The organism is Jannaschia faecimaris, from assembly GCF_900107415.1.
GTDB classification, from domain to species: domain Bacteria; phylum Pseudomonadota; class Alphaproteobacteria; order Rhodobacterales; family Rhodobacteraceae; genus Jannaschia; species Jannaschia faecimaris.
The window spans coordinates 1-111,859 of the sequence record NZ_FNPX01000001.1; the positions used below are offsets into that span (position 1 = coordinate 1).

Here is a 111,859-nt window from a genome sequence, read left to right on the forward strand (position 1 = left end):
GATACCTCAATATTCATCCCCGTAAACCGTCCAGACCGTCTCCAGTCCGTCAGACCCGCGGGCCACCGTAGCGCATCAGCGCCGCCGGTGAGAGGGGATTTACGTATCCACTCCGAGGTCCGCAAGCGCTTTTTGGAGAAAAATTGGATGTTTCCGATATTACTGAAGAAAAACACTTATTATCAATTATTTGAACCATTCATCCATAACCCGTTCCTCAAGTCGCATACGCCAACTTGCCGCCACGGCGGGCGGTTCGGCTTGATGATATTGCTTGCCGGGGGCGCTTCCCGAGTCGGATGTTACCCTCACGTCGAAATCGCTAGGACACAAAAGCTACCAATGGCGAATCCATGTGAATCGTAGTCCGACAAGACCGACCGCAATCGCGAGGTAGATCAACGATTCCGTCGTCCATACCTTTTCCTGCATCACGAAATGCACGGCACCAAGAATAACAGCGACATAAACGAGCCGGTGCAATCGCGCCCAAGCCTGGGCACCCATCTTTCGGAAGGCCGCCTGCCAAGAGGTGGCCGCAAGCGGGACCAGCAGGATAAAGGCGATAAAGCCGATGGCAAGATAGGGTCGCTTGACGATCTCTGCACCGACAAGCCCCCAGCGCATGCCAAGGTCCAAGAATATCCACACTAGAAAGTGGAAGGTCAGAAAACCGAAAGCCAGAAGACCAAGCGCCTTGCGAAATCTCACGAGGTTGATCCTGGCAAATCGCAGCAGCGGCGTGATGCACAGCGACGCCAGAAGAAAACGAAGGGCCAGCATCCCGAAATTGTGGCTCAGGACCTCCACCGGATCAATCGCAGTCAACCCGTCCCAGATTGCAAAAGCGCCGAGAAAGATCCCGAACAGATAGACCGGCCAAGTCGGCACCTTGCGCGCCGCGCCAGATATCTGGAGCCCAATGGCAGCCACAGCGCTCATCGGATCAAAAGTTCTCCCGCAGATCCATGCCGTCGTAGAGGGATGCGACCTGATCGGCGTACCCGTTGAAGGGCAGCGTATCAATCCGATCGGCAAACAGGCCGGTCCCGATCACGCGCTCGCTGGCCTGACTCCATCGGGGGTGATCAACTTCAGGGTTCACGTTGGAATAGAACCCGTATTCGCGCGGGAGCATGTTGTTCCACGTCGCATGCGGCTGTTCTTCTACCAACGAGATGCGAACAATCGACTTGATTGACTTGAAACCGTATTTCCACGGCACGACCAAACGCATCGGGGCACCGTTCTGGTTCGGGATCGGCTTGTCATAAAGCCCTGTCGCCATGATCGTCAGCGGATGCATAGCCTCATCCAGACGGAGGCCTTCGCGGTAGGGCCAGTCCAGAATCGGAGAGCGAACGCCGGGCATGACGTCGGGCAGAACGGCCGTCTCGAACGCCACGAATTTCGCTTCGGGTTTCACGCCGACCTTGGCGAGCAGCTTGTTGAGTTCGAACCCGTTCCACGGAATGACCATTGACCACGCCTCGACGCAGCGAAAGCGATAGATACGCTCCTCCGTCGGAATGTCACCGACCAAATCCAAAAGGCTGAACTCGCCGGGGTTCTCGACAAGGCCGTCGATCTTGACCGTCCATGGCGTTGTTTCCATCGCTCCCGCGTTTTCGGCCGGGTCGCTCTTGCCTGTGCCAAACTCATAGAAGTTGTTGTAGCCCGTGATCTGCTCCCAAGTATGTGGCTCAAGCTCACCATCGGCCGCTGCTGTGGCGGGCAAGCCCAATGCCCCCACGACCGAGCCGGCCCCCATTGCAGCGATCAGCTTGCGGCGATTCAGCCAGACGCCTTCGGGCGTCACGTCGGCGCGAGTCAGGTCGGGCTTGAACATTTAGGGCCTCACTTGGTCAGTCGAAATTGATCGTATTGCACCGGACACTACTCGAAATATCCTGCGCTCGGCACTCAAGAAGCGCCAAATCACGTGATTGTAAGCAATCCGGAGGTCCGCTGGTTCCCTACTCTGCGGCAGTACGCCGCGCATATTCCGGTCGTGGATGGACCAGATGCATCGAAATTGAGCGTCCGTCGGCCTGTACAAGCCGCACGTGACGGCGGCGCATCTGGCGCGGTTCCGTTACGCCGACCGAATGGGCAATGATCTCCACCTCGTTCACGATCCCCTCGGCATAGCGAGCGACTTTGCGCCACTTGTCCTCGACAACCAGACCCTTCTGGAAGCGCTTATCGTGCGTCGTGATCCCCGTGGGGCAGGTGTTCTTGTTGCACTTGAGCGCCTGGATACAGCCCAGACTGAACATGAAGCCGCGCGCCGATGTCACGAAGTCCGCCCCCGCGGCGAGCGCCCAGGCCACATCGCCCGGATTCACCAGCTTGCCCGAAGCGATCAGCCGGATCCGCCCCTTCAGGCCCGCGGCATCGCGCAACCCCGAGATCATGGGCAGAGACTCGCGGATGGACATTCCCACAAGGTCGATCAACGGCATCGGTGCCGCCCCGGTGCCGCCCTCACCGCCATCGATCGTGATGAAGTCGGGGGCGCTGTCCACGCCGCGCCGAGCGATGGCTTCGAACAGATCCAGAAATGGCTCCTCGGCACCACCGACTGTCTTGATCCCGACCGGCTTCCCCGTCACGTCGCGAATGCGGCCGATCAGGTCCAACAACTCATCGACGTTCGACGCATCGGCATGACGGTTGGGCGAAATGCCCGCCTGACCGACATTCAGGCCCCGGATCTCCGCGATCTCCTTGTTCACCTTCGCGGCGGGCAGGATGCCGCCTTTGCCTGGCTTTGCCCCCTGTGCGAGCTTTAGCTCAAACATCTTGACCTCGGGATGCGCGGCCACCTCCTTCAACTTTGCGTCCGACAGGTTTCCTGCCTCGTCGCGCACACCGAACTTGGCCGTGCCGATCTGGAACACCACGTCGCATCCCCCCTCCAGATGATAGGGACTTAGCCCACCTTCCCCGGTGTTCATCCAGACACCCGCCTCCTTGCAGCCCCTGCTGAGGGCCTGCACCGCCGGTTTGGAAATCGCGCCATACGACATGCCCGACAGGTTGAAGATTGACGGCGCAACATAGGGCTCGCGCGTTCCGGGCCCGATGATCAGTGGCTCGGTCTTGGCGGCCTGCTGATCAAGCGGCGGAAAGGCTGCATTTACGAAGAGCGGCGTTCCGGGGACACCGATGTTGCGCGTCGACCCAAATGCAACGGTGTTGCCCTTGCCGTCAGATGCCCGCTTCACCCAATCCCGCTGCGCGCGATTGAAAGGCAATTCTTCCCGATCCATCGCAAAGAAATACTGCCGGAAGAACTCGCCCAGTTCGGTGAATATGTGACGGAACCTGCCGATGACGGGATAATTTCGTCTGATCGCGTCCTCGGTCTGGATCCGGTCGATCACGAAAAGCACCAGGGCCACTGCCATCGCGATGCCGATCAGGAATACGAACCCGAGGGCCAGGGCCTCAATCACCCAAGCCGTCCATTCCACCATTTCCATACCACGCTCCCCAAGTGTCAGCGCAAAGCTTGGGCAACGAACAGAGGGGAAGCAAGGGCTGGCCCAAAGTTGACGATGGCTGCGCGAGACCTTTCCTGTCCTGTCGCGTGTCTTCCCCCAGGGAACTTCGATAAAGCGGCGATGTTACCGGCTCGCCATCCTGTGCCTAGGTCATGAAGAAGGCCCCCGAACTTTGGGGGCCTTTACTGTTTCACCGTCGATCAGTGTACGACGGCATCCTGTGGCGGCTGCCGCTCCGATGTTGCGATACGACTACCGATGATCAGGCCATCCGGCCCGACGCTGACCGGGATAACACTGTCGTCCCCGACGTCCCCCGCAAGCAGCATTTCCGCCAGCGGGTTCTGCAGCGCACGCTGGATCACCCGCTTCAGGGGGCGTGCGCCGAACACCGGGTCGTAGCCCTCGTTGGCCAGCCACGCCCGTGCCTCATCGTCCAGCTCCAACTGGATCTTGCGACCTGCCAACCGCTCGGCCAGCAGCGCGATCTGAATGTCCACGATGGCGGCCATGTCCTCCCGCGCAAGACGGTCAAAAATGATCGTCTCGTCCAAACGGTTGAGGAACTCGGGTCGGAAATGGGCGCGGACCGCCTCCATCACGTCCCGCTTGGCCTGCGTGGCATCGGCCCCGTCCGGCAACTGGCTCAGCGCCTGCGCGCCAAGGTTCGACGTCAGGATGATCAGTGTCTGCTTGAAGTCGACTCGGTGCCCCTGACCGTCCGTCAGGATACCGTCGTCCAGAACCTGAAGCAGGACATTGAACACATCCGGGTGCGCCTTTTCGACTTCGTCGAACAGCACGACCTGATAGGGGCGACGGCGCACCGCCTCGGTCAGAACACCGCCCTCCTCATAGCCGACGTAGCCCGGAGGCGCGCCGATCAGGCGGCTGACCGAGTGCTTTTCCATAAACTCGGACATATCGATGCGCACCATCGCACCATCGTCGTCGAACAGGAACTCGGCCAACGCCTTCGTCAACTCCGTCTTGCCCACACCAGTAGGTCCAAGCATAAGGAATGACCCCAGCGGACGCGCTTCGTCGCTCAGACCGGCCCTCGAGCGGCGAACGGCGTTGGCGACGGCGGTGACCGCCTGTTTCTGGCCAATGACGCGGTGCCCCAGTTCCTCCTCCATGCGAAGCAGCTTCTCACGCTCACCTTCCAGCATCTTGGACATCGGCACGCCTGTCCAGCGCTCGACAACGCTGGCGATCTGTTCGGGGCGCACGGCCTCTTCGACCATCATGTCGCCTTCGCGGCTTTCGGCTTCGACAAGGGCTTTCTCCAACTCGGGAATGCGACCGTACTGCAACTCCCCGGCGCGGGCGAAATTGCCCTCGCGCTTGGCCCCGTCCAGTTCCGCACGGGCGTGGTCCAATTGTTCCTTGATATCGCGGGCAGCGTTCAGCTTATCCCGCTCGGCCTGCCATTCCGCGGTCGTCTCGGCGGACTGCTGTTGCAGGTCGGCCAGCTCACGCTCTAACGTCTCAAGACGATCCTTGGACGCCTGGTCGTCCTCAAGGCGCAGCGCCTCAACCTCGATCTGCTTTTGCAGGATATCACGGTCCAGCGCGTCCAACTCCTCGGGCTTGCTGTCCACTTCCATCCGCAGACGGCTGGCTGCCTCGTCCATCAAGTCGATCGCCTTGTCGGGCAGGAACCGGTCGGTGATGTAGCGGTTCGAAAGCGTCGCCGCCGCCACCAGCGCGGAATCCGAGATCCGCACGCCGTGGTGCAACTCGTACTTCTCCTTGATACCGCGCAGGATGCTGATCGTGTCCGGCACCGTAGGCTCGTCGATTATCAGCGTCTGGAAACGCCGGGCCAAGGCCGCGTCCTTCTCGACATACTTGCGGTATTCATCCAGCGTTGTCGCCCCGATGCAGTGCAACTCGCCCCGCGCCAGCGCCGGCTTGATCAGATTGGCCGCATCCATCGCGCCATCAGATTTGCCCGCGCCAACAAGCGTGTGCATCTCATCAATGAACAGGATGACTTCGCCGGCGGCCGCCGTCACCTCGGAGAGCACGGCCTTCAACCGCTCCTCGAACTCACCGCGATATTTCGCGCCCGCAATCAGCGCGCCCATGTCGAGCGCCATCAAACGCTTGTCACGCAAACTTTCGGGCACGTCGCCGTTGACGATGCGCAGGGCCAGACCCTCGGCGATGGCCGTTTTTCCGACGCCCGGATCACCGATCAGCACAGGGTTGTTCTTGGTCCGACGGCTCAGAATCTGCATCGCGCGGCGGATCTCCTCGTCGCGACCGATGATCGGGTCGATCTTGCCGTCGCGTACCTGCTGCGTGAGGTCGAGGGCATATTTTCCCAGCGCCTCGTACGTGTCCTCGGCCGAGGCAGAATCCGCCTTCCGGCCCTTGCGCACGTCGTTGATGGCGGCGTTCAGCGCCTGCGCATTCACCGCGCCCGCGTCCAGCGCGTCCTTCGCGCGCGATTTCACCATCGCCAGCGCCATCAGCATCCGCTCGACCGGAACAAAACTGTCACCAGCCTTCTTGGCGACTGTCTCCGCCTCATCCAGAACGCGCGTGACATCCCGGCTCAGGAAGACCTGACCCGCATCGCCAGTGATCTTGGGCAGTTTGGAAACGGAAATGTCGACGGCCTGCCTTACCCGGTCCGGCGCACCACCGGCCGCCGAGATCAGGTTGGCGGCCATGCCCTGTTCGTCATCCATGATCGCCTTGAGCAGATGCTCCGGCATCAGCTGCTGATGCCCTTCGCGCGTTGCGATCGTCTGGGCGGCCTGCAAAAAGCCGCGTGCGCGTTCTGTGAACTTTTCAACGTTCATGTCATTTCTCCTTGAAAGCATCCGCTGGAAACGCCGCCCTAAACAGGCACGGCAAGGTCGCGGACCTCACTAAGGAAATGGGGAGCAATCGGGCCTGCTGCAAGTCTGCCCTTGCGTGAAACATGAAAAGGGTGTCGCCCCGTCAGAGCGACACCTTTTGTGTCCGTCAGTCCGGTCTCAGCCGTAGACGCTTTGCTTTCCGAAATGAACGGTCAGCATGTAATAGATGCAGGCGCGGTACTTGTTGCGCTCCGACTTGCCGTATTTCTCGATCACGGCATCAATGGCCTCGTCCAGCTTGGGACCATCCGAAAGGCCCAGTTTCTTGATAAGAAAGTTGTTCTTGACCGTCTCCAATTCATTAGGCTGACTGGCCGCCACAGTTTCACTGTCAGCGTTGTAGATCGACGGCCCGCAGCCGATTGTGACTTTGGTCAGAAGGTCGATGTCGGGTGTCATGCCCGCCTTGGATTTGAGTGCTTCGGCATATTTCGCGATCAGTTCGTCACGCTTGCTCATCAGATGTCCCCCTTGGTCGTGAAGCCGGGCACCGTGCTGCGCCCCTGGGCAAGATGATTGCCTTGCAGGCTGCGAAAATAAAGGAAAAGTTGCGCGACTCTGACCACAAGGGGGACCAGCCGGGCAAAAGCTGATGGAAATGGTCCACTCCACGCGCGCAACGTTCCTATGCCGGAGCCCTCAAGCCCCTCCACAGCAATATAGCAGCCGCACCCCGTAATTTCGCGCCATCCGCCCACACCCCGCATCGGAACATCAAGCCAAGCGGGGTCAGGCAAATGGCATCAAGGCTCTGAATGCGCAATCGCTCGGGGTGGACGCCGTTTGCCAGACTCAGTTGCTATCGGTCCCCGTCCCGCTTGCGATCGGAGTGGTCGCGTCCGGCGTGACTGCGATCTCTCCCATCTCGGTTGGGTTTGGCATCTACTCTTCCTCAATGGGATCGCCTGAAACCGTAACGTTCAGCGGCAACGACTCGGCCGCACCGTCAAAGGCGATCATGGCTTTCATTTCCTCCTCGGTCATCTCCGGCAGCATAAGGCCACGCTCGGTATTGACGAAATCGGTCAAAGGGATCGCAACGTCATGTTCGCCCAGCCCCAGTAAACCGCCAACGCCAACAATGACCTGAACGCCCCGCCCTTTCGGATCAGGATCTCGATTTCACCGACGTCCTCACCAGTGCTGTCCAGAACGTTTTTCCCCACAAGGTCGCGCACCGCAGTATCGGCGAAGAGGCCGTACATTGACCTGTTCCCAGAATCGGTATGCATTGTATCCGCATTTTGCGCGGCGACATCGGGACCGGGAACGTCAGTGCCCGCCGCCGGTGCCTCCAATGTTGCACTGGGCGCGGTAGACGTCGCATCCTGCGCAAGTCCGGCATTGGCCACCAAGGCCAAAACGGCAGTCGTCAGAAACAAGTTTTTCATTGGTTCATCCTCCTGACTGAAGACACCGGAAAACCGATTTAAAATCCTTTCCGGTCCTCAACAAAATTCCTTTCCGGCACCTTTTGGCTGAGCGGAAATTCCCGCGGTCTAGGCCGCCATAAAGTTCCAAAACGAACAAGCAGACCGGTCCGGGGATATGCTCGAAGCTTCATGGAACTCCTTTGCGTGCGGAAGATTCCGGTACGATCAGGATTCGCCTTGTTGTCCGCTGATCAATCGAAGACTGGTCTCAACGGGGGACCGACATCCCGCTCAGGCGAAGCAGAGAAGGGAGTCTCGCCGCCAAGACTGCGCTATTATTGATCAATCAGTGCAGACAGGTTGGGACCATATGGAAGGCGCACTCAACGAAGGATGCCTTTCGCCGCATCCCACCGGCTTATGGCGTGCAGATGCCACTGCTGCGAGGTGCCACTTCTACCAGTCTGGTAATGCCGGTGCGGCCAATCTGGCAGCCGCTGGCCAGACGATCTTAATGTCAATTTAGCCTCCAAAAACGGCCCGACCGAGCACTGGAGATACGCTCAAGCACAAACCACGTCAGTAGCGCTTTTCCGAGTATCCACCATGGAAAAGTGGCCGAAACGATAACCCAACTGCCAAGTCGGTTTTGCGGTAGCGTTCATCGGGATAATATCGGCATCGGGCATCGAGTGGCTGGGGCCTTCGGCCGACCGACCGAGCAGCGCCCGAAAGCGCCGCTTGATCACCCAGCCACCGAATTCCCGCCATCGCCCGCAAAGCGTGGGATTCACTCGTATCTTCAGAGAATTTCCGCGTCAGTAGCGATAATGTTCAGGCTTGAACGGGCCTTCTACCGTCACGCCGATGTAGTCCGCCTGCTCCTTTTTCAGCTCGGTCAACTTCACGCCGATCCGTCCCAAGTGAAGGCGCGCAACCTTCTCGTCCAGATGCTTGGGCAGAATGTAGACGCCGGGCTTGTACTCCTCGCCCTTAGTCCACAACTCCATCTGCGCGAGCACCTGGTTGGTGAAGGACGCGGACATCACGAACGACGGATGGCCAGTCGCGTTGCCCAAGTTCAGCAGACGCCCCTCGGAAAGCAGGATGATGCGGTTGCCCGAGGGCATCTCGATCATGTCCACTTGTTCCTTGATGTTGGTCCACTTGTGATTCTTCAGGTTGGCGACCTGGATCTCATTGTCGAAGTGACCGATGTTTCCAACGATCGCCATGTCCTTCATCTCGCGCATGTGCTCGACGCGGATAACGTCCTTGTTGCCGGTGGTGGTAATGAAAATGTCAGCCGTGTCGATCACATCTTCCAGAATCACAACCTCGAACCCGTCCATCGCCGCCTGAAGCGCGCAGATCGGGTCCACTTCGGTCACCTTCACCCGCGCACCCGCCCCGGCCAGCGATGCAGCGGAGCCCTTGCCAACGTCGCCATAGCCACACACGACGGCAACCTTGCCGGCCATCATGACGTCGGTGGCGCGGCGGATGCCATCAACCAGAGACTCCTTGCAGCCGTACTTGTTGTCAAACTTTGACTTGGTGACGGAGTCATTCACGTTGATTGCCGGGAAGGGCAACTGGTCTTTCTTGTAGAGGTCGTACAGGCGGTGCACGCCGGTGGTCGTCTCCTCCGATACGCCCTTGATCGCGTCGCGCGTTTTGGTGAACCAACCGGGTGTCTCGGCCATCCGCTTTTTGATCTGCGCGAAGATGGCCTCTTCTTCCTCGGACGTCGGCACTTCGATCAGGTCGGTCTCTCCGGCCTCGACACGTGCGCCCAGCAAGACGTAAAGCGTCGCATCGCCACCATCATCGAGGATCATATTCGCGCCTTTGGCGAACTGAAACGACTTGTCGAGGTAGTCCCAATGCTCGGTCAGCGACTGCCCCTTGATTGCAAAGACCGGCACTCCGGCTTCGGCGATGACGGCCGCCGCATGGTCCTGCGTCGAGAAGATGTTGCACGAGGCCCAGCGAACATCGGCACCCAGTGCCGTCAGTGTTTCAATAAGGACGGCCGTCTGGATTGTCATATGGAGCGACCCGACAATCCGCGCACCGCTCAGCGGCTTTGCCTCGCCGAACTCCTCGCGAAGCGCCATCAGACCAGGCATTTCGGTCTCGGCAATGTCCAGTTCCTTGCGGCCGTAGGCGGCCAGGCTGATGTCTTTCACGGCGTAGTCGGTCATCTCTCGCTCTCCTGCGAAATTCGGTTGGGGCGGACCTAGCAGGCAGGTGCAAAACGCACAACAACGAGACAGGGCATGATGCCGCGACATATCATGCGACATGTACATGCTCATTTAAGGGCATGTTTCACCTCACCTGTGCGGTCCGTTTGCGCCTGTATTCAGGATGATAGGGACATCCGATTTTGCCTGCCTCTTCCCGTCTTTGCACCCGCAACAACGGCCCCGTTCTCGGTTCAACCCGAGTGTCGGATCTACCGGGCAGCCATGGCCCACGCGCCGCCAACGCGGCGCGCGAGTCACCGAGTCAGAGCGTCCAGTCGACTGTCATATCCACATCAACAAGCAAGAATGTGGCATCGTCGCTCGCAGCGTATCTGTCATACGTCACACCGTCGCGAACATCCTGACCGACATAGTCAAGATCAAGGTCACTCCTGACGATATCACCCACATCGCCCCTGATTATGAGCTCGTCAGTATCCGATTGCCGGAGGTTCGAAATCGAGCCCACCTCCACCGTGTTCTGTAGTGCATTCGTGAAGTCCAGTTCTTCGACGCCCACGACCATTTTGTCAGCAAACTGGAACGAACCTTGCGCGGCGAAAAACAGCGCGATATCGGTCCCTGCGCCACCATTAATGGTCAGGTCGTCCATATCGGCGACCAAGACGTCGTTGCCGTTGCCACCTTTCATTACGTCAGCGCCACTCCCACCGATCAAAACATCGTCGGCTTCCCCCGCTTGGATAAAGTCATTGCCATCGCCGCCGACGAGATAGTCACTACTGCTACCCCCGCGCAGGTTGTCATTTCCGGCCTCCCCATACGCGATGTTGGCATAGATCAAATCGTCTCCAGAGCCACCATAGGCGGTGTCCGTGCCGGCAAACCCTTGAAGGATATCGTTGCCATCACCGCCATACATTAGGTCATCGCCAGCACCGGCATTCACCAGGTCATCGCCGGCCCCCATTCGGAAGACGTCATCTCCATCAAGGCCCTTCACGACATCGTCACCCACGGTGCCGATCATCAGGTCGCTCAGCTCGGTCCCACCTTGAACGTAGCCGCCCTCTTGAACGTAGGTTTGATTTTCAATGGTCGGGTCTACGGTTGGATTCGGCACCTCCGGAAGCGGTGTAACCTCGACCGTCTCCCCAATAGAAACGTTGGAAAGACTCACGTTCCGGATCAATCCTTCAAAGTTGTCCTTAAAGGTGTATCCAAGTTGCATACCCCAGCTTTCCTGTACGTCTGTGAAGCCCTCAAAATGTCCGCTGCCAAAGGCCTCCCCATCCAGATAAAGGACCGCCTCTTGTTCGTGCGAATTGTAGCTGATGGCCAGATTGTGCCACTCGGTATCCTGGATCGCCCCCTGTGACACGAGCTCGAAATGCTCCTCATCGGCGTTCCAGAAGTCAAAGGTTACGAATCCCTCGTCATCCATACGCAGTCGCATCGAGCTAATCCACATCATCACATAGCCGCCGCCATCGGTGGCCATATCGCGCTTAAGATCCAGACTGAACGTAAACTGGTCATGACTGTAGAGCTGGCTGGCACTACGTTCCAAAGTCAAAGTTGAATCATTCGTGAGGTGATAGGCCAGACTGCCATCCTCGAGAGTAACGATAGCGTCAGATACACCTTCGCCCGTGATTGCCGTCTCATACGATGATGCATCTGAAACACCGCTCTCAGACAGCCCAAGCGTGAACAATGTTGGATTATCAATTTCAACCATCGTCTGGTTTACCGATGTGACGCCATCGACGCTCGTGACAGTCAGCGTCACGACGTATTCACCGGGTGCCTCATAACGATGCCCGGCGTTCAACCCGCTGGCTTCAGTGCCATCGCCGAAGTCCCAGTGATAGGATACGCGATCATCGGTAAACCCCTGCGCATCTGCCGTAAGGCCTGCATCGAAGGTGAATTGAAAATCATCACCAGAAAATGCGCCTGACGTCGTGAGCGCGATAGCTGTCAGAGCTTCGGGTGTCTCGTTGAATTGCGACATTTCCGCCCCAATACCTAATCCCACCGCGGGATTTCCCGGAAGCAGCTGCAAGTCAACCACGGAAGAATACCGGCCGGAAAGCGCGTCAATGAACAAGTTACCAACATAGTTTTCACCGTTGGGGTCAGTATTCTGCGTGACAAGATTGTTCCGGATCAAGAATCCGAGCCCCTCCATCGCCTCTTGGTTGGCGATCCGAGGCACGATGTTGTTCTCAATGATCACATTCTGGGAATCCAGCGCAACCCTGATTGCGGGTGTGTTGACCGAACTCCCCGAGTGATCCGTGTTGTGAATGTATGTATTGTTTCGGATCGTTATATCTATACCCTCACCAACCCGAGTCGCATTGGCCTGAGAATTGTATATCAGATTATCTTCGATCAAAATATTTCGATAAAACATTTCCAGGCCTGCACCCCCGGAATCGACCATCTCGTTTCGCATGAAAATTGACTGAGAGGCGTCGCCTTCCGATACATGAAGAAGGTTGTTACGGATCACGATATTTTCGGAAGGCGTCGTCGTGCCAGCTGTCCAGAACTGAATAAGGTCAGCATGATCACCCTTGCCGATCGCATCTTCGTGGCGCCAGGGGGTCATGTCGCGAATTTCGTTCCCCTCGATGAGAACATTCGTGACAGCGGCGAAATTCGCTCCGTCCGAGCGCAAGTCATGGATGTAATTTTCAGTGAAAACAACGTTGTCAGATTCACTGAAGACTACACCACGGAAAAACCCGGTGACCTCATTACCCGTGAACGTGACATCCTGAACCCCCCTCGCAGAAAAAGCGACGCCCGTGCTAAGACCCGCGACATTACCATCATGTGCGTAAACGTCTTCCGGATTACTTGGATCGCCCCCATTCTCCTCCGAAACAGGCAGGCCGGTGAAGAGGGAGTTTTCAACTGAAATGTTCTCCGCATCGCGGTCGGCCGGAGACCAGTTTCGAACATTGAACATGATCGTCCGCGTCCCGTCGCCCTCCTGCGGGGCGAACTCGAACTTCAAGTCTGCAAAGTGAATGTTCTGGCCGCCAGATATATTCACACCCGACAGCTCGGCCGGATCATCGGGATCAACGGAACGGATCGTGACCTTGCTGTCATAGACACCTTGGGAGTTCGTCAGATGCTTAGGTGAAATGCCCAAATCCCCATAGTGGCCACTTGCCAACCAGATCGTTTCGCCGCCGGTCGCCGCATCCAATGCCGCAGTTAGTTCGGCCGCCGACGACACAAATACATCATTCGCAATATTCATAAATATTTCGTCCTTTTCAAATTCGCCGAAATGTGGCGATAGTGTGGCAATCGCCGAACCGGATCAGCTCAAGATAAGCTTACTAAATGAAGCCACCAAATCGGACGCAATCGAATTCGCGCCTGCCATGGTCACATGTTTGAGATAAGTCTTAATAAACCGTTAACAGCGACAGCACTCCAGGATCGCTTACTCACCGCCTGCGCACCCGATCTTGAGCATTGACAGAGATACCCCTTTATTAAGCCCTATATTGCTGACCAGAGCTTTCCCGGAAGTAATTTTGATAAAATACTTCATAAATCCCCAGGATTCACCAAGTATGGAACAATTAAATGGCATAATCTTTTTTCCGCTTCCGCGACTTGAACGGGCGGCACACTACTGCTTTATTTTTCGGCGCACAGCTGAAGAATACCGTCAGGTCTTTATTCCGCGCCCTTAGGGAAGCGCTGCAACAATTCCGCGGCGAACCACCAACCAGGGGTGTAGATGACGCCGTGCTCTCTTTCAGCGCCGCACGGCGATTCAGCGATGGCAAGGCGGTCAGGTTGGCAGCAGCGTTGGCGTTGAGCCAATCAGCCTTGTCGCGCAGGGGCCCTCGACCAGATGCGCTCGAACTGACCGATCGGCGTGACCTCGCACGCCACGATGTGGTTGCATTGGTCCGCTGTCCGGCTAGGACAAGCGGCATGGTACGCAACCCGCTCCCCCCCCGCGCCTGGCAGAGGATGCTCTCGGGCCGCCGTCTCGACCTTTTGGACCCAACCCCTGTCGATATCGAAATCGAGGACATCGCCCATGGGTTGGCCTTCGTCGCGCGTTGGAATGGTCAGACACGGGGTGACTGGCCTTATTCCGTCGCCGAACATTCTCTCCTTGTGGTCGATATCTTCGCCCGGCTCGATCCGTCGGCGGGTCCGCACGACCTTCTTACCGCGCTGCTTCACGATGCACCCGAATACGTGATCGGCGACATGATCTCCCCCGTGAAGGCCGCCGTGGGCCCCAGCTACGGCTCGCTCGACGATAAATTGCAGGCCGCGATCAATCTGCGTTTCGGCCTTACCGCGCAGACCCCGACCGGCCTCAAGAAACGGATCAAGCGGGCGGACAAGCTGTCCGCATGGCTGGAGGCCACCCAGATCGCGGGGTTCTCCTTCCCCGAGGCTGATCGCTTTTTCGGCAAACCGTCCGCAGGTGTCCTTGACGGGTTGACGATCACCCTGCGCCCCCCGGCAAAGGTTCGGACCGAGTTTCTCATCCGCCACGCCACGCTCCTGGCGGCCTGTGACGAATGCTAGGGCCGCAAACATCGAAAAGCTTGCGTGCCGCCCGGTCTGGGCGCTAGCCCCGTGGTATGATGTCTGTCCACATCCGTCCCGCGCGCGCCTTCGACTCAGGTCCGATGGCGCGCCTGATCAACGCGATCGTCGCGCGGGGCGGCCCAACGGCCACGCATCCCCCGATGATGGCCGACGAACTTCTGGATTGGATGGCCCTCAGCACCGTCTGGCATCTGGCCGAACGGGCCGGAGACGTTCTGGGCTTTCAATGGGTGGAACCGCATCCTGACCTTCCAGCCACCACCTGCGAAATCGCGACATTCGTTGCCCCCGAGACGCAAGGCATCGGCATCGGTGCCAGTCTGTTCGACTTTACGCGGAAGGCGGCCAAGACGGCCGGCTTTACACATATCCATGCGCGCGTCCGCGCATCGAACGCGGGCGGCCTGATCTACTATCAGTCCCGCGGGTTCGAACGCCTCAGCCCGCGCGGCGACCCGGCATCCGGCCGCCCCCCTGTGCAAAGCATCGCGATGACCTATCGTCTTTGAAACCACAGAACAAAGGACGCAGGCCGATGCAGATCGTCATTCTTTACGCCGCAACACTGATCGTGTTTGCCGTGCTTGATGCAGTTATGCTGTCGAATATCATGAAGCCACTGTTCGAGAAGTACTTGGGCGACCTGATCCGAAGCCCGATCAACTTCGGTCCGGCGGCGGTGTTCTACCTCTTCTACATCGCCGGAATTCTTTTCCTCGTGTCGCTCCCGGCTTTGCGCGACGGAAATGTCTTGTCGGCGGTAATCGGTGGCGCGGTCCTGGGCGCGGTGGCCTATGGCACCTATGAGTTCACAAGCATGTCTATCATGCGCGATTGGAGTTGGCAGATGGTCGCGGTAGATACCACATGGGGTGCCGTTCTGACCGCCACATCGGCCGGCGCAGGTGTCTGGGCCGTCAAGGCCTTCTCCTAGGCGCACCTCCGGCCAGCACGACCGGGCGCGCCTTCCCATCCAACGAAGCGACCATCTTCGAATACCAGCCGCAAGCCGCTTTTCGTGAGGAAACCGTCCCGTCCATTCCCGCAGACGGTTGGCTGCGGAGCGGCTTCTTCCACGCGTGCCACGCTTTCCAGAGCACCTTTCTGGTCACGGCCAAATCCGATTTCACGCCCGCCGGACCCGACCACGATCAAACCGCCCGGTGCAGGCGCAAGGCTCAGCCCCGGTTGTCCCACAAGCGTGGCAGTCCGGGCCGTCGCGCCGGGCTGACATGCCGTCAGGACCGCCACGCCAAGCACCGCGACCGACCGGATCACCGGGGTGACCGTTTCGCCAAGATGCGCTGCAAGGTCCGTCGATGCATGTTCAATCGCCGCGCCGTCTCCGACACGTTGCGGTCGCACAACTCGTAAACGCGCTGGATATGCTCCCAACGCACCCGGTCGGCAGACATCGGGTTCTCGGGCGGCGGAGGCAAATCGTCGCCCTTGGCCAAAAGGGCCTGCGTGATATCGTTCGCGTCTGCCGGTTTCGACAGGTAGTCCGTCGCCCCGATTTTGACGGCCGCGACAGCGGTGGCAATGGCACCATAACCGGTCAGCACGACGATACGTGCGTCCGGTCGTTTCTCGCGCAATCGCTCGACGACGTCCAAACCGTTTCCGTCCTCCAGCCGCAGGTCGATCACGGCATAGGCCGAGGGCCGCAGCGTGGCCTTGGCCATACCTTCGGCTACGGTTGCGGCGGCTTGCACTTCAAAGCCGCGCTTTTCCATCGCCCGTTCAAGCCGGCGCAGGAAAGGTTCGTCGTCGTCGACCAGCAACAGTGTCTTGTCAGGTCCAATATCGAGGGTGGTGTCGCTCACAGCGTTTCTCCCGGTGCCCTTGTCTCAAAGGAGATATGGTTCATTCTCACACCGGTCAAATCAGAACGGACCATCAGGCCCATGCCGATCACGCGCACAAACACTCTTTTGCCCCCGGAAGCAGAGGCCCCGCAGGTCCGTCTGGGCACGCTGGTCAACCTGCGTTGGCTGGCCATTCTGGGACAATCGGTCACAGTTCTGATTTCCAGCGTGCTGCTCGACCTGGAGTTCGAGCTCGGTCTCTGCGCGCTCGTCATCGGTACCGGTGCCGTCGCCAACCTCGCGATCGAGGCGTTCCGTCCCGGCAACGCACGGCTGTCGGTACGCTCGGCCATGATGTTCCTGCTGTTCGATCTGGTTCAACTGTCTGCGATGCTTTTTCTGACCGGCGGGTTGAACAATCCTTTCGCCTTGCTGTTCCTGGCCCCCGTGACAATCTCTGCGACGGCCCTCTCGCTCAGGGCGACGATGACGCTGGGGGCCGTGGGAATTGCCCTGATTACGTTGCTGGCCGGGTACCACCTGCCACTTCGCCTGTCCGATGGTCAGATCCTTGAACTGCCGCAGCTGCAATTGGTCGGGTTCTGGCTTGCCATCGTGATCGGGATGGTCTTCCTCGCCGGCTTTGCCTACCGCCTGACGCTTGAGACGGAACGGATGTCCAACGCCCTTCTGGCAACACAGACAGCGCTGGCGCGGGAACAGAAACTCCATGACCTTGGCGGGGTTGTCGCCGCCGCCGCGCACGAACTGGGAACCCCGCTGGCGACGATCAAGCTGGTATCGGCTGAATTGGCCGACGAGTTGGCCGACCATCCCGACCTCAGGGCCGACGCAGATCTCATCCGTTCGCAGGCCGATCGATGTCGCGATATTCTCCGCTCAATGGGCCGCGCCGGGAAATCAGACCACCAGATGCGTTCCGCCCCGCTTGAGGAGTTGATCCGCGAGGCCGCCGATCCGCATTCCAACCGAGGTATAATCATCCATAGCACCTGGAACGCGCTTGAGGGGGCCGACCCCCGGATGCCCACGCTCAACCGCCTGCCTGAAGTGATTCACGGTCTGCGAAACCTGATCCAGAACGCCGTCGACTTCGCCAAGACGGAGGTCTGGATCGACGGGCGCTGGTCGGACGACACTCTGATCATTCGCGTCATCGACGACGGTCCCGGTTATCCGCCCGAGGTGCTGCACCGGCTGGGCGATCCATTCCTGCGCAGCCGGCGCCGCAAGGGCTACGTCGGCATGGGCCTGGGGCTATTCATCGCGAAGACCCTGCTGGAACGGACGGGCGCGACGCTGTCCTTCGCAAACGGATCAAGTGTCGGCAGGCAACCTCCGGCAACCCGTGGCGGGGCAATCGCGGAGACCGTCTGGGCCCGCGCGTCGCTGGAAGTGACCGATCGGGCAGTCCTGGGCGAAAACACTCCGATCACCGACTGATCCGCAGAGTGGCGGCACAGTTAACTTCCTTTTAACCAAAATCACCGATGCTTTGAGTTCAAGAGCGGAGAGTGGTGAATGAGCAGCGCAGGCGTTATCCTGATCCCCGTTCTGGGTGGTTTCTTTGCCGGCGTCTCCGCGTTGCTCCTTGTTCTCTGGCTGGCAGCGCGACAGTCCGACAGACCCGCCGCACTGGCCCGGTTGGACCCCTTGGGAGAGCCGCGAACTCTCCGGTTCCGTAACGGCTATCTTGTTGAGCATTCTGAAAACGTCGGCTTCCTACTTGCATTGCCGGTCGACCGGATGCGCGCGTGGCACGACCTTTGCGCCTGCCTGAACGAAATCGTGCCCGGAGCAGCGGCGGCGCTCCGCGCGCTCGAAGTCGATGGCCTTGCCTTTCGACTGGACGGGACGCTGGCCAGCGACAGCATCGTGGTCATCGGCCACCGCGCTGGCCCGGATCTGTGCGTCACGGTCTCGGCCGCGGATTTGAAGCAGACCGCAGTGCATATCGACCTTGCCAGCTTCAATGCGATTACGACGGAACGCGATGCGGCGATCCGGGCCAATGAAACCTCGCCAACGCTCAGCTGGGCCGTTGATTGCGACGGTCAGGTAACGTGGTCCAACGCGGTCTATCGTGACCTGATCGCAAGCTGTCACGGGCTCGATGCGGCCCGGGGCTGGCCCCTTCACGCGATGTTTTCGGGCGGCGATGCCGCGCAGGCCGGACGCTCCCGGCGTAAATGCCGCGATTCCGACGGGGCGGAACATTGGTTCGATGTCACGCTCTCTGCCCCGGATGTGGACGGCGTCCGCCACGGGCATGCCATCCCGCTCGATGCCGTCATCGAAGCGGAGGGCGCTTTGCGCAAGTTCATCCAGACCCTGAGCAAGAGTTTTGCCGACCTTCCAACGGGTCTTGCCATTTTTGACCAGACTGGAAATCTCGCTCTATTCAACCCGGTTTTCATGGACATGACCGGACTGGAGACGACTTGGCTATCGCGGCGGCCACATATTACCGACGTACTGGACACGCTGCGCGACCGGCAAATGCTCTCGGGATCGCGCGACCACCTGGCCCGGCGTAGGCGGCTTGCCGACCTAGCCTCCGGCACGCACACCGAAACGCATATCGAGAACTGGGCACATTCAGATGGGACAAGTTTTCGCATGAGCGTGCGCCCGCAGGGCGACGGAGCGATAACCCTGCTGCTGGAAGACATATCGACCGAGACAATGGCCAATCTGCGCCATCGTCAGGATCGCGACCTGTTTACCGACCTTCTCGACAGTGCCGACACGGGCATCGTGACCTTCGACCCAAAGGGCAAACGCGTCGCCACCAACGATGTCGCCCAATCGATCTGGTTTGGCGGCGGCAACACTATTGCGCTACCCAAAACGCTGGCCAGTTGCCTGACGCTCTGGTCTTCGGTTTGCCGCCCGACCCCGCTCTGGGGCGAAATCCGCGACCTCCTTCACGGACCGCTTGAGGAGCGCAGTTCCTGGGATCAGCGGCTTGCGACGGATGACGGCACAGTGATCTTCGTGCGCGTGTTGCCGCAACCTGATGGTGGGCTGGCCCTCGCGCTCCGTTCCGATCGCGAACTGGCCACACTGCCTCCCGCGATGCCCGATCAACCAGCCCTCACGGCCTGACGGCATTGCCCCTTGCCGCCGTCCGCCGGGGCCGTCTAACTGGTCGGGAATGACCGGCTCTACTTTCATCTGCATCCTGCCAGATTCCGCGGCGACCGAGGCGATGGCACAGGCACTCGCCGAACGCGTCGCGCCGGGCGACGTGTTTTTGCTGCATGGGCCGGTTGGCGCGGGCAAGACTGCCCTGTCGCGTGCCATGATCACCGCTTTGCGCGCCCGAGCCGGCCTGCCGCGCGAGGATGTACCCTCGCCGACTTTCACCCTGGTGCAGACCTATGACGTCGGCGCGTTCGACGTCTGGCATGCCGATCTATACCGCCTGAGCGGCCCCGATGCCGTGACCGAGCTTGGCCTGGACGAAGCTTTCGAGACCGCGCTCTGCCTCATCGAATGGCCCGACCGCCTGGGCCTTGACCGGCCCCAGGCGGCGATCGACATCATGCTGGACGCCACCCCGGACGACCGGCGCCGACTGACCATCACCGGGCCGCGCGCGACAATGGACCGCCTTCGCCCGGCCTTTGCAAGAGGCATGAAATGAGTGACCGAGACGCCCTCATCGACACCTTCCTCGCCGATGCCGGTTGGGGCGCAGCCATGCGTCATCCATTGGCGGGGGACGCATCCTTACGCCGATACCAACGACTACACCTGAATGCAGCGTGCGCGATACTGATGGATGCGCCGCCGCAGACCGGTGAAGACACGCGCCCCTTCATCGCCATCGCGGACTGGCTTTCAGCGCGGGGCTTCTCCGCGCCTGGCATAATTGCCCGCGACCCGGAGAATGGCCTTCTCCTGCTGGAGGATCTGGGCGACGATCTGCTGGCGGTCCGCGCAAGGACATACCCGCAAGAAGAGGCCGTACTCTATTCCGAGGCGAGCCGGGTCCTTGCCGAACTTCATCAGCACACACCCCCGCCACTACCGTCCTATCCCGATCAGATGGCTGCGCTGACAACGACAGTGTTCGACTGGTACGCGCCGGCACACCGCGATCGCAAACCGGCGTTGCAAGCCGCGATGCAGCGCGCCATCGATACGACGCTGACAGGACCGCAGGTGCTGATGCATCGCGATTATCATGCTGAAAACCTGCTGTGGCTGCCTGCGCGCGAGGGCATCGCCCGCATCGGCCTTCTCGACTTCCAAGATGCAATGCTGGGACCGGCAGAATATGATCTGGCGTCCTTGATCCACGATCCGCGCCGCGCGGTCACGCCCGAGGCGGCAGAGGCGGCAACGCAGACTTATCTGACGGCGACCGGAGTCAACGCCGAAGATGCGCGCGCACGCATCGCCGTCTGCTCGGTTCAGCGCAGCCTGCGCATCATCGGTCGGGTCTTCACCCGTTTGTGCCTGCATTCCGGACGCACGTCCTATCTGCGGTTCATCCCGCCGACCTGGATTGCACTGCAACGCGAATTGCGGCATCCCGCCCTCAATGAAGTACGCGCGCTGCTCGACGGCCTTCTACCCACACCTGACGCCGGCTGGCTGGCTGCGACAGAAGCCCAAGCGGGTCAGTTTCGAGGCCTATACCACGCGGCGACACCGTGATCGCGTGCATGGTTTTCGCCGCGGGCCTTGGGACACGCATGCGCCCTCTGACGAATGACCGCCCCAAGGCGATGGTCTCGGTCGCAGGCCGGCCACTGATCGACCACGCACTGGAGCAAATCGCGGGCCCGGGCCCGACCGTCATCAACACGCATCATTTCGCCGACAGGCTGCACGATCACCTGCACAGCAGTGATATCACCCTGATCCATGAAGCGCCGACACTGCTTGAAACCGGCGGGGGCCTGCGCAATGCCCTCCCACTTCTGGGCGACGGTCCGGTCCTGACGATGAACGCCGATGCCTGCTGGAGCGGACCACGGGCTCGCGACACGCTGATGGGGGCATGGGATGGTGCCACGATGGACGGCCTGCTGCTTCTTGTGCCCCGGGAACGGGCCACCGGACAGGCAGGCGGCAGTTTCGCGATCGACCTCAACGGCCGACTCACGCGCGACAACGCGGGCCTTGTCTATACCGGCGCGGGCATCGTGAAACCGGACGGGCTGCGAGACGATCCGCGCGATGTCTTTTCCCTGCGCGACCTGTGGTTCGAGATGATGGAGCGCGGCCGGCTGTTCGGCGTGGTGCATCAGGGGCACTGGGCCGACGTGGGCACGCCGGACGGCATCGCCATCGCGGAAACGATGTTGAGGAACGCCACATGATCCGAGGTCTCTACCGCGAACCAGTCGGCATCGACTTCTCGGCCAGCTTTGCGTCCGGCTTGCGCCGCGCCCTGCGCGATCAGCCGCCCGAGGCGATGGCCCGCGTCACGCTTCTGGTGAACACGACGCGCATGGCCCGCCGGATTGAGGCAGCGCTGGCCGCTGAGGGGGCAACGCTGCTGCCTCGAATCCGCCTTGTGACCGATCTGACCCCCCTGTTGCCACCGGGCGAGGCCGCAACGACCGGGATCGAACCGCTGGCCCTGCGCCTGAAGTTGACCCAGCTCGTGGCGCACTTGCTGTCAGCCTCTCCCGACCTTGCCCCGGCCTCCGCCGCCTTCGACCTCGCCAGCAGCCTGGCAACCCTGCTGGCCGAGATGCAGGAAGAAAGAATGGATCCCGCCGTCCTGACCGAGATCGAGACGGGCGACCTCTCCGAACAGTGGCAGCGGACGCTGACATTCCTGACGGTCGCGACCGGATGGATGGACGCGGATGGCACGCTGACCCCGGCGGGGGCGCAGGCGTTGACGCTGGACCGTCTGTTGACCCATTGGCAAACGACACCACCGCAGGACCCCATGATTATTGCCGGCTCCACCGCGTCGCGCGCACCGACACGGACGTTGATCCGCGCGACGCTGAACTTGCCGATGGGTGCGGTCGTCCTGCCCGGCGTCGACGAAGACATGCCCGACGATGCTTGGGCGGGTCTGACCGATGCCGACGGGCCGGGGCAGCAGGATCACCCGCAGTATCGCCACGCAGCACTCCTGCGCGATCTGGGCCTGACGCGCGACGACGTTCCCCGTTGGGGCGATGCCACACCAGCCGCGCCCGGACGCAACGCGCTCATCTCCCTGGCCCTGCGCCCCGCGCCCGTGACCGATGCCTGGCGCGAGGAGGGGCCGGGCCTGACCGACATCAACGCCGCCACCGACGGCATCACCCTGCTCGCCGCGCCGTCACCGGGGGCCGAGGCGATGGCGATCGCCACCGGTCTGCGCGCCGCCCTCAATGCCGGCAAGACCGCCGCGCTCATCACGCCTGACCGAACCCTGTCCCGGCAGGTCGCGGCGCATCTGGACCGCTGGGGAATCGTCCCCGACGATTCCGCCGGCAAGCCGCTCAATCAGAGTGCGCCGGGCCGCCTGTTGCTCCACACCGCCGAGATGCGCGGCCAGCAGGTCGAGGCGGAGCCGCTGGCGATCCTTCTCAAGCATCCCCTGACCCAAATCGGCGGCGAACGCGCCGCGCACTTGAAGCGCGCGCGTGAGCTGGAGATCGACCTGTTGCGCAATAAGCCCTGCCCATTCCCAACCCGCACCACGGTGAACGCGTGGCTGGCCGACCCTGCGCGTCCCCGGGCGGCAGACGATTGGACCGACTGGCTCTGCGATCTGCTCGACACTTTGCCCACGCAGCCGGCAATGGCACCGCTTGTCGCCCATGTGCAAAGCCACCTGGCTTTGGTCGAAACCCTGGCCCAGGGCACGGGCAATGACACGGGGCCGCTCTGGTCCGACACTGCGGGCCGCGCGGCGAAACGCGTACTGGACCAACTGGCACAGGCCGCACCCGAGCGTGGCGACGCCGATGTCAGCGCGGCGGAATATGCGCGCATCCTGTCGGCGCTGTTGCAAGCCGAGGAGGTCCGCGACCCTTATTCCCCGCATCCGGGCGTGATGATCTGGGGGGCGTTGGAAGCCCGCGTTCGCACGGCCGATATCGTTATCCTCGGCGGGTTGAACGACGACGTCTGGCCCGGACAGCCGACGCCCGATCCCTGGCTGAATCGCGCGATGCGGGCCGAAGCGGGGCTGCGCCTGCCCGACCGCTCGATTGGTCTTTCCGCGCATGACTTCCAACAGGCCGCCGCCGGGCCCGAGGTCTGGCTGTCGCGCGCGATCCGCACCGCCGAGGCCGAGACCGTTCCTTCGCGCTGGCTGAACCGGCTGATGAACCTGCTGGGCGGGATCGGCGACGGCGGAAAGGCCGCGTTGGACGCGATGAAAGGGCGGGGCGCGCTCTGGCTGGATCTCGCCGCGCAGCTTGACTCGCCGACCACCCGCACTCCGCCCGCGCCGCGACCCGCCCCCATGCTACCAGCAAGGGTCAAGCTCGATCGTCTGTCGGTCACCGGGGTCGAGACGCTGATCCGGGATCCCTATGCGATCTACGCCCGCCAGATCCTGCGTTTGCAGCCCCTGTCGCCCTTGCGTCAGGGGCCGGACGCCCGCGTTCGCGGTTCGGCGATCCACGACGCCATGGAGCGGTTTTCCCATGAGATTCCGGGTGCCCTGCCCGACGATGCCGCGATTGCTTTGCGCCGCGCGCTCGAATTCGCGCTGGAGGTAAATGCGCCTTGGCCGGGGGCACGACGCCTGTGGCTGGGCAAATTCGACCGGGTGACGGCGGCTTTCCTGGAGGGCGAAAACGCACGGCGCAAAAAGGGCAACCCGCATCTGGTCGAGACCACGGCCGAATTGCGTTTTGACACCCCCCCCTTCACCCTTACCGCTCGTCCCGACCGGATCGATGCGCGGGGCGATGCCGTGGCAATCTATGACTACAAGACCGGCCCACCGCCCACGGAAAAGGCGCAACTCTATTTCGCCAAGCAGCTTCTGCTTCAGGCCGTGATGATCGAGGCGGGGGCCTTTCCGAAAGTATCCCAGCGCCGGGTCGAGGAAGTCGCCTATATCCAGGTCGGATCACAGACGAAGGAGGTCGGACCCAAGGATTTCGGGCCCGACCTTGTCGCACAGACCCGCAACGAGTTTCTGAAACTGATCGAAGCGTACCAGACCGGCACGCCGTTCATCGCCCGCTTGGCCCCCGATTTTCTGACTTTTGCCAGCGACTACGACCAGCTGTCCCGGTTCGGCGAATGGGACGATACGACACCCGCGACCCCGATCCCGGTGGACAAGCCATGACCGACTTCACCCCTGACGCCGCGACCCGCGCCCAGATCGGTGCCGCCGATCCTGAAGGCTCGGTCTGGCTTGCCGCCAACGCCGGGTCGGGCAAGACGCGGGTGCTGACTGACCGGGTGGCCTGGTTGCTGCTGGACGGAACCGCGCCCGAGAAAATCCTGTGTCTGACCTACACCAAGGCCGCCGCAGGCGAGATGCAGAACCGGCTGTTCAAGCGGCTGGGCGAATGGGCGATGCTGTCGGACGACGAATTGCGCGACCAGATCACGCGCCTGGGGGCCGGGCGCGGCACGATCCCGACGGAGCAACTCAAACGCGCGCGCACCCTGTTTGCCCGCGCAATCGAAACTCCGGGCGGGCTGAAGATCCAGACGATCCACGCCTTCTGCGCCTCGCTTCTGCGGCGGTTTCCTCTGGAAGCGGGCGTGTCGCCCAACTTCTCCGAGATGGACGAAACGGCGACGGCCCGACTTCATGCGGACGTGCTGGACGACATGGCCGCCGATCCCGCGATGCAACCGATGGTCGACGGAATCGCGCGCCGCCTGACCGACGGAGAGCCGTCCGACTTCCTGCGCGCCGTCGCCGCCAACCGCGACGGCTTCGTGGAAAGGCTGACTCGGGATGATCTGCGGGCCAAACTCGGTATCGTGGACGAAAGCCCCGACGCGGTCCGAAATGCAACACTGGGATCAGAGACCCTCGACCTGCTCGAAAACTTCATCGACCATGCCGAAAACGCGCCCGGTGCGAGTGTTCTCAAGGTTGCCGACGCCTTCAAGCAGGCACGTCTCACTGCAATCGAAGACCGGCTCGACCTGTTGGTACCGATTTGCCTGACCGGCGAAGGCGCGAAGCGAAAGACGACGCGCTGGCCCGCTGCCGTCAAAGACGGAATACATGGCCCTCTCGTTGAATTGTACGGTGAGATTGGCGACATCGTCATTGAAGCCCGCACCCGGATCGCCGCCTTCGAGGCGCTGGCACAGACAGAAGCGCTCCACGCCTTCGGTCCGGCATTCGCCGCCGAGGTACAGGCACGAAAACAGGCGCGGGGCTGGCTGGATTTCGACGATCAGATCAACCGCGCGAAACGGCTGCTGTCCGAGTCGTCCATGGCGCAATGGGTGCTGTTCAAACTGGATGGCGGGCTGGATCATATCTTGGTGGACGAAGCGCAGGACACCTCCCCCGCGCAGTGGGACGTGATCCAGCGTCTTACGGACGAGTTCAACGCGGGGGCCAGCGCCCGGTCCGATGTCCGGCGCACGGTCTTCATCGTGGGAGACCGCAAGCAGTCGATCTACGCCTTCCAGGGGGCCGATCTGGCCGCATTCGATCAGAAGCGGAACGTCTTTGCCGACAAGCTGCGCGGTCACAGCGCGCCGATGCAGGATCACGCGCTGCTGCATTCATTCCGCTCCTCGCCCGTAATTCTTGACCTCGTGGACGAGGTTTTCCGCGACGGGGGCGGCGTCGGTGATGCGCCGGAGCACATCGCCTTCAAGTCCGACATGCCGGGTCGCGTCGATCTCTGGCCCGCAGTTGTGCAGGAAAAGCCGGACACCTCTGACCGCGAATGGTTCGACCCCGTTGATCGGCCCGCCGCGAACGAAGCCGATGTCATCCTGGCCAAGCATGTCGCCAATGAAATTCAGCGGATGATCAAGGCGGGAACGCCAATTGGCGAAGGCGACAAGCGCCGTCCCGTTCAGGCAGGCGATATCCTGATCCTGTTGCAGCGCCGCAAGAAGCTGTTCCACCACATCGTGCGTGAATGCAAAGCACTGGGCCTCGACCTCGCGGGGGCCGACCGACTGAAACTGTCAGACGACATGGCGGTAAAAGACCTGATCGCCGCCCTTACCTGGGCCGCGACGCCTGACGACGACCTGTCGTTGGCGACGGTCCTGCGGTCACCGCTCGGCTCGGTGGACGAACCGGGCCTTTTCGCGTTGGCCTACGGACGCGGTAAGCGCCGCCTGTGGGACGTGCTGCGCGACGCGGGCAGCGATTCACAAACGACCGAGATGCTGGCCGACCTGCTGCGCATCGCCGATATCCTGCGCCCCTACGAGGTGCTGCAACGCATCCTGATCCGCCACAACGGTCGCCGCCGACTTCAAGCGCGACTGGGCGACGAAGCCGGGGAGGCGATAGACGCGCTGCTCGCGCAGGCCCTCTCCTACGAACAACTTGAAACCCCCAGCCTGACCGGCTTCCTCGGTTGGGTCGCCTCGGCGGATGTCGACGTCAAGCGGCAGGCTGGCGCGGGGTCGATCCGGGTGATGTCGGTGCATGGCTCCAAGGGGCTGGAGGCCCCGGTCGTCATCCTGCCAGAGACGATGAAGCGCGCCCCGAAGGTTCCGCAGGGCGTGCAACGGCTGGACGATGAGACCGTCGTCTGGATGCCCAGCAAGGCCTACCATGCGCCGAAGATGGCCCAGCAAGTGGAACAGGCGCAGGCTGCCGTTGCCGCCGAACGCGACCGCCTGCTTTACGTTGCGATGACACGGGCCGAAAGCTGGCTCATCGTCGGGGCTGCGGGTGATGTCGGTGTCGACGAGAACGACAGTTGGTACAAAAAAATTCAGGCCGCGATGGTGGCGCGTGGCGCAGGGCCTGTCACCTTTGAGGGCGGCCAGGGCCTGCGCCTCGAGACGGGCGACTGGACGCCGCTGGACAAGGGTGCGCCCCCCCGCAAAACCGGCACAACAGAAGCACCCGATTGGCTTGGCAAACGGGTTCCTCCCCCCGCCAAGGTGGCAACACGCATCGCGCCATCCGGCCTTGCCGGAGCCAAGGCGCTGCCGGGGGAAACCGGGCTCGATACGGAGGCGGCGCTGCGCCGCGGCACGGCGATCCACGTCCTTTTGGAGCATTTGCCCCGCCTGCCCCGCGCCGACTGGACCGCGCGCGCGGATGCGATCCTGGCCGCCAATGCCGACCTCGCAGGGGACGATCCGGCCCCGCTTTTGGCCGAAGCACTGACCGTATTGGACGCGCCCGACCTTGCTCATATCTTCGCACCTGGCACCCTGGCCGAGGTGCCTTTCGCGTTGCCCGCGACCGACCGGCACCCGGCGATCTTCGGCACGATCGACCGCGTGATCGTCGAAGACACGCGTATCACCTTGGTTGACTTCAAAACCAACGCGATTCTGCCATCGACCCCTGCCGACACGCCGCAAGGCATCTTGCGGCAAATTGCGGCCTATCGCATCGCCGCACAGGCAATCTGGCCCGGACGCGCCGTCAGCGTTCAGATCCTGTGGACAAAAGGGCCCAGCCTGATGGAATTGCCGCACGATCTCGTGACGGACCTTGGCCCGGCCATTGACCCTGTGGGGTTGCCTGCATAGCTTCCCACGACCGCGCCCAAGCGCTTTAAAAATTCAGGAGAGCCCCATGGCCACCGTTTCCGCCACCGACGCCACCTTCGACGAAATCGTCAAGCAGTCCGATGTCCCTGTCGTCGTCGACTTCTGGGCAGAATGGTGCGGCCCCTGCAAGCAGATCGGCCCCGCGCTGGAAGAGCTTTCGGCAGAATACGAGGGCCGCGTGAAGATCGTTAAGGTCAACGTGGACGAAAACCCCGGCAGCCCCGCTGCGATGGGTGTACGCGGCATCCCCGCCCTATTCATGTTCAAAGGCGGCGAAGCCGTCGACCAGAAGATCGGTGCCGCGCCCAAGGCCGCGCTGAAGGACTGGATTGAAAGCGCCGTCTGACCGACGAAAAACCTTTTGAAGATTTGCCCCCGGATGCGAAGGCCTCCGGGGGTTTTTCGTGTCCGCTAAGGGGTCACCTTCTTCACGAACTGTGATTTCAGGCCCATCTGGCCGACCCCCGGCACCTTGCAGTCGATGTCGTGATCACCATCGACCAAGCGGATGCCCCGAACCTTGGTGCCCACCTTCACGACCGAAGAGGTGCCCTTTATCTTTAGGTCCTTGATCACTGTCACCGTATCCCCGTCGGCAAGGACGTTGCCCACACTGTCGCGCACCTGTGCGGCTTCTTCGGCTTGCGCCGACCACTCATGCCCGCACTCGGGACAGGTCAGAAGGGCATCCATCTCATAAGTGTGGACGCCAGCGCATTCGGGGCAAACAGGCAGGGTATCAGACATGTAAGGCGTCTAGACCGCCCGAAACACCCGGGCCAGCCTTCATTGACGTCACCGGGTGCAAATCCAGCGTCCCGCGCCGCTGTCAGGCCGCGTCAAGCCAAGCCTCGGCTTCTTTCCCCTCGTCGAGCTTGAAGCTCTTGATCTCGAGACCCGGAATGAACGCACCCTCGATTTCGGCAGCTTTGCGAAGCCAATCGGCATCGCTGAGAACTGCGCAGCGGTCGAACTTTGAAAGCAATCCGAACAGTTTGGGCAGACGGCCCATCTCAACTCCAAGCGCCCCGACGGACGGAAAGGCGAAATCGGTGATGGTGTAACACATCTTTCCGTGCCGGACATCCTCCGACGCGGCGATCAGGTCATCAAGGCCCGTGCGCATCATGTCCGCGTCAAGCGCACCTGCGAGGTCAATGTCCACCCGGTCATCGGATCGCTTGGTTATCTTGAGCATTCAACCGTCCTCCATCTGGAAGCCACACCTTCGCGGGCCGCAAGGCGCGCGTCGTTGACTTGGGTCAACCGCACCGCAAAACGAAAACCCCGGGCGATTGCGCGCCCGGGGTTGATTTGTCTTGAATGGCAAGAAGGTCAGCCCTTGGAGAACTCAGGGTAGGCTTCCATGCCAAGCTCGGACATATCGAGGCCTGTCATCTCGGCTTCCTCGGACACCCGGATACCGCCCAGGGCCTTCAGGATGAACCAGACGACCAGCGACACCACGAAGGTGAAAGCACCGATGGCGACGAAGCCCAGAAGCTGCGTTCCGAAGCTGGTGTCGGGCGCATAGACCGGAACAACGATCGTACCCCAGAAACCGGCCAGCAGGTGAACCGGGATTGCACCGACCACGTCATCGATCTTCATGCGATCCAGAGCCGGTACGGCGAAGACCACGATGATACCACCGACGGCACCGATCCACAGCGCACCGAAGAGCGTGGGCTCAAGCGGGGAAGCCGTGATGGACACGAGACCGGCCAGCGCCCCGTTCAGCACCATGGTCAGGTCAACCTTCTTGTACAGAACCTGCGTCAGGATCAGTGCGGCAACCGCACCAGCAGACGCTGCCATGTTGGTGTTGGCGAAGATGCGACCGACATCGGTGATGTCACCCACGGTGCCCGCAGCCAGCTGCGAGCCGCCATTGAAGCCGAACCAACCCAGCCAAAGGATGAACGTACCCAGAGTTGCGAGTGCCAGGTTCGAGCCGGGCATTGGGATAACCTTGCCGTCCTTGGCATATTTGCCAATACGGGGGCCCAGGACGATTGCACCGGCCAGGGCGGCGAAACCACCTGCGGCGTGGACCAGAGTCGAGCCTGCGAAGTCGTAGAAGCCAGCTTCCGACAACCAGCCGCCGCCCCACTGCCAGGATGCTTCGATCGGGTAGATGAAGCCGGTCAGCACGACGACGAAGATCAGGAACGGCCAGAGCTTGATGCGCTCGGCCAAGGTGCCCGAGACGATCGACGCGGTCGTGGCGCAGAACATCAACTGGAAGAAGAAGTCGGATGCAACCGATGCATAATCAAGCGAGGCATCGGCGGCGGCAAGGCCGACAGGCTCAAGCGAGGTGATGGAGAAGAACGGGCCCATGTAGCCTTCCATCAGCCATTCAGCCGGGTACATCAGGTTGAAGCCGACCAGCCAGTACATGATGCCGGCGATCGAGAAGAGCGCGATGTTCTTGGTCAGCTGCGTGGTGACGTTCTTGGACCGGACGAGCCCGGCCTCCAGCATGGCAAAGCCTGCCGCCATCCAGAAGACAAGGAAGCCGCCCACAAGGAACAGCAGCGTGGTCATAAGGTACGGGCCGATTTCGTCAAACGTCGGCGCAGCGGCCTCGGCGTCCTGCGCAAAGCCAGCATGGGGCAAGACAACGGCAAGAGCCGTCATCGCGCCCGTCATGGCGAGAGAGGTGCGGAGTTTCATTTGGTGGTTTCCCCTAAATTCGTTCAAATCGCGTCGTCGTTCAGCTCACCCGTGCGAACACGCACGGCTTGCTGCACGTCGAGGACGAAGATCTTGCCGTCACCGATCTTGTCGGTCTTGGCGGTGCTTGCGATTGTTTCGACGACCTGATCAGCCATGGCGTCGGCCACCACGATCTCCAATTTGACCTTCGGCACGAAGTTCACGGCGTATTCCGCGCCACGATAGATTTCCGTGTGCCCGGACTGGGAGCCGAAGCCCTTGATCTCGGTCACCATCATGCCGCGTACGCCGAGTGTGGTCAGCGCCTCGCGGACCTCCTCGAGCTTGAACGGCTTGATTGCTGCAATGATGAGTTTCACGTATTTCCCCTTCCGAAGCGGCCCCATGGGACCGGACAGGGGCAGATCAGGCTTGGGTGGCAGGGTGTGCAACGAATTGGCGAGTAACGAGGCGGCGCATCCACATCGCCTGCACAAAAAATTGACTAATTTACAGGCAATGCATAATAATCGGGCACATACAGAATGCTGCAAATGCAAAGCAATGTGCGGTTCGGGGTGCACAACCGACTCGCCAGTTCATATATTGAACCTAAACCCACAACGGGATGAGCAGATATGGCCAGGCCTCCAAGAAAGCCCCTGACCGCCGACAAGCGGCGGGCGGCTAAACCAGCCGTGAAGCCTGCGGCCCGCAAGCGGCGGGCCAAGCCGGCGGTGCGCAAGAAGCGCGGTCTGCTCGGCTGGGTTCTCTGGCCGTTCAAGCTGCTTTTGCGGGTAGTCTGGGCGCTCAGCTGGCGAGGGGCGGCGATCGTCGCGATTCTTCTGGGGGCGGCGACTGCGTATAATTATGCCGGATTGCCCGACATGGCGACGCTGGCGGACGGGCGCGCGCGCGGGTCTGTCACCCTGCAGGACCGCGACGGTCAGACCTTCGCGTGGCGGGGCGACAATTTCGGCGGGCTGATCACGCTGGACGGGGTATCACCTCACCTGGCGAACGCTGTCGTCGCATCCGAAGACAAGCGCTATTACCGCCATTTTGGAGTTAGCCCGCGTGGCATCGTGGGCGCAATGCGTACGAACATCCAGGCGGGGCGCGGGCCGTTTTCCGGCGGCGGCGGTTCCACGATCACGCAACAGGTGGCAAAGCTTCTGTGTCTTGGTCAGGACTGGGATCCAACCCTCGGCATGACCGAAACGGAGTTTGAAAACGACTGCCGCGCCGGATCGGTCTGGCGCAAGATCAAGGAAATCCCCTATGCGATGGCGCTGGAAGCCAAGTTCACCAAGGATGAAATCCTCGCGATCTATCTCAACCGTGCTTACCTGGGTGCCGGCGCGCGGGGTTTTGCCGCCGCAAGTCAGCGTTATTTCGGCAAGTCGGTCGCGCGCCTGAACGCGCAGGAGGGCGCGATGCTGTCCGGCCTTCTTCCGGCCCCAAGCTACTACGCCCCGACCAACAACCTTGAACGCGCGCAGGACCGTGCCGCCACCGTTCTGCGCCTGATGCGGGATCAGGGTTACCTGAGCACCGCCGAGTTCACGCAGGCCATAGAAAACCCCGCAACCCTGTCCCCCGCCGCGCGGCAGGACACCGGCGGGTACTTTGCCGATTGGGTCATGTCGGATGGCCCCGCCTTCCTGACCGGGGACACGACCGAGGACGTATTGGTGCGCACAACGCTGGACCAGCGCATCCAGAAAGCGGCCGAGGAGGCCTTGGCCGAAGTTTTTGAAACCAAGGTGAAGGAAGGCTCAGAAGCGCAGGCAGCTATCGTCGTGATGAGTGCGGACGGCGCAGTGCGCGCTATGGTCGGCGGTCGAGACACGCGCGGCGGTGGGCAATTCAACCGCGCCGTGCAGGCCGAGCGTCAGACCGGGTCCAGCTTCAAACCATTCGTCTATGCCGCCGCGCTCGACCTTGGGAGGCGATTCGACGACACCATTCTGGACGCACCGCTGACGATCAACATTCCCGGCTCCGGCCCTTGGTCGCCCGAAAACTATTCGCGCGACTATTCGGGCGACGTGACGCTGACGCAGTCGCTGGCTCGTTCGCTCAATACCTCGACCGTGCGGTTGTCGGAACAGGTGGGCCGCGACATCGTGCGCAAGGTGGCTACCGAGTTCGGCATAGACAGCGACCTTGCCGACGGACCCGCGCTCGCCCTTGGGGTGAGCGAATCCACTCTTCTGGAAATGACCGGGGCCTATGCGGGCATCTTGAACGGTGGAACGTCGGTCACGGCCTATGGGCTGAACTCCCTGTCGTTGCGCGGCGATCAGGCTCCGCTTCTGGACCACGAAAGCGGGCTGGGCGAACGCGTGATCCAGACCGAGGCCGCACGGCAACTGGTCTACATGATGTACCGCGGGGTCGAGGCCGGAACCGGTCAGCGCGCCAAGCTGCCGGACGGGCGGCCCGCCGCAGGCAAGACCGGCACGACGCAGGGCGCGCGCGACGCCTGGTTCATCGGCTTTACAGGCGATTATGTGGCGGGCGTCTGGATGGGCAACGACGACAACTCCCCGTTGACGGGGGTGACCGGCGGTGGCCTTCCGGCCGAAATCTGGCGCGAGACGATGGTGCGCGTGCACGATGGCCTGCCGATCAAGCCCTTGCCGATGATCGATGCGGGTCGCGAGGCCCGCCCCGCGCCGCAACCCCTGCCCCCGGCGAACGCCCCGCAGCGCCAACAACGGCAACCGGACCTGGCCGAGCGTATCCTTCTGGACGTCCTTGGTGGGATTTTTGGCCGAAATTAGCGCACCCAGCCAAGGTCTCTCGACTATCCCGCCAGATTGTCGTGTTACCCAACCCGTGCACCCCCGGAGCGCCCTTGTCTTGAACCTATCGGAATTCTGAAATGAGACCTTCTCGACATACAATGCGTCCCCGCGGTGCGGATGAAGTCAGCGCCGTCAGGGCCAAGTCGAACAACCTTATTGTCATGGCCTTCGTGTTCTCGATGGTCGTGAACGCCCTGATGCTGACTGGTCCGATCTACATGCTGCAGGTGTATGACCGGGTGCTTGGCTCGCGATCGGAGGAGACACTGATCGCGCTCTCCGTTCTACTGGTATTTCTGTTCCTTATGATGGGCATCCTCGACTACGTCCGTGGTCGGGTCATGGCCCGCGTCGGCGCGCGATTCCAGTCGGCGCTGGACGGTCGAGTGTTCACAGCCCACCTACGTCGGGCGGCCACGACGCCCGGCGGTGCGGGTGCCCGTACGCCCTTGCGCGACCTGGAAGCGGTGCAGCGGCTGCTATCCTCGCCGGTCTTCCTTGCCCTGCTCGACGTTCCCTGGACGCCCCTTTTCATTGCCGCCATTTTCATCCTGCATCCCTATCTGGGGTATCTTGCCGTGGGCGGCGGTCTGGTCCTGATCGGACTGGCGACGATCAACCAGATTGCCACCCGTGGTCCCATGGCAGCAGCTAATCAGGCCACAGGCCGGTCCGAGCTTACGGCCCAACAGCTAGTCTCCGAGGCGGAACTGGTGCAGGCGCTGGGCATGCGCGGTGCGGCGTTTGCCCGCTGGATGCAGGCGCGCAGCATCTCTCTGGCGCAAGCTGTCTCGTTCTCGGACAAATCGGGGTTATTCACCGTCACGACCAAGACCCTCCGCCTGTTTCTGCAATCGGCAATGCTGGGCCTGGGCGCGTACCTCGTTCTTCAGAACGAGATGACGGCCGGCGCAATGATCGCCGGGTCTATCCTGATGGGCCGGGCCTTGGCCCCGATGGAGCTGATGATCGGTCAATGGCAGATGGTCGATGCCGCTCGGAAGGGTCGCGCTTCGGTAATCGACCTGTTGGACCGGGTGCCACCCGATGTGCCGCACACACCCCTGCCGCGCCCGCGTGCAATGCTGGTCGCCGAGAACGTGACGATCGTCCCGCCGGGCGCGACGCAGGCCTCCCTGCGGGCCGTGTCGTTCACGCTCAAGCCAGGACAGGCGATGGGCGTGATCGGCCCGTCGGGGGCGGGCAAGACCTCGCTCGCCAAGGCAGTGACCGGGGCATGGACCCCCGCAGGCGGCAAGATGCGCCTCGATAGCGCGACACTGGACCAATACGATCCGGACGTTCTGGGTGGGTATATCGGCTACCTGCCGCAGACGGTCTCCCTGTTCGACGGGACGATCGCCGACAATATCGCCCGGCTTCAGATCGACCCGGATCCCGCCAAGATCGTCGAGGCGGCCAAAAAGGCGGCAGCACACGAAATGATCCTGCAACAACCCGACGGCTACGACACTGTGGTCTCGGCGGTCGGGGGGCGCCTTTCGGGCGGCCAGATTCAGCGGATCGGCCTGGCGCGCGCCATGTTCGGCGACCCGACCATCCTGATCCTGGACGAGCCCAACTCGAACCTCGACAACGAGGGTACGATGGCGCTGAACCGAGCGATCAGGGGCATGAAGGGCTCGGGCCGCGCGGTGATCATCATCGCCCACCGCCCCGCCGCGATCCAGGAATGCGACGTGCTCCTGATGCTCCGCGACGGGATGCGCTCGGCCTTCGGCCCGCGCGAGGAGGTCCTGCAGAAGATGGTCAAGAACTACGCGGATCTGTCAGGCACAGCCTCCGATCAGCCCGGAGGTGTCCTATGACAAAACTTCCAAAGAGCCCCGAACCAACGACCCTCGAAATGGGGCCGCCACCACCCAAAATGCCGGAGGTTCCCAAATGGTCGGCGTTCCGCCCCCTCCTGATCGGCGTTCTGAGCCTTCTCCTGCTGTTCGGGGGCTTTGGCACATGGGCGGTGATGGCCAACATCTCCGGCGCGATTATCTCGTCGGGCCGTGTGGCCGTCGATAGAAACCGTCAGGTCGTTCAGCACCCGGACGGCGGTGTCGTCGCCGAGATCCTCGTGCGCGAAGGCGACCGGGTCAAAGCGGGCGATACATTGATTCGGCTGGATCCGGTGGAATTGCGCTCCAACGTCGATATCCTGCGCGACCAGCTGCTGGAAATCGCCGCCCGTAGCGTTCGCTTGACGGCCGAACGCGACGAGAAAGATGCGCTCGAGTTCCCTGCCGAACTGCTGACCGAAGCAGAGCGTCTGCCCACGGTGGCCGAAATGGTCCAGGGCCAGGTCAACCTCTTTGATGCGCGGGTTGAAACCCGTGAACGAGAGGCCGAGCAACTCGCCCGCAGGAAGGACCAGATCTCCTCGCAAGTCGACGGCATCGAGGCACAGTCCGAGGCACTGAACCTTCAATTGGGGTTCATCCGCGAAGAACTCGACGCCCAGAGGAGCCTGCTGGCGCGCGGCCTTGCGCAGGCTCCGCGCGTCCTTGCGCTGCAACGGGAAGAAGCGGCGCTTTTGGGCCAGGTCGGTGAATTCACCGCCTCGGTCGCCGAACTGGAAGGCCGCGCGACCGAGATCGACCTGGAAATCCTCAAGCTCGGGGCCGATGCCCGGGAAAGCGCCATTACCGAACTGCGCGACCTGTCCTACAGACAAATTGAACTGGCGGAACAATATCGCGCGCTGAACGGTCGCATGGAGCGGCTTGATATCACCGCGCCCGTGGCGGGCGTGGTGTACGACCTTCAGGTCTTCGCCGAACGCAGCGTGATCCGTCCGGCCGACCCGGTGCTGTATATCGTGCCTCAGGATCGTCCGCTGGTGATCCAGACGCAGGTCGATCCGATCCACATCGATCAGGTCTATCCCGGCCAGCCGGTGACCCTGCGCATGTCGGCCTTCGACGCGCGCAACACGCCCGAGCTGTTCGGTCAGATCGTCCGCGTCTCGCCGGATGCTTTCACCGATCAGGCCACCGGACTGACGTACTACCAGGCCGAGATTCTGCCGAACGAGGGCGAGGTGGAGCGCCTGGAAGGTCAGCCGCTCCTGCCGGGAATGCCAGTGGAAGCCTTTCTGCGGACCGACGACCGTTCACCGTTGTCCTATCTGCTGAGACCGATGGCCGACTACTTCAACCGCGCCTTCCGCGACGGCTGACCCGAGGTGCGCACCAGTGCGGGTCGGAGTAGTCGTCTGGAACACCGAGCAGGCAACGCCACCGGTTCCCATCCCGCGCATCGCATGTCAGATATCATAGGATTAAAACTCCGGAGAACTGCTACCATGTCCATCACCGCTCGCCTTGCCGACCTCGGCGTCACCTTGCCTGACGCGCCCGCGCCGGCTGCGAACTATGTGCCCGCCGTCCGGTCTGGTGACTTGCTGTTCGTCTCCGGCCAGATTTCGAGCGGTCCGGACGGCATGATCATCGGGCGCTTGGGCGATGGCATGTCGATCAAGGACGGAGCCGCCGCTGCCCGCGCCTGCGCGATCAGTCTGCTGGCCCAGGTCAAGGCAGCGACCGGAGACATCGAGAGCCTGGACCAGGTCGTCAAGCTGACCGGGTTCGTGAACTGTACCCCCGACTTCACAGATCAGCCCAAAGTGATCAACGGGGCATCCGATTTCCTGGTCGAGGCATTGGGCGACAAGGGCAAACATTCGCGGTCCGCCGTCGGGGCGGCCCTGCCATTCGGCGTGGCCGTCGAAATCGAAGGGATCTTCCGCGTTAAATGACCGGTCCAGCTTTGCCCGCCGCCTTCCTGAAAGGCCACATCGCACACCGCGGCTTGCATTCCGAAGGCGTACCCGAAAACTCCATGGCGGCCTATCGTGCCGCCGTGGAGCTCGGCGTCGCCATCGAGCTGGATATCCAGCCCTCGTCCGACGGCGTCGCGATGGCGTTCCACGACTATGATCTCCACCGGCTGACAGCTGCCGCCGGTCCCGTGGATGCGCAGAAGGCCGAAGCTCTGGCGAACATCCCGCTTGCGGGCAGCGACGAAGGCATACCGCGCTTCGCGGACGTACTGGCCATGGTTGCCGGACGCGTCCCCCTCCTGATCGAGATCAAGGATCGCGATGGCGATATGGGTCCCGATGTGGGCCCGCTGGAAGACGCTGTGATCGCAGACCTGGCCGGATATGAAGGCGATGCAGCCGTGATGTCGTTCAACCCCTATTCCGTCGCCTGCTTCCGGGACCGCGCGCCGCACCTGCCGCGAGGTCTGGTCACATCCGCCTTCGACGCGCGGAATTGGCCCGAACTCTCCCATGCGACACGCGATCGCCTGCGCGACATCCCGGACTACGAACCACTTGGGTGCAGCTTCATCAGCCACCAGGCCAATGCGCTCCAGATGCCGCGCGTGGCCGATCTGAAGTCAGAGGGCGCGCGCATCCTTTGCTGGACCATCCGCAGCAAGGCTGAGGAAGGACAGGCCCGCAAAATCGCCGACGCAGTGACCTTCGAAGGCTACTTGCCCTGACGATCCAACACCCCACTTGTCACGCATGAGCGAAACCGAAATCGAACTTCACGTCCTGTCCAGCCTGTTGGACATCGACGCCGAGGCTTGGGATGCCTGCGCCTGCCCGGAGGCATCCGACGGCGGCCCGCCGAACGATCCGTTCACCACGCATCGCTTCCTTCTGGCGCTGGAACGCTCGGGCAGCGTCGGGGCCGGGTCGGGGTGGCATCCGCAATACCTGACCGCGCGCAAGAACGGCGAGGTGATCGCCTGCGCCCCCCTCTACGCCAAGGGTCACAGTCAGGGCGAATATATCTTCGACCACAACTGGGCCCATGCCTATGAGCGGGCGGGCGGCGATTATTACCCCAAGCTGCAGCTTGCGGTCCCGTTTACGCCGGCGACAGGACGCCGTTTCCTGCTGCGACCGGGGTTCGAGGAATTGGGGGCCCAGGCGCTCGTACAGGGGGCGGTGCAACTGACCGAACAGAACGACCTTTCGTCGATGCACATCACATTCTGCACCGAGGACGAGCGTGCCGCGGGTGCGGCGCTTGGACTGATGGAACGCTCCAGCCAACAATACCATTGGTTCAACCGCGGCTACGCCACTTTTCACGATTTCCTCGGGGATCTCAGCTCGCGCAAGCGCAAGACCATACGTAAGGAACGGAAGATCGCCCAAGGCTTCGGCGGCACGATCAACGCCTACAGCGGCGATGACCTTCGGTCCGAGCACTGGGATGCGTTCTGGCGCTTCTACCAGGATACCGGCGCGCGCAAATGGGGAACCCCATACCTGACACGCGGCTTCTTCGACCAGGTGCAGGAGACGATGCGCGACGACGTTCTTCTGGTCTTGGCCGAGCGGGATGGCGTGCCGGTGGCGGGTGCCCTGAACTTCATCGGTCGCGATGTGCTCTATGGTCGATACTGGGGCTCCAGCGAACATCACCCGATGCTTCACTTCGAGCTGTGCTATTATCAGGCAATTGATCATGCCATCGCACGTGGCCAGAGTCGCGTCGAGGCGGGCGCGCAGGGCGATCACAAGCTGGCACGCGGCTACCTGCCCGTGACCTGCCACAGTTTGCACTATATCCCCAACGAAGGCTTCCGACGCGCGGTCGACCAATTTCTTCAGGCCGAAGCGCGCGCGGTCGAGGAAGACATTGAAGTCTTGACGGCCTATGGGCCGTTCAAGCGCTCTGAAGTGGAGGAACAGGAATGACCGATCTCACCCCGCCCGACGGATGGACACCTGATGACGGTAGCATAAACCGCAGCTTCAAGTTCAAGAACTTTTCCGAAGCTTGGGGCTTCATGTCCCGCGTGGCGCTTGCCGCCGAGACGGCCGGCCATCACCCGGAATGGAGTAATGTCTGGAACCGGGTGGATATCCGGCTCACGACACACGATGCGGACGGCCTGACGGACAAGGACATCGACCTTGCCCGAAAGATCAACGACCTGATCTGAAGGACGACGCGCGATGAACGAACTCCTCTCGACCGAAATCTACGCCGGACGGACTTTGGGCGATTTCATATCGCTCGAATTCCTGGTGTCGATCTTCGGCAACATCCTGTCGGCCATCGTCGTCCTTGTGGTGGGCTTCATCATCGCGGGCTGGGTCGCGCGGCGCATCCGGGGGCTGGCGGACAAGCACAAGCGTCTGGACGACACGCTGTTCGATTTCCTGTCGAACATCGTTCGCTATGTGATCATCGGCCTGTCGTTCCTGATCGTGCTGAACACCTTCGGCATCCAGACGACATCCCTGGTCGCCGTGATCGGTGCCGCTGGTCTGGCCGTGGGCCTGGCGCTCCAGGGCACGTTGTCGAACGTGGCCGCGGGCGTGATGTTGATCTTCTTTCGCCCGATCAAAATCGGCGATTTCGTTCAAATCAACGCCGAAATGGGCACCGTGAAGGCGATCAACCTGAACTTTACCGAACTCGCCAGCGTCGGAAACGTGCAGATCATCATCCCCAACTCCGAAGTCTGGGGCAACACGATCACCAATTACTCCGCCTATGACACGCGTCAGGCCGAATGGACCTTCGGCGTGGGATATTCCGCCGATCTGGACCTGACGGAGCAGGTCATCCGCGAGACGATAACTTCTGATCCGCGGTTCCTGGCCGAGCCTGGACCGACCATCAAGGTCACCGCGTTGGGTGCCAGCAGCGTCGATTTCCTGGTGCGCGCCTGGGTGCCGCGGACCGAATTCTTCGGCTATTGGAAAGACATGAACCGGGAGGTGAAACTGGCGCTGGACCGCGCCGGAATCGATATCCCATTCCCCAACCGTACGGTGCATATCGTTAAGGACGACTGACCGGGCGTTCGCCTGCGGACGCTTGGCCACCCGCTCCGCTGGCGTCATGTGTCCGCGCGCGCAACCATCCCGAACAGATCGCGCGGATCATCTGGATCGGCCAGCATGTCCAGGTCCAGATAAAACCCCGTCCGCAACGCCGCCTCGTGCACGTGGCACAGTGCGCTGAAATCCTCGGTCGCAAAGCCGACGCTGTCGAACAGCGTGATCTGGCTGGTCGACGTGCGCCCCTCGGCCTTGCCCGCGATCACGCGCCACAGCTCGGTGACGGGATGGTCGGCGTCCAGTTGCTGAATCTCGCCCTCCACACGGGTCTGCGGCGGGAATTCCACGAAGATGTCCGACCGCAACAGGATGTCACGGTGCAACTCCGTCTTGCCCGGACAGTCCCCGCCGATGGCGTTCAGGTGCACCCCGGTACCAACCATATTGTCAGTCAATATGGTCGCCTGCTTCTTGTCCGCCGTGCACGTGGTGATGATCTGCGCGCCGGTGATGGCGTCTTCGGCCGTCTTGCAGGACACAACCCTCAGATCCGTCTCGGCCAGATTGCGGGCGGCCTTGGACGTCGCCGCCGGGTCGATGTCATAAAGCCGCACTTCCTCGATCCCAAGCACGTGGTGAAACGCCAGCGCCTGGAACTCGCATTGCGCGCCGTTGCCGATCATCGCCATGACCTTCGCATCCTTCGGGGCCAGATGCCGCGCGGCCACGACCGACGCCGCTGCCGTCCGCAGCGCCGTCAGGACCGTCATTTCAGACAGAAGGATAGGATAGCCGTTGTCGACCCGCGCCAGCACACCAAAGGCCGTAACGGTCTGAAACCCACGCCCCATGTTGGCCGGATGCCCATTCACGTATTTGAATCCGTAGCGTTCGCCGTCCGAGGTCGGCATCAACTCGATCACGCCCTCTTCGGAATGGGCGGCAACACGCGGCGTCTTGTCAAACTGCTCCCAGCGCAGAAAGTCCGCTTCGATCCGGTCGGCGATGGCGGCAATCGTCTCGGCCACGCCGTCGCCGTTCACGATGCGCATCATGTCGTGCACCGAAACGAAGGGCACCATCGCCATGCGGGAAGGGTTCAGGTCGGTCATGTCCAGCGGCTCCGTGTCGGGCGATCCAGCACGGCCTTGCCGAACAGCGAGGCGACGAAATCCACCATCAGGCGGGCCGTCTTGCCGCGATCGTCCATGAATGGGTTGAGTTCGGCGATATCAAGCGATGTCACGAGGTCCGAGTCGTGCAGGTATTCCATAACCAGATGCGCCTCGCGAAAGGTCGCGCCACCGGGCACCGTGGTGCCCACGGCGGGCGCGATGTCCGGCTCCAGGAAGTCTACGTCGAAACTCACATGCAGGTGCCCGTTCGCCGCCTCCACCTTCTGCAGAAACGCCCGGAGGGGGGCGGCGATACCGTGTTCATCAATTGCACGCATATCGGCCACCTGGATATCGGTGCGGGCAAGCGCGGCCTTCTCGGCCGGATCGACCGAACGAAGGCCGATCATGCAGATGTTCGCGGTGTCGACCTTAACGGACAGGTCCGGAAACTGCGGTGTGAAATCGGACAGGCCCGTGAAATATGCGACCGGCGTACCATGCAGGTTGCCACTGTCGGTCGTGCTGAAATCGTGGATGTCGGAATGCGCATCCAGCCACAGAACGAACAGCGGGCGGCCATCGGCCTCGGCCCGCTTCGCCATCGCGGGTACGGTGCCCGCCGCCATCAGGTGATCGCCCCCCATGAATATCGGCGTGGTCGTCTGTGCGACGTCCCCCGCCGCCTGTAATGCCCGCACCCAACCCGCACAAAGATCGAGATCCCGTATCCGGGCGTTGGCGGTGGCTGGCACAGTCACGGCATCGGGCGCGACATCACCCGCGTCAACGACCTCGTTACCAAGCTCCGCCAAGGCCGCTTCCAGCCCCGCCGTGCGCAACGCATCGGGGCCCATAAGGCAGCCGCGCCTCCAAGCACCGGTCTGCACCGGGGCTCCGATAAGGGTGATATGCTTGGTCATGAAATTCTCCGAACTTTCGTGTCCCTAAAAGACCATTTCGGCCCAACGACAAAAAGTGCAATAAGTGATCAAATCGGTCACTCAATGAAACAATTTGATCAAGGGATTTGTGCATTTTGGACGATACCGACCGTCGCCTTCTTGCCCTGCTCGCCAGGGACGGGCGTGCCAGCGTCTCCGCGATGGCGGCCACGCTCGGCGTGACGCGGGCCACCGTGCGTGCGCGGATAGACCGTCTGACCGAAGCGGGCGAGATCCTGGGCTATCGCGCCGTGCTCAAGGGCGATCTTGCTGACCGCCCCGTCCGCGGCATCATCGCAATCGAGATCGAGGGGACCGGCACCGCCCGTGTATCCCGCACTTTGGTCGCCATGCCGGAGGTGGAAGCCGTGCATTCCACCCATGGCCGATGGGACCTGATCGCCGAGCTGGGCGCGGACACACTTGAAACGCTCGACGTCACACTCAACCGCATCCGCTTGATCGACGGCGTGTCCCGGTCAGAGACGAACCTCTACCTGTCGACCCGACGGGGCTAGGGCGGCGCGTTCCTCTTGCCGGAAATATCCCGCAGGGGGTCTGGGGGACGCGACGCCCCCCAGCCTGTGCAGCCTTACAATTCGGCCAGCAACGACTCACCGGCCGAAGTTTCACAAACGCCCGGACTCTCCTCGACGTGGAGCGCCGTGACCGTCCCGTTCTCTACCAGCATGGCATAGCGCTTGGAGCGTCCGATCAGGCCAGCCGGCGGCGCGTTGAAATCCATACCGATGGCCTTGGTGAACGACCCATCCGCATCGGCCAGCATGTGCAGGCCCGCCTCGGTGGCCCCCGTCGCCTCGCCCCAGGCCTTCATCACGAAGGGGTCGTTGACCGAAACACAGACGATGGTCTCAACGCCCTTGGCGGCAAAGCCGTCCTTGGTGCGGATGAAGCTGGGCACGTGAGCCGAGGAACAGGTAGGCGTGTACGCCCCCGGTACCGCGAAGATGGCAATCGTCTTGCCTGCCCCGATCTCCGAGAGGGAGACCGCCTCAGGCCCCTCGGCCCCCAGACGGATCAGCTGCGCATCGGGAAGGGTGTCACCGGTCGAAATTGCCATGTCGCGGTCCTCGCATTTGAAGTTGTACACGTGGGGATATAGCTGTCCGGCACAGGTGCGACCAGTGAGGACCGAAATGAAACATATCGCCGTCATCGGTGCGGGGCAGGCCGGGGCCACTTTGGTAGAAACGCTGCGAAAAAGCGGCTTTGCCGGGCGGCTGACCCTTTGGGGCGCGGAAGACGCCCTGCCCTATCAGCGCCCGCCTCTGTCCAAGGCCTATCTTCTGGGCGAGATGACGCGGGACCGTCTACATCTGCGCCCACAGAGCTTCTACGACGACCATGATGTGGAGTTGCACCTCGGCACCCGCATCGCGGAACTCGATACGGAAGCCAAAACCCTCAACCATGCAGGCGGCACCGAGACTTTCGACGCCGCGATCCTCGCCACGGGGTCGACACCGCACACCCTTCCAGACCGCTGCACCGGCGGCCTGCCCGGCACCCACGTGATCCGAACACTGGCCGATATCGACCGACTGCGACCCCAGATGATTCCGGGCAAACGGATGCTGGTCGTCGGCGGTGGCTACATCGGGTTGGAGGCGGCTGCGGTCGCGCGCAAGATCGGGTTGGACGTGACGCTGGTCGAGTTGAACACCCGCATTCTGGGCCGCGTCGCCTGCGCCCCCACGGCGGACTGGTTTCGACACCTGCACCGCGAACACGGCGTCGATATCCGCGAAGGTGTGGGCCTCGACACGCTGCTGGGCGAGGACCGGATCGAGGTCGCACGCCTGACCGACGGCACCGAAATTCCGGCCGATATCGTCATTGCGGGGATCGGGGCCTATCCCGAAACCTCGCTGGCCAATGCCGCTGGTCTGACCCTCGACAACGGCATTGCCGTAGATGCCCAAGGCCGCACCTCGGCCCCCTGCATATGGGCGGCAGGCGACTGCTGTTCTTTCCCCGTCGGTGATCTTCGTATCCGGCTGGAATCCGTGCCCAACGCCATCGACATGGCCGAGGTCGTGGCGCGAAATCTGTTGGGGGCCGGGGAAGACTACCACCCCAAGCCCTGGTTCTGGTCCGACCAATACGACGTGAAGCTTCAGATCGCGGGCCTGAACACGGGCTTCGACAACATCGTGGTGCGCGACGGCGACGGGCGCTCGCACTGGTATTTTCAGGGCGACACCCTGCTGGCGGTGGATGCGATGAACGCCCCCCGCGACTACATGGTGGGCAAACGACTGATCGAGGCGGGCCGTTCCCCCGACAGGACCGCCGTTGCCGACCCGGATGTTCCGATCAAGAGCCTGATGTGAGGATCGTCGGCGGCGCGTGGCGCGGGCGAAGGCTTGCATCGGTGGGCAAGGGCGACACCGCCGCCCACCTGCGACCCACGACCGACCGCGTACGCGAAAGCATCTTCAACCTGCTGGTCAATGGCGGCCATGCCGATGCCCTCGACGGCACGCGCGTGCTTGATGTCTTTGCAGGGACCGGTGCGCTCGGGCTGGAGGCGCTCAGCCGGGGCGCAGCCACGGCCACCTTCATCGAACAGGGCCGTAAGTCGCTTTCCATCCTGCGCGAAAACATCGACCTGCTGGGGGCCGACGCCCGTGTCCATGCCCGCGATGCCCGCCGCCCAGGCCCCGGCACGCCGCACGATCTCATCTTCTTGGATCCGCCCTATGGCCAAAGTCTGGGTGAAAAGGCCATAGCTGCCCTGCGTGATCAAGGCTGGATCGCCCCCGAGGCCCTTATCGTCTGGGAGGAGGCCGCGCCGCCAATCCTCACCGGGTTGCGCCACATCGACCAACGCAAATACGGTGACACCACCGTCACCTTGGCGAAAATGGAATAGGAGCGGCAGGTCAAAACTCGCCGCCCCCTTCTCGGCTTTTAAAATATTCCGGGGAGCGCGGGGGGCTGGCCCCTCGCCCGAGGATCACTCGCTCGCCATCGCCGCCCGCGCATCCGCGACCAACCCGGCCCCATCCAGCCCCTTGGCCGTCATCTCGACGATCCACTCGGCGGTCACCTCGGCCCCCAATGCCTCGATCTCGGCGGTCACTTCGGGCGACAGCGTGGTGATGGCGTTGTCGGTCGTCTCCGCGATCAGGATCTCTGCCTCCCGGTCACCGGTGTCATGTGCGCGCCCCGCCCACTCCGACGCCATCATCCCGGAGTTCGCGTCGATCACGGCCCTCAGGTCCTCCGGCAGTCCTGCGTAGACATCCCTGTTCATCGCCCAGAGGAAATAGAGGTTATAGAGCGACTGCTCCCCGGCGACGTCGGTGTGACTGTCGGTCAGTTCCTCCAGCTTGAGCGGCGGAGCCTGCTCCCACGGGATCACACCGCCCTGGATCACACCCTTGGACAGGGCCTCGGGGAAGGCCGGCACGGGCATGCCGACCGGGTTCGCACCCAGCTTGTCCAGCAGAAGGGTCGCTGGCCGCGACGGGCCGCGCAGTGTCAGGCCTTCAAAATCGGCGAGCGTCTCGATCGGCGCACCCTTCTTGTGGATAATGCCCCGCCCGTGCAGGTGCGCGGCAATAACGTGGACGGCCTCGAAATCGTCCAGCAGATGCTCTTCGGTATAGATCCACGCCCCGTGCGACGACGCTTCGGCCGATTTCGGCGTCATGAAAGGCAACTCCAGCGCCTCGATCTTGGGGAAGCGACCGGGCTGGTAACCGGGGATGACCCAACCGCCGTCGATCGCACCATCGGCAATCAAGTCGTATTGGTTCACCGGGGAGCCACCGAGCTGCATGAAGGGATACAGCTCCACCTTGATGCGACCGCCGGACTGCTCCTCGATGGCGTCGGCCCAGGGCTGCATGAAATACTTCGGATTGGCGGAGTTCGGGTTCACGAAGTGCTGAAAGCGCAACGTGACTTCCTGCGCCCAAGCAGGCGCGACAGCCGCGCCGGACAGCGCCAGGGCAAAGGTAAGAGTACGAAGGATGGACATGCTGAGTCCCCCAAATGTTGCGTCAGGAACCGCTGCTTACCACCACCCAATCCCTCTGCCAAGCAAGCAATTGCGAATCGTTCTCAAAAATGACATCGCATCTTCGGGCGCTCGCCCCCTTGTTTCCCAAGCGACGCTATGGGAGTCGATACGCGACCCAACCAGCCGAGCCGCCCATGCCAGACGCGCAGGACCTGCTGTCCTCGATCTTCGGATTCGACGCCTTCCGCCCCGGCCAGGCCGAGATCGTGGATGCTGTCGTGTCCGGTCGGGATGTCCTGGCCATCATGCCGACGGGCGGCGGCAAGTCGCTGTGCTTCCAGTTGCCCGCGCTGGTGCGCGATGGGCTGACGGTCGTCATCTCCCCGCTGATCGCGCTGATGCGCGACCAGGTGCGCGCGCTTCAGGAGGCAGGGGTTTGCGCCGGGGCCCTGACCTCCGGCAACACCGAGGAGGAGACCGAGGCCGTCTGGCAGGCAATCGAGGACGACCGCCTCAAACTGCTCTACATCGCGCCCGAACGGCTGGCCTCGGGCGGCACGGAACGGATGCTGCGGCAGGCCAACTGCACCATGATCGCCGTGGACGAAGCCCATTGCGTGAGCCAGTGGGGCCACGACTTCCGCCCCGACTACCTGCGCATCGGCGAGTTGAGGCGCACGCTGGACGTGCCGCTCGCCGCGTTCACCGCCACCGCCGACGCGGAAACCCGCGCCGAGATCGCCACCCGCCTGTTCGCCGGCCAACCGGAGGTCTTCCTCCACGGGTTCGACCGGCCCAACATCACACTGTCGTTTCAGACCAAGGATGGCCCCCGCCGCCAGGTTCTTTCGTTCGCCGCCGCGCGCAAGGGACAGTCGGGCATCGTCTACTGCGGCACGCGGGCCAAGACCGAGAGCCTGTCGCGCGCCCTGTCCGAAGATGGGCACAGCGCATGCTTCTATCATGGCGGTATGGACCCGGACGAACGCCGCCACGTCGAGCGCCGCTTTCAGCAGGAAGACGGGCTGATCGTCGTGGCCACCGTCGCGTTCGGCATGGGCATCGACAAGCCCGACATCCGCTGGGTCGCCCACGCCGACCTGCCCAAGTCCATCGAGGCCTACTACCAGGAGATCGGCCGTGCGGGCCGCGACGGGGCCGCCGCCGACACGCTCACGCTGTTCGGGGCCGACGATATTCGATACCGCCGTCAGCAGATAGATGAGGGCCTGGCCCCGCCCGAAATGCGCATCGCCGATCACGGGCGCCTTAACGCGCTTCTGGGCCTGGCCGAGGCGCAGATCTGCCGCCGCGTGACGCTGCTCGGCTACTTCGGCGAAAGCCCGCAGCCCTGCGGCAATTGCGACCTCTGCGAAAAGCCACCCGAACTGTTCGACGCGACCACCGAAGTACGCAAGGCGCTGTCGGCCATGCTGCGGACCGAGGAACGCTTCGGCATCGGTCATCTGATCGACGTGCTGACCGGGACCGAGACGGAAAAGACCCGCCGCTTCGGCCATGAAACGCTGCCCACGTGGGGCGTCGGATCGGATACGGCCAAACCCCAGTGGCAGGCGATTTTCCGGCAGATGATGGGCCTCGATCTCGTGCGGCCAGACGCCGAACGCCATGGCGCGCTGCGCATGACGGATCCGGCGCGCCCGATCCTGCGCGGCGAGGAGTCGGTGACGCTCCGCCGCGACACGATCCGGCGCGCCGAACGCCGCCCCGCTATCAAGCAATTGGTCGGAGAGGAAGACGCCCCCATGCTCTCGGCGCTCAAGGCCAAGCGGCGCGCGTTGGCCGAAGCGCAGGGCGTGCCTGCCTACGTCGTGTTCAACGACCGCACCCTGATCGAGATGGCCGAACAGCGACCTGGAACGCTGGACGCGATGGCCGGCATCACCGGCGTCGGGGCCAAGAAGCTGGAGCGCTACGGCGCGACATTCCTGTCCGTACTCACCGGGGATATGCCCGACGACGTTCACCCCGCCCGCCGCAAGCTGGCGGGGCGCAGCGAGGGCGCGATCTACGACCGCCTGCTTTCGGTTCAGAACGATCTGGCGCGCGGCGAGACGGGCACCGACAAGCAGATGACCTGTTCCTCGGCGCAACTGGCCAAAGTGGCCCGCGCCCGTCCCGACGCCGGCGACATCACCCGCATACTAGGCGACCGCCACGCCGAACGGTTCGGCGACGCTTTCCTCGAAATCCTGCGCGAGGGTTGAGGGCTCGCGCCCGCCCCCTATCTTGCGACCAAAGGAGCCGCCAATGCTGACCGTCATCTCGCCCGCTAAGAAGCTTGACTTTGACGCCGTGGACCACGCCACGACGCCGCCGCGCTTCCCCGACGATGTATCCGAACTGCTGAACGTCGTGCGTGCACTGTCGGTCGATGATCTGATGAAACTGATGTCGATCTCGGAGAACCTCGCAGTGCTGAACCGGGACCGGTTCCGCGATTGGGACGACGCCCCCGAGAAAGCGGCCGTCTTCGCCTTCGCGGGCGACACTTACACCGGGTTGGACGCCGCGACCCTGTCGGACGATGCCTTGCGTCAAGCTAAGGGCAACCTGCGGATCCTGTCGGGAATGTACGGCCTGCTGCGTCCGCTGGACGCGCTAAAACCCTACCGCCTCGAAATGGGCAGCCGCCTCGCCAATCCGCGCGGTAAGAACCTCTACGACTTCTGGGGCGACCGGATTGCGCGGGCGCTTAACGACGATGGCAAGGCGAGCGGTGCGACGCATCTCCTCAACTGCGCCAGTCAGGAATACTTCGGGGCCGTCGATCGCGACGCCTTGACCCTGCGCGTCATCACGCCCCGGTTCCTTGAGGACAAGGCGGGCGGCCCCAAGGTCGTGGGCTTCTACGCCAAGCAGGCCCGTGGCGCGATGGCACGTTACGTGATGGAAAACCGCATCACCGATCCCGCCGACCTGCGCGGGTTCACGACGGGCGGCTACGAATACCAGGCATCGCAATCCGAAGACGGCGCGCCTGTCTTCCTGCGCCCCGACCAGGCACAGAAAGCGGCGTAGAAACGGGGCCGAACACCTGACACGGGCCGCGCCATGCCTATCGCTCAGCCGAAGTAATCCGCCAAAATCCGCCCGTAAATCGCCTTCAATTGGTCGATCTGCTCCACTCGGACCCGCTCGTCCACGGCATGCATCCGGTGGCCGACCAATCCGAATTCCACCACCGGACAGTGGTTCTTGACGAAGCGCGCATCCGACGTCCCCCCCGTGGTCGACATCTCGGGCACCCGGTTCGTCTCACGCTGAACGGCACGGGCCACCATCTCCGACAGCGGTCCGGGCGGCGTCACGAAACTCTCTCCCGAAATCTTCACCTGCATCTCGACCGCGATGCCCGACTCCTCGGCCACGCGGTCGGCCTCGGCCCGCAGCCAATCGCTTAGCCCGGCACCCGAATGGGAATCGTTAAAACGGATGTTGACCGTCGCGCGTCCTTCGGCCGGGATTACATTCGTCGTGGGGTTGCCTACGTCCATCGTCACCACGGCAAGGGAGGAGGCATCGAAATGCTCCGTCCCCCTGTCCAACTCGTGCGCAGATAGATCGGCCATCAACCGCGCCATCGCCGGAAGGGGATTGCGCGCAAGATGCGGATAGGCGGCGTGCCCCTGCTGCCCCTTGAAGGTGAACCAGGCGTTCAACGAGCCGCGTCGTCCGATCTTCATCATCTGGCCCATGTAATCCGGGTTCGTCGGCTCACCCACCAAACACACGTCCAACCGCTCACCCTGCGCGGTCATCCAGTCGAGCAGGGCAATGGTCCCGTCGGTCGCATCCCCCTCCTCGTCCCCGGTGATCGCCAGAACGATGGCCCCGTCGGGTGGTGTATCGGTCACGAAATCCACGGCGGCGGCGGCAAAGGCGGCCACGCCCGATTTCATGTCCGTCGCTCCGCGCCCGTAAAGCCAACCATCCTCGATCTCGGCCCCGAACGGGTCCTTGGTCCAGGCGTCCAGATCACCTACCGGCACCACGTCGGTATGCCCGTTGAATCCGAAGGTCCGGGCGTGCCCCTTCTTGCCCCAGCGCGCGTAAAGGTTCGAGGTGCCATTCCGGTCCACCCGCGTGCAGGTGAACCCGGCCCCGGCCAGCAGCTCCTCCAGCAGGACCAGCGCCCCGCCTTCCTGCGGCGTGACCGTCGGGCAGCGGACAAGGTCCTGCGTCAGCGCGACCGGATTAATCATCGCCGTCCCCGTCGTCATCCGCGGGCATCCCCTCATCCCCTTCGCGGAACACGGTCGTCTGCGCGACAACCACGGAATTCTCGCGAAGGGCACGTGCCATCATCTTGCGTTCGTCCACCTCGATGTCGTGACCCTCGTCCTCGCGTTCCTCCAACGACCCGTACCCGGTCACTTCCAGCACGTTCAGATCGGCGGTCTTCAGAACGGCCACGGTTTCGCGCACGGCCTCGTCCTCATCCACGCCGCTGGCGTAGCACATCAGGGCAGCACCGGTTGCCTCCTCGGGCAGGCCATCGCCGGTCTTGCGACCGACCTCCACCAGCAGGGTGTAAACGAAATGCGGACGTTTGGGTTTTTTCTCGGACATGGGCACGGGTGTCCGCCGCAGCTTGGCCCATGTCAACCGGAGCGAAGGCAAAACGCCGCCCCTGAAAGGAACGGCGCATGCCACGTCGAATGGAAATCAGGTCAGTTTCGTACGGCGCGGACCCCGAAGATCAGCAGGCAGGCCCCGGCGATGCCCACGAACAACTGCGGAATCCAGCTGTTGGCGGCATAAATGCCGATAAGCGACAGGATCGTATTCAGAACCACGGCCCCGACGATCCCCAGGACGATGTTCAGCAAAAGACCGGTATCGGCCTTCATGATCATGCTGGCGATCCAGCCGGCAAGGCCGCCGACGATGATTGAAGCGAAAATTCCAAGACCCATGATCCGGTCCCCCATGTGGTGTGCATCCTTGACAGAACGTCGCAGGGGCTGGTCCGGTTCCCTGATTTGACAGGTTGCGCAGACACACCCATTTAACACCCATGCCCCGAAACGCGCCCCTGATCGAAGCCCGCGACCGCAAACGCACGATGGCGGACTATGACGCCCTGCCGCCTGCGCTGCGCGATTGGCTGGCCGGCGCGCGGATGCAGTGGGAACCGCGCTCGGCCCACCGCGCTTGGCGCAAGGCGCTGTGGAAGGGCTTGGGCCGAACCCACGTCGCCCGCGCCCACATGGACGCGCTGGAAGAGGCCGCTCTGCGAAAACAGGCCCCGCCAGACTAGGCACCGTCACCGCTTTCAAAACACTCGGGGGGAGGCGATGCCCCCACCCGCGCCCCTCAGTCGCGCAGCAATTCGTTGATGCCCGTCTTCGACCGCGTCTGCGCATCCACGCGCTTGACGATCACGGCGCAATACAGGTTCACCCCGTTCTTCGACGGCATCGACCCCGAGACGACCACAGAATAAGGCGGCACTTCACCATAGGTGAACTCGCCCGTCTCGCGATCCACGATCTTGGTCGATTTGCCGATATACACACCCATTCCGAGAACAGACCCCTCGCGGACAATGCAGCCTTCGACCACTTCCGAACGCGCTCCGATGAAGCAGTTATCCTCGATGATCGTCGGCCCGGCCTGCATCGGCTCCAGAACACCACCGATGCCCACGCCGCCCGAGAGGTGCACGTTCTTGCCGATCTGCGCGCACGACCCGACCGTGGCCCAGGTATCAACCATCGTGCCGCTATCGACATAGGCCCCGAGGTTCACGAACGACGGCATCAGCACCACGCCCGGCGCGATGTACGCCGAGCGGCGCACAATGCAGTTGGGAACCGCGCGAAATCCGGCACTTTCCCATTTCGCTGCGTTCCAGCCTTGGAATTTGCTGTCGACCTTGTCCCACCAGCTGCTGCCCTGCGGGCCACCCGACTGCAATTCCATATCTTTCAAACGGAACCCCAGCAGAACCGCCTTCTTGGCCCATTGGTTGACGTGCCAGTCACCGGTGGCCTGCTTCTCGGCCACCCGCAGCGCGCCAGTATCCAAAGCATCCAGCGTCGCTTCGATGGCGTTGCGTGTCTCGCCAGTGGTCTGCGACGTTATCTGGTCGCGTGCCTCCCAAGCGGCTTCGATGGCGGTCTCAAGCTGTTGGTTCGACATGTACGGCCTCGTCTGACGGATATGCGGGTCTGAATTGACTGAACCGCTCTTATCCGCCCACCCCGCACGGGGCAATCCCGACCGGCCGAGCTTCCATTGATGGGGCACCATGTCCTGAGGCCATCCATAGCGCCTCGGCTTTGCCTGATTGCCCTGCTAGGCTTGCTGAAATCCAACTCGAGGACATCATGACCGACGCCCCCCGCCACCCGCTGCGCCACTCCGGCGAAGACCGCACCACTGCCCGCGATGTCCCCGACACGCCACAATCCCGCAACCCCGCCTATCGCCTGGCCTTCGCGGACGAGGATTTCCTCTGCCGCGACGATCTGCGGCCCGTCCGGCTGCAACTGGAGCTGATGAAGCCCGAGCTTCTGATGGACGAGGCCGAAATCGTCTCGACCGTTGTGCTGTTTGGCGGCGCGCGCATTCCGCGGCCCGAAAACAAGGGCAACGCCCGGACCGAAACCCTGCGCGACCTGACCGTCCAGTACGACGAAGCGCGGCGCTTCGCCAAACTGGTCACCGAGCATTCCATCGCCACCACCGGCGGGCGAGAGAACGTGATCGTCACCGGCGGCGGACCCGGCGTAATGGAGGCCGGCAACCGCGGGGCCGCCGACGCAGGCGGCCGCAGCATCGGCCTCAACATCGTCCTGCCCCATGAACAGGCCCCGAACGAATTCGTGACACCCGACCTGTCGTTCAACTTCCACTATTTCGCTATCCGCAAAATGCACTTCCTGATGCGCGCCTCGGCGGTCTGCGTCTTCCCCGGCGGTTTCGGCACGCTGGACGAACTATTCGAGTCGCTGACCCTGATTCAAACCGGTCGCATGGCCCGCGTGCCATTCCTTCTGTTCGGAGAGGCGTTCTGGCGCTCGATCATAAACTGGGATGCCTTGGAACAGGCGGGGACCATCGGGGCCGAAGACCTGAAACTATTTAATTTCGTCGAGACGGCCGAGGATGCACTGGCGTTGATGGAGGACTGGCCCCACCCGCGCACCCGGCGCGAATTCGAGCGCTGAAGGGGGCCAACCCCCTCGCCGCAAGCGGCTCACGCCCGGGATACTTCGGGCAAGAGGAAGAAGGAATCATGGCCGCATCTGACGTCGGCCTGACGGGGCGGGCGGCGGGCACCTACCCCTTTCGCGGTTATGAGCATCCCCATGAGCCTCGCGCCGACGCCTTGTAACCTAGGCGTAGTCCAACCGGTTGTGCCTTCCTCTTGCGCCAAGTGTCCCGGGGGTTCGGGGGCAGAGCCCCCGTCTACTCGACCACGTAGTCCACGAACTCCGTGCGTTGGATAAACGGGTGCAGATTATCGTCGGAAATCATTGTGATGCGGATGCGACCCGACACGTCCTCCCAGACTTCGAGTCCTTCGAGGTTGTCATGTACGCCGATCCCAGATTCCAGGACCAGCCGTTCATCGCCGCCCGTCAGGTCAAAGCTGCGCACACGCGTTCGGAAGCCAAGAAGCGCGAAGTCCCGCTCCAAAACGTAAAGCCGCCCGTCCGGCCCCACGTCTGCTCCCGATACAAGGTATCGACCATCTCGCCGCAGGCTGAAGGGTTGCGTCCAGGATGCCCCGTCATAGCGTGACACCGGGAAGGGCACATCAAGCCCGCCCGACCGTTCTGGAATTGCGTAGAGCCGGCCACCTGCATCCGCGGCCAGCGCCTCCAGCCCCGAATTGTGCTGCAATGCCTCGAATCCGTCGTCCTGCGTGAACCGCTCCGGCGGGGCGGCAATATCGATGTGCCGCATCACGCGGTGCGTGCCCTCATAGGCGACATAGAAGATGCCGCCCACCTCGGCGATGGCTTCCGCGTCCCGCTCGCCCCGCTTCAAATCGTCCCCGGTCGACCGCAGGAGCGGGCCGCGCGCCAACATCTCGAAGCCAGTGACCTTGCCCGCCGTGTCCCGCGCCAGAACCCCGCGCACCCAATTGCCCCGGTCCGACAGCAGCAACGTCTCGGCCCCGTCGGGGCCAAGCCAGATCGCCGAATACCCGCCCCCGCCATCGAACCCCGGTGCCCAGACGTAGGACCCCAGGAATTCGGCGGCAGGCGCGGCGGATCCGGCGCTCAGGCCTAGCGCGAGGAGAGGACCGAGGCGCATTGCTGAGGCAGATCAGCCAGCGTGTATTCGCGGCGTGGACGCGGTGGGGGCGCATTCGGGTCGGGCGGCGGCGGGTTGAGGATGTTGTTGACCCACTCCTGCGCTTCGGCGCAGCCGTCGCCCGGCGGCGGGGCCGCCTGGTTCTCGCAGCCCCGCGCACCGGCCGGGCAGGAAATCCGTACATGCATGTGGTAGTGGTGGCCGTACCAGGGCCGGACCTTGCGAAGCCAGGACCGGTCGCCCGTCTCGGTACGGCACATCTCCACCTTGGCACCGGGAAAAATGAAGATGCGGGCCGTCCGCGGATCCTGTGCGGCGCGCTTGACCAGCTCGTGCTGGCCTCGCGTCCAGCGGTCGTTGACGAAGGCCCCGTTGGCGCGCCGCATGGAAATGGCCGAGATATTCTCCCGCTCACGCGACGACAGGTTCATCCGCGACGTGGGGTAAAGCCATACATCCGCGTCCAACCCGATCTGGTGGCTGCGGTGCCCGCTGGTCATCGGCCCGCCGCGCGGCTGGCTCATGTCACCGACATAGACGCCGGCCCAGCCGATCCGGTTCATGTGCCGGCCAAGGTCCTGCACCAGATCGACCAGGTCAGGGTGCCCCCAGTTGCGATTGCGCGACAGGCGCATCGCCTGCCAGCTGTCACCTGTTTCAGGCAACTGCACCAGGCCAGCCGCGCACCCGCGGGCATAGCTTCCGAAGGGCTCGGACGGTTGTGCCGATCCGGCGCGAGCCGCCCCGAACTGCGTCTTGGCCAGTTGTGCCTGTGCCGGCAGGGCCATCATCAGGACAAGGCAGGCGGCGATGGTGCGGATCATGGAATACGTTCCCCCTCGGGCTTAACCCAGACTAGCAGGATCAGGCCTAATATGAACAGACCGACCACGGGTAAAACCCCGATCTGCTGGCTCCCCGAAATCAGCGTCACGACGCCGATCAAGGTGGGGGCAAGGAAGGCCGTCGCCTTGCCCGCCAGCGCGTACAATCCGAACCCCTCGGTCACGTGATCGATGTGGACAAGACGTACCAGCATTGTCCGGCTGGACGCCTGGAGCGCGCCGCCCGCCGCCCCGATGATCGCGCCCAGCACATAGAACACGATATCCGGCAGGACCGACCCATCGGCCACCGGCAGCAGGAACACGGACGTCGGCGTCACCGAAACGATGGCCAGTGACACGACGATCAGCGTGACGACGCAGAGCACAATCACCGGCTTCGGCCCGCGCGCCCGATCCATGCGCCCGCCGGCCCAAGCAAAAACGGCACCGGTTACGGCCGCCAGGATGCCGAAAACGCCGATAGCCGTAGTCGACCAGCCCAGCACCCCCGCCGTGTAGATCCCGCCGAAGGTGTAAAGACCCGCGAGTGCATCACGGTACAGCATCGACCCGCCCAGATACGCCGTGAACGACGGCCGCGCAGGAAGTGACCGAACCGTCTCCCGTAGGCGGCGCAGGCTGACCGACACCGGCGTGATCGTCTCGGACACGCGGCGCACGGGCTTCACCCACAAGAAGAACGGGACCATGAATACGATGTACCAGACCGCGGTGAATGGGCCGACCAGGCGCGTGCCCTCCCGCATATCCGGATCCAGCCCGAACAGGGGCGGGATGCCGATCAACGTCACACCCGAGGCATTCTCGGCGAAAAGCGTCAGCATCACGATCAGCGACAGCACGCCGCCCACGTACCCCAACGCCCACCCCGAGCCGGAAATCCGCCCGATCTCTGACAGCGGGCCCAGCGTCGGGAGCATCGCATTCGTGAAGATCGTGGCGAACTCCATTCCGATCAGGCCGATGCAGAACACCAGCAGGACTGGCCATACCGTTTCCGCCCCCGGCACAGCGAACCATAGTGCCGCAGCGCCGATGACATACAGGACCGAAAACGTCTTGATCCAAGCCAGGTGCCGCCCAGAGGCATCGGCCATCGCGCCGAGGATCGGGGCACAGACAGCCATCACAAGGCCAGCCAGGCCGACCGCGAACCCGAAGACCGACTGTGCCTGAACCGGGTCGTCCATGACCGCGCTGGCGAAATAGGGGCCAAAAATGAAAGTTAGCAGCAACGTGTTATAGGGCTGCGACGCGAAGTCGAACATCATCCAGCCACGGACGCGACGCTTCAGCGCGATATCAATCATTCTTGAAATTCCCCAGGTGCTGTGACGACCTTGGGGGGGATTACGGACCCGTGCAACACGGGCGTGACGGCGGCGGGCTAGATTACCGGGGGAACGTGACCTTCCGGCACGTCCACAGCATCCTGCGGCGGCCAGGGCCGCGTGCCCTCCGTCGCGATCCAGCCCGCGACCCAATCGGGCAGCGCGGGCGACGGCCCATCATATCCGATCTCGCGCGCCACCTCGACCGGCTCGACCGTGCCGGCGCGCGACGTGACCGCGGTGCGCAACAGGGCCTGCGAGGTGCAGGTGCCCTTCACCCACATCGACTGCACGATATAGACGAACTTGTGATCCCAGCCGACGCAGCGCGTGCGCATCTCGATCTTCTGGAACGCGGTGACGCGCCGGCGATAGCGCACGCTGGCCCCCGCCACCGCGAGACCCCAGCGCCTGCGCCGGAGCGCACCCGACAGGCCCATCCGCTGCCCGGCCGTAAAGCGACCAATGTCATAGAATGTCAGGGTCCGCCCGTTGTTCAGCTCCAGAAACCCGTCCAGATCCCAAGGCAGGCAATGGTGATGCGAGACATGAAGGTCGGTCAGGCCCATGGGCGGGGCGACGCGGGTGCGCCAGAGTTGCCAGGCGAGGCGGATGAAAGGATACATCCTTCGCGTGTTGACCTTGTCGCGACTTGCGTCAACCACGACCACGCGTAAGCTTGTGCAGCGCGGTCCTTGCCCCTAGATCAGGGGCACAACAGACAAGGACGTCCCATGATCACGCTTATCAACATCGCATTGCTGCTCCTCAACGTGGCGTGGTGGTTCGCCGTGGCGCATATCGTGATGTCCTGGCTGATCAATTTCGGCGTCCTCAATCTGAACCAGCCGATCGTGGCGCAACTCTGGGATGGTCTGAACCGCATTCTGGAGCCTGCGTATTCGCGCATTCGCAGCATCCTGCCCAGCATGGGTGCATTGGACCTGGCCCCGCTGGTGTTCATTCTCGCGATTATCATCGCGCAGATGGTGTTGGGCGACCTGCGGTTGAACCTGCTGACCTAAAGGACAGCCGCCGTCGGGCACATCATGCAATCGGCTACCTGCGTGCGCTCCACGTTCTGAACAGCAAACCCGGTCAGGATTGCCGCCGCCAGCAAGATGATGCGAATTTCGTGTTTGCAAATCATGGCACACCTCCACCAAGGTCTTAGGATCACCGACCCGCGTGGGCACTTGCAAATCACATCGTGGTGACGGCATCTTCCCGCGCATGAACGATCACATCAGCACACACGAGGCCGAGGAGGACGCCCGCAACGCGGACATCCTGATCTGGGTCGACGGCACACTGAAGCACCGGAACGAAGCCGTCGTCTCGGTCTATGATTCCGGCTTCATGCTGGGCGATGGCGTCTGGGAGGGCCTGCGCCTCTACAATGGCCGGTGGACCTTTCAGGACGAACATATCGCCCGCCTGTTTGAGGCTGCGAAAGCCATTGATCTGGACATCGCGATGACCCCGGATCAGGTCATCGCCGCCATCGAGGAAACCCGCGCCGCCAACGGCTTCACCACGGATGCCCACGCCCGCCTGATGGTCACGCGCGGGGTCAAGCGCCTGCCGTTCCAGCACCCGCGCCTGTCCACACGCGGTCCGACCATGGTCATCATCATGGAGCACTCGAAGCCAAAGATCCCACGTCCCGTGAATCTGGCCACCGTTCCGCATCTGCGCGGTCTGCCGATGACGCAGGACCCGAAGCTCAATTCCCATTCCAAGCTGAACTGCATTCTGGCCTGCATCGCCGCCGAAAAGGCCGGCGCGGACGAAGCCCTGATGCTCGACGTGCATGGGTTCGTGAACACCACCAACGCCTGCAATTTCTTCATCGTGCGAAAGGGCACGGTTTGGACCTCCACCGGCGACTACTGCATGAACGGCATTACCCGTCAGAAGGTGATCGACCTGTGCCATGCCAACGACATTCCCTGCCTGGAGTGTAACTTCTCCCTCGTCGACACATATGGCGCGGACGAAGCGTTTCTGACCGGCACTTTCGGCGCACAGACGCCAGTCGGCATGGTCGACGGGCGCGTGATCGGCACGGGTCAGCTTGGCCCGGTGACCGAGCGTCTTCGCGCGCTCTACAAGGATCTGGTCGGCGCGTGACCCAGCCCAAGCCCTGCTGCCCCGCGCGCACACAACACCCGAAAACCCGAGTTGACCGTGCGCCCAGTGACGTCAGACGCAGATCGCCCGCTGGTCACCCGTGGATCACCGACCCCTCAAAACGGGTTTTGATATGAAGATCGTCGCATGGTCCGGCCCAAGAAACCTGTCCACCGCCATGATGTATTCCTTCGGCAACCGCCCCGATTTCGAAGTCATGGACGAGCCGTTCTACGCTGCCTACCTGGCGCAAACCGGCATCGACCATCCCATGCGCGGCGAAATCCTCAGCAATCAGTCGTTCGATCCTTCGGCGGTCGCCGCGCTCTGCGCCGCGACGCCGAAAATCCATTCCTATCAGAAGCATATGGCCCACCACATGGTGCCAGGTATCCCGCTCGATTGGGCCAGGGATGCCGTGCACCTGCACCTCATCCGCCACCCGGCCCGCGTCATCGCCAGCTATGGTGCCAAGCGTGATCAGATCACCGAAGCCGACATCGCCTTCGCCGCGCAAGCCACGCTTTACGATCGTATCGGCGGACTGATCCTCGACACCGCCGACCTGAGGGACAATCCGCGGGGGATGCTGGCAAAACTCTGCGCTGAACTCGGAATCTCCTTCGACGAATCCATGCTGGAGTGGCCAGCAGGCGGGCACAGGGCCGACGGGATCTGGGCTGCGCATTGGTACAACGCCGTCCACAAATCGACTGGCTTCGCAGGCCCCGAAGGCCCTCTGCCCCGGGTCAAGCGTGACGACCTTCTGGCCGCCGCCATGCCGTTCTACGCCGCGATGAAGGCCCGCGCGATTCAGCCCTGATCGGCCCCGAACTGCATTCTGTGCAACTGCGTGTACAGCCCGCCGCGGTCCAGCAACTCGTCGTGCGTGCCCCGTTCCACGACCCGCCCCTTGTCCAGCACAAGGATCTGGTCCGCCTCGCGTATCGTGGAGAGCCGGTGCGCAATCACCAGCGTCGTGCGGCGTTGCGACAGACGGCTGAGCGCCTCCTGCACCAATCGTTCCGACTTGGTGTCGAGCGCACTCGTCGCCTCGTCCAGCAGCAGGATCGGCGTATCTCTCAGCAAGGCCCGCGCAATCGCTACCCGTTGCCGCTGACCGCCTGACAGGTTCGACCCGCGCGGCCCGGCCTGCGTCTCCAACCCAAGGGGCAGGTCGGCCACGAACTCCGACACATGCGCCGCATCGAGCGCGTCCTTCAACGCCGCTTCGCTCAAGTCCAAGCGCCCTAGCAAAAGGTTCTCGCGCAGCGTTTCATCGAACAGAAGCGTATCCTGTGACACGACCGAAAACAGGCCCCGCAGATCGCCAAGCCGATACGCCTGCACATCGCGCCCCCCGATCGTCACCTGCCCTGTCTCGGGGTCGACCATCCGGGTCAGAACGTTGAACACGGTCGACTTGCCCGCACCCGACAGACCGACCAACGCCGTCGTCGTACCTGCTGGCACGGTAAAATCCACCCCGCGAAGCACCGGGTTGTCACCATAGGCCAGATGCACGTCACGAAACACCACGTCGGTCGATGCGGGCCGCGCTTCGGCCGGGGTGACCGGATCCACGATGGTCGGCACCGTATCCCGCAAGGCGTAGATCCGCTCCAGTGAAGCGTTCATCGTTTGCCAGGCACCCGACATGTTCGCCAAGCGGCGCAGCGGTTGGAACGCCAGGGACATGGCCGTGAAGAACGCCATGAACTCGCCCACTGTTTTCTCGCCCGCGATGATCTGCGGCCCCCCAGACAGCAACACCGCGAAGAACCCGAAACCGATCGCGAAATCCACCAACGCGGGCACGGTCGCCTGGCCCGCCTGTGTGCGGATCGTCGCGCGCACCATATCGTCGGTTGCGACGCGGAACCGGTCCTGCTGATAAGCTTCCATCGCATTGAGCTTGATCGGCGTGATACCATGGAAAATCTCGTCTAATCGAGTCGTGCGCCGCCCGGCAATGTCGCGCAGCCTGAAGGCCTTCTTGCGGATATAGCGCTGCACGATCAGGCTGGGCGCGACCAGCAGCGGGGCACCGATCACCGCGACGGCGGTCCAGACCGGATCAACCGAGAGCGCCACAACCATCAGAGAAATCAGCCCCACCGCGTCACGCCCCACGCCGGTGATCAGCTGTACCCACATCGTCTGGATAGCCTGCACGTCGCCCTGAACCCGCTCGATCAATTGACCCGGGGAATTCGCGCTGAAATACGCCGCATCCAGCCGCAGCACGTGGGACAGCAGATCCTGTTGAAGGCTGGAAGAGGCGGTGAAAGCGACGCGCGCCATCACGATCCGTTGCGCCACACCGGCGACGCCGCGCACCACGAAGAGCGACAGGATCGCGATGCCGACCCAAGTGACGGCATCGGCGCGGCCTTCGACAAAGACCAGGTCGAACATTGGCTCCAGCATCCAGGCCAGCACCCCGACCGTGCCGCCCTCGACGCTCATCAGCAGGGCACCCAGAACGATCCACCAGAGGTGACGCCGCAGATAGCCGCGCCAGAGGCGCGCAAAGGGATGGGCCGGGGTTTGCAGGAAATGCCTCGTTCGGTTTTGCGGGACTTACCGCAGGCAGGGGCTAGGCGGCAAGCGCGGGGAATGGCATGGGGTGCCTGCGGCCCCGGAACCGGGGCGGGGGGATCTATGGAATACAAAGCCAATCAAGGGTTCCAAACGCCGGCCCGAACCGATCGGGCCGGCCCCATGTCGCCCCATATGGAATGGGCCAGCGCATGAACGCGGGTATCGCGATCCTGACGTTGGCCTATGTTCTAAGCCAATTCTACCGCGCATTTCTGGCCGTTCTGGCCCCCGAGTTGACGGCCGATCTGGGCATCGACGCAGCCACGCTGAGCCGGGCGTCGGGCATCTGGTTTCTGGTTTTCGCGGCGATGCAGCTGCCGGTCGGCTGGGCGCTTGATCGGCTCGGGCCGCGCCGTACCGCCGCGGTTCTGCTGGGCGTCTGCGGAGGCGGAGGTGCCATGGTGTTCGCGGCCGCGACGCAAGGGTGGCATATCGACTTGGCGATGGGGCTGATTGGTGCCGGCTGCGCACCCGTGCTGATGGCCAGCTACTTCATCTTCGCGCGCGTCTTCTCGGCCCGCGTCTTCGCCACGCTTGCGGGCGTGCTGGTCGGCGTCGGCAGCCTTGGCAATATCGCCGCAAGCGTTCCGATGGGCTGGGCGGCGGAGATCCTAGGCTGGCGCGGTGCGATGCAGGCACTGGCTGCATTGACGGTGGCGACGGCGGTCGGGTGCTGGCTGATGGTGCGCGACCCCGATGGGATCACTGGCGGCAAGCGCGGATCGCTTCTGGATGTGCTGCGGATCCGGGCGCTTTGGCTGATCCTGCCGATCCTGCTGGTGAACTATGCGCCTGCCGCCGGGCTGCGTGGACTTTGGGTCGGGCCTTACGTCGCGGATGTATATGGCGCGGCCCATGTGGGTACGGTCACGCTGGTGATGGCGGCAGCGATGATCGTGGGCAACTTCGCCTATGCGCCGGCCGACCGCATCTTCGGCACGCGCAAGTGGATCGTGCTGACCGGCAATCTGTTGGGCGCGGCAATGCTGGGTATTCTATGGTGGGTGCCGGTGCCCGGATTGGTCGCCAGCACGCTGCTGCTGGCCGCGATCGGGGCTCTGGGAGCAAGCTATGCGCTATGTATTGCGCACGGGCGCGCGTTCTTCCCGCCGCATCTGACCGGGCGTGGCGTGACGCTTCTGAACCTGTTCTCGATCGGGGGCGTCGGCATCGCGCAGTTCGCCACCGGTCCGATTTTCCGCGCGGCGGGCGGCGGGCTGGCCGGATACCAAACCTTGTTCGGCGTGTTCGCACTGGTCCTGCTGGCCGGTTGCGCGATCTATGCGTTCTCGCCGGATTCGCGGGACTGAATATCTCGAAGATCAATGCCTGACGGCGACGGCCCGACCTCTGTCGGCCATGACGCTTGCCCCTGCACCCCAACAGGTATAACCCCCGGCGCGCTCCCAAACCCTTCGGAGGATATGATGGGCTACAAGGTCGTCGTCTGCGGCGCCACGGGCAACGTGGGTCGTGAAATGCTGAACATTCTGGCCGAGCGCCAGTTCCCCGTCGATGAAATCACGGCGCTCGCGTCGCGTCGGTCGCTGGGAACGGACGTCAGCTTCGGCGACAAGACCTTGAAAACAAAAGACCTGGAGACATTCGATTTCACCGGCTGGGACATCGCATTCTTCGCCATCGGGTCAGATGCCACCAAGAAATATGCGCCCATCGCCGCCAAGGCGGGTTGCATCGTGATCGATAACTCCTCGCTCTATCGCTACGACGCGGATGTGCCGCTGGTCGTGCCGGAGGTGAACCCCGAAGCCGTGGACGGCTACGCCAAAAAGAACATCATCGCGAATCCCAACTGCTCCACCGCGCAGATGGTTGTGGCGCTTAAGCCTCTGCATGACCGCGCGCGCATCAAGCGGGTCGTGGTCAGCACATACCAATCCGTGTCGGGCACCGGCAAGGAGGCCATCGACGAGCTCTGGGATCAGACCAAGGGCATGTACGTCCCCGGTCAGGAGCGGGAGCCGAAGGTCTACACCAAGCAGATCGCATTCAACGTGATCCCGCACATCGATGTCTTCATGGACTCGGGTGAGACCAAGGAAGAATGGAAGATGGTCGCCGAGACCAAGAAGATCGTGGATCCCATGATCAAGGTCACCGCGACCTGCGTGCGCGTTCCGGTGTTCGTCGGCCATTCGGAAGCGATCAACATCGAGTTCGAGGATTTCCTGGACGAGGACGAGGCGCGCGATATCCTGCGCCAGGCCCCCGGCGTTCTGGTCGTCGACAAGCGCGAGGACGGCGGCTACGTCACGCCGGTCGAATGCGTTGGCGACTTCGCCACCTTCGTCAGCCGTATCCGGCAGGACAGCACGATCGACAACGGCCTGAACATCTGGGTTGTCAGCGACAACCTGCGCAAGGGGGCCGCCCTGAACGCCGTGCAGATCGCCGAAACGCTGGTCGAACGGGTGCTTAAGAAGCGCTGACCTCATTACAAGGGCTGACACGGTCGCCCCGCCGCGCGAAACTGGCCCCCGGTATCAAAATCGGGGGCCTTTTCATGCGCTGCAGTCTTCTTACAACGTTTCTCACGCTGCCGGGTCTGGCTTGGGCCGCTGATGTCCCGCTTCCGGCACCTGTCACCGAAGCGGAGATCTACCTGCAGGGGGCGACGTTGCACCGCTCTGGCTCGGTGGAGCTTCCGGCGGGCAGCCATCGCTTGCTTGTGCCCTATTCGGATGGCAGCGGCCTGCCTGATATCGAATTGGCCGGCGCGACGCTCGGGGCGGTCGAGGTCCTGCCAAACGCCGTGGCCGACGGTCGCATCTACCTGACGGAGACGCAGCAAGCAGCTTATGACGCGTTGCTGGCCGCGCGCGAAGCGGGGTCCATCGCCCAAGACGCCCGCCAGCGCGCCGACGCCGCAGTAACCGCGGCGGAAGATCAACTGGCCTTCCTGCGATCGGTCGGTGGCGATTCCCTGACTTCGTTGGACACCGAGGCGATGCTGAACACTTTCGAACTTCTGGGCACGCGCGTGCAAATGGCCGAAATCGCCCGCACAGATGCCAGTGTCGCCCTGCGCGAAGCGACTCGCGCGGTGGAGGAAGCGGGCCGCCGGACCGCGCAAGCGCAACTGGACCTAGAGGCAACCGGCGCACAATTGGGCAGCCTGTCGCTGATGGCGGTGGGCCTGACCATGGCCGAAGCTGGAACCGTCGACCTGAACATGGAATATTTCACGCCGGGGGCGGGCTGGGGCACGCGATATGACCTGAAGCTGGGCGCGGACGACATGGTGACGCTGGACCGCAAGGTGGAGGTCTGGCAGCGCGCGGGCCTGCCCCTGATCAACGTGGCCATTACCCTCTCGACGGCTGATCCCTTCGCTCAAACGGCACCGCAGGAGGTCTATCCCAACCAGGCGCGGTTGCAGCAGGACGAAGAGATCATGCAAAGCGGGGCGCTAAGGCGCATCGCGCCGGGCACCATGGCCGAGGCCGATTTCGCGGCGGCACCCGAACCGGTGGTTGTCGCACAGGCCAACTTCGACGGTCCCGTCGTCACATATGATTATCCCACGCCAGTGACTCTGCCAGTGGGCGGGCGCGTGACGCTCGCCTTGGATTCGCACAGGCTCGACGCGCGGGTGTTCAACCGCGCCAACCCCCGATTGGACGACACCGCCTTCCTGATGGCGGAAGTCACCAACTCCACCGGAGAGCCGCTGCTGCCCGGCCCCGCAGTCATCTACCGCGAGAACAGCCGCATCGGCGAGACCAACCTGCCCCTGATGCCCGCGGGCGATGAGGTGGAGCTGGCCTTTGGTCCACAGCAGCACCTTCGGCTTGAGTTCGTGCGACTGGAGAATGCGACGGGCGACAGGGGTCTTTTCTTCACCTCCGGTACGCGGCGGCAGGACATGGTGTTCCGCGTCCGCAACCTGTCGGACACGACCGAGGCCGTGGAGGCGCGTTTCGCATTGCCCTATTCGGAGGAGGAGGATCTGGAGGTCTCCGTCACCCCGCGCCCCGCCCCCGACGCGCGCGACGTGGAGGACCAACGCAGCGTCGCGCAGTGGAACCTGGAGGTTGCAGGCGGTGCCGATGTTTCCGTCGAGATCGGCGTGACGCTGGAATGGCCCGAAGGTAAGACGCTGATCTGGCAGCCGTGAAAATCGGCGGATGGGTCAGGAACGCTCCGCCCGCAGGACTTCGCAGTCGGTCACCGTGACGACACCACAATGCGGCTCAACCACGGCAAAGGCAGCGTCGAGCAAGGTGTCCAGACGCTCGGCCCGCACGATGCAGACAACCGAGACCATGCCCCCCGCGACCGAAAGATAGATCGCCAGCCCAAGGGTCAGGTTGAAGGGGAAAGTCACGCCCTGAAACGGCGACGCGATGAAGCTGGCGATCCAGGTCAGGCCCTCGGTCCCGGTGATCCAGTCGATTGCAAAGCTACCGATCAACAGGACGATGGAGCCATTGAGCAGGATTTCCCGCCACAGATCGCCGTCAACCGGGCGACCCGCCCCCGACCGCGCAACCAGCCAGAGCGCCGAGAGGATGACCGGGGCCTCCATAACGGCGGCAACCGCGACCACCCTGCCATCATAGACCAACCCCGCGCCGTCCAGCCCGGACGTGCCCGCGACGAAGGTCACGATTAAAATGACCCGTAGTGCGGGGCGACTGCAGCCGCATCCAGCGCCGACAACCGCGTCATCACCTGCAACAGGGCATAGGCCCCGAGCGGCAACGCGAACGACATGATCGCCCCTGCCGCTATGGCTCCGATCAACGTGATCTAAAGCCCGGCCTCGTTGACAGCAACGCCACCGTTGAATCCGATCGCGAACAGCAGGTAGATCGACATGCCCTTCGCAACCGTTTCGGGAATGGAAAGGTCGGATCGGGCAAATGCCGCAAACAGCCCCAGCGCAAACGACAGAATGATGGGGAACTTCAGGTTCCCCACGGCAAGATCTACCAGATCCATCGTCTCATCCTCTCACGCAGATCGCACTAACGGTCGCTTGTGGGAGTGATGACACTCGGACAGCAAGCCCTAGATCTGCGAAAACCTGTCGGTGGCGGCATCATACCCCTCCAGCGTACCTTCGACGATGTCGTTCCACAGACCGTGCAGCGCCAGGTTGCCCGCCTGAACCGCGTCGACAACAAAGGGGAACGTCATCAGATTGTCGATCGAGGTCAGGACAGCTTCCTTTTCCAACGCTTCGCGTCGTTCGGCGTCGTCGGGGATGGCCTGCACCTTTTCCCATCCGGGACGAAGCAGGTCCATCCAGCGACCGACGAAGCTGTCCTTGGCCTCCAGCGCCGGGGCATTGCCCGAACACATCTCGTCGCAACCTTTCACACCGCCGCATTGCGAGTGCCCCAGTACCATGATCTGCGACACCTTGAGCGATGTTACGGCGTATTCGATCGCCGCCGACGTCCCGTGTCGCAACCCATCAGGCTCGTAGGGCGGAACCAGGTTGGCGATGTTTCGGTGAATGAAGAACTCACCCTGTTCGGCCCCGAAGATCGAGGTGACATGCACCCGGCTGTCACAGCAGCTGATGACCATCACGCGCGGCCGTTGGCCTTCGGTCGCCAACCGGCGATACCAGGCGGCGTTGTCGGCAAAGGTCGTCGCCTTCCAGCCATGGTAGCGTTGAACCAGCGATCCGGGCAGGGGTCGGGTCGGGCGCATGAGTCGTCTCCTTCAGGCTGGCCGCTTCTAACCGCTTACTTGAATGGAATTCGAGCGATTTCTAAGCTTGATCGCCGAAAGGTCGCCGCGGTTTCGCCCCGTTCCGACAGCACCTTGTGCCCAGAGGCCGTGGGGGCATCTGATCTGGGACTGAAAAGACATGACAAATAACATCGTTAGGCTGCGCCCGACCGAGACCGTGAAATTTGATCACGACACGCTCGCCGCTCTGTGCGCGTCCGAAGGACAGCATGCCGAAACCACTATCACCAACGCCTTGGAGGAGGTAGGGACCCTGATCTCCGTAATCGGCACGCAAGGTGGCTATTACGAAGGGTTGCACCGCAGTTGCACTCAATTGCGCCGGGTCGCCGACCGGGTCGGCATGACGACCATCCACGACGGGGCCGAGGCTGTCCTGAACTGCATCGCGCAGGGGAACCGGGTCGCCTTGGCCGCTTGCACCGCACGTCTGGTACGCCTCGGGGAACCAAAGCAGGTCGGGGATTGGACGATGCAACAGACGCCGGATACCGTTGCCTGACAGCGACGCCCGAGAAAGACGCCGCTGTCGCGCCGCAGACCTTGCGGCGCAGGGTCCCTGCGTTATCCTGTCCTCCGCCGCCGCTCCGCGCTGCCGAGGATTGTATGACACCCAAGTTCGCCCCCCCCGACACGCGCGCCATCCCGGTCCGGATCGTGACCTCCGCCGGCTTCGACACCTGGCTTGGCACCCAGGACGAGGTTGTCCGCGACTGGATTCAGGCCAATGGCTTTGACGGCGGCGCAGGCCAGATCCTGCGCCTGCCGGCACCCGATATGTCAGTGGCCCGCGTCCTGGTGGGATGGGGCGCTGCAAAGGATCGCGCGCGAACGCGGTTCCTCATTGCCAAGGCGGCAGAACAGCTGAAGTCGGGCACCTACACGTTGGACGGCGACCTGACCGCGAACGAGTTGGAGGAGGCCGCACTTGGCTGGCTTTTGTCGGCCTACAGCTTCACACGCTACAAGGGCGAGGCTGTTGATGGTGCGCAGCTGAAGGCACCAAAGGGCATTGATGCCTCTCGGCTGGAGGCAATTGCGGCGGGTGAGTGCCTGACGCGCGACCTGATCAACACCCCGGCCAGCGACATGGGCCCCGCCGAATTGGAGACCGCCGCACGCAATCTGGCACAGGCCCACGGCGCGGCTATCCACGTGACCGAGGGCGACGACCTGCTGGACGCGAATTTCCCGATGATCCACGCAGTCGGCCGCGCCTCCAACCGTGCGCCACGCCTGATCGACATGAACTGGGGTACCGAAGGCCCGCATGTCACGCTGGTCGGCAAGGGCGTCTGCTTTGATACGGGCGGCCTGAACCTGAAGCCCGGCGCGTCGATGGGCCTTATGAAGAAGGACATGGGCGGGGCGGCTACCGTTCTGGGCTTGGCCTCGATGATCATGACAACAGGCACCAGACTGCGCCTGCGCGTCCTGATCCCCGCCGTGGAAAACGCGGTGTCCGGCAACGCATTTCGTCCAGGCGATATCCTGACCGCACGCAACGGCCTGACGGTGGAGATCAACAACACCGATGCCGAAGGACGCCTGGTGCTGGCGGATGCGCTGGCGCTGGCCGATGAGGCCCCGGCCGATCTGATGATCTGCATGGCGACGCTGACCGGGGCGGCCCGCGTGGCGGTCGGCCCGGACCTTGCGCCGTTCTACACAGACGACGACGCGCTCGCCATGGCGCTGGCGCAGGCGGGCAAGCGCGTGCGTGATCCCTTGTGGCGGATGCCTCTCCATCGTCCGTACGAAACCATGATCGAGCCGGGGATCGCCGACCTGGACAATGCGCCCAGCGGCGGGTTCGCGGGCAGCATAACCGCCGCGCTGTTCCTTGACCGGTTCGTCAAGGACACACCGCGGTTCGCGCATTTCGACATCTTCGGCTGGAACCCCACTGCCGCGCCCGCGCGGCCCAAGGGCGGCGTCGGTATGGCGGCGCGCGCCATCTTCGACGCGCTTCCCAAGGTCTTGGACACATGAACGCACACGATCCAAGGATGACGCCGGCCAACGGCCACGCCGCCGCGCACGAGCTGCGTGGCGTGGTCGAGGCGACACGCTACGTAAAAGGCACGGTCCGCACTGTGCAGCAGCCGCTAGTCAATCTTTCAGAGAGTCCACGCGGCGAGCGGTCCAGCCAGCTTCTGTTCGGAGAGGCCTTCCGGGTCATCGACGAACGTGACGGATTCGCCTTTGGCCAGAGCCTGCGGGACGGATACTGCGGCTATGTCATCTCGGGTGCCCTGACACGGCAAGATGCCGCGACACATTGGGTCGCGGCCCCAGCGACTCATCTTTATCCCAAGGCCAGGCTCAAGGCCCCGCCCGAGGTTGCGATTTTCTTCGGCAGCCACGTACGGGTCACCTCGGACCTCGGCGATTTCAAGAAAATCTCGACCGGGCACTTCATCCCGACCGGCCACCTGCAAAATCTGCGCGCCCGGTTCTCGGACCCGGTGGGCGTCGCCGATATGTTCCTGGGGACGCCGTACCTTTGGGGGGGATCATCGCGCTGGGGCATTGATTGCTCGGGGCTGGTTCAGACGGCGCTGATCGCCTGCGGACTCGACTGCCCGCGCGATAGCGATCAGCAACGCGGCGTCGGGCGTGAATTGCACCGGGAGGAGCCGTTGCAGCGGGGTGACCTGATCTTCTGGCAGGGGCACGTGGGCATGATGTCGGACGCAACGACGTTGCTGCATGCCAACGCCCACCATATGGCCGTCGCCTATGAGCCGCTGAGCCAGGCCGCCGCCCGGATTTCCGCAGGGGCGAGTGGAACCGGATCTGGCGAGATCGCCATGCGCCGGCGACCCGAGCTCGGCCGTTGACATTGTAAGGGGGCAGAACGCCTCTCTTGACTCGCGCCGGCTGGGGGCCGTGGGTCATCGTTTTGTCACGCAATCACTCGACAGACCGGATCAGTTTGCGCTCCAGAACACGCAGAACTGTCTTAAGGTCCTGCCCCCGACGCAGGATGCGACCGTCCATGCCGACAACGCAATACAGGCCGTGCTTTGCGGTCATCTTCGGGCGCTTCTCGATTCGGTACATGGGTTGTTCCGCCGTGCGCCGGAAGACCGAGAAAATCGCGACCTCCTTAAGCGAGGATATCCCGTAGTCCCGCCATTCGCCTGCGGCCACGAACCGCCCATAAAGCGAGAGGATGATCGACAGTTCCGACCGTTGGAAATGGACATTGTCCTGGGCGTGGGGAATCGGGATGGGCGCGTTCATTCCCTGAACGTGGCCCTGCAATTCTGCCATGACAAGGTACGGGGCAGCCCAAGTCGCAACAAATCGGCCAATTCGGCCACGATCATGTGGAAATCGGCAGTTCACCGTGCCTTGATCAGGCCATAAAAACACCCAGCGAAGACCATGGTCGTTCCCCGAATGCGCCGCGCAGCATCTGCATTCTGAACAGCGTAGGAGCGACTAGCTCACCCCCGAGGTGGCGATTCATAGCCCCCACCCGATCGTCGCTTCGGGGGGTCTACAAACCGGTCGAACCCCAGTTCCATCCGGTTCGAATAGAGAGGCCCCGTCCACCGGACGGGGCCGATCTGTTTTCCAAGGTCGGTGATCAGCTGCGGACAAGTTTCTCGTAGTCTTCGGAGATCGAACGAGTAAGCGATCCCACCTCGAAATTATAGTCGCCGATCTGACCAACTGGTGTCACCTCGGCGGCGGTCCCGGTCAGCCAGCACTGCTCGAAGCTTTCCAGCTCCTCCGGCATGATGTGGCGCTGGTGCACCTTGATCTGACGCTCCGCCAGCATTCCCAAGACAGTCTGCCGCGTGATCCCGTTGAGGAAGCAGTCGGGATCGGGCGTATGCACCTCCCCATCCTTGACGAAGAAGATGTTGGCCCCCGTCGCCTCGGCCACGTAGCCGCGATAGTCGAACATCATCGCATCCGAGCAGCCCTTTGCCTCGGCGGCGTGCTTGGACATGGTGCAGATCATGTAAAGGCCGGCGGCCTTGGCGGTATACGGCGCGGTTTCGGGGCTGGGCCGCTTCCACTTGGCGATATCGAGCATGGCCCCCTTCATCTTGGCGTCACCGTAGTAATTGCCCCAAGCCCAGACCGCGACGGCCATGCGCACCGGATTGCGCGAAGAGCTGACACCCATATCCTCGCCCGCACCGCGCCAGGCCAGAACGCGGATGTAGGCATCCTCCAGCCCGTTCGCCTTCATGGTCTCGTATTTTGCGGCCTCGATCTCGTCGACCGTCCATGGGATCTCCATGTCGAGCGCGCGCCCCGAAGCGATCAAACGTTCCGAATGCTTGCGGCTCTCGAAAATCTTACCGGAATAGGCGCGTTCGCCCTCGAAGACAGCACTCGCATAGTGCATCGCATGGGTCAGCAGGTGGACATTCGCGTCCTTCCAGTCGACCAGCTTACCGTCCATCCAGATTTTGCCGTCAAGTTCGGCGTAGGACCCAGCCATTGTGTTCTCCATCCCATTTATTTCACCAATATGCCCGATACGGACATAATATTGCGCAAAAACTAGCCGTGGCTAACAATCCGGCCTTGGAATGTCAACAAGGCTGACGTAATTTGATCCCAAGGGGGTGCCAATGGCCCAGGGACATAGCGACAACCTGCTGTTTCTCACGGATGAACAGCTGCGCCGCGCGATCGAGGCGATGTTCTTTGCCTATCGTGGGTTCACCGCCGACCCCGACCGCATCCTTGCAGACCTGAACTACGGGCGCGCGCATCATCGGGCGATCCACTTCATCCATCGCACGCCGGGAACCACGGTCAACAATCTGTTGGCGATTCTGGGCGTGACCAAGCAATCCCTGAACCGCGTGCTGCGCACCTTGGTCGAGGACGGGCTGGTCGACAGCCGCATCGGCGTACGCGACCGGCGCGAACGGCATCTTCACCTGACTGAAGCCGGCGAGGCATTGGAACGGTCGCTCTCGGATGCGCAGCGGGCGCGAATGCGCGCCGCGTTTCGCGAAGCCGGGCCTGCAGCCGTCGCTGGCTTCCGCGAGGTCCTTGAGCATATGATGGACCCTGAACTGCGCCGCTATTTCGCGGTCGTGAAGGAAGGCGACAAATGATCGACGAGGAGCCGAACGGCCATCAAGCCCATGTCTTGCTGGTTGACGATGATGAACGGATCCGCGGGCTTCTTCAGAAATTCCTGATGCGGAACGGCTATCTTATCACCGCCGCCCGCGACGCGGACCATGCCCGCCGCCTGCTGGCCGGATTAGACTTCGATATGGCAATCCTTGACGTCATGATGCCGGGCGACAACGGGTATATCCTGTGTGCCGAAATCCGCGAAGCCCGTGACATGCCGATCCTGATGCTTACCGCCAAAGGGGAAACCTCGGACCGGATCACCGGCCTCGAAGCGGGAGCGGATGATTACCTGTCCAAGCCGTTCGAGCCGAAAGAACTGCTTCTGCGGCTGAAAGCGATCCTTCGCCGCGCGCCTGCGGGCAGCGGCGGCGCAGTGCCCAAGACCCTGCACCTGGGAACGGCACGCTATGACCTTGACCGGGGCGAACTCCACCGCGGGCAGCACCCGGTCCGCCTGACGGCGACCGAAACAACACTGATGAGCGTGCTGGCGGCGACACCGCATGAGCCGGTAAGCCGCGCGGACCTTGTGGAAAAGCTTGGCCGCGACGGCGACATCTCGGGCGAGCGCGCGGTTGACGTGCAAATCACCCGATTGCGTCGAAAGCTCGAACACGACCCGAAACAGCCCCGCTATCTTCAGACGGTGCGCGGGGCCGGGTACATGCTTGTCCCCGATTGACGGCTCCTGCCGGACGCCGCCCCCGCCCCACGTATATTTCCTGAAACAGGGAGAGCCGCGATGACGCTTTTGTTGACACATCCCGACGCCGACTTGCATGAAAACCCACCGGGCCATGCCGAACAGGTGGCGCGGTTGGCATCGATCCGCCGAGCGCTGGCCGACATGGACCTCGCGCGGGAGGAGCCGGTGGAGGCGACCGACGTCGACCTGACCCGCTGTCACCCGCAGGACTATATCGACAGGCTGACGGCGGCCTCTCCGTCGGATGGCTGGGCGCAGCTTGATCCTGATACCTACCTTTGCCCGGGCACGGTGCGCGCTGCGCGTCTGGGTGCCGGGGCCGCGATCGGTGCCGTGGATTCGGTTCTGGGCGGTGCGCACAAGACCGCCTTCACAGCCATGCGCCCGCCCGGACATCATGCGGAAACGGCGAAGCCCATGGGCTTTTGCCTATTCGGCAACGTCGCCATCGCCGCGAAGCACGCACTGGATGTGCACGGGCTGGATCGGGTCGCTGTCGTCGATTTCGATGTGCACCACGGCAACGGAACCCAGGACCTGCTCTGGGACGAGCCCCGTACCCTGTTCGTGACCTCGCATCAGTCGCCCCTGTGGCCCGGCACAGGTGAGGTCGGCGACACCGGAGCCCACGACAACGTGATCAACGTGCCCCTACCGCCAGGATCGGACGGCAGTGTCTTTCGCGCCCGCATTCAACCCGCGCTGGACCGCCTCGATGCTTTCGCGCCGCAGTTTGTCATCATCTCCGCTGGATTCGACGCCCACCGCGAGGACCCGTTGGCCCAACTCAACTGGGACGAGGATGACTTCATCTGGATCACCGAGCGCCTCTACGATCTGGCCGATGCCCATGCCGGGGGCCGGGTGGTGTCCTGCCTGGAAGGCGGCTATGACCTCACCGCGCTTGCATCTTCGGTCGCAGCGCATGTGGATGTTCTGCGGAGGCGGGAAAATGGCGAATGACATCAACAACCTGAGCTTCGAGGAAGCCTTGGCCCAATTGGAGCAGGTCGTAACCCAGCTGGATTCGGGCGACGTCCCGCTTGAAAAATCGATCGAACTCTACGAACGCGGTGCCAAGCTGAAGGATCATTGCGACGCCAAGCTCAAAGCAGCCGAGGAGAAAGTCGCGCAGATCACGCTGGACGCAAAAGGCCAGCCGACCGGGGCCAAACCCGTCGAGGACATGTGAGCTTCGAGACCGCGCTCAAGACTGCGCAAGACGATATTCAGGCGACCCTGACCGACCTCCTGGTCGCGTTCGACGGTCCGGTAGGCGACGCAATGCGCTATGCCACCGGCGGCGGCAAGCGGCTGCGCGGGTTCCTTGTGCTTGAAACCTCGGCCCTGCTCGATGTCCCACGTGAACGTGCATTGCGCGCGGCGGCGGCGATTGAGGCCGTCCACGCCTATTCTCTGATTCACGATGACCTGCCGTGCATGGACGACGATAATCTGCGCAGGGGCCAACCGACCGTGCACCGCAAATGGAACGAAGCGACCGCCGTTCTGGCCGGTGACGCGCTTCAATCCGCTGCATTCGAATGGCTGGCCGCCCCCCTGACCCATCCCGACGCGAGTGTTCGCGCGGAACTCGTGCTGACACTGGCGCGCGATGCGGGGGCGACGGGTATGGTGTGGGGACAGGCCTTGGACATGGCCGCCGAAAGCGCCGAAGACCCCCTGACGCTGGAACAGATCACCGAGTTGCAGCGTCTGAAGACCGGTCGCTTGCTGGAATGGCCCTGCCGCGCCGGTGCCATTCTGGGTCAGGCCGACCCGGTCCACCTGCTGCGCTATGCCGCCGACATCGGCTTGGCGTTCCAGATTGCGGACGACCTGCTGGACGTGGAGGGCGAGGCGGCCACCGTGGGCAAGGCCGTGGGCAAGGATGCCGATGCCGGCAAGGCCACTTTCGTGTCGCTCATGGGGGCTGACGCCGCCCGCGACCGCGCCCATGCACTTGTGAAATCCGCACAAGACGTCCTTTTGCCCTTCGGGACCCGCGCTGCTACCCTTGCCGCCGTTGCCCGCTATGTGGTGACCCGCGATAAGTAGAGGCCCCGAAATGTCCGACGCCCCAAAGACACCGCTGCTGGACCGGATCGCTGGTCCCGCCGATCTGCGCCACCTGTCCGACCGCGATCTGCGGCAGGTCGCGGATGAACTGCGTTCGGAAACCATCCACGCGGTATCGCGCACCGGTGGGCACCTTGGGGCCGGACTGGGCGTGGTAGAGTTAACGGTCGCCCTGCACGCCGTGTTCGACACCCCGCGCGACAAGCTGATCTGGGACGTGTCGCACCAGTGCTATCCACACAAGATCCTGACTGGACGGCGCGCCCGGATGGACAGCCTTCGCCAGAAAGACGGGCTGTCGGGCTTCACCAAGCGGACCGAGAGCGATTACGACCCCTTCGGTGCGGCCCATGCATCTACGTCGATCTCCGCCGCCCTGGGTTTTGCCATAGGGCGAGAACTGGGCGCGCCGGGCAATGGGGATGCCATCGCCGTGATTGGGGATGGTGCCTTGACCGGGGGCATGGCGTTCGAGGCGCTGAACCACGCGGGCCACCTGAAAAAACGCTTGATCGTCATCCTGAACGACAATGAGATGTCCATCGCCCCGCCCGTCGGCGCGCTCTCCGGCTACCTGTCACGGCTTTACGCGGGCAAACCGTTTCACGAGTTGAAGGCCGCCGCCAAGGGGGCCATCGGCTTCCTTCCCCCGCCGTTTCAGGAAGGGGCTCGGCGCGCCAAGGAGATGCTCAAGGGCATGACCGTCGGCGGAACCCTGTTCGAGGAGTTGGGCTTCAGCTACGTCGGCCCAATCGACGGGCACGACATGGAGACACTTCTGGGCGTGCTGCGCGCGGTCAAATCGCGGGCTGACGGCCCAATTCTGATCCACGCGATAACCAAGAAGGGCAAAGGCTTCCGCCCCGCCGAAAGCGCCCGCGACGGCGGTCATGCGACAGCCCGGTTCGACGTGGCAACCGGCGCACAATCCAAGACCCTGTCGAACGCGCCAAGCTATACCAAGGTCTTCGCCGAAAGCCTGCTGCAGGAAGCGGCGGCAGATGACCGTATCTGTGCCGTGACGGCGGCGATGCCCGACGGAACCGGCCTGAACCTGTTTGCCGAACGCTTTCCGGCACGGTGCTTCGACGTGGGCATCGCCGAGCAGCACGGCGTGACCTTCTGCGCGGGCCTTGCCGCGTCGGGGATGAAGCCATTCTGCACCATCTATTCGACCTTTCTGCAACGCGGCTATGACCAGATCGTCCACGACGTCGCCTTGCAAAAGCTCCCTGTGCGCTTCGCGATCGACCGCGCAGGGCTGGTGGGGGCCGATGGCCCGACACATGCAGGATCTTTCGACATCGCGTTTCTGTCCAACCTGCCCGGCATGGTGGTCATGGCCGCCGCCGACGAGGCGGAGTTACGGCACATGGTGGCGACGGCCGCTGCCCATGACGACGGCCCCATCGCGTTCCGCTTTCCCCGCGGCGAAGGTGTGGGCGTGGAGATGCCGGAGCGTGGTAAGCCACTGGAGATCGGTAAGGGGCGCATGATCCACGAGGGCAAAGGCGTCGCGCTTTTGTCATTCGGCGCGCGCCTCGCCGAAGTGGAGGCCGCGCGTGAAAGGCTGATGGCGCGGGGCATTACGCCGACCGTCGCCGATGCCCGTTTCTCCAAGCCGCTGGACCGCGACCTCATACTGGGCCTTGCCCTTAGGCACGACGCACTGATCACCATCGAGGAGGGTGCGGTCGGCGGTTTCGGCAGCCAGGTCGCGCAATTGTTGTCGGACGAGGGCGCATTCGACACCGGGCTCAAATTTCGGTCGATGACCCTGCCGGACGCATTCATCGATCAAGCCGGACCTGCCCAAATGTACGCGGATGCCAAGCTCAACGCAGGAGACATCGAGGCGAAGGTGCTCGACGTTCTGGGAATCGACGTCCTCGAAAAGCGCGCCTGACCGGCCCCGACGTCCCAAGAAACCGATCCGCCCGTCCGGCTACGAAGACCGTCGTGCATTGAAGGTGTTGCACTGAGGACTGTGCGCCAACGACAAAGGGCAGACCGAGGCCTGCCCTTTGAATTGGGAGGTCGTACCGTTTAGCCCGGAACGCGGACCAGCGTCGTCGAGGACGACGAGGAGTCAGAGACAACCGCGAAGAGAACGCCGCCGATCAAGACAGTCATGCCGACGGTCAGGGGCGTTGCACCGGCGAGAATGGCCTGCGTCGACTTTTCGGTCTCCAGGCGAACGGCCTGATCGGCGGTGGCAGCCAGCGGCACGGCGACCATGACGGCGGCGGCGGACAGCGCGAAAATTTTGCTCATGAGAAACTCCTTTGGTGCAATATAACTTCGCTATTCCACCTGATCTCCCCGATCAAGCAATTGATGCGATATTGATATATTAGAGCGGCTTATGAGCAACGCAAACTCACATCTGTCTCAACCATGAGCGATCAGAAAACGGAAATTACAATCCCGCATCGCAACCTGTTTGTCATTCCGTCAGGCGTGTAATTTCGAACGTGCCGATTTCAGGGCTGATGCGCTCATTGCTTTTGCGAACCCTACCATCACGCTCCACCCAGTACCGGTTGACGAAATCGCCGCCGCCGTCACGGCAATCCTCTTCGAAAACGCGGGTCTGCTTGATCTTGCCATAGATATTCAGGGGCTCCTGCCCGACAAGGCGGACCGTGCAGATCATCTCGCGCACTTCGATGATACCCTCGGCCGTGAGATAACGGTTTACCCGAAGCGCATCAGTCGCGCCATTCGACTCGAATGCTGCATCGAGCGCATCGACGTCGGCCGTGTAAAGATCGTGGCCAAACCCGCGCGTGCCGACGACAATGCCGTCCCGCCGCAGAATGCCGCGATAATCCCCCGCCCGCCATTGCACAGTGCCGCGGTTTGCCGTCTGCGGGATCACGGTGAACCCCTGATCCTGATCAAGGGACACCACCAGAAGCGCGGAGGTGTCGGACCGTTCAATCAGCGCCGGAGTCAGGATGTCACGGGCATCGGACGGCTCCGCCCGTGCGCCGGGCTTGAAGGTCTGGACGGCGGCCTTGGAGACCAGCAACAGCGGGTTCTTGTCAGCCTGATTTCCGCAGGCCGCGAGGGCCAGAAGGAGTGTAAACGCCCCCGCGATGCGTCCGAATTTCATGGTCATCTCCAGAATCGCCCCCAGTTTTCGGTCAGCTTGGGCGAGGACTGATCGCGCACCATCGGATAAAGCCGGTTGCCGAGGTTCAACCGTGCCCCGCCATCCCGCAGAATCGGCTGGATCAGCAGCTTTGAAGAGGCCTGTGTCTGGGTGCCCAATATCCAGCTGAAAGGGACCCCGATCCGGATACCGCGGTCGAAGCTGCCTTCGCCGAACTGCTCGGAAGTGATGTTCGTCTTGGTTGCGTAGGCGCTGACGGACCAGCCGTTGGAAAACTCGCGCGTCAGTTCATACGTGGCCCCCTTGTCGCCCGCCAGGTACTGGCCGACATCAAGCTTGCTGTGAAAACCGTTGCCGTGGTTCAAATAGCCGGTCACGAAGGCCGTCGTCGCGTCCAGATCCTGAAATCCGAACCGCATGTCGAAGTCGCGCTGGCGCACGCGGTTGACCTCAAGGCCGATGGCCAACGGTGCGCGCTCCCGCTTCCAGAGCAATTCTCCCGAAACGCCGCCGTATTGCTGCTCCAACAGGCCGCCAGACACGCGCGCGTAAAGGTTGCGACCGGGACGCCAGAGATAGTTCGCGGTGGCATGGGAAATGAAGGGGCCGTCGGTCTTGGCGAAAAGGTTTGAATCCGTCCGAACGCGTGCCAGTTGCGAAATGGAAGTCCGGGTGGATTCGTCACGGTTGCCGACAAGGCGTCGTCGGACGGCCCCTTCAAAGAGCAGGCCTTGAACCGGTTCGTACGCTGCATACGCCTGCGCGCCGAGATCGAACCGGGCCGGATTGTCGGGGTCGAAAGCGCTCAGCGAGACATAGGGCCCCAGGCTCCAACGGAATCGCGGGAACGCGTCTGGTTCGGTGAACAGGCCGGTCCGGTCCAGCGTTGCCGCATCGATCATGCCGGCCACGGCCAGAACTTCATCGGTGCCGTCAGGCGCATTTTCCAGCGCCTCAAGGTCGCTGCGCCGCAGAACGACGGCGGTGCCGGCAATCCCCAGGTCGTTAAGCGGGACCAGGACGATCGTCTCGACCGACGCGGGCAGGGCTGCGGTCGCATGCCGGGCGGCCCGCCCGATCGCCTGCGCACTGGTGGTGAAGCGACCATTGCGGAAATGGATTTCGGCGCGGTCGCCCTCGATCTTGGTGGCGACGACTTCCAGATCCTCACCGCCCAGATCGGCAACCAAATTGGCACGCGCCACAGGCGCGGTGATCCCATCCTGCGTCCATGCCGTGTCCCAGACCCGCGGGTTCAGGTCGCGGGCGGGGCGCAGGGTCACGGGGCGGGCCTGCGGATCGATACCCGAGCCAAAGGCTCCTTTCTTGAGGTTTAGCGCGAATTGCAGCGTCAGCCCGACCTCGCTGCCGTGCAGCAGATGGCCGCCGACCCGCAAGCCTGGGCGCAGCGCGTAGTCCAGACCGAAGTTCAAGGGCGTCTTGATGTCGATGACGCCCTTCTGGACCTCCTCGACATAGGCGTCAGAGGAATATTCCGCCTTGAGGGTCAGGCGGTCAGACCATTCGTACTGCACCCCGCCGAATAGCGCGGCATCGCCCCGGAACAGCTGGCTGGACTGCAATGTCCCCCCCGTGCCGATCACAAGGTTCGGTCGGGAATCGAACCGATCGCTGATAGCACTCAGCGGATTGCTGAACCCGCCGCGCGTGCCCAACCGGCCCCAGCCGATGCCGCCAGTGACGGTGAAATCCCCGAAGCTCTTGGTGGCCACGATGTATTCCGCGGCGTAGATGCTTGTGCCGCCGAGGTCCTGAAGGCCGAGAACAACCGACGGCAGGTTGTGCCTTTCCTTCAGGAGCTGGAGCCGCAAGTCGAAGCTTCGATCATAGGTTCGGGAAAGCTGCGGACTGCCGTCAGGCAAAAAATTTGGAAGCGTCGCATAGCGGAACACGGCCTGAACCCGCGGCAACAGCTGAAACGCGATCTGTCCCCGGCCCGACCGGTTCGACAAGATTGTCACCGATGTCGTCAATTCGGCATCGGGCTGCATCTGCGCGCTTGGCAGATCGATAAGACCAGAAACTCCGTAAGAGTTTATCGACCTGACTTGCTGAGCCGATACGCCGGTGGCAACCAGCACGGCGGAGACGAATGCGGCTGCTGCGATCCGGAACGTCATCTTGTCTCCTCGCGTGGATCTACGGAGCGGTACATGCCCTCAAAGCCGTTATTCAAGAAAGGGATGCATCAAATTTTACCCGTTCCCGGATCAACCGTCTTGGAGTTGCAACTTCGGCGGGCTACCTCGCTCGGACGGGACGCCCGGACCGGACTTCCTGAATGAATACCGCCGCCACCCTACCCTCGGGTCTTGCCGTGACCGGATCGACCGGGCGGATCGGGCGGATGCTCGGGCGGGTCTGGCAGGGAAGTGATACGGCTTGGCTGAAACGCTCAGATCGGATCGCCGACCGTTTAGACGATCGGCGCTGTCTTGTCGCGCTGGCCGGGGTGACGCGCGGGGACGACACGGCTTTGGCAGGAAATTCGGACAGCGCACTTCGGGCACTGTCCGCTGCCGAACAAGCGGGCGTGGCGCGCGTGCTCATCTTCTCCTCGGCTGCCATTTACGGACGCGCCGACGGCCCGCTGACCGAGGCGCAGGCCCCGACGCCCATCTCTGCGTATGGTATGGCAAAGGCACGAATGGAAGATACCGTTCGGGCCTGGGCCGACGCCCGCCCAGCGGGACCGGAGGTGGTGATTCTGCGCCTTGGAAATGTGGCCGGGGCCGACGCCCTATTGTCCAGGACGGACGCGACGGCACCCGCTCTGGACATCTTCGCCGACGGGCGCAGTTGCCGGCGTAGCTATATGGGTCCGGCCACGTTGGCCCAGACGTTGGCGGCCCTCGGGCGGCACCCGGACCGCCTGCCCCCAATCCTGAACATCTCCACGCCACGGACCGTGGAGATGGCTGCGCTCCTCAATACCGAAGGTCGCGCGTGGGTTGCAAGGCGACCGCGTCCCGATGCGATCCCCGAAGTCCGGCTGAACACATCGCTTTTGCAGGATATCATCCCCTTGGACCAAGGATCAGCAGACCCGGCCCGGATCGTCCGCGAATGGCGGGAGGTTTGCGGATGACGCGCGGAAAGCGTCTGTTCGATATTCTCTTCTCGATCTACCTGATGATCTTCCTCACCCCGGTCATCCTGGTCATCACGTGGAAGATCTGGCGACAGGGCGACGGGCCGATCTTCTATGGGTCCGAACGGATGAAGACGCCGACCAAGGCGTTCACCCTGTGGAAGTTCCGCACGATGGCCAGCGACCCTGACGACACAGGCGTAACCGGCGGCGACAAGGCGAACCGCATCACGCCACTGGGACATGCCCTGCGCCGCCGCCGGCTGGACGAGTTGCCTCAGCTTTGGAACATCCTGAGGGGCGACGTCAGCTTCGTCGGCCCACGCCCACCCCTGCGGCGCTATGTCGAGATGTTTCCCGACCTTTACGCCGACATTCTGAAATCGCGGCCAGGTGTCACCGGTTTGGCCAGCCTGATCTACGCCCCGCATGAAGGCCGCATTCTGGCCAAAGCACGCACCCCCAAGAAAACGGAGGAGGTCTACGCCGGTGTCTGCATTCCGCGCAAAGCCACGCTGGATCTGCTCTATCAGCGGCATCGCACCTTCTGGATGGACGTGAAGCTGATCAGCTGGACAACGGCCAAGTTCTTCCCGAAACGCATCCGCCCAAGGCGTAAGGGCCGTTGGGTCTGATTGGTGATTGGCAAGTCCCGGCACCCGCCGGACACTGCATGCAGTTCATTACTTGATGTCTTCCAGTCGCTTCTCGATCGCAGCCAGCTTGGCCAGAACGTCATCCCGATAGGCGTCGGTCGCGGCATTGGTTTCCTCGGCATGGGCATCCTGCATTGAGTTCACGACCAAGCCCACCAACAGGTTCACCACCGCGAAGGTCGTCACCAGGATGAACGGCAGGAAGAACGCCCAAGCGTAGGGGTAAACCTCCATCACCGGGCGGACGATGCCCATGGACCAGGATTCCAGAGTCATGATCTGAAACAGCGTGTAACCTGAATTGGGCAGCGTGCCGAACCATTCCGGGAAAGCATGGCCGAACAACGTCGTCGCCATGACCGCCCCGATGTAGAAGATGATACCCATCAAAACGAACACGCTCGCCATTCCGGGCAACGCGGTGATCAGCCCCTCGACCACGCGGCGCAGGCGCGGAAACACCGACACGATCCGCAGAACACGCAGAATCCGCAGCGCGCGAAGCACGCTGAAGCTGCCGGAACCCGGGATGAGCGCGACACCGACGATCACCGTGTCAAAAAGGTTCCAGCCATCGCGCCAGAACCGCCGGCCCTTTGCGACCATCTTGGCCAGCAACTCGGCCACGAAAACCATGAGGCAGGCCGCATCGAGTATCAGGATCAGCGGACCGGCGGCCTCCATCGCGGCGGGCACTGTCTCCAGCCCCAGAAGGACCGCGTTGAACAGGATCACAGCGGTGATCGCCTGCATTACGATGGGGCGTTCGAGAAACGCCCCGAGGCGGGCACGGAATGTGGTCATGGTTCAGGTCCGATGAAAAGCTGCGACAAGTTCCACATGGGGGGACCAGCGGAACTGATCAACGATTGTCACCGGCCCCATTTTCCACCCTGCCTGCCTGAGCGTCGCGGCATCGCGGGCAAAGGTACCCGGGTTGCAGCTGACGAAGGCGATGGTGCGCAGGCTCGGGGCATTGACCAACTGCTCCACCTGCGCCTGCGCTCCGGCACGGGGCGGGTCGATCACGACGGCGTCGAATTTGGTCAGATCCTCGGGCAGTATCGGGTTGCGGAACAGGTCGCGCACCTCGGTCGTGATCGCCTTGAGTCCGGTGGCGTATCGGATGCCCTGATCCAGCGCCTCAATCAGCGGACGGTCGCCTTCCACCGCGTGTACGGGCGCAAATTCCGCCACCGGAAAGGTAAAGGTGCCGCAGCCCGCGAACAGGTCGACCACCCTGGTTGCCCCTTTCAGGATGTCGGTGACGCGCGCGGTTAGCGCAGCCTGCCCAGCCTCGGTCGCTTGCAGGAAGGCACCCGGCGGGGGGGTGACGCGGGCTGCTCCCATGGCGATATGCGGCGGCGTCTGTTGCAGCGCCGCCTCTCCATTCCAGGTGATGCGCGCGAAATGTTGCCCCAGCGAGGCCAGACCCAGCATCGCCTGTCGATCGAAAGGTTTGGCCCCCTCGATCGACAGGTCGATACCGGTCAGGGTGTTCGTGACATGCAGCGTCACCTCGGCCCCACGGGTCGCGGCCAAACGCGTGATCTGCTCCAGCACCGGAATCGCGGCGATCAGCGCCGGGTTCAGCAGTTTGCAGTCGGGAATCTCCACCACATCAGAGCCATGCGCGACGTGAAACCCGACCTGCGCCCCCTTCTTTGTCTTCAGCCCGGCCAATGCGGCGCGACGGCGGGAATTCGGAGGGGAGGTTTCGACCCCGGTGATTTCCGGCTCAATCCCGGCACGGCCCAGCGTGTCGCGAACAATCCCCGCTTTCCAGTCGGCCACAAACGCGTCTGATGCATGTTGCAGATTGCATCCACCGCAACGCTTGTAATGGCGACAGGGAGCCGCGACCCGGTCAGTAGAAGGCGTAACGATCCGCGGCGACAGGATACGGTCGCCCGAGACGTCGCCCGACACCTCCTCCCCTGGCAAGGTCCGCGCCGCGAAGAGCGGGCCATTCGGCCCCTGGGCCATGCCGTCGCCGTGGTGGCCGAGGCGAGTGATCTGGTGTGTTTCGGTCATATTGGGGCCTTATCACTGCCCTTCGATCTCGAACAGACAGCGTGGCCCTGTCATTCGTCAATTTGTCCCGGGGCAGCGAAGCAGGATGCTACGGCCTTTGATCGCCTACGGATTCACCCTTGCCGCATGGATGCTTATCGGTCCCGCTGCCCGGACCCCGGCCAGTCCGCGGGCGTGGTACATAGCCTTTCGCTGCTCCGGATCTGACCGCGCCGGTGCAGGTGCCCGAAATTTCTGGGCTGCGTTATCTCTTTTTGCGTTGAACATGATGCTGGTGGCGCTCGTCCCTCACGTCGAGGAGAGCCCTCGCCTGATCGTTTCGCTGCGGATCTATACGCCGGGGGACGTTGCGTCCTTCGCGATGGGGGGCGCTACCCTGACACGGGGGTGCCGCGCAGTGTTTCCCAGGACTCATTCCAGACGCTTCGGTCGTTTTAATAAACGCGTAGCCGAAGGGATGGAGGCGATTTGCGCGAGACATCGTCACTGGCCCGATCTCGGCCGGGAAATCGATGACTGCCATGGCGTAGGCCCCCGGCGGACGTCTTTGTCCCGTTCGGGCCGCTGTTTACGATCGACGGGGCCCACCTGATCTCCGGGATCTCCACCCATGCGCCGACCTACTCGGCCGCCACATCCTCGACCCCGATGAACCCGCCCGACTGACGGTCCCAGTATCGGGCGTAGGTGCCTTTGCCGGCCAGCAGCTCCGCGTGTGTCCCCTGCTCCACGATGCGACCGTCCTCCAGCACGATGATCCGGTCCATGCGCGCGATGGTGGACAGACGGTGCGCGATGGCGATGACGGTCTTGTTCTCCATCACGCGGTCGAGGGCGGCCTGAATCGCAGCCTCCACTTCCGAATCCAGCGCCGACGTCGCCTCGTCTAGTACCAGCACCGGCGCGTCCTTGAGGATGGCGCGGGCCAGCGCGATGCGTTGCCTTTGTCCGCCCGACAGTTTCACGCCGCGCTCGCCCAAGTAGGCATCGTAGCCCGTATTGCCACGATGGTCGCGCAGCCCCAGGATGAAGTCATGCGCCTCCGCCCGGCGGGCGGCGTCCTCCACCTCGGCCTGCGTGGCGTCGGGGCGACCATACAGGATGTTGTCCCGTGCGGTGCGGTTGAACATTGCCGTTTCCTGCGTGACCATGCCGATCTGCTTGCGCAGACTGTCTTGCGTGATGTCACGGATGTCGCGTCCGTCCAGCAGCACGCGCCCCGTGTCCGCATCGTAGAGCCTTAGGATCAGGGCAACCAGTGTCGACTTGCCAGCACCCGAAGCGCCGACGACGCCCAACTTCTCACCCGGATTCAGCGTTAGCGTCAGGTCCCGGATTCCGCCCTCTTCCCGCCCATAGGCGAAGGTCACATCCTCCACCGACAGCGCCCCTTCGGCGCGCCCGACATCCACGGCACCCGGCCTATCAGTCAGGGTCCAACGCGGGGTCAACGTATTCATGCCGTCTTCGACCTCGCCCACGTTGGCGTACATCCCCATAAGGGTGAAACTGACCCAGCCCGACATCTGCGACAGCCGGATGGCGATTGCCCCGGCCGTGGCAATCTCGCCCGGCGTGGCCTGTCCGCTGCGCCACAGCAGGATCGCCCCACCGATCAGCAAGACCGGCAGCAAACCGGCCAGCGCCATAAGCGTGAAGCGGAAGCCGGTGGACATGCGCCCGAAACCGATGGCCTTGCCGCGCAGGTTGCCCATCGCGTCCAGCGCCGCGCGATCCTCGTGATCGCCATGACCGAAGAGCTTGACCGTCTTGATATTGGTGATCGTATCCACAACTTGACCGGTGACCATGGCACGGGCGGCGGCGCGCTCCTTGGATCGTGCGCGGATGCGCGGCATGAACCAGCGGAACATGAACGCATAGCCGACGATCCATAGCGTCAGCGCAAGCGCGATGCGCCAGTCGATCGCGATCAGCAGGACGGCCGAGCCGATGACCGACGACAAGGTGAAGGCTACGACGTTGATCGTCTCGGACGTCACTTCGGTGACGGCCCGTGCGGTCTGCATCTGCTTGGTGGCGATGCGGCCCGCGAAATCGTTGTCGAAGAAAGTGACCGCCTGTCCCATGGTCCAGCGGTGTAGGCGTGACTGTACAAGCGGGTAGACCGAGGGCGTGACCGTCAGCCCGTTCATCGCCGCCGAAGCCCCGAAGATCACGGGTCGCAGGACAAGGTAGAACCCGACGAACAGCACCAGCAGGACAGCGTTGCGTGTGAAATATTCATCCGTCCCCGCGACCGCGCTGTCGATGACCGCCCCCAGCAGGAACGCCGTGATGATCTCGGTCACTCCGGCCAGGGCCGATATGGCGAAAGCCAACCCAATCACTGGCCAGGCCCCCGCAAGGCACCAACGAAAGAACGGCCAAAGGTCGGTCGGCGGAGGGCCGTCGGCATGGGCAAAGGGTTCGATCCGGTCGCCGAACCATGTCAGAATACGATTGATCATTCCGCCGCCGCCCCATCGGCAACATCCGTGTTGATGAAGCCGCCGGATTGCCGCGCCCAAAACTGGGCGTAAAGCCCCCCTTGGGCAAGCAATTCGTCGTGCGTCGCCTCCTCGATGATCGTCCCCTCGTCGATGACGAGGATACGATCCATCGCCGCGATGGTGGACAGGCGATGCGCGATGGCAATGACGGTCTTGCCCTCCATCATGCCATACAAGGTGTCCTGTATTGCCGCCTCCACCTCCGAGTCGAGGGCCGAGGTCGCCTCGTCCAGCACCAGGACAGGTGCGTCCTTGAGGATGACGCGGGCCAGCGCGATACGCTGTCTTTGTCCGCCGGACAGCTTCACGCCCCGTTCGCCCACATGCGCGTCATAGCCGGCGCGTCCCTCGGGGTCGGCAAGATCCAGGATGAAATCATGCGCCTGCGCCTTCTCGGCCGCCGCGCGCACCTGACTATCCGTGGCATCGGCGCGCCCATACCGGATATTGTCAGCAACCGAGCGATGCAGCAGCGAACTGTCCTGCTGCACCATTCCGATGGCATGGCGAAGCGAATCCTGCGTGATGCCGGTGATATCCTGCCCGTCGATGGCGATGTGTCCCTGCTCCGGGTCGTAGAACCGCAAAAGCAGTTTGACCAAGGTCGACTTGCCCGCGCCGGAACGCCCGATCAGACCGACCTTTTCGCCCGGTTTGATATGCACGGTCAGGTCGGTCACGCCCCCCTTGCCCCCGCCGTAGTGATGCGTGACGTGATCGAAGGAAATCGCGCCGTCCTTCAGGGAAAGCGCCCGCGCGTCCGGCGCGTCGGTCAGGTGGATGGGCTGGGCGATCGTCTCCATCCCCTCCTCCACCACGCCCAGATTGCGGAAGAACGACGTCAGCGCCCACATGATCCAGCCGGTCATCCCGTTCAATCGCAGGACCAGCGCCGTTGCCGCAGCGACCACGCCCACGGTCGAAACGCCCGACACCCAAAGCCAGATACCCCAGCCGACCACGCCGACGATGAGCAGCCCGTTCAACGTGACCAGCGCGATGTCCATGATCGAGAAGATCCGCATCTCCCGCTGGAAGGTGGTGCGGGTCTGTTCGATGGCATCGCGGGCATAGTCCAACTCCTTGCCCTCATGGGCGAAGAGCTTGACCGAATGAATGTTGGAATAGGCATCGACCACGCGCCCCGTCGTCATGGAACGCGCGTCGCTGCTTGCCTTGGACGCGGGACCGACGCGCTGGACCGTCCAGCGTACAAGGAAGCCGTAAAGCACGAACCACCCAAGAAGTGGCAGGACCAGCCGCGGATCAGCACCCCAGAGGAGGACAGCCGCACCGATCAGATATGCCAGTGCGAACGCGATGGCATCGAAGACCTGGAACACGGCTTCGCCTGCGGCGGGCGGGGCCTGCATAATTCGATTGGCGATGCGGCCCGCGAAATCGTTTTCGAACCAGCCGACGGATTGGCGCAGCACATGGTTGTGCGCCCGCCACCGCATCAACGTGCCGTAGTTCGGCAAGATCGCCTGATTGAGAAGAAGGGTGTTGATGGCCTGCAACGCGGGACGAAGGAACAGGATGAACACCGCAACAAAGGTCAGTTCCAGCCCATGTTCGGCCAGGAACGTCGCGGGCGTGCTGTCCGACAGAATGTCGACCAGGCGGCCCATATAATAGATCAGCCATACCTCCACGATCGCCACGACCACGGCCACGACGCCGGTCACGCCGAAAACCCGCGCGAAAGGGCGGGAATAGTCCTTGAGGAACGGCCAGAGCCGGGAGGGGGGCGTGTCGGCCCCCGCGTGCGGCACGTAGGGGTCGACCAGGTTTTCGAAGAAGCGAAACATGTCAGGGGCTTTCGTCTATCCCCCCAACATAGTCCCCTAGGCGGCGAAAACCATAAGGCCGGAGCCTGCAAGCGCAATTGCCATCACGGTGGTAAAGATCCGCCACGCCAGCGGAGTCTTCAAAAGATAGGCCAAAAGCGTGCCCGCGAAGGTCCAGAACAGGCAGACGAACAAGTTGATGCCGCTGAAGGCCGACCCGATCCGCAGTGCCTCGAAATGCGCGGGCAGCGCGCTGGCGTAGCCCGAGGAGGCGGCAAGCGCTATGATCCATATCTTGGGGTTCACCCACTGGAACAGCACGGCCTCGATCAAGGTGAACGGCCGGTCCCGCCCCTGCGCTTGCGGACCGCTGGCCGAACGGAAGAGTTTCCATGCCATCCAGAGAATCCAGGCAACCGCGATGATCTGAAGCGCCAGCTTCAGCGCCGGAATCGCCAGCAGGAGGGCACCGATTCCCAGCGCCGTCAGCCCTGCGGTGATGCCCACGCCAACCGCCACGCCCACCACATGCGGCAAGGTCGGGCGAAACCCGAAACGCGCACCCGAAGCCGTAAGCAGGATGACATTCGGGCCGGGTGTGAACAGGCCAAAAAACACGAAAAGGTAGAGAGGATCGATCAAGTTCGGGCCGCCGCGATGAGGTCGGGTTTGGATATATCGCCTTTGCGGTCGCGCCAAAGAACGCGCGCGCGTGCCAGCCCTTGCCCCAAGGCGGGACCTTCAAGCTCGGGCATCAGATCTGCCGCCACAAGCGGAAAGGCTTGGTCCGCGCCGCGCCGCGCCTCGGCCAGATCAACCTCGGACGCTGGCTGGCCGAGCAATGCCGCGCGGATGTGCAGCGCGTCGATCGCACGCGCGCCCAGCATGTCGCCAAGCGCAAAGGGCGCGGTGGCGTCACGGGCGGATCGGGTCAGGGCCTCCAACGTTCTTGTTTCTGCCTTCGACAGGCGCAGACCCGTCGCATTGCCCCCCAGCAGGGCCAGCCGCGCAATCCAGTCTGCATCGGGGGCAAGATGGATCAGCACCGCAAGGGTCTTGGCATCACTGCCCGGAAGAACACGGGCCAATATGCCGGTCTGCGCCATCGCAGACACGACCGGGGCCGGGTCGGGGGCGGCCAACAGCTTGCGCAACTCGGTTCCGATGCGTTCGGCGCTGATCCTGTCGAGGCCTTCGGCATGCTCGGCGCAGGCCGCCAGCCCCTCCGCATCCAGGCCCAGTTCGGGATCGCCGTACCACGCCGTGAAGCGGAAAAAGCGCAGGATGCGCAGATAGTCCTCAATGATACGCTCGGCCGGATCGCGAATGAAGCGCACATGACCCGCCCTCAGGTCGGACAGGCCATCGAGGGGGTCGACGACCGTGCCGTCAGCCTTGGCATAAAGCGCATTCATCGTGAAATCACGCCGCGACGCGTCCTCGGCGATGTCGGTCGAAAAGGCGACGGTGGCGCGCCGTCCATCGGTATCGACGTCACGGCGAAAGGTCGTGATTTCATGGGGGAGCCCGCCCGAAATCACGGTGACAGTGCCATGATCGATACCAGTTGGGACGACCTTCAGGCCCGCGGCCTGCGCCAACTCAACCACACGTTCGGGAATCGCATCGCTGGCAATGTCGATGTCGCTGACCGGCGCGCCGATCAATGCGTTGCGCACGCAGCCGCCGACCGCCAGCGCCCTCTGGCCCCCACCGCTCAGCATCGAAAAGACCGCCTGTGTCTCGGGCGCGGTCAGCCAGTCATCCGTCAGTCGCATCGATCCGGTCCGCCAATCCCCGCAAAATCCGGGCCGTCGCGCCCCAGATATAATATGGACCATAGGGCACCGCGTAATACCTACGCCACTCCCCCCGCCAGCGCCGCTTCTCGATCACGAAATTCGCGGGCGACAGGACGTGCGACAAAGGTACGGTGAAGACCTCCTCGACCTCGCCCGGCTCGGGCACGGGATCGAAGGCGGCGACATGCGCGAGGACGGGCGTGACGGTGAAACCGGTCACGGTCTCGTGGCTGGGCAACGGTCCGATGATGCAAGCCGCGGCACGTGGCAGCCCGACTTCCTCGTGCGCTTCACGCAAGGCGGCGTCGGTCGCGGTCTCCCCCGGTTCATGTTTGCCCCCAGGAAAGGCGATCTGGCCGGGATGATGGCGCAGCCGACTGCTTCGCTTGGTCAGCATCAGGCGCAGACCCTTCGGCGTTTCGACAAAAGGCACCAGAACGGCCGCATCGCGTAAAACGCGCCGGCCGGGCAGGATCACGTCCGGATTGAGGTCGAAATCCGAGGAGGCCGCGCCGGGTTTTTCCAGCGCGGCCCTGAGATGGTCAGGCGTCATCGGGTTCTTTCGTCGCTTCGAACCCCAATGTCTGGGGGTCGAAAACGTAATGCGCACTGCAGAACTGGCAGTCGGCGGTCACCGTGCCTTTCTCGGTCGTCATATGGGCGATGTCCTTTGCCGAGTATATCGACAGAGATTGGCGCACCTTGTCCGCCGAACACGAGCAGCCGAACCGGATCGGCTGACTCTCGAAGACGCGGGGGCCTTCTTCGTGGAACAGCCGTACCAAAAGGTCGGCCGGCGACAAAGTCGGCCCGATCAACTCCATCTCGTCCGTCGTATCCAGCAAGATGTTCGCGCGGTTCCAGTGTTCTTCGGCGTCATCGTCCAGAATGTCCGAGGCCGTCAACAAGCCACCGTCGCCCGACCCGCCCTCGCCTTTCGCGAAAGGGCTGGCCTTGGGCATGTGTTGCAGCATCACGCCACCGGCGCGCCATTGCTCCTCCTGCCCAGGCAGGGTGGAACGACCATAGGCCAGTGCGAACCGCGTCGGTATCTGCTCCGACTGGGCGAAATAGGTCTGCGCACATGTCGACAGGCTGCCCCCCGCGAGAGGGGTGATCCCCTGATAGGGGGCCATGTCCGGCCCCTGATCGATCAGGATGGCGAAATATCCACTTCCCACCAATTCGAACGGATTCGTGTTGGCCAATGTCATCTCGTCCAGACGGTCAGGGTCAAAACTTGCCCAGGCACGGATGCGCGCGGGCTGCCCATCATCAGTCGGTCCGTAGTAATCGGTCGCCAGCAATCGCGCAGGACCATCACCACGCACCTGCAACGACAGCTTCCAGCGCAGTTTGATCGTCTGACCGATCAGCGCCGTCAAAAGCGCCATCTCAGCCACCAGCGCTTCGATCGCGGGCGGGTAGTCGTGCTGACGCAGAACATCCTCCAACACGCCATCCAGACGCGCGATACGGCCCCGGATGTCCGAGGTATCAAGCTGAAAGGGCAGGACGGTATCGTCCCACAAAAGAGTGGTGGCGTCGGTCATGGCGGACCTCCTCGGATATGTCCGGGCATACAAAAGGCGGCTTTCCCCGCTGACCCGGCGCTGGCATTGAAGCGTGTCATATAGGGACAGCAACGGCAGGACCAACCCCATGCGCAACATAGCCGGCCTTCCGCGAACAGGCCGCCCCGCGAAGCCCGACGTGGCCTACAGGATGCGGCCCGGAGCCTATGCAGTGCTGATTCGGGGACGCGACATTTTGTTGACGCGGCAGATCACCGACGACATCGACGAGCTGCAACTTCCGGGCGGAGGGATCGATCCGGGCGAATCGCCCCTCCCCGCCCTGATCCGGGAGCTGCGCGAGGAGACCGGTTACACCGCAACGATTCGGCGGCGTATTGGGGGGTATCGCGACTTCACCTACATGTTGGAGTACGGATTCCACGCCCAAAAAATCTGTCACGTCTACCTTGGTCAGCCTGGCCTGCGTCTTGGTGCACCCAAGGAGTCCGGGCATTGCGCCGTCTGGATGCCGATAACCGAAGCCGCACAGGCCCTCGCCAGTTGCGGCAGCCGCCAGATCCTGAAGGCCCTTCTGCGCCGGGCCTAGGCGGCGGCCATTCCCCGCGCGGGGGCACATGCACCACCGTAGCGGAACAACAGCATGGAGATATCGTCCTCGAATTCGGCAATGCCGGAGTGCGCACGAAGGGCGGCCTCGATCGCGGTGACGGCCTGATCGGTGTCTGCGGGTATCTTGGCAAGCAGGTCCATCAGACCCTCCTCCTCCAACATGTCGCCCCATGTGTTGGCACATTCGGTCAGACCATCGGAATAGGTCAGCAAAGCATCGCCGGGCTTCAATTGAATGGTGCTGCAATCGAAGGTCATGTCGGGCAGCAATCCGACAGGTGGCCCCCCTTGGCCCAGACGCTCGACCGACCCATCAATCCGTCGCACCAGCGGATGCGGGTGACCGGCCTGGCAGAACAGAACCTCACCCGTGCTGGTATCGACATAGGCCAGCACGGCCGTGAAATAGATGTCGGTTTCCATCTCGCTCAGCATCAAATCGTTAAGGCGCTTCATGACCTGGTCAGGACGATGTACGTCTTTCTGATTGGACCGGAACGCGATGTTCGCGCGTCGCGACTTCCACGAGAAGAGCGCGGACAATCGCCCCGTCAGCAGCGCGGATGCCACCCCGTGCCCCGATACATCGATGGAATAGAGCCCGATGCGTGTCGCCGAAATCTGAAAGTACCCGACCAGATCGCCGCCGATATGCCCTGACGTCACCAACCGGAGCGACAGGTCCGAGTCGCCGAAGCGGTGGGTACCGGGCGGGATGAATGCCCGCTGCAGCTTGCGCGCCTCGACCAGATCCTGGTCCATCTCGTCATGGAGAGCGCGAAGTTCACTCAGGGTCGAATGAACCTCGTGATTGCGGTGCTGCAACGCCTCCTGCATGCCAAGGATGCGCCGCCCGGTGTTGATACGTGCCCGCAATTCAGCCAAATCCAGTGGTCGGGCGACGAAATCGTCGGCCCCCGCCTCCAGCCCGACGGCTTTTCGAGTGCGGTCCGTCTCGGACGCCATCAGGATCACATAGGCATAGTCATCGCGAGCCAACTGTCGAAACGCGCGGCAGAAATCGGGGCCGTCCATCCCTGGCATCTGCCAGTCAGTCAGGATCATTCCGATCGGATTTTCCGTGTCCGACATGCACAGGAACAGCGCCTGCGCCGCATCGGGTACAGTCACCACGTCCAAATCCATGCGTGACAGCAGCGAGCAGAGCAGCTGACGCTGCGTAGCACTGTCATCGACGACCAGAACACGCAGTTTATCCTGCGAGGGCGGCGGCGCGGTGGGAGCGTTCGGAAACGTCATCAGTCCTTGGGCGTCTGCTTCACCCCGATGTTGCACGGCCAGACCTTAAAAATAGATGAAGCGGAAAATTGAACGGTTCTGCGTTGGCTGCATAAAGTGATGGTTAGGTTATGCCGGTCAAAATAGCCTGATGATCGACAGATCCCGCATTGAAGAGCTTCAACAAGAAATCGGCACCGATGACTTGTCGTTCATCGTATCCGTCTATCTGGACGAGGCGCGCACCACGCTCGACCAAATGGCTCAGGGTCTGTCTGCTGAAGACTATGCGCGGGCCGCCCACTTTCTACGCAGCGGCGCGCTCAATATTGGATTAAGCGGAATCGCCGTTCTGGCAGCCCAGATGGTGAGCGAAATCGCAGCGAATCTTTACATCGCCCAGCCAATAAGCGCGGTACGGCTGGGCGAGGTATTGGACCAGACAATGGCGGAGCTAGAGGCCATCTCGGCGGTCGCATGATCCAATCGCCGGCCCGCCCCTGCGGTCAGATGACGAGTTCACCCAGAAGCGGATCTTCCGTCAGGTCGCGCGCGGCCAGGCCCTCGGCGGCCATTCGATGCTCCAGACGGGCGAAAGAATCGGGCGTCGTGCTTTCGATCCCGATCAGGACACTGCCGAAATTGCGTGCGGATTTCTTGAGATATTCAAACCGCGCGATGTCGTCGTCCGGCCCCAGAATATCAAGAAAATCGCGCAAGGCACCGGGTCGCTGAGGCATCCGAATGACGTAATACTTCTTCAGCCCCGCAAAACGCATCGCGCGTTCCTTCACGTCCGGCAGGCGCTCGAAATCGAAATTGCCGCCGGTGGCAACACAAACGACGCGCCGCCCCTCGATCTCGGGGCCAAGGTCGCGCAGGGCATCAATGGACATGGCACCCGCAGGCTCCAGCACAATACCCTCGACGTTCAGCAACTCCTGAATTGTGATACAGATCCGGTTCTCGGGCACCCGCAGTACATGCTGAGGGGGCACCTGCCGCAGGACGTCGAAATTCCGCTGCCCGATGCGTGCGACCGCCGCGCCATCGACAAAACTGTCCAGCTTGTCGATGGTCACCGGCCGGCCCGCCGCCAGCGCGGCCGTCAGGCTCGCCCCACCGACCGGCTCGACATATCGAATATCGGGCACAACGCCCTTGGCACGAAAGTACGCCAGCATTCCCGACGACAATCCCCCGCCGCCGACGGGCATCACGATCAGGTCCGGCGGCGCGCCCATCTGTTCGAGGATTTCCACCGCGACGGAGCCTTGCCCCTCGATCACGTCATCGTCGTCGAAGGGCGACAGAAAATGCGCGTCCGTTTCGGCGCAGAACTCCTGCGCGGCAGAGAGCGTCGCGTCAAAGAAGTCACCGGTCAGACGAACCTCCACCCGATCACCACCAAAAAGCTTGGTCTTCTCGATCTTCTGGCCCGGCGTCGTGACCGGCATGAAGATCACACCATCGACCCCAAGGTGCCGGCACATCCAGGCGACGCCCTGCGCGTGGTTGCCCGCGCTGGCACAGGCGACGCGCCCACCGGACAGCTTGCGCATGGAATTGAATGCACCGCGCAGCTTGTAGGAGCGCACGGGTGTCAGGTCTTCGCGCTTGAGCCAGATATCGGCGTTGAACCGGTCCGACAGGTAGTCGTTGCGCGCCAACGGCGTCGGCGGGAAGACATCACGCATCGCGACCGCCGCCGCCTCGGCGCGGGAGGCGAAATCAGTCAAGGGGACGTCCCTCAACCAAATGGCCATAAAGCGCAGTCAGCGTGCCGACGCCCAACATCAGGCCGATCCAGCCGGTGACGAACTGATAGAGGGTCGAGATGATCACGTTCGTCTCCTCGATCAGCAGCGGCAGGCGCAGCAGCAGGGTGACACCCACCGTCAGCAGGGCCAGCACGATGATCGTCTGTGCCTGTCCCTTGGTGGCAATCAGCGCCTCGCCCATCTTCATCGGCTTACCGGCTGCCCCCGCCGGCAAGATTACACCAATGCGGTAGAACACCAAGCAAGCGGCAAAGAATCCGCCAACGGCCGGAATGGCCTGAACCGACTCGCCAAAAAGCGGCACCAAAAGAACGACCAGCATGGTGATGACCGCGATCGCCGCCAGAAGCGCCATCAGAAAGGTCAGCAGCGTCCGCCCGAAATACCCCAGCATCAAGTTCCCGTTCAGACGCGGAACCCAGCCGCCGCTTTGCTCACCCAGCAGGGCGAAGCGATGCCAGCCGACGGAAATCCACAAGCTTGCGAGAACACCGACCAGAAGCGACCCCATAGTGCCCAGCACGAAACCGGGCGGCGGCGGATTTTCCGGATCGAGGGGAACGCCGACCCATTCGGGGTAACTCAACGCGACCCACAACCCAGCCCCAACGGCGAGGGCATAGGGTACCAGCGACACTTTCATCGCCGCCATCAGGTTGTCGGTAATCAGCGTTAGCGCGCGGACAAACAGCTTCCAGCCCAGCATTTCATCCTCCGGGATTAGGTCCGGATAGCCCTATGCTCCCGGCGGTTGCCCCGTCAATGACCCCACCCTGCGGCTTGCGGGCGCGCGGGCTTTGTCCTACCCCGCTGACAACCAAAGACGCGGAGACACCGATGGACGCCCCCAAGAAAGTCGTGCTGGCCTATTCCGGCGGCCTCGATACTTCGATCATCCTTAAATGGCTGCAAACCGAATACGGTTGCGAGGTGGTGACGTTCACCGCCGACCTCGGTCAGGGCGAGGAGCTGGAGCCGGCCCGCGCGAAGGCCGAGATGATGGGGGCCTCCTCGATCCACATCGAAGACCTGCGTGAGGAGTTCGTACGCGACTTCGTATTCCCGATGTTCCGCGCCAACGCGCTGTACGAAGGGTTGTACCTGCTGGGTACGTCGATTGCGCGGCCGCTGATCTCTAAGCGATTGGTCGAAATCGCCGCCGCCGAAGGAGCCGACGCCGTTGCCCACGGTGCAACCGGCAAAGGCAACGACCAGGTCCGGTTCGAATTGGCCGCCTATGCCCTCAACCCCGACATCAAGGTGATCGCACCCTGGCGGGAATGGGATCTGACCAGCCGGACGAAGCTGCTGGAATTTGCGGAGAAGAACCAGATTCCCGTCGCCAAGGACAAACGTGGCGAGGCCCCGTTCAGCGTCGACGCGAACCTTCTTCACACCTCGTCGGAAGGCAAGGTTCTGGAAGATCCGTCGCAGGAGGCACCCGATTACGTGTTGCAGCGCACCACCAAACCCGAAGACGCGCCGGACACACCCGAGATGGTCGAGGTCACCTTCGAAAGGGGTGACGCCGTGGCGATCAACGGCGAAGCCATGTCGCCCGCCGCGATCCTGACCAAGCTGAACGAGCTGGGCGGCAAGCACGGATGCGGCATTCTCGACCTGGTGGAAAACCGCTTCGTCGGCATGAAGTCCCGCGGCATCTATGAGACACCCGGCGGCGCGCTCCTGTTGGAAGCGCATCGCGGGATCGAGCAGATTACGCTGGATTCCGGCGCGGGGCACCTCAAGGACAGCATCATGCCGCGCTATGCGGAGCTGATCTACAATGGCTTCTGGTTCTCGCCCGAGCGGGAAATGATGCAGGCCCTCATCGACAAGAGCCAGGAGCATGTGACGGGCACCGTGCGCCTGAAGCTGTACAAGGGCAGCGCACGCACCGTTGCCCGCTGGTCGGACCATTCGCTCTATTCCGAAGCCCACGTCACCTTCGAAGACGACGCCGGTGCCTACGATCAGCGTGACGCCAAAGGTTTCATTCACCTAAACGCACTGCGCCTGAAGCTGGTGGCGAACCGGAACAAGAGGGTGAAGGGCTGAACATCGGCCGGATCCTTCTGACCGGTGCGATCGGCATCGGCGGCGTGATCATATTCAGGGCAGCGGGTCTTCCGCTGCCCTTTCTCTTGGGACCGATGATCGCGTGCCTGGTCTGCGCCCTGGCCGGGGTCAAATTGGCCAGTTGGTCCCCGCTGACGAACACGATGCGCACGATCCTGGGCGTCGCCGTGGGGGCAAGTTTCACCCCCGCCATCGTCAGCCAGATGGGTGAAATGCTGGCGTCGCTCGCGCTGGTGCCGGTGTTCCTGCTGATCTGCGGGGTGCTGGGTTATCCTTTCTTGCGACGGGTGGCGGGCTTTGACAAGGCGACGGCTTTCTATGCCGCCATGCCCGGCGGATTGCAGGACATGCTGCTGTTCGGCGAGGAGTCGGGCGGCGACCCACGGGCCCTGTCCCTGCTGCATGCAACGCGTATTCTTCTGATCGTCTCGATCCTTCCGGTATTGCTCTGGCTTGTCTGGGATATCGACCTGACCCTGCCGCCCGGTGCCCCGCTTTCCGGCGTGCCCGTGTTGGAATTAGCGGCCATGGCCGTCGCTGGCCTTGCCGGCTGGGGGATCGCCAAGCGCGTGGGTCTGATCGGTGCGTCCTTGCTGGGGCCCCTTATCCTGTCGGCGGTGCTGGCGTTTTCCGGTGTCATCACCCAGCGTCCGCCGGCCGAGGCGATCCAGTTGGCGCAGTTCTTCATCGGGCTGGTGGTCGGCGTGAAATACACAGGCATCACCCTGACCGAAATCCGCCGCATCCTGACCGCCGGGCTGGGCCACGGACTGGTCCTTGGAGCGGTGACATTCGTGTTCGCGGAACTGGCACTGCACCTGGGCCTTGCTCCGCCATTGGAGGCAATCCTGGCCTTCGCACCGGGCGGCCAGGCCGAAATGGCAGTCCTGGCGATCGTTGCGGGGGCCGACGTGGCCTATGTGATCGCGCACCATGTGCTGCGCATTGTCCTCGTCATCACCTGCGCGCCACTGGTGTTCCGCATCCTGCGCTGACGCACATGACGACATCGTGACGGAACCCTTCCGCGACCTCTCGGTTTCATCCAGTGAAACAGGAGACTCCGATGAAGTACCTTTCCATTGCTGCAGCCCTGACGATGCTTGCCCTGCCCGCCCACGCCGATACCGCGCTGGTCGCGGGCGGCTGTTTCTGGTGTGTGGAAGCCGACTTCGAAAGCGTGGAGGGCGTAGGCGACGTAGTTTCCGGCTTCACTGGCGGCACAACAACCACCCCACAATACCGCGCTTCGGGCGACCATATCGAAGCCGTGCGCATTCCCTTCGACGAAAGCGCCATCAGCTATGCCGAAATTCTGGACCTGTATTTCCGCTCTATCGATCCGCTTGATGCAGGTGGTCAGTTTTGCGACCGGGGTTTGGAATACACCACCGCCATCTGGGTCGACGGCCCCGAACAACGCGCAACCGCCGAGGCCGCAAAGGCACGGGCCGAAGCGGAGCTGGGGCAACAGATCGTCACACCCATCCTGAACGCGGACACGTTCTATCCAGTGGGCGACTATCACCAAGACTATTACAAATCTGACGACCGCTTGGCCTTCAGCAGCGTCGGCATCGCCGTTCCCAAGAGGGAGGCCTACAAACGCTACCGCGCAGGCTGCGGTCGCGACGCGCGAGTCCGGGCAATCTGGGGGGACGCCGCGCCATTCGCCAAGTGAACCGGCGGCCCCCATTGTGGGTCGTCCGCCGCTTTTCATCCAAGCCAAGGACTTGGACATCGGCGATGTCGACCTGCCACGCCAGTTCTAGGCCGCGCCACATTGGCCAGCTGGTCAAAGACGGTAACGGTGGTGATTGCCAGTGACCTCCGTCTTTGAGTTCTGGCGTTGTTGCGACCGCTACGCGCCCTGTGCCTGACGGGCATAGTCGTCAGCATCGAACCAACCCCGAGAAGAGATCACCTTAAGGTTGTCGCCAACATCCCACTCTTCCCAGCCGCGGATATTGAGAGGGTTTCCAGTCGACGCATCGTGACCGGTAAAGGTCCAAACAAAAATCACATGGTTCCCGGCGCAGCGCACATCGTCACACGAGAGTGTCAGATCCGGGACATCCGCGTAAAAGCCGGCAGCCATATCTTTGACACGCGACCGTCCGCTCCAAGGGTCGCCGCTGTTGATCGTGATTTCCCCGTCTTCAGCGTAATAAGAGGCAACCGCCTCGGCTGACTTGGAATTCCAGGCGGCGGTGTAATCGGCGGCCATTCTGGCCACGGCTTCCGGGTCAATCATTTCATAGTCTCCCATGTTTCCGTCCACCGAAACCATGTCACATCGTCCCTGTTCTGCAAAAATGATTTGAGAGAGCAATGACCTCCGGTCGGGCAGTGTCGGTGAAAGCCGCGCTGAAAGCCGCGCTCGACCTATCGGAGCCATGTCAGGCGGGTCGCGGCGATCCGGGCGCTGGCACGCTAACGACGTTTCCAGCCGCGTCGCGCGCCCGGCGTCTTGGAATGAAAATCGGCCGGCCGCTTGCGAACCCATTTCACAAATTTCGCAAGTCGCGGGTTGGACCGCAATGCTTCGGGCGTATTCCACAGACGGGCCAGATCCGCCTCGGACGCGGTGGCGTGGATCTCGTTATGGCAGATCTGATGCAACAGAACGGTTGGGCCCCCCTTTCCGCCGCGTAGCTTGGGGATCAGGTGATGCAGGCTTTGCGGTGTGCCCGGCAGGATCGGGCGCTCGCACAGGGCGCAGACGGGCGCGGCGTTATTGGTCTGGTCTGGAACGGGTTCGTCTGACATGCCCGCAAGGATGGAGCGGAAAACGGACAAGGCAAACATCGCTGTGATCGGCGCGGGTCCCGCCGGTTTGATGGCGGCGGAAGCGGCTGCGCGGGCGGGCTGCGCCGTTGAGGTGTTCGACCGGATGCCCAGTCCGGCGCGCAAATTCCTGATGGCGGGCAAGTCCGGGCTGAATATCACCAAGATCGAGGAGCGGTTCGCCGACGTCTACGGCTGCCCCCCGCTTAGGCCGATGATCAATGCCTTCGGACCAAGCGATGTACGCGGCTGGATGGATGGGCTGGGGCAGACGTCCTTCGTTGGCTCAACCGGCCGGGTGTTTCCCGACGCGATGAAGGCCTCGCCTCTGCTGCGCGCCTGGCTGGCGCGGCTGGACGGGCTGGGCGTGACCCTGCACCGGCGCGCGTGTTGGGCCGGATGGGACGGACAAGCTCTCGTCTTCGAAGACGGTAGTGCCGTCACGCCGGATGCGACCGTTCTTGCCATGGGCGGCGCGTCTTGGCGAAGGCTGGGGTCGGACGGCGTATGGGCCGCGAGGATGCCCGACCTGGTCGCGCCCTTCGCGCCGTCGAACGTGGGCTTCGTGGTGGATTGGTCCCCACATATGACCAAGCACCTCGGTGCGCCGGTCAAGAACACCGGGTTGATCATAGAGGGCGTGACCCACCGGGGCGAATTCACCCTCTCGGCGCGCGGGTTGGAGGGTGGCGGTCTCTATCCGCTGACGCCCACGCTCCGGGCGGGCGCGGCGCTGGCACTCGACCTGAAGCCGGACCTGACGCTGGCCCAGATACGCGACAGACTGGGTGATCGCGGCAAGACAAGCCTGACCACCCACCTGCGCAAGACCCTGCGCCTTACGCCCGTTCAGATTGCCCTTCTGCAAGAGTTTGCGCGACCCCTTCCCATTGATCTGGCCCCGACGATCAAGCATCTCGACGTCCCCCTGCGCGGCCCCCGCCCTATGGACGAGGCGATCAGCACGGCCGGCGGACTGCGGTGGGACACGATCGACGACGCGCTGATGTTGCGCGCCCGTCCGGGCACCTTCGCGGCCGGGGAAATGCTGGATTGGGAGGCACCGACGGGCGGCTATCTTCTGACCGCCTGCCTGGCAACTGGCCTATGGGCCGGCCGGAAGGCAGCCAAATGGGCTCAGCGATAGCGCGCCATCCACCCCAGCGACGCATCCGTGTCACCACCCGGTTTGTATTCCGCGCCCAACGGCATGTCCCAGCCCATCAGGTCGATTACCGCGAACACGTGGTCGTATGACAACTCCCCGGCATCAGGGCGACCGCGGTCGGGCACGCTGGCGAACTGGATGTGTCCGATCACCCCGGCGCAAGCCTTCAATTGCCGGGTCAGGTCACCGCCCATGATCTGCAAATGGTAGCAGTCGAACATCAGCTTGCAGTTGTCGCGTCCGACGGCTGCGATGATCTCCCGCGCCTGCGCAGACGTGTTCAGGAAGTATCCGGGGGCATCATGGTGGTTCAGCGGCTCGATCAGGATGGTCAGGTCAGGCGCGCGGTCGCAGGCGTATTGCAGGTTGCCGACAAAGGTCGCGCGGGCGGCCTCGCCTTGGGCGAAACCGGCCATGACATGCACGGCCTCGGCCTCGATCGCGCGCGCGTAGTCGATGGCCTGATCAATGGCCACGCGGGCACCCACTTCCTCTCCGGGCAGAGCGGACAAGCCGCTGCCGCTGCCTTTGATCGTATTCACCCCAAGCGCGGGCAGCCCCGTCTCCTCCAACGCGGCCAGCACCTCTGCGGCGGGGGTGTCGTAGGGCCAGTGAAACTCGACCGCATCGAAGCCCGCGGCCTTGGCCGCGCGAATGGCGTCGGGCAGCGGCAGTTCCGTCCATAGGAACCCGAGGTTGGCGGAAAATCTCATGCGTCCCACTCCAAATCGAATGTCTTGACCAAATCCGTGACCTGCCCCTCCGTGAGGGTGCGCGCCCCAAGGCCGCGCGTCATCAGCGTCAACTGCGCCGTGGCTTCAAGCTCCTCTATGGCGTTGCAGGCGGCCTCCACGTCCTTGCCCGCAACGACCGGCCCGTGATTGGCCAGCATCACCGCAGTGCGTTTGCCGGCGAGCCCGCGTACTGCCTGCCCCATCGCCGGATCGCCGGGCATGAAGTACGGCAGAAGCGTCACGCGGCCCAGTTGCATCACGGAATAGGGCGTCAGCGGGGGCAGGAAATCATCTGTCGGTTTCTTCAGAAGCGACAGCGCGACGGAGTGGCAGGAATGCAGATGCACCACCGCCCCCGCCGTACTGCGCGTGTCGTAAAACGCCGCGTGCAAGGGCATTTCCTTGGTCGGCCGATCGCCCCCCACATGGTCGCCAGTCGCGTCGAACCGCGCCAGGCGGGCCGGGTCGAGACGACCGAAGCTGGTGCCCGTCGGACTGACCAGCAGGCCGCCGTCTTCCGTCCGGGCCGAGATGTTGCCCGTCGATCCATGGGTCAGCCCCCGGTCAAAAAGGGACTTCGCCAACGTGCAAAGCTGTTCGCGCAGGCGGCTGTCGCTCATGCGTCGCCCTTGGGCAGATCGATGCCGGCCTGTGCGGCATAGACCTTGGCGACCGCGGCATCGTCCTCCCCCCCGAGGCCAGCCCCGGAGGCTGCCATGAATTGCGCCAGCGCCGCCTGCGCGATGGGCATGTCAATGCCCGCGTCCTTTGCTATGCCCGCAACGATGCCCAGATCCTTGGGCCAGATATCTACGCTGGAGCGAGGCGCATAGTCGGCGTCCCGTACATGGGGCCCGCGGTTTTCAAGCATCCAGGACGTGCCCGCGCATTGCGGGATCACATCCATGAAACGGGCGGGGTCGATCCCCTGGGTGATGCCAAAGACCATCGCTTCAGCCATCGACGCGATATGGATGCCAGCCAACACCTGGTTGACGGCCTTCATCGCACTGCCGGCCCCCGCCGCGTCGCCCATGCGAAACACGGATGTCGCGGTCGCGGCCAGGATCGGATCGGCGGCTGTAAATGCCTCGGGTGTCCCGCTGGCCATTATCGCAAGATCCCCGGCGGCCGCGCGGGCAGCCCCGCCCGAGATCGGCGCATCGAGATAGAGCAGTCCGGCCTCGGCGCAGCGTGCCTCCATCGCGCGGGCGAAGTCCGGCGGGACGGTCGCGCAGGCCATGACAAGCGCGCCAGGCTTCATGTCACCGACCAATCCGGAGATGACGCTTTCCGTCTGCGCCGCGTTCAGAACCACGATCACAGCCGCGTCCAGCGCATTGTTCGCCAGGGCCACACCGCCATCGAGCGCGACGCCCCTTGGATCGTGCCCGCAAACGGCATGCCCCGCGCGCACAAGGCTTTGCGCCATACCGAGGCCCATCGACCCCAGCCCCCATACCCCAAATTCAGCCATGTGCGCTCGCCCTCCTGAAAGCAGGACGCGCCCGCATTGTGTTCATATGTTTCCGTACGGTAGCATCCACTTCGAATTTGCGGCCAAGCGCCCATCCACAGCAATGCGCCAGCAGAATATCGGGCACGACGGGCTCATCCCCCATCAGGAAAGGCCGGTCGCCTAAAATCTCGCCCATGACTTCCGAGTAGCGGGTAAACTGCCACATCAGGCTGGGCTTCACGGCCTCGACGCGGTGTTCCTCGGGTAGAATTAAGCTGTGCTTGGCATAGGCCCAGAGAACGGCGTCGAACGTCTCGTTGATCGTGTTGGTCAGCGCATCCTGCTTGCCGCGCAAGAATGTCCCGGCGCGATGCGTAAAGCCGCCGTGCTTATCCGCCAGATAGGTCATCTGAGCCACCGAATCGAAGATGTGCCCCTCATCCGTTTCAAGCACGGGCACCTTGCCCCGCGGCGAGGCGGCCATCGCTTCGGGCGAGCGGGGACCGGCGGAAATCAATTCGTAGGGCAACTCCAACTCCTCCAGAAGCCAGAGCGGGCGCATCGCGCGGGTCTTGGTTGTGCCAATGAGTTTGTACATTCCGAGCATTTCGTATTGCGAAGGTTGCATCACCTTCCGCCATTTCCACCCATCAGGCCAGCCCCGCAAAACAGACTGTGCACAGGGCGGATGACGGCCTAGGGTCTAGGTGATGTCAAACGCCTACACCCTGTCTGCCGAAGCCGACCGCCGCGTCGAGGCCGAAGGTATGAGCGGGCCGAACTGGTTCCGCCCCCCGGTGGACTCGCATGCGATCCGTGCGCTGATGGAGAAACGCGATGCACCGGCGATACGGGATACAGTGATATGGATCGGCGTGATGATCGTGACGGCGGGCATGGCAATCGCGCTCTGGCCATCTTGGTGGTCGGCCCCGTTCTGGGCGATCTACGGGGTGATGTACGGCTCCGCGTCGGATGCGCGCTGGCACGAATGCGGGCACCGGACGGCGTTCAAGACGAAATGGATGAACGAAGTCGTCTACCATATCGCGGCCTTCATGCTGATGCGCTCGCCCACCGTGTGGCGGGCAAGCCATGTGCGCCACCATACCGATACCGTTATTGTGGGGCGCGACCCCGAGATCGTCGCAATGCGCCCGCCAGACCTGTTGCGCGTCGTGCTTAATCTGTTCGGCCTGCTGGATGTCCCGCATCTAGTGCGGCGGATGGTGCTGCACGCGTCCGGGCAGGTCCATCCGGAGGAGGCGATGTACCTGCGCCCGGCCGACTATCCGCGCGTCTTCCTAGTTGCGCGGATATGGGTCGCGATCTATGCGGTGGTGATCGGTCTCGCGCTCTGGATGGGGTCGATCCTGCCTTTCATGCTGGCGGGTCTGCCGCGGATGTACGGCGCGTGGCATCATGTGCTGACCGGTCTGTTGCAACATCTTGGCTTGGCCGAGAACGTGACGGACCACCGGCTGAACACGCGAACGGTCCTGATGAACCCGGTCAGCCGGTTCATCTACCTCAACATGAACTACCACCTCGAACATCACATGTTCACGATGGTGCCCTATTATAATCTGCCGAAACTGCACGGTCTGATCGCGGATCAGGTTCCCGCGCCGGAGCCGTCGGTCTGGGCTGCGTTCCAGCGGCTGTTACCCGTTCTGGTCAAGCAGCTCACCTATCGCGAGGCCGTGATCATACCCGAGTTGCCGCCCGGTGCCGCGCCCTACCGCGCAGAGGTCGAGCGGTTGCGCCCGTTCGCCGCCTGACCGGTCAACTGCGCGCCATCATCGCCAGCCGGATCAGTGCCCGTTCCATCACCGCCATCGCCGGTGCGCGGGACGACGACCGCAGCGTCAGGTCGGTATCCATCATCAGCGCAAGCGCCTGTTCCGCCTTCGCGACGCCCCATGCGCGGGCCTGTCGTTGCAACGCGTCGCGGTTCGGCCCCCAGGCCTGCCCCGTGCCAAGCGCCAGACCCATCAGTTGTTGAAAATGGCGCGTCGCGAAGATGGCCAGCGTCACAGGGGCTACGCCTTGTCCAGACAGGCGCTGCATCAGAGGTCCGATCTGCGCCGCGCGTCCGTCAGCGGCCGCAAGGATCACCTCGTCCATGTCGGCATCCACCGTGGCCGGGGCCATCGCGGCGACGGCGGTGGGCGTGACTTCTTCGCCATTGGAATAGAGCGCGATCTTGGTCAGCGTCTGCCGGAAGTCACCAGGATCGAGCGCAGCGGCCAAGGCGTCGATATCGCGGCGCGCCTCCGGCGTGCAGGTCAGGGCCTCCGCTGCGATCAGGGCCTCAATCTCATCGCGGCCCATCGGGTCGTCGTAAAGTCCGATCGACGCCGTGTTTGGATGTGATTCGAACGCTTTTCGCAACTTCGACGTCTTCTTGAGCGCGCCTGCCGTGACGACCAACGCCGCATCGCCCTTGGCCCAGTCCTGAAGCGCATTCAGGATCGGCCCGGCCTGCAACTCGGTCGCGCCATCAACGAACACGACCCGAGCGCCCGGAAACATGCCAACTGCCTTTAGCGCGTCGATCACTGCAGTCGGGTCCGACTTGGCCTCCTGCCCGGTCATGCGGGTCAGGCGCATGTCACCCTCGGCGTCCGGTCCCGCAAGGTTCAGGATCAATTCCTGGCGTTTGAGGGCCACGCGCATCGCGTCCGCCCCATAAATCAGCACACCGGTCGTGCCGGGATCGGGCTTGGCGAAGAACTTCGTCGCCTGGGCACCCTTCAGGTTCATTGTGCCAGCGTGGCCGCCTCGGCCAGCAGGCGCGTGACCACCTTGTCTGCCAAGATGCGGGCCAGACGCCGCTGTGCGTCCCGCTCGGATTCCAGGGTCGAGATGGTGGAGCCCGTCGCCGAATACGAGGTGAAGGTGCTGTCGCGTCCCGAAAGCATGACGGATGACGACCCAACGGGCGTCACGGTCCAGTCGATCCAGCCTTCGATGTTGTAACGGGTGATGTTGTTCGATCCGTCGATGGCCAACGCCTCGTCCGAAGTGACGATGGTGTAGTCCAGTTCCCACATCGGCACGACTGCGCGGCCCAGCCGTTCCTCGAACTGACGCACGAAAGCGAATGTCAGGTCGGTGTCCGGCTCCGTTGGCCGGATCGCCGCACGCAGTGCCGCGCCGCCCCCCCCCGGACCGTAGACCGGGGTAAACCCGCATCCAGCAAGTGCGACTAGCGCGACCGTCAGCAAAGCGCGGCGAGGTATATCAGACGACGACATTCACGATCCGTCCCGGAACGACGATCAACTTCTTGGGCTGACCGCCTTCAAGAATGCGCTGCACGGCCTCATCCTGCAAGACCAGCGCTTCGATCTCTGCCTTGGGCATGTCCTTGGGCACCACGATTTCGGAGCGCTTCTTGCCGTTAATCTGAATCGGCAGCGTCACCGAATCGTCGACCAGCAGCGCGGGATCGGCCACCGGCCAGGGCGCGCTCAGCACGAAGCCTTCCCCGCCCATCATCGACCAGATCTCTTCGGCCAAGTGGGGCGTCATCGGCGACATCAGTTGCGCAAGGACCTTGATCGCGCCGCGCCGCGCCTCGGCTCCGGCGTCCGATTTGTGCAGCGTATTGGTAAACTCGTAGAGTTTGGCGACGGATTTGTTAAAGGCGAATCCTTCGATTCCGTCGGTCACTTCCTGAATGGCCCGCGCGGTGGCTTTTGCCAGATCGGCATCGGCGGCATTCGCGGGGCGGTCGGCCCGTGCCACGTCGGTCGCCAGACGGTGCACGCGGCGCAGGTGCTTGTGCGTCGCCTCGGCCCCGGAAGCCGTCCACTCCACGTCCCGCTCAGGCGGGCTGTCTGACAGGACGAACCAGCGTGCGGTGTCGGCCCCATAGCTGGCGATGATGTCCTGCGGGTCCACGACGTTCTTCTTGGACTTGGACATCTTGGCCGAGGGGATGATCTCGATCGTCTCGCCGGTAGCCTTGACGGTTCTGGTGTCCAGATCGACATCTTCAGGCAGATGATAGACCGCGCGCCCCTTGTCGTCGCGCGTCTGGAAGATCGCGTGCGTTACCATCCCTTGCGTGAACAGCGCGTTGAACGGCTCCCGCGCGGAGGCGGGAAGGTGCCCCGTCTCGTTCATCGCACGGGCGAAGAAGCGACTGTAGAGCAGGTGCAGGATCGCGTGTTCCACCCCGCCAATGTACTGGTCGACGTTCATCCAGTAGGTGGCGTCGTCCATATTCGTCGGCGTCTGGGCGTGGGGTGCTGTGAAGCGGGCGTAGTACCAGCTTGAGTCGACGAAGGTATCCATCGTGTCGGTTTCCCGCCGGGCGGGCTTGCCGCAGGACGGGCAGTTCACGTCCCGCCAGGTCGGATGCCGGTCCAGCGGGTTGCCGGGCACGTCGAAGGTCACGTCATCGGGCAATTCGACCGGCAGATTTTCCTTCTTTTCGGGCACGACACCGCAGGCGTCGCAATGCACCACCGGAATCGGGCAGCCCCAGTAGCGTTGCCGTGACAGGCCCCAGTCACGCAGGCGGTACTGGGTCTTGCCGGTGCCCAGTCCCCTGGCCTCGGCCCAGTCTATGGTCGCGTCGATGGCCTCTTGGCCCGTGGCCTCCTCCACACCCGCGGGCTGGTCGATCCAAAGGACCTTCTCGGTCTTGGGTGGAACGAAGGCGGTGCCAGCGACCGGTGTCCCATCATTGAGCGCGACAAAAGTATCAGTGACCGACAGGTCATACTTCCGCGCAAAGTCCAGGTCACGCTGGTCGTGCGCCGGGCAACCGAAGATCGCGCCGGTCCCGTAATCCATTAACACAAAGTTCGCGACCCAGATCGGCAGCGTGCCGCCCAACGGATTCTCAACCGTCAGACCGGTATCGAAGCCGCGCTTCTCGGCCTTTTCCAACGCTTCCTCGGTCGTGCCCCCTTTGCGAACGTCGGCATTGAAGGCGGCAAGGTCGGCATTCTCGCTTGCCAGCGCCTTTGCAAGCGGATGTTCGGGCGCGAGCGCGATGAACGACGCGCCGCGCAGGGTGTCGGGGCGGGTGGTGTAGATTTCGATGCCGTCATGACCGTGTGCGGGTTGAGACAGGGCGAAGGTCATCTGAAGCCCGCGCGATTTGCCGATCCAGTTTTCCTGCATCAGGCGGACCTTCTCGGGCCAATCCTTCAGGTCGCCCAGGCTGTCCAGCAGGTCCTCGGCCATGGAGGAGATCGCGAAGGCCCACTGCGTCAGCTCCTTGCGCTCCACCTCCGCGCCCGACCGCCAGCCCTTGCCGTCGATCACCTGTTCGTTGGCCAGAACGGTCATGTCGACCGGATCCCAGTTCACGATGGCCGGCTTGCGGTACACCAACCCCTTGTCCAGCATGTCGAGGAACAAGGCCTGTTGCTGGCCATAATACTCCGGGTCGCAGGTGGCGAATTCGCGTGACCAGTCGATGGACAGGCCCAGCGGCTTCATCTGTCCGCGCATCACGTCGATATTGTTATAGGTCCATTCCTTGGGATGGCCGCCGCTTGCCATGGCGGCGTTCTCGGCTGGCATCCCAAAGGCATCCCACCCCATCGGGTGCAGCACGTTGAACCCCGACGCCATCTTGTAGCGCGCAATGACGTCGCCCATCGTGTAGTTTCGCACATGGCCGATGTGGATGCGCCCCGAAGGATAGGGGAACATCTCCAGCACGTAATACTTGGGGGCGTCCGACCGCTCGGCACGGAACAACTCGGCCTCGTCCCAGGCCTTCTGCCATTTCGCTTCGATGTTAGCGGTGTCGTATCCGGTCGGCGCGTCGGTCATGCAAACGGTCCCTGGTGGTCGCCCGGACCATCGGGCCAGGGCGTCAGTGATGTAGTGGAATGGCGTGCCCGGCGGACACGTCTGGATCAGAGATTGCTGTCGCGGATCCGAAGCTGCCGCGCGCGGGTCAGGATCGCATCTTCGATGGCACGCTGGGTTTCCCGGCTGGCAGCGCCGCCCCGCGTGCGCAGCGACACGTTCAGGCTGCGGGCATCAAGCGCCGGGTCCTGGATCAGCACCGTCGCCTGGTAGGCACGGCCGCCGCCCGGCGGTGTACCATATCCGAACTGGATCACCCCCGAGAAGGGATCGGCGTTCTGCACGGGAAGGAAATTGAGCACATCCAGCGTCGCCGCCCAGAGATAACGGTTCACCTCAAGCGTGACGTTCGGGTCGTCCTGATTGGAGAAAAGGTCGAAGACCGATGATTGCGTCGATTGCGACCGCTGTGCGCGCGCAATGGTGCGCGGATTGTCCTGTTCCGCGATACGCTCGGACCGCGATTTTCCGAATAACGCGCCGCCACCGCAGCCAGCCAGGAAAACCAATACGGTCAATGCCGCGATTCCCCGCCCCAATGTCTTGCCGCCCATGATCAGCGCCCCCTGCGTGCCGGTGTCCTTATATATGTGATGTCCTAACCCATCTGCGCGCTGGCGAACAAGGTGCCGCGGGGTATCCGGGCCACACCACCCCCCAGACTGGGGCGCGATGGGGGCAGGGGCGGCGGTACTGTGGCACGAAAGCACCATGGAACAGGCGAAAACCGGACATCCCCCCGTGCCTTTCTTGCGAGTGAGGCACCGATAGTTGAAACGACACCCACGCCCAACGCGATTCCCGTGGTGGGGACGATCCTGAAACACGAGGGAAAACTATGAAAAACGTTCTCTTCGCCTCGACCGCTCTGGTTGCCTTCGCCGGCGCCGCCTCGGCCGAAATCACACTCACCGGCAACGCCGAAATGGGTATCTTTAACAACGACGCTTTGGTCGGCGATGATGTTGCCGTTGAAGTCAACGTCGTCGACGGTGAGACCAGCTTCCACACCGATCTGGACATCACGTTCACCATGTCGGGCGAGACCGACGGCGGCCTGACCTTCGGCGCGACCATCGACCTCGACGAAAGCGGCAACGGCGAAAACTTCGAATTCCCCGGTAGGCAGGGTGGCGAGACCATCTTCCTCTCGGGTGCCTTCGGCACACTGACCGCCGGTGATACCGACGGTGCCGTCGACTGGGCCCTGACCGAGGTTGCCTTCAACTCCGGTTCGCTCGGCGATGACGAGACCGTGCACGCCGGCTTCAACGGCAACAACGGCCTCGACGGTCTGTGGGACGGACAAGTCGTTCGCTACGACTACTCGTTCGGTGACTTCGGCGTCGCTCTGTCGGCCGAACTGGCCGAAGACAGAATTGCCAACTCCTCCGACGTTCTGGGTATCGGCTTCCGTTATAACCTCGACCTGAGCGGCACCACCGTTGGTCTTGGCCTGGGTTACCAGGGCTCGGAAATCGCTGGGACCGACGTCAGCGCGCTGGGCATGTCGGCCAACGCCTCCTTCGGCAACGGCTTCGCGGCCGGCCTGTCGTACATGAAATACGAAAACCACATTCCGAACGCGATTGCGGACGGTGCGTTCACAGCCGCAGCCATCGCCGCTGTCCCTCTTGCAGCGAACACAGGCGGTCGTATCCTGACCCCAGGCAACGATGTCGATCACATCGGCGTCGGCGTCGGCTACACCACGGGTGCCATCTCGGCCAGCCTGAACTACGGTGAGTACGACTTCGACGCAGCCGGTGTCGACGACATCAAAGGCTACGGCCTGACCGTCGGTTACGACCTGGGTGGCGGTGCCATCGTTCAGTTCGGCTACGGCCACTCCGACTACGGCAACCTTGTCGACTCGGCCGACGACACCGTCGATACCGTTTCGTTCGGCGTTCGCATGAACTTCTGATCCAACCGGATCATCAGTTGAGGGAAGAGCGGGCCTTGTGCCCGCTCTTTTCTTTTTGGCACATGGGGTATCCCACTGCCGGAGGCCACCCATGTCCCTTCCCGAAATCACCGCCCGTATCGACGCCGCCTGTGAACGCGCGGGCCGCTCCCCTGCCGAAATCGCGCTGATCGCCGTCTCCAAGGTACAGCCGAACGAGCGGGTGGAGGCCGTACTGGACGCAGGCCACCGCATCTTCGGCGAAAACCGCGTGCAGGAAGCCCAGGGCAAGTGGCCCGCCTGGAAAGAGCGTTACTCAGGTGTGGAGCTGCACCTTTTGGGCCCGCTGCAATCGAACAAGGCCCGCCCTGCGATGGAGTTGTTCGACGCCATCCATTCCATCGACCGTCTGAAACTGGCACGC

The 111,859-nt window shown here is 63.0% G+C and carries 109 protein-coding genes and 3 pseudogenes (1 of these 112 cut by a window edge); 52 read left to right on the forward strand and 60 right to left on the reverse strand.

What is annotated here, in order from left to right; all coding sequences use genetic code 11:
* Positions 1-336: 336 nt before the first annotated feature.
* The 10 genes from BLV27_RS00005 to BLV27_RS00040 form a co-directional block, all read right to left on the reverse strand.
* On the reverse strand, positions 337-942 hold the full coding sequence (locus BLV27_RS00005; RefSeq protein ID WP_092640391.1) for a protein-methionine-sulfoxide reductase heme-binding subunit MsrQ: 606 nt from the start codon (positions 940-942) through the stop codon (positions 337-339).
* 4 nt (positions 943-946) lie between these two features.
* A complete protein-coding gene (gene msrP, locus BLV27_RS00010; RefSeq protein WP_092640394.1) occupies positions 947-1,849 on the reverse strand; it encodes a protein-methionine-sulfoxide reductase catalytic subunit MsrP in 903 nt (300 codons plus the stop codon).
* A gap of 127 nt (positions 1,850-1,976) precedes the next feature.
* On the reverse strand, positions 1,977-3,488 hold the full coding sequence (locus BLV27_RS00015) for an FMN-binding glutamate synthase family protein (protein ID WP_092640397.1): 1,512 nt from the start codon (positions 3,486-3,488) through the stop codon (positions 1,977-1,979).
* A 221-nt stretch (positions 3,489-3,709) separates the two neighbouring features.
* Complete coding sequence (gene clpB, locus BLV27_RS00020; RefSeq protein ID WP_092640400.1) at positions 3,710-6,325, reverse strand: ATP-dependent chaperone ClpB; 2,616 nt, start codon at positions 6,323-6,325, stop codon at positions 3,710-3,712.
* A gap of 177 nt (positions 6,326-6,502) precedes the next feature.
* Positions 6,503-6,844 (reverse strand): DUF2853 family protein, encoded by a 342-nt coding sequence (locus tag BLV27_RS00025; RefSeq protein ID WP_092640403.1) that lies wholly within the window; start codon positions 6,842-6,844, stop codon positions 6,503-6,505.
* Between the two features lie 423 nt (positions 6,845-7,267).
* Positions 7,268-7,414: a hypothetical protein gene (locus BLV27_RS19250; RefSeq protein WP_170831306.1), complete on the reverse strand. Its 147-nt coding sequence runs from the start codon at positions 7,412-7,414 to the stop codon at positions 7,268-7,270.
* Positions 7,411-7,776, reverse strand: coding sequence for a hypothetical protein (locus BLV27_RS00030; protein WP_092640406.1), 366 nt, complete (start codon positions 7,774-7,776; stop codon positions 7,411-7,413). The genes BLV27_RS19250 and BLV27_RS00030 overlap by 4 nt, the downstream gene beginning before the upstream one ends.
* A gap of 545 nt (positions 7,777-8,321) precedes the next feature.
* Complete coding sequence (locus tag BLV27_RS18960) at positions 8,322-8,552, reverse strand: hypothetical protein (RefSeq protein ID WP_139176523.1); 231 nt, start codon at positions 8,550-8,552, stop codon at positions 8,322-8,324.
* Between the two features lie 24 nt (positions 8,553-8,576).
* On the reverse strand, positions 8,577-9,965 hold the full coding sequence (gene ahcY / locus BLV27_RS00035) for an adenosylhomocysteinase (protein ID WP_092640409.1): 1,389 nt from the start codon (positions 9,963-9,965) through the stop codon (positions 8,577-8,579).
* 307 nt (positions 9,966-10,272) lie between these two features.
* Entirely contained in the window at positions 10,273-13,254 is a 2,982-nt protein-coding gene (locus BLV27_RS00040) for a PKD domain-containing protein (protein WP_092640412.1), read from the reverse strand.
* Between the two features lie 692 nt (positions 13,255-13,946).
* Between BLV27_RS00040 and BLV27_RS00045 the strand changes: the two genes are divergently transcribed.
* The 3 genes from BLV27_RS00045 to BLV27_RS00055 are packed head-to-tail and all read left to right on the forward strand — an operon-like array spanning position 13,947 to position 15,516.
* Complete coding sequence (locus BLV27_RS00045) at positions 13,947-14,558, forward strand: HD domain-containing protein (protein WP_092640414.1); 612 nt, start codon at positions 13,947-13,949, stop codon at positions 14,556-14,558.
* Between the two features lie 59 nt (positions 14,559-14,617).
* Positions 14,618-15,091 carry a GNAT family N-acetyltransferase gene (locus tag BLV27_RS00050; RefSeq protein WP_211605466.1) on the forward strand — a complete coding sequence of 158 codons (474 nt, stop codon included), beginning with the start codon at positions 14,618-14,620 and terminating at the stop codon, positions 15,089-15,091.
* A gap of 26 nt (positions 15,092-15,117) precedes the next feature.
* On the forward strand, positions 15,118-15,516 hold the full coding sequence (locus BLV27_RS00055; RefSeq protein WP_092640420.1) for a DUF2177 family protein: 399 nt from the start codon (positions 15,118-15,120) through the stop codon (positions 15,514-15,516).
* On the opposite strand, the gene BLV27_RS00060 is transcribed toward BLV27_RS00055, so the two are convergent.
* The gene (locus BLV27_RS00060) at positions 15,513-15,860 is read right to left on the reverse strand and encodes a hypothetical protein (protein WP_092640423.1); all 348 of its coding nucleotides are present in this window, start codon (positions 15,858-15,860) and stop codon (positions 15,513-15,515) included. The two genes, BLV27_RS00055 and BLV27_RS00060, sit on opposite strands and share 4 nt — an antisense overlap.
* On the reverse strand, positions 15,857-16,408 hold the full coding sequence (locus BLV27_RS00065; protein ID WP_092640426.1) for an ActR/PrrA/RegA family redox response regulator transcription factor: 552 nt from the start codon (positions 16,406-16,408) through the stop codon (positions 15,857-15,859). Before BLV27_RS00065 ends, BLV27_RS00060 begins: the two co-directional genes overlap by 4 nt.
* An 81-nt stretch (positions 16,409-16,489) precedes the next feature.
* Between BLV27_RS00065 and regB the strand changes: the two genes are divergently transcribed.
* The 8 genes from regB to trxA all read left to right on the forward strand — a co-directional run bounded on the left by regB (position 16,490) and on the right by trxA (position 28,415).
* Positions 16,490-17,854, forward strand: a complete 1,365-nt coding sequence (regB, locus tag BLV27_RS00070) for a sensor histidine kinase RegB (RefSeq protein ID WP_092640429.1) — start codon at positions 16,490-16,492, stop codon at positions 17,852-17,854.
* Between the two features lie 78 nt (positions 17,855-17,932).
* Positions 17,933-19,519 carry a PAS-domain containing protein gene (locus tag BLV27_RS00075; protein WP_092640432.1) on the forward strand — a complete coding sequence of 529 codons (1,587 nt, stop codon included), beginning with the start codon at positions 17,933-17,935 and terminating at the stop codon, positions 19,517-19,519.
* Between the two features lie 49 nt (positions 19,520-19,568).
* A complete protein-coding gene (tsaE, locus tag BLV27_RS00080) occupies positions 19,569-20,060 on the forward strand; it encodes a tRNA (adenosine(37)-N6)-threonylcarbamoyltransferase complex ATPase subunit type 1 TsaE (protein WP_092640435.1) in 492 nt (163 codons plus the stop codon).
* Complete coding sequence (locus BLV27_RS00085) at positions 20,057-21,079, forward strand: aminoglycoside phosphotransferase family protein (RefSeq protein ID WP_092640439.1); 1,023 nt, start codon at positions 20,057-20,059, stop codon at positions 21,077-21,079. The genes tsaE and BLV27_RS00085 overlap by 4 nt, the downstream gene beginning before the upstream one ends.
* 8 nt (positions 21,080-21,087) lie before the next feature.
* Positions 21,088-21,747 (forward strand): nucleotidyltransferase family protein, encoded by a 660-nt coding sequence (locus tag BLV27_RS00090; RefSeq protein WP_092640442.1) that lies wholly within the window; start codon positions 21,088-21,090, stop codon positions 21,745-21,747.
* Positions 21,744-24,686 carry a double-strand break repair protein AddB gene (addB, locus tag BLV27_RS00095; RefSeq protein ID WP_092640445.1) on the forward strand — a complete coding sequence of 981 codons (2,943 nt, stop codon included), beginning with the start codon at positions 21,744-21,746 and terminating at the stop codon, positions 24,684-24,686. Before BLV27_RS00090 ends, addB begins: the two co-directional genes overlap by 4 nt.
* A complete protein-coding gene (addA, locus tag BLV27_RS00100) occupies positions 24,638-28,048 on the forward strand; it encodes a double-strand break repair helicase AddA (protein ID WP_244504486.1) in 3,411 nt (1,136 codons plus the stop codon). The genes addB and addA overlap by 49 nt, the downstream gene beginning before the upstream one ends.
* A 46-nt stretch (positions 28,049-28,094) precedes the next feature.
* Positions 28,095-28,415 carry a thioredoxin gene (trxA, locus tag BLV27_RS00105; RefSeq protein WP_092640448.1) on the forward strand — a complete coding sequence of 107 codons (321 nt, stop codon included), beginning with the start codon at positions 28,095-28,097 and terminating at the stop codon, positions 28,413-28,415.
* A gap of 65 nt (positions 28,416-28,480) precedes the next feature.
* Here the strand turns inward: trxA and BLV27_RS00110 are convergent, their stop codons facing one another.
* From BLV27_RS00110 to BLV27_RS00125, 4 genes are all read right to left on the reverse strand, one after another.
* Positions 28,481-28,816 carry a zinc ribbon domain-containing protein YjdM gene (locus BLV27_RS00110; protein WP_092640451.1) on the reverse strand — a complete coding sequence of 112 codons (336 nt, stop codon included), beginning with the start codon at positions 28,814-28,816 and terminating at the stop codon, positions 28,481-28,483.
* Positions 28,817-28,898: 82 nt separating this feature from the next.
* Complete coding sequence (locus tag BLV27_RS00115; RefSeq protein WP_092640454.1) at positions 28,899-29,267, reverse strand: SpoIIAA family protein; 369 nt, start codon at positions 29,265-29,267, stop codon at positions 28,899-28,901.
* 137 nt (positions 29,268-29,404) lie between these two features.
* Positions 29,405-30,724 carry an ammonium transporter gene (locus BLV27_RS00120; RefSeq protein ID WP_170831330.1) on the reverse strand — a complete coding sequence of 440 codons (1,320 nt, stop codon included), beginning with the start codon at positions 30,722-30,724 and terminating at the stop codon, positions 29,405-29,407.
* A 47-nt stretch (positions 30,725-30,771) separates the two neighbouring features.
* Complete coding sequence (locus tag BLV27_RS00125; protein ID WP_092640461.1) at positions 30,772-31,110, reverse strand: P-II family nitrogen regulator; 339 nt, start codon at positions 31,108-31,110, stop codon at positions 30,772-30,774.
* Between the two features lie 258 nt (positions 31,111-31,368).
* Between BLV27_RS00125 and BLV27_RS00130 the strand changes: the two genes are divergently transcribed.
* The 8 genes from BLV27_RS00130 (at position 31,369) to BLV27_RS00165 (ending at position 40,387) form a co-directional block, all read left to right on the forward strand.
* A complete protein-coding gene (locus BLV27_RS00130; protein WP_092640464.1) occupies positions 31,369-33,519 on the forward strand; it encodes a transglycosylase domain-containing protein in 2,151 nt (716 codons plus the stop codon).
* Between the two features lie 122 nt (positions 33,520-33,641).
* Complete coding sequence (locus tag BLV27_RS00135; RefSeq protein WP_092640467.1) at positions 33,642-35,372, forward strand: type I secretion system permease/ATPase; 1,731 nt, start codon at positions 33,642-33,644, stop codon at positions 35,370-35,372.
* 59 nt (positions 35,373-35,431) lie between these two features.
* Positions 35,432-36,733: an HlyD family type I secretion periplasmic adaptor subunit gene (locus tag BLV27_RS00140; RefSeq protein WP_092641949.1), complete on the forward strand. Its 1,302-nt coding sequence runs from the start codon at positions 35,432-35,434 to the stop codon at positions 36,731-36,733.
* Between the two features lie 126 nt (positions 36,734-36,859).
* Positions 36,860-37,312 carry a RidA family protein gene (locus BLV27_RS00145; protein WP_092640471.1) on the forward strand — a complete coding sequence of 151 codons (453 nt, stop codon included), beginning with the start codon at positions 36,860-36,862 and terminating at the stop codon, positions 37,310-37,312.
* Positions 37,309-38,064 carry a glycerophosphodiester phosphodiesterase family protein gene (locus BLV27_RS00150; RefSeq protein WP_092640474.1) on the forward strand — a complete coding sequence of 252 codons (756 nt, stop codon included), beginning with the start codon at positions 37,309-37,311 and terminating at the stop codon, positions 38,062-38,064. The genes BLV27_RS00145 and BLV27_RS00150 overlap by 4 nt, the downstream gene beginning before the upstream one ends.
* 25 nt (positions 38,065-38,089) lie before the next feature.
* Complete coding sequence (locus BLV27_RS00155; protein ID WP_092640477.1) at positions 38,090-39,277, forward strand: GNAT family N-acetyltransferase; 1,188 nt, start codon at positions 38,090-38,092, stop codon at positions 39,275-39,277.
* Entirely contained in the window at positions 39,274-39,525 is a 252-nt protein-coding gene (locus tag BLV27_RS00160; RefSeq protein ID WP_092640480.1) for a 4a-hydroxytetrahydrobiopterin dehydratase, read from the forward strand. Before BLV27_RS00155 ends, BLV27_RS00160 begins: the two co-directional genes overlap by 4 nt.
* Positions 39,526-39,538: 13 nt before the next feature.
* A complete protein-coding gene (locus tag BLV27_RS00165; protein WP_092640483.1) occupies positions 39,539-40,387 on the forward strand; it encodes a mechanosensitive ion channel family protein in 849 nt (282 codons plus the stop codon).
* Between the two features lie 44 nt (positions 40,388-40,431).
* On the opposite strand, the gene BLV27_RS00170 is transcribed toward BLV27_RS00165, so the two are convergent.
* Together BLV27_RS00170 and rocF are read right to left on the reverse strand one after the other, a co-directional pair.
* Positions 40,432-41,484, reverse strand: a complete 1,053-nt coding sequence (locus BLV27_RS00170; protein ID WP_092640486.1) for an ornithine cyclodeaminase — start codon at positions 41,482-41,484, stop codon at positions 40,432-40,434.
* Positions 41,481-42,410, reverse strand: a complete 930-nt coding sequence (gene rocF / locus BLV27_RS00175; RefSeq protein WP_092640489.1) for an arginase — start codon at positions 42,408-42,410, stop codon at positions 41,481-41,483. Before rocF ends, BLV27_RS00170 begins: the two co-directional genes overlap by 4 nt.
* Before the next feature lie 116 nt (positions 42,411-42,526).
* Here rocF and BLV27_RS00180 point away from each other — a divergent pair, with 116 nt between their 5' ends.
* Positions 42,527-42,949: an Lrp/AsnC family transcriptional regulator gene (locus BLV27_RS00180; RefSeq protein WP_092640492.1), complete on the forward strand. Its 423-nt coding sequence runs from the start codon at positions 42,527-42,529 to the stop codon at positions 42,947-42,949.
* Between the two features lie 74 nt (positions 42,950-43,023).
* Here the strand turns inward: BLV27_RS00180 and BLV27_RS00185 are convergent, their stop codons facing one another.
* The gene (locus tag BLV27_RS00185) at positions 43,024-43,512 is read right to left on the reverse strand and encodes a peroxiredoxin (protein ID WP_092640496.1); all 489 of its coding nucleotides are present in this window, start codon (positions 43,510-43,512) and stop codon (positions 43,024-43,026) included.
* Positions 43,513-43,588: 76 nt separating this feature from the next.
* Here BLV27_RS00185 and BLV27_RS00190 point away from each other — a divergent pair, with 76 nt between their 5' ends.
* Complete coding sequence (locus BLV27_RS00190; protein WP_092640499.1) at positions 43,589-44,785, forward strand: NAD(P)/FAD-dependent oxidoreductase; 1,197 nt, start codon at positions 43,589-43,591, stop codon at positions 44,783-44,785.
* Positions 44,782-45,327, forward strand: a complete 546-nt coding sequence (rsmD, locus tag BLV27_RS00195; RefSeq protein WP_092640502.1) for a 16S rRNA (guanine(966)-N(2))-methyltransferase RsmD — start codon at positions 44,782-44,784, stop codon at positions 45,325-45,327. Before BLV27_RS00190 ends, rsmD begins: the two co-directional genes overlap by 4 nt.
* Before the next feature lie 84 nt (positions 45,328-45,411).
* On the opposite strand, the gene BLV27_RS00200 is transcribed toward rsmD, so the two are convergent.
* On the reverse strand, positions 45,412-46,440 hold the full coding sequence (locus BLV27_RS00200) for a TRAP transporter substrate-binding protein (protein WP_092640507.1): 1,029 nt from the start codon (positions 46,438-46,440) through the stop codon (positions 45,412-45,414).
* A 176-nt stretch (positions 46,441-46,616) separates the two neighbouring features.
* Between BLV27_RS00200 and recQ the strand changes: the two genes are divergently transcribed.
* Both recQ and yaaA read left to right on the forward strand, forming a co-directional pair.
* On the forward strand, positions 46,617-48,650 hold the full coding sequence (gene recQ, locus BLV27_RS00205) for a DNA helicase RecQ (RefSeq protein ID WP_092641953.1): 2,034 nt from the start codon (positions 46,617-46,619) through the stop codon (positions 48,648-48,650).
* Positions 48,651-48,693: 43 nt separating this feature from the next.
* Positions 48,694-49,464 (forward strand): peroxide stress protein YaaA, encoded by a 771-nt coding sequence (gene yaaA, locus BLV27_RS00210; RefSeq protein ID WP_092640510.1) that lies wholly within the window; start codon positions 48,694-48,696, stop codon positions 49,462-49,464.
* A gap of 44 nt (positions 49,465-49,508) precedes the next feature.
* Here the strand turns inward: yaaA and dapE are convergent, their stop codons facing one another.
* The 3 genes from dapE to BLV27_RS00225 form a co-directional block, all read right to left on the reverse strand.
* Entirely contained in the window at positions 49,509-50,648 is a 1,140-nt protein-coding gene (gene dapE / locus BLV27_RS00215) for a succinyl-diaminopimelate desuccinylase (RefSeq protein ID WP_244504487.1), read from the reverse strand.
* Positions 50,641-51,015 (reverse strand): hypothetical protein, encoded by a 375-nt coding sequence (locus BLV27_RS00220; protein ID WP_092640517.1) that lies wholly within the window; start codon positions 51,013-51,015, stop codon positions 50,641-50,643. The genes dapE and BLV27_RS00220 overlap by 8 nt, the downstream gene beginning before the upstream one ends.
* 101 nt (positions 51,016-51,116) lie before the next feature.
* Positions 51,117-51,362 carry a GlsB/YeaQ/YmgE family stress response membrane protein gene (locus BLV27_RS00225; RefSeq protein WP_092641957.1) on the reverse strand — a complete coding sequence of 82 codons (246 nt, stop codon included), beginning with the start codon at positions 51,360-51,362 and terminating at the stop codon, positions 51,117-51,119.
* 101 nt (positions 51,363-51,463) lie between these two features.
* On the opposite strand from BLV27_RS00225, the gene BLV27_RS00230 reads away from it, so the two are divergent.
* A complete protein-coding gene (locus BLV27_RS00230) occupies positions 51,464-51,706 on the forward strand; it encodes a DUF6525 family protein (protein ID WP_092640520.1) in 243 nt (80 codons plus the stop codon).
* A gap of 56 nt (positions 51,707-51,762) precedes the next feature.
* Here BLV27_RS00230 and dapD read toward each other — a convergent pair whose 3' ends face one another.
* Positions 51,763-52,590 (reverse strand): 2,3,4,5-tetrahydropyridine-2,6-dicarboxylate N-succinyltransferase, encoded by an 828-nt coding sequence (gene dapD / locus BLV27_RS00235; protein WP_092640524.1) that lies wholly within the window; start codon positions 52,588-52,590, stop codon positions 51,763-51,765.
* 188 nt (positions 52,591-52,778) lie between these two features.
* Here dapD and BLV27_RS00240 point away from each other — a divergent pair, with 188 nt between their 5' ends.
* Positions 52,779-53,621, forward strand: a complete 843-nt coding sequence (locus BLV27_RS00240) for an LOG family protein (protein ID WP_092640527.1) — start codon at positions 52,779-52,781, stop codon at positions 53,619-53,621.
* Between the two features lie 241 nt (positions 53,622-53,862).
* Here the strand turns inward: BLV27_RS00240 and BLV27_RS00245 are convergent, their stop codons facing one another.
* The 4 genes from BLV27_RS00245 to BLV27_RS00260 all read right to left on the reverse strand — a co-directional run bounded on the left by BLV27_RS00245 (position 53,863) and on the right by BLV27_RS00260 (position 57,522).
* Positions 53,863-54,717, reverse strand: a complete 855-nt coding sequence (locus tag BLV27_RS00245) for an esterase-like activity of phytase family protein (RefSeq protein WP_092640529.1) — start codon at positions 54,715-54,717, stop codon at positions 53,863-53,865.
* Positions 54,690-55,541: a penicillin-insensitive murein endopeptidase gene (mepA, locus tag BLV27_RS00250; protein ID WP_092640532.1), complete on the reverse strand. Its 852-nt coding sequence runs from the start codon at positions 55,539-55,541 to the stop codon at positions 54,690-54,692. Before mepA ends, BLV27_RS00245 begins: the two co-directional genes overlap by 28 nt.
* Positions 55,538-56,875, reverse strand: a complete 1,338-nt coding sequence (locus BLV27_RS00255) for an MFS transporter (RefSeq protein ID WP_092640536.1) — start codon at positions 56,873-56,875, stop codon at positions 55,538-55,540. The genes mepA and BLV27_RS00255 overlap by 4 nt, the downstream gene beginning before the upstream one ends.
* Positions 56,876-56,952: 77 nt before the next feature.
* Complete coding sequence (locus tag BLV27_RS00260) at positions 56,953-57,522, reverse strand: acyl-CoA thioesterase (RefSeq protein WP_092641960.1); 570 nt, start codon at positions 57,520-57,522, stop codon at positions 56,953-56,955.
* A 108-nt stretch (positions 57,523-57,630) separates the two neighbouring features.
* Between BLV27_RS00260 and BLV27_RS00265 the strand changes: the two genes are divergently transcribed.
* On the forward strand, positions 57,631-57,921 hold the full coding sequence (locus tag BLV27_RS00265) for a YggT family protein (RefSeq protein ID WP_092640539.1): 291 nt from the start codon (positions 57,631-57,633) through the stop codon (positions 57,919-57,921).
* Here BLV27_RS00265 and BLV27_RS19965 read toward each other — a convergent pair.
* Positions 57,918-58,046 (reverse strand): hypothetical protein, encoded by a 129-nt coding sequence (locus tag BLV27_RS19965; RefSeq protein ID WP_280140276.1) that lies wholly within the window; start codon positions 58,044-58,046, stop codon positions 57,918-57,920. The two genes, BLV27_RS00265 and BLV27_RS19965, sit on opposite strands and share 4 nt — an antisense overlap.
* 83 nt (positions 58,047-58,129) lie before the next feature.
* Between BLV27_RS19965 and BLV27_RS00270 the strand changes: the two genes are divergently transcribed.
* Positions 58,130-59,029, forward strand: coding sequence for an aminotransferase class IV (locus BLV27_RS00270; RefSeq protein ID WP_092640542.1), 900 nt, complete (start codon positions 58,130-58,132; stop codon positions 59,027-59,029).
* Between the two features lie 133 nt (positions 59,030-59,162).
* Positions 59,163-59,852 carry a sulfotransferase-like domain-containing protein gene (locus tag BLV27_RS00275; protein ID WP_092640544.1) on the forward strand — a complete coding sequence of 230 codons (690 nt, stop codon included), beginning with the start codon at positions 59,163-59,165 and terminating at the stop codon, positions 59,850-59,852.
* On the opposite strand, the gene BLV27_RS00280 is transcribed toward BLV27_RS00275, so the two are convergent.
* A complete protein-coding gene (locus BLV27_RS00280; protein WP_092640547.1) occupies positions 59,843-61,498 on the reverse strand; it encodes an ABC transporter ATP-binding protein in 1,656 nt (551 codons plus the stop codon). The two genes, BLV27_RS00275 and BLV27_RS00280, sit on opposite strands and share 10 nt — an antisense overlap.
* 284 nt (positions 61,499-61,782) lie before the next feature.
* Between BLV27_RS00280 and BLV27_RS00285 the strand changes: the two genes are divergently transcribed.
* The 3 genes from BLV27_RS00285 (at position 61,783) to BLV27_RS00295 (ending at position 65,771) form a co-directional block, all read left to right on the forward strand.
* On the forward strand, positions 61,783-62,943 hold the full coding sequence (locus BLV27_RS00285) for an MFS transporter (RefSeq protein ID WP_092640550.1): 1,161 nt from the start codon (positions 61,783-61,785) through the stop codon (positions 62,941-62,943).
* Between the two features lie 117 nt (positions 62,944-63,060).
* A complete protein-coding gene (locus BLV27_RS00290; RefSeq protein WP_092641964.1) occupies positions 63,061-64,083 on the forward strand; it encodes an aspartate-semialdehyde dehydrogenase in 1,023 nt (340 codons plus the stop codon).
* A 74-nt stretch (positions 64,084-64,157) separates the two neighbouring features.
* Positions 64,158-65,771 (forward strand): DUF4139 domain-containing protein, encoded by a 1,614-nt coding sequence (locus tag BLV27_RS00295; RefSeq protein WP_092640553.1) that lies wholly within the window; start codon positions 64,158-64,160, stop codon positions 65,769-65,771.
* A gap of 15 nt (positions 65,772-65,786) precedes the next feature.
* Here the strand turns inward: BLV27_RS00295 and BLV27_RS20085 are convergent.
* The 4 genes and pseudogenes from BLV27_RS20085 to BLV27_RS00310 form a co-directional block, all read right to left on the reverse strand.
* A pseudogene (locus tag BLV27_RS20085) lies at positions 65,787-65,930 on the reverse strand (transcriptional regulator); the annotation flags it as partial.
* Between the two features lie 78 nt (positions 65,931-66,008).
* Positions 66,009-66,263 (reverse strand): annotated as a pseudogene (locus BLV27_RS20090) (sodium-dependent bicarbonate transport family permease); the annotation flags it as partial.
* Between the two features lie 2 nt (positions 66,264-66,265).
* Positions 66,266-66,598 (reverse strand): annotated as a pseudogene (locus BLV27_RS20095) (sodium-dependent bicarbonate transport family permease).
* A 69-nt stretch (positions 66,599-66,667) separates the two neighbouring features.
* Complete coding sequence (locus tag BLV27_RS00310; RefSeq protein WP_092640556.1) at positions 66,668-67,318, reverse strand: carbonic anhydrase; 651 nt, start codon at positions 67,316-67,318, stop codon at positions 66,668-66,670.
* 160 nt (positions 67,319-67,478) lie between these two features.
* Between BLV27_RS00310 and BLV27_RS00315 the strand changes: the two genes are divergently transcribed.
* From BLV27_RS00315 to BLV27_RS00325, 3 genes are all read left to right on the forward strand, one after another.
* Positions 67,479-67,862, forward strand: coding sequence for a hypothetical protein (locus BLV27_RS00315; protein WP_092640559.1), 384 nt, complete (start codon positions 67,479-67,481; stop codon positions 67,860-67,862).
* 104 nt (positions 67,863-67,966) lie between these two features.
* Complete coding sequence (locus tag BLV27_RS00320) at positions 67,967-69,352, forward strand: leucyl aminopeptidase family protein (protein ID WP_092640562.1); 1,386 nt, start codon at positions 67,967-67,969, stop codon at positions 69,350-69,352.
* Positions 69,353-69,369: 17 nt separating this feature from the next.
* Positions 69,370-70,203 carry a C40 family peptidase gene (locus tag BLV27_RS00325; protein ID WP_244504488.1) on the forward strand — a complete coding sequence of 278 codons (834 nt, stop codon included), beginning with the start codon at positions 69,370-69,372 and terminating at the stop codon, positions 70,201-70,203.
* Positions 70,204-70,276: 73 nt separating this feature from the next.
* On the opposite strand, the gene BLV27_RS00330 is transcribed toward BLV27_RS00325, so the two are convergent.
* Together BLV27_RS00330 and BLV27_RS00335 are read right to left on the reverse strand one after the other, a co-directional pair.
* Positions 70,277-70,609 (reverse strand): DUF2794 domain-containing protein, encoded by a 333-nt coding sequence (locus BLV27_RS00330; RefSeq protein WP_092640569.1) that lies wholly within the window; start codon positions 70,607-70,609, stop codon positions 70,277-70,279.
* A 349-nt stretch (positions 70,610-70,958) separates the two neighbouring features.
* The gene (locus BLV27_RS00335; RefSeq protein ID WP_092640572.1) at positions 70,959-71,828 is read right to left on the reverse strand and encodes a branched-chain amino acid aminotransferase; all 870 of its coding nucleotides are present in this window, start codon (positions 71,826-71,828) and stop codon (positions 70,959-70,961) included.
* Between the two features lie 133 nt (positions 71,829-71,961).
* On the opposite strand from BLV27_RS00335, the gene BLV27_RS00340 reads away from it, so the two are divergent.
* Genes BLV27_RS00340 through dxs form a run of 6 tightly spaced genes read left to right on the forward strand, consistent with a single transcriptional unit; the run spans position 71,962 to position 77,175 of the window.
* Entirely contained in the window at positions 71,962-72,456 is a 495-nt protein-coding gene (locus BLV27_RS00340) for a MarR family winged helix-turn-helix transcriptional regulator (protein ID WP_092640575.1), read from the forward strand.
* Positions 72,453-73,166, forward strand: a complete 714-nt coding sequence (locus tag BLV27_RS00345) for a response regulator (RefSeq protein WP_092640578.1) — start codon at positions 72,453-72,455, stop codon at positions 73,164-73,166. The genes BLV27_RS00340 and BLV27_RS00345 overlap by 4 nt, the downstream gene beginning before the upstream one ends.
* Positions 73,167-73,226: 60 nt before the next feature.
* Positions 73,227-74,153: a histone deacetylase family protein gene (locus tag BLV27_RS00350; RefSeq protein ID WP_092640581.1), complete on the forward strand. Its 927-nt coding sequence runs from the start codon at positions 73,227-73,229 to the stop codon at positions 74,151-74,153.
* Entirely contained in the window at positions 74,143-74,382 is a 240-nt protein-coding gene (locus BLV27_RS00355; protein ID WP_092640584.1) for an exodeoxyribonuclease VII small subunit, read from the forward strand. The genes BLV27_RS00350 and BLV27_RS00355 overlap by 11 nt, the downstream gene beginning before the upstream one ends.
* Positions 74,379-75,248 (forward strand): polyprenyl synthetase family protein, encoded by an 870-nt coding sequence (locus BLV27_RS00360; RefSeq protein WP_425283624.1) that lies wholly within the window; start codon positions 74,379-74,381, stop codon positions 75,246-75,248. The genes BLV27_RS00355 and BLV27_RS00360 overlap by 4 nt, the downstream gene beginning before the upstream one ends.
* A gap of 10 nt (positions 75,249-75,258) precedes the next feature.
* Positions 75,259-77,175: a 1-deoxy-D-xylulose-5-phosphate synthase gene (gene dxs / locus BLV27_RS00365; protein ID WP_092640587.1), complete on the forward strand. Its 1,917-nt coding sequence runs from the start codon at positions 75,259-75,261 to the stop codon at positions 77,173-77,175.
* Between the two features lie 140 nt (positions 77,176-77,315).
* Here dxs and BLV27_RS00370 read toward each other — a convergent pair whose 3' ends face one another.
* The 3 genes from BLV27_RS00370 to BLV27_RS00380 form a co-directional block, all read right to left on the reverse strand.
* Entirely contained in the window at positions 77,316-77,543 is a 228-nt protein-coding gene (locus tag BLV27_RS00370) for a hypothetical protein (protein WP_092640590.1), read from the reverse strand.
* Between the two features lie 172 nt (positions 77,544-77,715).
* A complete protein-coding gene (locus tag BLV27_RS00375) occupies positions 77,716-78,387 on the reverse strand; it encodes a YjbF family lipoprotein (RefSeq protein WP_170831307.1) in 672 nt (223 codons plus the stop codon).
* A gap of 2 nt (positions 78,388-78,389) precedes the next feature.
* Entirely contained in the window at positions 78,390-80,528 is a 2,139-nt protein-coding gene (locus BLV27_RS00380) for a YjbH domain-containing protein (RefSeq protein WP_092640597.1), read from the reverse strand.
* Positions 80,529-80,689: 161 nt separating this feature from the next.
* Between BLV27_RS00380 and BLV27_RS00385 the strand changes: the two genes are divergently transcribed.
* A complete protein-coding gene (locus BLV27_RS00385) occupies positions 80,690-81,496 on the forward strand; it encodes an NAD-dependent epimerase/dehydratase family protein (protein ID WP_092640600.1) in 807 nt (268 codons plus the stop codon).
* Positions 81,493-82,134, forward strand: coding sequence for a sugar transferase (locus BLV27_RS00390; RefSeq protein ID WP_092641972.1), 642 nt, complete (start codon positions 81,493-81,495; stop codon positions 82,132-82,134). Before BLV27_RS00385 ends, BLV27_RS00390 begins: the two co-directional genes overlap by 4 nt.
* Positions 82,135-82,182: 48 nt before the next feature.
* On the opposite strand, the gene BLV27_RS00395 is transcribed toward BLV27_RS00390, so the two are convergent.
* The 8 genes from BLV27_RS00395 to hslO form a co-directional block, all read right to left on the reverse strand.
* Positions 82,183-82,959: an ion transporter gene (locus tag BLV27_RS00395; protein ID WP_092640603.1), complete on the reverse strand. Its 777-nt coding sequence runs from the start codon at positions 82,957-82,959 to the stop codon at positions 82,183-82,185.
* Positions 82,960-82,962: 3 nt separating this feature from the next.
* Entirely contained in the window at positions 82,963-84,189 is a 1,227-nt protein-coding gene (locus tag BLV27_RS00400) for a class I SAM-dependent RNA methyltransferase (RefSeq protein WP_092640605.1), read from the reverse strand.
* Positions 84,190-84,809: 620 nt separating this feature from the next.
* Positions 84,810-86,660, reverse strand: a complete 1,851-nt coding sequence (locus BLV27_RS00405; protein ID WP_092640608.1) for an ABC transporter ATP-binding protein — start codon at positions 86,658-86,660, stop codon at positions 84,810-84,812.
* Positions 86,657-88,513 (reverse strand): ABC transporter ATP-binding protein, encoded by a 1,857-nt coding sequence (locus tag BLV27_RS00410; protein ID WP_092640611.1) that lies wholly within the window; start codon positions 88,511-88,513, stop codon positions 86,657-86,659. The genes BLV27_RS00405 and BLV27_RS00410 overlap by 4 nt, the downstream gene beginning before the upstream one ends.
* Before the next feature lie 36 nt (positions 88,514-88,549).
* Positions 88,550-89,134: a LysE family translocator gene (locus BLV27_RS00415; protein ID WP_092640614.1), complete on the reverse strand. Its 585-nt coding sequence runs from the start codon at positions 89,132-89,134 to the stop codon at positions 88,550-88,552.
* Positions 89,131-90,270, reverse strand: a complete 1,140-nt coding sequence (locus tag BLV27_RS00420) for a CCA tRNA nucleotidyltransferase (protein WP_092640616.1) — start codon at positions 90,268-90,270, stop codon at positions 89,131-89,133. The genes BLV27_RS00415 and BLV27_RS00420 overlap by 4 nt, the downstream gene beginning before the upstream one ends.
* Positions 90,254-90,847 carry a CoA pyrophosphatase gene (locus BLV27_RS00425; protein WP_092640620.1) on the reverse strand — a complete coding sequence of 198 codons (594 nt, stop codon included), beginning with the start codon at positions 90,845-90,847 and terminating at the stop codon, positions 90,254-90,256. The genes BLV27_RS00420 and BLV27_RS00425 overlap by 17 nt, the downstream gene beginning before the upstream one ends.
* Entirely contained in the window at positions 90,837-91,847 is a 1,011-nt protein-coding gene (gene hslO / locus BLV27_RS00430) for an Hsp33 family molecular chaperone HslO (RefSeq protein ID WP_092640623.1), read from the reverse strand. The genes BLV27_RS00425 and hslO overlap by 11 nt, the downstream gene beginning before the upstream one ends.
* Before the next feature lie 109 nt (positions 91,848-91,956).
* On the opposite strand from hslO, the gene BLV27_RS00435 reads away from it, so the two are divergent.
* On the forward strand, positions 91,957-92,418 hold the full coding sequence (locus BLV27_RS00435) for an NUDIX domain-containing protein (protein ID WP_092640626.1): 462 nt from the start codon (positions 91,957-91,959) through the stop codon (positions 92,416-92,418).
* On the opposite strand, the gene BLV27_RS00440 is transcribed toward BLV27_RS00435, so the two are convergent.
* Complete coding sequence (locus BLV27_RS00440; protein WP_092640630.1) at positions 92,415-93,701, reverse strand: PP2C family protein-serine/threonine phosphatase; 1,287 nt, start codon at positions 93,699-93,701, stop codon at positions 92,415-92,417. The two genes, BLV27_RS00435 and BLV27_RS00440, sit on opposite strands and share 4 nt — an antisense overlap.
* Positions 93,702-93,831: 130 nt before the next feature.
* On the opposite strand from BLV27_RS00440, the gene BLV27_RS00445 reads away from it, so the two are divergent.
* Positions 93,832-94,161 carry an Hpt domain-containing protein gene (locus BLV27_RS00445; RefSeq protein ID WP_092640633.1) on the forward strand — a complete coding sequence of 110 codons (330 nt, stop codon included), beginning with the start codon at positions 93,832-93,834 and terminating at the stop codon, positions 94,159-94,161.
* 25 nt (positions 94,162-94,186) lie between these two features.
* Here the strand turns inward: BLV27_RS00445 and ilvA are convergent, their stop codons facing one another.
* Positions 94,187-95,419, reverse strand: coding sequence for a threonine ammonia-lyase IlvA (ilvA, locus tag BLV27_RS00450; protein WP_092640636.1), 1,233 nt, complete (start codon positions 95,417-95,419; stop codon positions 94,187-94,189).
* Positions 95,412-96,167, reverse strand: coding sequence for a hypothetical protein (locus BLV27_RS00455; RefSeq protein ID WP_092640639.1), 756 nt, complete (start codon positions 96,165-96,167; stop codon positions 95,412-95,414). Before BLV27_RS00455 ends, ilvA begins: the two co-directional genes overlap by 8 nt.
* A gap of 131 nt (positions 96,168-96,298) precedes the next feature.
* On the opposite strand from BLV27_RS00455, the gene BLV27_RS00460 reads away from it, so the two are divergent.
* The 3 genes from BLV27_RS00460 to msrA all read left to right on the forward strand — a co-directional run bounded on the left by BLV27_RS00460 (position 96,299) and on the right by msrA (position 99,221).
* Positions 96,299-97,519, forward strand: a complete 1,221-nt coding sequence (locus BLV27_RS00460) for an argininosuccinate synthase (RefSeq protein WP_092640642.1) — start codon at positions 96,299-96,301, stop codon at positions 97,517-97,519.
* Positions 97,520-97,536: 17 nt separating this feature from the next.
* On the forward strand, positions 97,537-98,535 hold the full coding sequence (locus tag BLV27_RS00465; protein WP_342023442.1) for an AbrB family transcriptional regulator: 999 nt from the start codon (positions 97,537-97,539) through the stop codon (positions 98,533-98,535).
* A 71-nt stretch (positions 98,536-98,606) separates the two neighbouring features.
* A complete protein-coding gene (msrA, locus tag BLV27_RS00470) occupies positions 98,607-99,221 on the forward strand; it encodes a peptide-methionine (S)-S-oxide reductase MsrA (protein ID WP_170831308.1) in 615 nt (204 codons plus the stop codon).
* Between the two features lie 180 nt (positions 99,222-99,401).
* On the opposite strand, the gene BLV27_RS00475 is transcribed toward msrA, so the two are convergent.
* Positions 99,402-99,809 (reverse strand): nuclear transport factor 2 family protein, encoded by a 408-nt coding sequence (locus tag BLV27_RS00475; RefSeq protein WP_244504489.1) that lies wholly within the window; start codon positions 99,807-99,809, stop codon positions 99,402-99,404.
* A gap of 164 nt (positions 99,810-99,973) precedes the next feature.
* Positions 99,974-100,309 (reverse strand): HNH endonuclease family protein, encoded by a 336-nt coding sequence (locus BLV27_RS00480; protein ID WP_092640651.1) that lies wholly within the window; start codon positions 100,307-100,309, stop codon positions 99,974-99,976.
* Positions 100,310-100,319: 10 nt separating this feature from the next.
* On the opposite strand from BLV27_RS00480, the gene BLV27_RS00485 reads away from it, so the two are divergent.
* Positions 100,320-101,474, forward strand: a complete 1,155-nt coding sequence (locus BLV27_RS00485; protein WP_092641978.1) for a TIGR03862 family flavoprotein — start codon at positions 100,320-100,322, stop codon at positions 101,472-101,474.
* On the opposite strand, the gene BLV27_RS00490 is transcribed toward BLV27_RS00485, so the two are convergent.
* From BLV27_RS00490 to BLV27_RS00505, 4 genes are read right to left on the reverse strand one after another with little or no spacing between them, the layout of a single operon-like run.
* On the reverse strand, positions 101,465-102,208 hold the full coding sequence (locus BLV27_RS00490; protein WP_092640654.1) for a hydroxypyruvate isomerase family protein: 744 nt from the start codon (positions 102,206-102,208) through the stop codon (positions 101,465-101,467). The genes BLV27_RS00485 and BLV27_RS00490 overlap by 10 nt on opposite strands.
* Positions 102,205-102,849: a 3-oxo-tetronate 4-phosphate decarboxylase gene (otnC, locus tag BLV27_RS00495; protein WP_092640658.1), complete on the reverse strand. Its 645-nt coding sequence runs from the start codon at positions 102,847-102,849 to the stop codon at positions 102,205-102,207. Before otnC ends, BLV27_RS00490 begins: the two co-directional genes overlap by 4 nt.
* Entirely contained in the window at positions 102,846-103,706 is an 861-nt protein-coding gene (ltnD, locus tag BLV27_RS00500; protein ID WP_092640661.1) for an L-threonate dehydrogenase, read from the reverse strand. Before ltnD ends, otnC begins: the two co-directional genes overlap by 4 nt.
* Positions 103,699-104,286, reverse strand: a complete 588-nt coding sequence (locus BLV27_RS00505) for a glutathione S-transferase family protein (protein ID WP_092641981.1) — start codon at positions 104,284-104,286, stop codon at positions 103,699-103,701. The genes ltnD and BLV27_RS00505 overlap by 8 nt, the downstream gene beginning before the upstream one ends.
* A 112-nt stretch (positions 104,287-104,398) precedes the next feature.
* On the opposite strand from BLV27_RS00505, the gene BLV27_RS00510 reads away from it, so the two are divergent.
* Complete coding sequence (locus BLV27_RS00510; RefSeq protein WP_092640664.1) at positions 104,399-105,469, forward strand: fatty acid desaturase; 1,071 nt, start codon at positions 104,399-104,401, stop codon at positions 105,467-105,469.
* 4 nt (positions 105,470-105,473) lie between these two features.
* Here BLV27_RS00510 and holA read toward each other — a convergent pair whose 3' ends face one another.
* From holA to BLV27_RS00530, 4 genes are all read right to left on the reverse strand, one after another.
* The gene (gene holA, locus BLV27_RS00515) at positions 105,474-106,454 is read right to left on the reverse strand and encodes a DNA polymerase III subunit delta (protein ID WP_092640667.1); all 981 of its coding nucleotides are present in this window, start codon (positions 106,452-106,454) and stop codon (positions 105,474-105,476) included.
* A complete protein-coding gene (lptE, locus tag BLV27_RS00520) occupies positions 106,451-106,948 on the reverse strand; it encodes an LPS assembly lipoprotein LptE (protein WP_092640670.1) in 498 nt (165 codons plus the stop codon). Before lptE ends, holA begins: the two co-directional genes overlap by 4 nt.
* Positions 106,935-109,490 (reverse strand): leucine--tRNA ligase, encoded by a 2,556-nt coding sequence (leuS, locus tag BLV27_RS00525; RefSeq protein ID WP_092640673.1) that lies wholly within the window; start codon positions 109,488-109,490, stop codon positions 106,935-106,937. The genes lptE and leuS overlap by 14 nt, the downstream gene beginning before the upstream one ends.
* Before the next feature lie 86 nt (positions 109,491-109,576).
* Complete coding sequence (locus BLV27_RS00530) at positions 109,577-110,083, reverse strand: DUF3576 domain-containing protein (RefSeq protein WP_092640677.1); 507 nt, start codon at positions 110,081-110,083, stop codon at positions 109,577-109,579.
* A 284-nt stretch (positions 110,084-110,367) separates the two neighbouring features.
* On the opposite strand from BLV27_RS00530, the gene BLV27_RS00535 reads away from it, so the two are divergent.
* A complete protein-coding gene (locus BLV27_RS00535) occupies positions 110,368-111,456 on the forward strand; it encodes a porin (RefSeq protein ID WP_092640680.1) in 1,089 nt (362 codons plus the stop codon).
* Positions 111,457-111,547: 91 nt separating this feature from the next.
* Positions 111,548-111,859 carry the start of a YggS family pyridoxal phosphate-dependent enzyme gene (locus tag BLV27_RS00540; RefSeq protein ID WP_092640684.1) on the forward strand. 342 nt of this gene lie beyond the right edge of the window, so 312 of the gene's 654 nt are visible here — the first part of the coding sequence; it begins with the start codon at positions 111,548-111,550; its stop codon lies off the right edge, out of view.

Excerpts from the sequence above, each read along its gene's own strand:
- BLV27_RS00170 (WP_092640486.1), bottom strand. The coding sequence starts at position 41,484 with ATGACCGACCTGAACCCTTCCCGCATGGCGATGGTGCCCTTCGTTTCG.
- otnC (WP_092640658.1), bottom strand. The coding sequence starts at position 102,849 with ATGAGCGACAGCCGCCTGCGCGAACAGCTTTGCACGTTGGCGAAGTCC.
- BLV27_RS00460 (WP_092640642.1), top strand. The coding sequence starts at position 96,299 with ATGGACGCCCCCAAGAAAGTCGTGCTGGCCTATTCCGGCGGCCTCGAT.
- BLV27_RS00145 (WP_092640471.1), top strand. The coding sequence starts at position 36,860 with ATGTCCATCACCGCTCGCCTTGCCGACCTCGGCGTCACCTTGCCTGAC.
- BLV27_RS00185 (WP_092640496.1), bottom strand. The coding sequence starts at position 43,512 with ATGGCAATTTCGACCGGTGACACCCTTCCCGATGCGCAGCTGATCCGT.
- BLV27_RS00240 (WP_092640527.1), top strand. The coding sequence starts at position 52,779 with ATGACCGACGCCCCCCGCCACCCGCTGCGCCACTCCGGCGAAGACCGC.
- BLV27_RS00040 (WP_092640412.1), bottom strand. The coding sequence starts at position 13,254 with ATGAATATTGCGAATGATGTATTTGTGTCGTCGGCGGCCGAACTAACT.
- BLV27_RS00480 (WP_092640651.1), bottom strand. The coding sequence starts at position 100,309 with ATGTCAGACGAACCCGTTCCAGACCAGACCAATAACGCCGCGCCCGTC.
- BLV27_RS00445 (WP_092640633.1), top strand. The coding sequence starts at position 93,832 with ATGATCGACAGATCCCGCATTGAAGAGCTTCAACAAGAAATCGGCACC.
- rocF (WP_092640489.1), bottom strand. The coding sequence starts at position 42,410 with ATGACCAAGCATATCACCCTTATCGGAGCCCCGGTGCAGACCGGTGCT.
- BLV27_RS00155 (WP_092640477.1), top strand. The coding sequence starts at position 38,090 with ATGAGCGAAACCGAAATCGAACTTCACGTCCTGTCCAGCCTGTTGGAC.
- BLV27_RS00025 (WP_092640403.1), bottom strand. The coding sequence starts at position 6,844 with ATGAGCAAGCGTGACGAACTGATCGCGAAATATGCCGAAGCACTCAAA.
- BLV27_RS00505 (WP_092641981.1), bottom strand. The coding sequence starts at position 104,286 with ATGTACAAACTCATTGGCACAACCAAGACCCGCGCGATGCGCCCGCTC.
- BLV27_RS00375 (WP_170831307.1), bottom strand. The coding sequence starts at position 78,387 with ATGAAATTCGGACGCATCGCGGGGGCGTTTACACTCCTTCTGGCCCTC.
- BLV27_RS00110 (WP_092640451.1), bottom strand. The coding sequence starts at position 28,816 with ATGTCTGATACCCTGCCTGTTTGCCCCGAATGCGCTGGCGTCCACACT.
- msrA (WP_170831308.1), top strand. The coding sequence starts at position 98,607 with ATGAAGTACCTTTCCATTGCTGCAGCCCTGACGATGCTTGCCCTGCCC.
- BLV27_RS00535 (WP_092640680.1), top strand. The coding sequence starts at position 110,368 with ATGAAAAACGTTCTCTTCGCCTCGACCGCTCTGGTTGCCTTCGCCGGC.
- holA (WP_092640667.1), bottom strand. The coding sequence starts at position 106,454 with ATGAACCTGAAGGGTGCCCAGGCGACGAAGTTCTTCGCCAAGCCCGAT.
- mepA (WP_092640532.1), bottom strand. The coding sequence starts at position 55,541 with ATGATCCGCACCATCGCCGCCTGCCTTGTCCTGATGATGGCCCTGCCG.
- BLV27_RS00015 (WP_092640397.1), bottom strand. The coding sequence starts at position 3,488 with ATGGAAATGGTGGAATGGACGGCTTGGGTGATTGAGGCCCTGGCCCTC.
- BLV27_RS00425 (WP_092640620.1), bottom strand. The coding sequence starts at position 90,847 with ATGACGCCTGACCATCTCAGGGCCGCGCTGGAAAAACCCGGCGCGGCC.
- BLV27_RS00340 (WP_092640575.1), top strand. The coding sequence starts at position 71,962 with ATGGCCCAGGGACATAGCGACAACCTGCTGTTTCTCACGGATGAACAG.
- BLV27_RS00455 (WP_092640639.1), bottom strand. The coding sequence starts at position 96,167 with ATGCTGGGCTGGAAGCTGTTTGTCCGCGCGCTAACGCTGATTACCGAC.
- BLV27_RS00400 (WP_092640605.1), bottom strand. The coding sequence starts at position 84,189 with ATGACCGAAACACACCAGATCACTCGCCTCGGCCACCACGGCGACGGC.
- BLV27_RS00390 (WP_092641972.1), top strand. The coding sequence starts at position 81,493 with ATGACGCGCGGAAAGCGTCTGTTCGATATTCTCTTCTCGATCTACCTG.
- BLV27_RS00260 (WP_092641960.1), bottom strand. The coding sequence starts at position 57,522 with ATGTATCCTTTCATCCGCCTCGCCTGGCAACTCTGGCGCACCCGCGTC.
- BLV27_RS00310 (WP_092640556.1), bottom strand. The coding sequence starts at position 67,318 with ATGCGCCCGACCCGACCCCTGCCCGGATCGCTGGTTCAACGCTACCAT.
- BLV27_RS00335 (WP_092640572.1), bottom strand. The coding sequence starts at position 71,828 with ATGGCTGGGTCCTACGCCGAACTTGACGGCAAAATCTGGATGGACGGT.
- BLV27_RS00385 (WP_092640600.1), top strand. The coding sequence starts at position 80,690 with ATGAATACCGCCGCCACCCTACCCTCGGGTCTTGCCGTGACCGGATCG.
- addA (WP_244504486.1), top strand. The coding sequence starts at position 24,638 with ATGGGACGATACGACACCCGCGACCCCGATCCCGGTGGACAAGCCATG.
- BLV27_RS00120 (WP_170831330.1), bottom strand. The coding sequence starts at position 30,724 with ATGACGGGCGCGATGACGGCTCTTGCCGTTGTCTTGCCCCATGCTGGC.
- BLV27_RS00140 (WP_092641949.1), top strand. The coding sequence starts at position 35,432 with ATGCCGGAGGTTCCCAAATGGTCGGCGTTCCGCCCCCTCCTGATCGGC.
- BLV27_RS00440 (WP_092640630.1), bottom strand. The coding sequence starts at position 93,701 with ATGACGTTTCCGAACGCTCCCACCGCGCCGCCGCCCTCGCAGGATAAA.
- BLV27_RS00275 (WP_092640544.1), top strand. The coding sequence starts at position 59,163 with ATGAAGATCGTCGCATGGTCCGGCCCAAGAAACCTGTCCACCGCCATG.
- BLV27_RS00295 (WP_092640553.1), top strand. The coding sequence starts at position 64,158 with ATGCGCTGCAGTCTTCTTACAACGTTTCTCACGCTGCCGGGTCTGGCT.
- BLV27_RS19965 (WP_280140276.1), bottom strand. The coding sequence starts at position 58,046 with ATGATTTGCAAACACGAAATTCGCATCATCTTGCTGGCGGCGGCAATC.
- BLV27_RS00405 (WP_092640608.1), bottom strand. The coding sequence starts at position 86,660 with ATGATCAATCGTATTCTGACATGGTTCGGCGACCGGATCGAACCCTTT.
- BLV27_RS00395 (WP_092640603.1), bottom strand. The coding sequence starts at position 82,959 with ATGACCACATTCCGTGCCCGCCTCGGGGCGTTTCTCGAACGCCCCATC.
- BLV27_RS00370 (WP_092640590.1), bottom strand. The coding sequence starts at position 77,543 with ATGAGCAAAATTTTCGCGCTGTCCGCCGCCGCCGTCATGGTCGCCGTG.
- BLV27_RS00245 (WP_092640529.1), bottom strand. The coding sequence starts at position 54,717 with ATGCGCCTCGGTCCTCTCCTCGCGCTAGGCCTGAGCGCCGGATCCGCC.
- BLV27_RS00420 (WP_092640616.1), bottom strand. The coding sequence starts at position 90,270 with ATGCGACTGACGGATGACTGGCTGACCGCGCCCGAGACACAGGCGGTC.
- msrP (WP_092640394.1), bottom strand. The coding sequence starts at position 1,849 with ATGTTCAAGCCCGACCTGACTCGCGCCGACGTGACGCCCGAAGGCGTC.
- recQ (WP_092641953.1), top strand. The coding sequence starts at position 46,617 with ATGCCAGACGCGCAGGACCTGCTGTCCTCGATCTTCGGATTCGACGCC.
- BLV27_RS00045 (WP_092640414.1), top strand. The coding sequence starts at position 13,947 with ATGGTACGCAACCCGCTCCCCCCCCGCGCCTGGCAGAGGATGCTCTCG.
- yaaA (WP_092640510.1), top strand. The coding sequence starts at position 48,694 with ATGCTGACCGTCATCTCGCCCGCTAAGAAGCTTGACTTTGACGCCGTG.
- BLV27_RS00130 (WP_092640464.1), top strand. The coding sequence starts at position 31,369 with ATGGCCAGGCCTCCAAGAAAGCCCCTGACCGCCGACAAGCGGCGGGCG.
- BLV27_RS00270 (WP_092640542.1), top strand. The coding sequence starts at position 58,130 with ATGAACGATCACATCAGCACACACGAGGCCGAGGAGGACGCCCGCAAC.
- lptE (WP_092640670.1), bottom strand. The coding sequence starts at position 106,948 with ATGTCGTCGTCTGATATACCTCGCCGCGCTTTGCTGACGGTCGCGCTA.
- BLV27_RS00190 (WP_092640499.1), top strand. The coding sequence starts at position 43,589 with ATGAAACATATCGCCGTCATCGGTGCGGGGCAGGCCGGGGCCACTTTG.
- BLV27_RS00320 (WP_092640562.1), top strand. The coding sequence starts at position 67,967 with ATGACACCCAAGTTCGCCCCCCCCGACACGCGCGCCATCCCGGTCCGG.
- leuS (WP_092640673.1), bottom strand. The coding sequence starts at position 109,490 with ATGACCGACGCGCCGACCGGATACGACACCGCTAACATCGAAGCGAAA.
- BLV27_RS00165 (WP_092640483.1), top strand. The coding sequence starts at position 39,539 with ATGAACGAACTCCTCTCGACCGAAATCTACGCCGGACGGACTTTGGGC.
- BLV27_RS00115 (WP_092640454.1), bottom strand. The coding sequence starts at position 29,267 with ATGCTCAAGATAACCAAGCGATCCGATGACCGGGTGGACATTGACCTC.
- ahcY (WP_092640409.1), bottom strand. The coding sequence starts at position 9,965 with ATGACCGACTACGCCGTGAAAGACATCAGCCTGGCCGCCTACGGCCGC.
- BLV27_RS00350 (WP_092640581.1), top strand. The coding sequence starts at position 73,227 with ATGACGCTTTTGTTGACACATCCCGACGCCGACTTGCATGAAAACCCA.
- ltnD (WP_092640661.1), bottom strand. The coding sequence starts at position 103,706 with ATGGCTGAATTTGGGGTATGGGGGCTGGGGTCGATGGGCCTCGGTATG.
- BLV27_RS00510 (WP_092640664.1), top strand. The coding sequence starts at position 104,399 with ATGTCAAACGCCTACACCCTGTCTGCCGAAGCCGACCGCCGCGTCGAG.
- regB (WP_092640429.1), top strand. The coding sequence starts at position 16,490 with ATGCCGATCACGCGCACAAACACTCTTTTGCCCCCGGAAGCAGAGGCC.
- BLV27_RS00330 (WP_092640569.1), bottom strand. The coding sequence starts at position 70,609 with ATGAACGCGCCCATCCCGATTCCCCACGCCCAGGACAATGTCCATTTC.
- dapD (WP_092640524.1), bottom strand. The coding sequence starts at position 52,590 with ATGTCGAACCAACAGCTTGAGACCGCCATCGAAGCCGCTTGGGAGGCA.
- BLV27_RS00490 (WP_092640654.1), bottom strand. The coding sequence starts at position 102,208 with ATGAGATTTTCCGCCAACCTCGGGTTCCTATGGACGGAACTGCCGCTG.
- BLV27_RS00200 (WP_092640507.1), bottom strand. The coding sequence starts at position 46,440 with ATGTCCATCCTTCGTACTCTTACCTTTGCCCTGGCGCTGTCCGGCGCG.
- BLV27_RS00265 (WP_092640539.1), top strand. The coding sequence starts at position 57,631 with ATGATCACGCTTATCAACATCGCATTGCTGCTCCTCAACGTGGCGTGG.
- BLV27_RS00475 (WP_244504489.1), bottom strand. The coding sequence starts at position 99,809 with ATGGGAGACTATGAAATGATTGACCCGGAAGCCGTGGCCAGAATGGCC.
- BLV27_RS00285 (WP_092640550.1), top strand. The coding sequence starts at position 61,783 with ATGAACGCGGGTATCGCGATCCTGACGTTGGCCTATGTTCTAAGCCAA.
- BLV27_RS00530 (WP_092640677.1), bottom strand. The coding sequence starts at position 110,083 with ATGGGCGGCAAGACATTGGGGCGGGGAATCGCGGCATTGACCGTATTG.
- BLV27_RS00315 (WP_092640559.1), top strand. The coding sequence starts at position 67,479 with ATGACAAATAACATCGTTAGGCTGCGCCCGACCGAGACCGTGAAATTT.
- BLV27_RS00085 (WP_092640439.1), top strand. The coding sequence starts at position 20,057 with ATGAGTGACCGAGACGCCCTCATCGACACCTTCCTCGCCGATGCCGGT.
- BLV27_RS00050 (WP_211605466.1), top strand. The coding sequence starts at position 14,618 with ATGTCTGTCCACATCCGTCCCGCGCGCGCCTTCGACTCAGGTCCGATG.
- BLV27_RS00005 (WP_092640391.1), bottom strand. The coding sequence starts at position 942 with ATGAGCGCTGTGGCTGCCATTGGGCTCCAGATATCTGGCGCGGCGCGC.
- dapE (WP_244504487.1), bottom strand. The coding sequence starts at position 50,648 with ATGATTAATCCGGTCGCGCTGACGCAGGACCTTGTCCGCTGCCCGACG.
- BLV27_RS00090 (WP_092640442.1), top strand. The coding sequence starts at position 21,088 with ATGGTTTTCGCCGCGGGCCTTGGGACACGCATGCGCCCTCTGACGAAT.
- BLV27_RS00485 (WP_092641978.1), top strand. The coding sequence starts at position 100,320 with ATGGAGCGGAAAACGGACAAGGCAAACATCGCTGTGATCGGCGCGGGT.
- BLV27_RS00355 (WP_092640584.1), top strand. The coding sequence starts at position 74,143 with ATGGCGAATGACATCAACAACCTGAGCTTCGAGGAAGCCTTGGCCCAA.
- BLV27_RS00220 (WP_092640517.1), bottom strand. The coding sequence starts at position 51,015 with ATGTCCGAGAAAAAACCCAAACGTCCGCATTTCGTTTACACCCTGCTG.
- dxs (WP_092640587.1), top strand. The coding sequence starts at position 75,259 with ATGTCCGACGCCCCAAAGACACCGCTGCTGGACCGGATCGCTGGTCCC.
- BLV27_RS00410 (WP_092640611.1), bottom strand. The coding sequence starts at position 88,513 with ATGTTTCGCTTCTTCGAAAACCTGGTCGACCCCTACGTGCCGCACGCG.
- tsaE (WP_092640435.1), top strand. The coding sequence starts at position 19,569 with ATGACCGGCTCTACTTTCATCTGCATCCTGCCAGATTCCGCGGCGACC.
- trxA (WP_092640448.1), top strand. The coding sequence starts at position 28,095 with ATGGCCACCGTTTCCGCCACCGACGCCACCTTCGACGAAATCGTCAAG.
- BLV27_RS00055 (WP_092640420.1), top strand. The coding sequence starts at position 15,118 with ATGCAGATCGTCATTCTTTACGCCGCAACACTGATCGTGTTTGCCGTG.
- clpB (WP_092640400.1), bottom strand. The coding sequence starts at position 6,325 with ATGAACGTTGAAAAGTTCACAGAACGCGCACGCGGCTTTTTGCAGGCC.
- BLV27_RS00435 (WP_092640626.1), top strand. The coding sequence starts at position 91,957 with ATGCGCAACATAGCCGGCCTTCCGCGAACAGGCCGCCCCGCGAAGCCC.
- BLV27_RS00160 (WP_092640480.1), top strand. The coding sequence starts at position 39,274 with ATGACCGATCTCACCCCGCCCGACGGATGGACACCTGATGACGGTAGC.
- BLV27_RS00150 (WP_092640474.1), top strand. The coding sequence starts at position 37,309 with ATGACCGGTCCAGCTTTGCCCGCCGCCTTCCTGAAAGGCCACATCGCA.
- addB (WP_092640445.1), top strand. The coding sequence starts at position 21,744 with ATGATCCGAGGTCTCTACCGCGAACCAGTCGGCATCGACTTCTCGGCC.
- BLV27_RS00325 (WP_244504488.1), top strand. The coding sequence starts at position 69,370 with ATGACGCCGGCCAACGGCCACGCCGCCGCGCACGAGCTGCGTGGCGTG.
- BLV27_RS00345 (WP_092640578.1), top strand. The coding sequence starts at position 72,453 with ATGATCGACGAGGAGCCGAACGGCCATCAAGCCCATGTCTTGCTGGTT.
- BLV27_RS00280 (WP_092640547.1), bottom strand. The coding sequence starts at position 61,498 with ATGAGCGTCGAGGGCGGCACGGTCGGGGTGCTGGCCTGGATGCTGGAG.
- hslO (WP_092640623.1), bottom strand. The coding sequence starts at position 91,847 with ATGACCGACGCCACCACTCTTTTGTGGGACGATACCGTCCTGCCCTTT.
- BLV27_RS00255 (WP_092640536.1), bottom strand. The coding sequence starts at position 56,875 with ATGATTGATATCGCGCTGAAGCGTCGCGTCCGTGGCTGGATGATGTTC.
- BLV27_RS00380 (WP_092640597.1), bottom strand. The coding sequence starts at position 80,528 with ATGACGTTCCGGATCGCAGCAGCCGCATTCGTCTCCGCCGTGCTGGTT.
- BLV27_RS00225 (WP_092641957.1), bottom strand. The coding sequence starts at position 51,362 with ATGGGTCTTGGAATTTTCGCTTCAATCATCGTCGGCGGCCTTGCCGGC.
- BLV27_RS00135 (WP_092640467.1), top strand. The coding sequence starts at position 33,642 with ATGCGTCCCCGCGGTGCGGATGAAGTCAGCGCCGTCAGGGCCAAGTCG.
- BLV27_RS00230 (WP_092640520.1), top strand. The coding sequence starts at position 51,464 with ATGCCCCGAAACGCGCCCCTGATCGAAGCCCGCGACCGCAAACGCACG.
- BLV27_RS00075 (WP_092640432.1), top strand. The coding sequence starts at position 17,933 with ATGAGCAGCGCAGGCGTTATCCTGATCCCCGTTCTGGGTGGTTTCTTT.
- BLV27_RS00030 (WP_092640406.1), bottom strand. The coding sequence starts at position 7,776 with ATGAAAAACTTGTTTCTGACGACTGCCGTTTTGGCCTTGGTGGCCAAT.
- BLV27_RS00290 (WP_092641964.1), top strand. The coding sequence starts at position 63,061 with ATGGGCTACAAGGTCGTCGTCTGCGGCGCCACGGGCAACGTGGGTCGT.